The organism is Brevundimonas sp. FG8 (assembly GCF_057808845.1).
The window spans coordinates 336,023-446,788 of sequence record NZ_JBMDIU010000003.1; the positions used below are offsets into that span (position 1 = coordinate 336,023).

Below are 110,766 nucleotides of genomic sequence, written 5' to 3' on the forward strand. Positions count from 1 at the left end.
CGGCCATTCCCGACTGGCTGAAAGCCCATTTCGACGGGCTGGACGACGATCCGGAGACGCGCAAGCTGCTGGCGGCCTCCGTCGCCGCCGAGACCTGCGCCCGGCTGCAGGAAGAGGGCTTCCGCGACTTCCACTTCTACACCCTGAACCGCGCCGATCTGGTTTACGCTATCTGCCGGGTGCTGGGTGTGCGGGAGCAAGCCGGTGCGTGACGTCGCGCGACAACTCCCCTTCCCCTCGAGGGAGAAGGGGCCGGGGGATGGGGTGGAGGCAGTTTCTGTCCGGGTGAGGCGTGCGAGGCGTCGTCGATCCGAAGACAATGCCTCTGGCGCGCGTCCTTCGACAGCCCGCCTCCACCCCCACCCAACCCTCCCCCCTCGAGGGGGAGGGCTTTGAAAACGCTGATGACCCGACAAGACCGCATCGCCGCCCTGCACGCCGCCGCGAAGGACCGCATCCTCGTGCTCGACGGCAGCTGGGGCGTGATGATCCAGCGCCGCGGGCTGGACGAGGCCGACTTCCTCGGTGATCGCTTCATCGGCCATCCGGGCCAGATGAAGGGCAACAACGACATCCTTTGCATCACCCGCCCGGACGTCATCGCCGACCTGCACGACCAGTATTACGCCGCCGGCGCCGACATCTCCGAGACCAACACCTTCTCGGCCACCACCATCGCGCAGGAGGACTATCACCTCGACGCCCAGGCGGTGTGGGACATCAATCTGGAAGGCGCGAAACTGGCGCGCGCCGCCGCCGACCGCTGGACCGAGAAGGAGCCGCACAAGCCGCGCTTCGCCGCCGGCTCCATCGGCCCGCTGAACAAGATGTTGTCGATGTCGTCCGACGTGAACGACCCCGGCGCCCGCAGCGTGACCTTCGATCAGGTCTATGAGGCCTATCGCCATCAGGTGAAGGCGCTGAACGAGGGCGGGGTCGACCTGTATCTGATCGAGACCATCACCGACACGCTGAACTGCAAGGCCTGCATCAAGGCCATCAAGGATCTGGAGGACGAGGGCCTGCCGCCCCTGCCGATCTGGATTTCGGGCACCATCACCGACCGCTCGGGCCGCACCCTGTCGGGCCAGACGGCCGAGGGGTTCTGGAACAGCGTGCGCCACGCCAAGCCCTTCGCCATCGGCTTCAACTGCGCCCTGGGCGGCGAACTGATGCGGCCGTTCATCGCCGAACTGAGCCGCGTCGCCGACACCCTGGTCGCCGCCTATCCCAACGCCGGCCTGCCCAACGCCATGGGCCAGTACGACGAACAGCCGCACGAGACGGCCCACTTCATCGAGGAATGGGCGCGCTCCGGTCTGGTCAACATCGTCGGCGGTTGCTGCGGCACGACGCCGGACCACATCAAGCACGTGGCCGAAGAAGTCGCGCACGTGCCCCCGCGCGCCATTCCGGAGCGGCCGGTGGCGATGCGGCTCAGCGGCCTCGAACCCTTTGAACTGGTAGCGTAGTGCGTCCCACCTTCATCAACGTCGGCGAGCGGACCAACGTCACCGGCTCGGCCAAATTCCGCAAGCTGGTGGTCGAGGGCGACTATTCCGCCGCGCTGGACGTCGCGCGCCAGCAGGTCGAGGCGGGCGCCGCCATCATCGACATCAACATGGACGAAGGGCTGCTGGACGGCGCCGCCGCCATGCGGACCTTCCTCAACCTGATTGCGGCAGAACCCGACATCGCCCGCGTGCCGGTGATGATCGACAGCTCCAAATGGGAGGTGATCGAGGCGGGCCTGAAGTGCGTGCAGGGCAAGCCCATCGTCAACTCCATCTCGATGAAGGAAGGCGAGGCGATCTTCCGCGAGCACGCGGTCAAATGCCTGCGCTACGGCGCCGCCGTCGTGGTCATGGCCTTCGACGAGGTGGGTCAGGCCGACACCGCCGCGCGCAAGATCGAGATCTGCACCCGCGCCTACAACATCCTGGTCAACGAGGTCGGCTTCCCGCCCGAGGACATCATCTTCGATCCCAACATCTTCGCCGTGGCGACGGGGATCGAGGAACACGACAACTACGCCGTCGACTTCATCGAGGCGACCAAGGTCATCAAGGCCACCCTGCCCTACGCCCGGGTGTCGGGCGGGGTGTCGAACGTCTCGTTCAGCTTCCGAGGCAACGAGCCGGTGCGCCGGGCCATCCACAGCGTCTTCCTCTACCACGCCATCAATGCCGGCATGGACATGGGCATCGTCAACGCCGGCGACCTGCCGGTCTATGACGACATCGATCCGGTCCTGCGCGAGGCGGTCGAGGATGTGATCCTGAACCGGCCGCAGCGGACCAATGTGTCGAACACCGAGCGGCTGGTGGACATGGCCCCGTCCTACAAGGGCGAGAAGGGCGCGGCGCGGGTCGTGGACCTGAAGTGGCGCGAGCAGTCGGTCGCCGGGCGCATCGCCCACGCCTTGGTCCACGGCATTACCGAGTTCATCGAGGCCGACACCGAAGAGGCGCGGCTGGGCGTCGAACGTCCCCTGCACGTCATCGAAGGCCCGCTGATGGACGGGATGAATATCGTCGGCGACCTGTTCGGCTCGGGCAAGATGTTCCTGCCGCAGGTGGTGAAGTCGGCCCGCGTGATGAAGCAGGCCGTGGCTTGGCTGGAGCCCTTCATGGAGGCCGAGAAGGAAGGTCAGCCGCGCTCGTCCGCCGGGCGCATCCTGATGGCGACGGTGAAGGGCGACGTCCACGACATCGGCAAGAACATCGTCGGCGTCGTGCTTCAGTGTAACAACTACGAGGTCATCGATCTGGGCGTCATGGTCCCGGCCGACCGCATCCTCGACGAGGCGATCGCCAACGGCTGCGACATCATCGGCCTGTCCGGCCTGATCACGCCGTCGCTGGACGAGATGGTCTTCGTGGCGTCCGAGATGGAGCGGCGTGGCCTCGACCTGCCCCTGCTGATCGGCGGAGCGACCACCAGCCGGACCCATACGGCGGTGAAGATCGAACCGGCCTATCGCCGGGGCTCGACCACCTATGTCATCGACGCCAGCCGCGCCGTAGGCGTGGTCGCGGGCCTGCTGTCCCCGACCGAGAAGGCGAAAAACGAGGCCGCCACGCGCGACGAATACATCCGTATCCGGGAGCAGTTCGCCCGCGGTCAGGAGGTCAAGGCGCGCGCCGCCCTGCCCGCCGCCCGCGCCAACCGGTTCAAGCCGGATCCCGACAAGCCCCTGCCCGCGAAGCCGTCCTTCCTGGGCGTGCGCGCCTTTGACAGCTGGGACCTGCGGGACCTGGCCGACCACATCGACTGGACGCCCTTCTTCGCCAGTTGGGAGCTTATCGGCCGCTATCCGCTGATCCTGGAAGACGAGATCGTCGGCGAGGCCGCGCAGGACCTGTTCAGGGACGCGCAGACGATGCTGAAGCGTATCATCGACGAGCGCTGGTTCACCGCGAAGGGCGTGGTCGGCTTCTGGCCCGCCAATGCGCGCGGCGACGACATCGTGGTCTGGACCGACGAAGGCCGCACCGTCGAGGCCGCCCGCTTCCACGGCCTGCGCCAGCAGATCGCCAAGTCGAACGGCAAGCCCAACCTGTGCCTGTCGGACTTCGTCGCCGAGGACGGCGAGGACTACCTCGGCGCCTTCGCGGTCACCGCCGGGCACGGCGAACTGGAGAAGGCCGCCGAGTTCAAGGCGCAGGGCGACGACTATTCGGCCATCATGGCGACGGCGCTGGCCGACCGTCTGGCCGAGGCCTTCGCCGAGCGACTGCACAAGGAAGTGCGGACGCAGCTGTGGGGCTATGTTCCGGACGAGCAGACCTCGGTGCAGGAACTGATCGAGGAGAAATACCTCGGCATCCGCCCCGCGCCCGGCTATCCGGCCCAGCCCGACCACACGGAAAAGGCGACGTTGTTCAAGCTGTTGAACGCGGAAGCCAATGCCGGAATGCAGCTGACCGAAAGCTACGCCATGACGCCCCCGGCCTCGGTGTCCGGCCTCTACTTCGGCCATGCGGACAGCCACTATTTCGGCGTCGGCAAGATCGACCGCGACCAGATCGAGGACTATGCGGCCCGCAAGGGCTGGGACGTGGCCACGGCGGAGCGCTGGCTGGCGCCCATCCTCAACTATGATCCGGCGAGCGCGGGACGCACCGAGGCGGCCTGACCGGCGCCGGCCGCCGCTGCGGGTTCGGGCGCGGTCAGATGCGCCCGAACAGCCGTCTCCTTCGTCGTCCGTTTCTCACTTTCGCGTCGTCGAAATCGCGCGAATTTCGTCGCCGAAATCGCTCTCTTACTCGAGGCCGACTTCAGCAGGCGTCGCCGGCGGCGTCGTGATGTTCTCGCGAATACGCCGGGCGGCGTGCTCACAGCGGCCCGGAAGACCGAAAAACAGACCGAAGGCCTGACTGCGGGCGGCCTGATCCTGGGCCATCAGCGGGGTCCATTTGGCCGTCGCCTCGGCGGCGGCGGCGCGGGCGGCGGTCAGGGTGGCGGGGGACTGGCGCGCCTGCGCGGCGGTCAGGGCCGCCCGGAAATCCGTGGCCTCCAGCCGACCCAGACGGATGATGTCATTGTCCAGATCGTCCCGGGCTTCCAGCGTCTCGCCCAGCGCCACATGGCCGTTCACCAGCGCCTCGCACCAGGCGACCAGCGGATAGTCAGCCTCCGGCGCGCCGCGCGGCAGCGGGTTGGCGTAGGCGACCGCCTCACGCACCCGCAGCGAGTCCCCGGTCTCCACAAGCGGTGCGGTCATGACCGGGCCGTCGTCCTGGGCCTCACGCGGGGCGGTCCGGATCGGGCTGTCCTGGGAAGCAGGCGCGGTGGACAGAAGAAGGGCGGCGGCGAGGCTGGCGAACATGAAGGCTCCGGAACAGGGGCGCGTGGCCCGACTGGATGCAGCAACGCTTGAATCGGGGAATGGTTTTTATGCGGCGCAAACCTTCCGGGAGCGCGCAAAAAAGAATGCCGGCGCTTTCGCGCCGGCATTCCAGTTCAGCAGTGGGCCTCTCGATCAGAACGAGAAGCGCACACCCATATAGGCACGACGCGGAGCCACCCAGTTGGTCGCTTCCTGATAGTCGTAGGTGCCGTCACCGCCGATCAGTTTCATGACGTCGGTCGCCGCCTGGTTGTTGAAGACGTTGAACACGTCAAGGAACAGCTCAGCCTGACCGAACGCCAGATCACGCGTGTACTTAAAGCGCATGTCGAACGTGTAGTAGTCCGGCGTTTTTTCCGAACCGATGTAGCCGGCCGACAGGTAGGTGTCCGTAACGCCACCGAACTCATACGCCGGGTCCATCGGAGCGAAGTAGCGACCGCCGATCAGCTGGGACGGGGTGTAGAGCGCACCGCTGTTCCAGTTGAACACGCCGCTGACCTGCAGGCCGAAGTCGAAATCGTACGAGGCATAGGCCTTGAACTGATGTTCGATATTGCCCGGTTGGTCGCCATAGACGTTCGGAGCCCGGGGATCGAGCGCGATCCAGTCGCCCTGGTAGTCGGCGTTCGAGTCGGAGTTCGAGTTACCTTCAGCAGAGTTGTAGGTGTAGGACACCTGCCCGAACCAGTTGTCGGTCTTGAACTTGGTCAGCGAGACTTCGAAGCCGGTGTAGTTCCGCTTGCCGCCCGGCAGGGTGCCGATCACGTAGTTGGAGTTCGGCGTCGACGAATAGCCGAAGTAGGACAGCGGCAGGTAGAAGAACGAGCCCGGATAGGCCACGCCGCCGGCGCCGTCCGCCGGAACGGCGTCCGGATCGGAGTACAGGGCCAGATCGAAGTCTTCCAGAATGTCCCGGGTGCGACGGTTGGTGACCGACACCGACAGGCCGATGCTGTCCCCGAAGGTCGTCGAGGCGCCGATCATGAACTCGTCGGTGTACGGCGTCTTGGTGCTGGGCGCGAACAGGGCGTCCGGCGTCGTGGCGCCGCCGCGGGTCCGGAAGGTCACCCACTCCCCGCCGAGGAAGATTTGCTCTTCGTCCACCGGGCCGGTCAGGGCGCCGGCGAAGTCCGACATGTTGTTCCGGATCGGGTCATAGTAACGCCCCGCGAAGCCGAAGATCTTGCTGCGACCATCGCCGAAGAGATCGTAGACGATGCTGAAGCGCGGCGCGATCTCCCAGTCGAAGGTCGCGACCTTCGAACCGTCCGAAGCGAAGTGCTCCCACTTCTCGGCGCGGAGACCGGCGTTGATGGTCAGTCGGTCCATGGTCCAGGTGTCCTGCAGATACAGGGTCTGGCCTTCGCTCTTCACCTCATACGGACCGTCGACCGTGCGCAGGGCGCGATAGACGTTGACGTTGCCGTAAGGGTTTCCGGCCGTGCTCGTCAGTTGGTAGGCGTTCAGTTCGCTGACGCTGACGGTGCCGTCGAGGTTGCTGTCCAGCGCGGTGCGAACGGTGGCGTTGGCGTTCACCGCGGTGAGGATCCGGGTGTTGTCCACCGAGGACACCGAACGGTTGGTCCAACCGTTGACCGGCCCGCTGGAGGTCGAATAGTCGAGCCAGGTCGTACCGGCGTACGCGGAAGCCAGCGAGACGTAGGTCGCGCCGCCCGGAACGGAGCCGTTTTCACCGTAGACGTTTTCGGTGCTCGAATAGCCGGCCTTGAAGGTGTGGGTGCCCCAGCTGGTGTCGAGGTAGTATTCGAAGTTCAGACCGAACTCGTCGCGATCGCGATTGGTCTCGATATTCGAACCGGAGCCGCCGAGCTGGCGCTGGGCGGCCGTGGCGCCAGCCGAGTTGCGGAAGGTCAGGTTATCGCGGATATCATTGCTGGCGGCGATGTTGGACAGTTCACCCTGGTGTTTGAACCAGTAGGCGTTGAACAGCAGATCGCCCCAAGTGCGCGAGTATTCGACCTTGAAGTTGTCACCGCCCTGAACACGGGCAACAGACCGGTTGTTCAGGGTCGCCGAGTCCGTCGAGCCGCTGCGCTCATACGGGTCGCTGAAGTAGGTGGCCGACAGACGATCATCGGGTGTGATCTGCCAAGTCGCCTTCAGGAACTCATACTCCTCGTCGATGGTCACCGTGCGCAGCGGGTCGCCCGAGGCGCCGTCGAGGATGTCTTCTTCACGGTTCTTCTTCTGATACGAACCGAAGATCCACAGCCGATCACGGATGATCGGACCGCCCAGAGTGATCGCCGAATCGTAGGTTGAGAAGCCGCCCGACGTATTGTGCTCGTCCGACTGAACCAGGCCGTCGTTCTGGAAGTAGTAGTTGACCGAACCATGCCAGTCATTGCTGCCCGACTTGGTCACGACGCGGGAGATCAGGCCCGAACCACCGGCATACTCGGCCGGCACACCGCCGACGATCACCTGTTGTTCCTGGATGATTTCCGAGTTGAAGTTGGAGCCAAACGTGCCCGAGCTCGGGTCGGTCACATCCACGCCGTCCAGATAGTAGACGTTGTCGGTCGAGGTGCCGATCGCGCCGCCGATATCCGAATAGTTGATGCCCGAACGCGATGACGGGTTGCCACCGGCCGACGGCTTCACGCCCGGAACCAGTTGCAGATAGCTCTGATAGCTGCGGCCCGTGGGCAGCGATTCCACCGTCTGCAGGTTCAGGGTCGTACCCACGGTGGCCGAGGTCACGTCCACGGCGGCGAGGGCTCGACCGGTCACCACGACATCGCCAAGGTCCGTGGCGGACGCGTTGGCGAGAATATAGCCCAGGCTGAGGTCACGACCGCTGATCACGGCCACGTTTGAAGCGTTGAAGTCGCTGTAGCCGCCAGCCGAAACCGCGACGGTGTAGTTGGTCGCGGGATCCAGACCGGCGAGACGCACAAAGCCCTCGGCGTCGGTGACGCCAGAGCGCGAAACCAGGCTGCTCGGCGAGCTGACCGTGACCGTGGCGCCGGAGATCGGCGCACCGCCGTCACCCGTCACCGAGATACGCAGTCCCCCCGTCTGCGTCTGGGCCACCGCCTCGGTGGGCGCGAGAAGCGCCACAGCGGGAACCGCGGTGAGCGCCATCAAGGCAGCGCCGCCGATCATAGTTGAGTGCAGCAAGCGCTGCCGGATGGTTTGGGTCTTCAAAACTTGGTCCTCCTGAGGTCGAGGCCGTTAAAAGCCGTACGACAACCAATGCCCGCACGCCCCTTTGCATGCGGGATTCCTCGACCTTATGCTCAGGACTGTTGAGGTGCGACAGAATTACACAGGCGTAATCATTGAAACAGAAATGTGTCGCAGCAAGGACACATTGAGTTTAAATTATTGTTTTTAATAATAATTTTTGAGGCAAAATATGGGAAATCTGTCCGAAACCGTCACCACGTCCCCACAACTTTCGTTAGAGGACTTCGCAACTGCGAAATCCGCCGGTTTCGCGGTGATCGTGAATCACCGTCCGGACGGCGAGGAACCCGGCCAGCCGAACAGCGTCGATCTGGCCGCCGAAGCGAGCCGTCTGGGGCTGGATTACATCTGGATTCCGGTCAGCGGCCTGCCGGACCGAGCGGCAGTCGAAGCGACCGCTGAAGCGCTCGCTCGCGGGTCCGCCGACAAGCCTGTTCTGATGTTCTGTCGGTCAGGTATGCGTTCGACCGCCGCCTGGGCCATGGCGGTGTGCGCCGGGGGCGCCGATCCGGACGAAGTACGCGCAGCGGCCGCGGCCGCCGGCTATGATCTAAGCCGTCTGCCGCTCTAGCGGACGACGGCCACCCGGACCGCATAGGGCGCCGGCTCGGGGGTGCAGGAGGCCATGAGGAACTGCGCCGCGATGAGACATAGGAAGGCTCCCGCGACAGGCAGGAGCCGATTTGAAACAGCCAGGGCGATGGAAACGGCCATATCGGGCACTCCGCGGAAGGTTTACAGACCCCTAACGCAAGCGCCGGGCCGCCCCGGGAGAGACCGTTGATCCCCTTCGTCCGTGAGTTTGATTTTGAGTATGGCCGGGTCGATCAGGTCTCGCCCCTGATCCGCCGGGTGGTCGCGAACAACCCCGGCCCCTTCACCTTCACCGGAACCGGAACCTACATCGTCGGTCGCCCGGAGCCTGGCGCGGGCGTGGCGGTGATTGACCCGGGCCCGCTTGACGAGGGCCATCTGGCGGCCCTGCTGAAAGCGGTCGAGGCACAGACGGTCAGCCACATACTGGTCACCCACACCCACCGCGACCACGCCCCCCTCGCCCGCCCCTTCGCAGAGGCGGTCGGCGGCGCGACCATACTCGCGGCCCACCCACCGCGGCGGACGATCCACGCCTCGGGCGGACTGGATGAGGATGAGGACGAGACCTTCTCGCCTGACCTGGTTCTGAGCGGCGGCGAGCGTATCGAAGGCGACGGCTGGACGATCGAGGCCATGGCCACCCCCGGACACGCCTCGAACCACATGGCTTTTGTCCTGACGGACGAGAACGCCCTGTTCAGCGGAGACCACGTCATGGGCTGGTCCACCACCGTGGTGGCTCCGCCGGACGGCGACATGACCGACTACGTGGTCAGTCTGGATGCGGTGATCGCGCGTGGCTTCAGCACCCTGTGGCCGACGCACGGCGCGCCGGTGACGGAGCCCGCGCCCTTTCTGGCCGCCTATCGCGCACACAGACTGGACCGCGAGGCGCAGGTGCTGGCGCGTTTGAAGGCGGGTGACAGGACCATCGCGGAGATGGTGCCGGTCCTCTATGCGGCTGTGGACAAGCGGCTCTGGCCGGCGGCCTCACTGTCCGTGTGGGCGCACCTCAAGGCGCTGGTCCGCGCCGGTCTTGTCGTCGCCGATCCCGAACCGACGCCGCAGGCGCTCTACCGGGTTCTCTGACTCCTCGACGGCGCACAGCCCCTTCACCTCGGCCCATTCTTCGGCGTTCAGGGCGGCACGGCCCGGGCGCTGGGCGGCGCGAGCGGCGCTGGCGCGACGGCGCGAATCCGGGTGGGTGTTCATGAACTCGGCGGCGTCCGTCACCGAATTATGCTTTTCGCCGGCAGCCATGCGCTCAAAGAAGGGCGCCATGCCCAGAGACGACATGCCGTCGGCATGCAACAGCGCCTGACCGCGCGTGTCGGCCTCCAGCTCGGCGGAGCGGCTGTAGCTGAGTTCCGAAGCCTGACCGGCCAGAATCACCGCCTGCTGGCCCGCGCCCGTCCCGCCGCCGACCACGAGGTCGAGCAGCATGCCGACCCCGAAATTGCGCCAGACCGACTGCATCACGTGACGCTTCTCGACGTGCGCGACCTCGTGGGCGATCACCGCAGCCAGCTCGTCCGGCGTCTTCGCCTCACGGATCAGGTCGTCGGTGATCAGGATGTAGCCGCCCGGCAGGGCGAAGGCGTTGACCATGGGCGCATCCACCGCCCGGACCCGGATGTCGAACGGCGTATCGGCCCGCGCCGCGATCCGGTCGCCCAACGCCGCGATGGTCTGTTGAGCGGCCTGGTCATCACAGGTCGGGAAGAAGGCGGAGATCTGGCCGTTGAAGTTGTCGCCCATGCGCTGTTCCATGGACACCGGCGTCGCACGGGCGACGGGGCCGGACAGGGCCGGAACGCCCACGGTCACGAACAGGACCACCCCCGCGGCCGCCGCGGTCAGACCACCGATCAGCCACCATTCACGCCGCCGCCGCTTTCTGGTCAGCGCCGCCAGACGGTCGCCGATCATCGGGTTCCAGTCCCCGACGGGCAGCACCAGACGGGCGTCGCGATCCTTTCGGCTGGAGACCCGGGCCTGATCCGCCTCGATCTCGACGGTCAAGTCACGCAGCGGCCAGACCCGTTCATGACCTTCCGCGAGGATGCGCAGGACGTCTCCATCCATCGCCGTCTCGGCGTCATAGGCGCGCGCTGACCGTCCGTCGTAGAACCGGGGCCCCACGATCAGATGGCCGAGAAGCCGAAGGCGTCGGCGAGCCCTTCACCGCTGCCTGGACCGCGACCGGCCTGATGGGCCATCTGCAACCGGGCCGTGCCTTCCGAACTCAGTCGCTCGAACAGGAACCGCGCGGTCCGCGCCTGGACCCACGGCATCAGGAAGCCCAGGGTGATCAGCAGGAAGAACAGGTTGGTGACCGTCAGCCACCACAGGGGCAGAGCCTTGACCTTCAGGGTGAAGGTCGCGCCATCCACTGACACGCCCTTGGTGACCGATCGCAGCATGGCGGCCTGATAGGGGGCCCACAGCAGCAGGGCGAACGGCGAGATCAGCAGGATCACCAGATAGGTGACCAAGGTGTACATGATGTCCGGCGTCGCGGACGGCTCGGTCGCCGGTCCCTCGCCGAAGCCGGTGGACATCGCGAAGGCGAAGAAGCCCAGCGCGAGGAAGATGTAGCCGATCCCCGTGCCGACCCAGCCGATGGCGTATGCGCCGTAAACGCCTTCCTGTTGGGCGCGCGCCATGCGGAAGCGCAGGCGACGGTCGCCGAAGCGGACCTCATCCCAGATCTTCTCGGCCAGATGCCGTTCGGCGGTCGGCCAGAACCAGCCCCAGGTGATGCCGCTCAGGAACATGGCGAACAGGAAATACAGACCGTAGTTCGCGGCCGACCCCTTCAACTGGAAGCGGATGCCCCGCCAGGTCGTGCGGCTCGCCATGTAGCGGAACGCCGTATAGGTCCCGAACCCCCACAGCCAGCCCAGGAAGATATACATAGGGACATAGGCGACGAAGATCACCCAATGACCGATGAACTGAACAGCGAAGACGATGATCAGGAAGGGAACGCCCAGAACGACCAGCGCCAGCAGGAAGCCGATGAACAGCTCCAGCCCACGCCCCGTGTACTCGAACGCCTCGTTGTTCAGGCGCACGCCCTTCCAGACCCGCTGACGGACCTCGGTCTTCCCCCAGAAGCGGTACAGCGTCAGGGTGATCAGGTTCAGAAGGCCGTTCTTGAGGCTGAGCCCCAGGAAGCTGGATGGACGCAGCGTCGTGGTGAAGGTCAGGGCCTCGCCCTCGACCTCTTCGGTCGCGCCTTCTGCGATGATGTCGGTCATCCTGTCCCCCCGGAGCGTATACCTTATCTCGCCTAACGAGCAGAGACGCGTCAGGCAACCGGGTTCAACAAGCGGAATGATGAACGTGGCGCCCCCGCCACGAAAACCGGGCTCAGAGCGTGTCGTTCAACAGGCTGCTGACGCGGGTCGCCAGACGGCAGGCCTCTCCGCCGTGGGGGCGCCCGTCCCGGGCGGCGACGCGAATGTCTGTACGCCCCGGACGGATGCGGATCACCGCGTCATAGCGGAAGCCGAACCAGACCGTCTGACGGCTGCCGTCGGCTCGGGCGACACCGGCCTGACCGAGATTGAACCCCGCTTCCTGCAAGGCCCATGCGGCGGTTTCGGGCGAAACCTGCGTCAAGACTGGCAGGGCGCCCGGACAGGCCTCGACACCCACCGCAGGCTGCAGGCCGCCTATCCGGTCGGGCCTGAGCCGACCAAAGCCGGGCACTTCAGTCAGATCGGTGCTGACATTCTCCACCGGGCCGGCCGCCAGCTGCCGTGTCTGCCAGATGAAAGCGCCCAGCGTGCCGAGGCCGACCACGAGGGCCGCGACGGCCGCCAGGCCCAGAACGCGAAAATTCTTCAGCGCGACGACGACAGCCAGCACACCGGCGCCGGCGCCGGCGAAAGACAGCCACCAGGCGACCTTCAGCGTGAGCAGATCATACCCGGTTTCGATCGGCAGCAGCCCGCCGCGCACCCCGACGACGGACAGCAGGACCAGCACGGGCGACGCCACGGCCAACGCCGTCAGAACCTGAACCGCCCCCCTGCCCTTCACCGCCGTCCGCGCCATGACTCAGCCCCCCGTTGAGGGCAGACGATAGTCCTTGAGGCGTTCGCGCACGAGCTTCTTGTCGATCTTCCCGGTGGCGCCGAGCGGAATGTCGTCAACGAAGACAACGTCATCCGGCATCCACCATTTGGCGATCTTGCCCTGCAGGAAGTCGAGATGCTCCTGCTTGTCCTCGCTCTCGCCGGGCTTCAGCTTGATCACCAGAACCGGGCGTTCGTCCCATTTCGGGTGGGCCGCGCCGATGACAGCGGCCAGTTCAACCTTGGGATGGCCGACCGAGATGTTCTCGATCTCGATGGAGCTGATCCACTCGCCGCCCGACTTGATGACGTCCTTGGCGCGGTCAGTGATCTGCATGAAGCCGTGCTCGTCGATGGTCGAGACGTCGCCGGTATCGAAGAAGCCCTCATGATCGAGGATGTCGCCGCCCTCATTCTTGAAGTAGCCCCCCGCGATGGTCGGCCCCTTGATCATCAGGCGGCCGTAGGTGTGCCCGTCATGCGGCATGTCCTGACCGGCGTAGTTCTTCAACTTCAGCTCGACGCCCAGCGGCGGCTGCCCCTGCTTGATCCGCCACTTCATCTGCTCGTCGTAGGGCAGCTTCAGCAGTTCAGGCGTCATGTTCGACAGGGTGCCGATGGGCGAGGTCTCGGTCATGCCCCAGCCCTGCAGCACCTCGATCTGGAACTCGTCATGGAAAGCCCGGATCAGGCTTTCCGGCACGGCCGAGCCACCGATGAGCACCTTCTTGACCGTCGGGATCTTCAGATTGTTCTCACGCAGGTGGGTCAGCAGCCCCTGCCAGACCGTCGGCACCGCCGCCGAGAAGGTCACGCCCTCGCTCTCGATCAACTCATAGATCGCCGCACCGTCCATGCGCGCGCCCGGCATGACCAGCTTGGTGCCGCCCGCCGGCCCGGCGAAGGCGATGCCCCAGGCGTTGGCGTGGAACATCGGCACCACCGGCAGGATCACCTCGCTCGGCGATGCGCCCAATACGGTCGACTGCATGCCCAGCAGCGTATGGATGAAGTTTGACCGGTGCGAATACAGGACGCCCTTGGGGTTCCCGGTCGTGCCGGAGGTGTAGCAAAGGCCGCAGGCGGTGTTTTCCTGGAAGTCGCCCCAGACCACGTCTTCTGACGCGCCGGCCAGCAGGGCCTCATAGCATTCCGCGCCCGGCAGCTTCGTCGCCGGCATGGTCATCTCGTCCGTCAGCACCACAACCCGCTCGACGCTGGGGCAGTGCGGCAGGATGGCTTCCAGCAGCGGGATGAAGGTCAGGTCTACGAAGATGATCTTATCTTCGGCGTGGTTGATGATGTAGGCGAGCTGTTCCGGGAACAGCCGCGGATTCAGGGTGTGGCAGACCGCCCCCATCCCCATGATGCCGTACCAGACCTCCATATGGCGGCCGGTGTTCCAGGCCAGGGTGGCGACGCGGTCGCCGACCTCAATGCCCCAATCCTTGAGCACGCTCGTCACGCGGCGGGCGCGTGAGTGGATCTCGGCATAGGTCGCGCGGACGATCGGTCCCTCGACCGAGCGCGTCACGACCTCGCGATGACCATGCCAGTTGTTGGCATGCGTAATGATCTTGTCGACCGTCAGCGGCCAGTCCTGCATCAACCCAAGCATTGCGATCCCTCGTACTTGCATCCGCTGAACGGGACACTTGCCGCCACGCTATCCATGTGATCAGCGATAAGCAAACATGACCCAAGGTCACATTTGCGGACCGGAACGAGATGATGCGCCCCGGGGCGAGACTGTCCCGTCTCCGGCCTTGCCGCCATGCGTGGACGCGAGCCCCCGGATTTCCTATTCCGTCGCCCATCGCACCCTTTCCTCTCCGGTGGTGACCCCCATGACCATTCTCATCGCGATCACCGGCGGATCGGGCTCGGGCAAGAGCACACTGGCCGAAGCGCTCGTCGCCGCCCTGCCGCCCGGGAAGGCGGTGCTGCTGCGCGAGGACTCCTATTATCTGGACGCAGCCGCCCTTCCGGACTTCAACGCCGCCACCTTTGACTTCGACGACGTGGCCGCCCGGGACCATGACCTGCTGATCCGTGACCTGTCAGAACTGAAGGCCGGGCGGGAGATCACCGCGCCGATCTACTCTTTCATCCACCACGGCCGCGAGCCTGGCGGCGAGGCGGTTGAAGCCGCGGAGGTGGTGATCGTCGAGGGCACTCACGTGCTGTGCACTCCAGCGCTGGTCGCCCTGTTCGACATCCGCGTCTTTGTGGATACGCCCGCGGATATCCGCTTCATCCGCCGTCTGCTGCGGGACCAGACCGAGCGCGGCCGCACGGCGGAATCCGTCATCGCCCAGTATCTCGGCACCGTTCGACCGGGCCATGAGCGCTGGACCGAACCGTCGCGCCTGAATGCGGATTTCATCGTCGCCGACGCCACCGCGGCGGTCCGGCTCGAGGACAGACAGGCCGTGGTCCGCCTCGCCGCGCCGGTGCTGGCGCACCCCCTGCTGGCCCCGCTGGCCCACGCCTGACGATCCCTGACAGGCCGCTTGCGGTCCAGCCAAAGCTGCGCCAACCTGACGCTCCCGTTATCGGCGAAAACACGATGTCAGGCTCCGGCGGCGAGATCAGCTCCCTCGATCCAAAGCGGCAGATCATTCTCCGCTACGCCCGCCATGCTTTCATGTCCGAGGGATATGCGGGCGCCCGGATCGAGCCTATCGCTCGCGAGGCGGGCGTCTCTACGGCCACCCTCTACGCCCTGTTCGCCGGCAAGTCCGAGTTGTTCAGCGCCGTGATCGACGACGCCGCCGAGCAGTTCTCACGCCAGATGGCGCGTGTCCGCGCCTGCGACGGCGACGCCCGAAAGCAACTGACCGGATTCGCCGAGGCCTATGCTGACTTCATGGGCGACGGCTTCGTTCGCTCTGTCTTCCGGCTGGTGATGGCCGAACGCCCCCGATTCGAGGAAACCGCGCGCCGCTTCTTTGAAAAGGGTCGCAGCGAGTTCGGCTTCACTCTCATCGGCGTGCTCAAGGACCATCTCGAGCGCGGCGGACTGAAGAACATCGACAAGCCGTCCTGGGCCGCCGGCGAACTGATGGGAATGATCGAGCATTCCGTCTTCTTCGTGCCGCTGGTCACCGGAGACGAGGTCAAGGCTACGCGTACCCACGCGCAGGTCGTCGCCCACGCCATCGAAACCTTCATGGCGCGCTACGGCGCCTGAGGAGGCTCACGGCTGCAGACGGGTCGTCGTCCAGCCATCCCCATCCCGCGTGAACAGCAGTCGGTCGTGCAGCCTGAACGGCCGGTCGCGCCAGAACTCGACCTGATCCGGAACCACGCGCCAGCCGGTCCAGCGCTCGGGCCGGGGCACATCCTGACCGTCGAAACGCGCGGTCTCCCGGGCAATGGCGTCTTCCAGCACAGCCCGACCGTCCATTGGGCGGGACTGGTTCGAGGCCCAGGCGCCGATCTGGCTCTCCCGCGCGCGACTGGCGAAATAGGCGTCGGCCTCGGCCACACCGACCGGCTCGACCTTGCCGCGCACCCGCACCTGACGGCGCAAGGACTTCCAGTGGAAGGCCAGGGCCGCCACCGGCGCCTCGCCCAGAGCCTGCCCCTTGGCGCTCTCGCGGTTGGAGTAGAAGGTGAAGCCGCGCCCATCGACGTCCTTCAACAGGACGATCCGGCAGTCAGGCCGCCCCTCGCCCGTCACGGTCGCCAGCGACATCGCGTTGGCGTCGTTCGGCTCATATCGCTTGGCGTCTTCCAGCCACTCGACGAACAGACCGAAGGGCTCGGCCCGGTCGAAGATGGTCTCATCCCCATTGGCGGCCAGCGCGGCGGCATACTGCTCCGCATACTCTTCACGGGTGGGGCTGGGCGGGATCACGGGTGCGGTCATGATCTCCAGATAGACCTTCACGGTTCCAAACGGGAGAGGCATCACGGTTAAGCCGGTCTTCACCACGTTGGGCGCTCAGTGTCGGGATGCGCGCACGCCCTGCCTCCGAGGTCGCCTCCCTGAACGAAGCCTGGGCTCTGCTCGGTCTGAGCGGCCCGGCCGAGGGCGAGGCGTTGACCGCGGCCTTCCGCGCGGCGGTGAAGGCGGCGCGGCCGGATCAGAACGGCGGTGACGAGACCCGCTTCCGCAAGGTGATCGCAGCCTGGCGGCTGGTGCAGGCCAGCCCGGTGACCGCCGCGCTTGAGGCGCCTGTGGCCTCTCCCGCCCCCCAAACCGTCGTCACCATCACTCCGCGCGACGCCATAGAGGGCGGATCGGTGATGGTCGAGGTCGGCGGCCGGATGCTCAAGGTTCAGGCGCCGGCAGGCCTGCGCTCCGGGGAACGCCTGCGTCTCAAGGGCGGCGCGGCGGATGGGGCGGACCTTTATCTGCCGCTGCTGATCCGCGCCACGGATGGTCTGCGTATCATCGGTGACGACATCTACATGGACTGGGCCGTGCCGCCCCGCGTCATTGAAGACGGCGGACGGATCGAGATCGAAACCCACGCGGGTTTGCGCTCCGCGTGGATCGTGGCGGGTCAGGAGCCGCTTCGCCTGCGTCTGCGCGGGCTGGGTCTTCCGGCGCGCGGCTCGCGGCCGCAAGGCCATCTGTTCGTGACCCTGACGCCGTGCGAGGATGCGCCGTCGGCGGCGGAAGACCTGCTGGTTCGCTTCACCCGCGTCTGGACGCCGGACCGTCTGGCGGCCTAAGCCTAGCCGCATGTCGCACAACACCTTCGGCCATCTGTTTCGCGTGACCACCTGGGGCGAGAGCCACGGGCCGGCGATCGGCTGTGTCGTGGACGGCTGCCCGCCCAATATCCCTCTGACCGAAGCCGACCTGCAGCCGTGGCTGGACCTGCGCAAGCCCGGCGGCAGCCGCTTCGTCACCCAGCGGCAGGAGAGCGACACCGCCCGCATCCTGTCCGGCGTCTTCGATGACGGGGCCGGTCCGGTCACCACCGGCACGCCCATCTCCATCCTGATCGAGAACGAGGACCAGCGGTCCAGGGACTACGGCGAGATCGCCCGCGCCTACCGCCCCGGCCATGCCGACTTCACCTATCAGACCAAATACGGCGTGCGCGACCACCGGGGCGGTGGGCGCTCATCGGCGCGCGAGACCGCCATGCGCGTCGCCGCCGGGGCCGTGGCCCGCAAGGTGCTGGGTGAGACCATCCGCATCCGCGCGGGCGTGGTCCAGCTCGGTCCACACCGGATCGCGCCGGACGCCGTCGATTTCGACGCCGTCTATGACAACGCCCTGTTCGCCGCGTCGGCCGCGGTCGTGCCGGAGTGGGAGGCCTATCTGGACGGTGTCCGCAAGGCGGGCTCGTCCATCGGCGCCGTGGTGGCGCTGGAGGTCACGGGCGTTCCGGCGGGCTGGGGCGCGCCGTTGTATGGCAAGCTGGACGCCGAACTGACCGCCGCCATGATGTCGATCAACGCCGTGAAGGGCGTCGAGATCGGCGCGGGTTTCGACGCCGCCGCCCTGTCAGGCGAGGACAACGCAGACCAGATGCGTCTGGGCGAGGACGGGCAGCCGATCTTCCTGTCCAACCACGCGGGCGGGGTTCTGGGCGGTATCTCGACCGGCCAGCCGGTGACCGCCCGCATCGCCTTCAAGCCCACCTCCTCCATCCTGACCCTGCGCCAGACCGTCACCCGCGACGGCGCCGAGGCCGACCTGCGGACCAAGGGGCGGCATGACCCCTGCGTCGCCCTGCGCGGCGTACCGGTGGTCGAAGCGATGGCGGCCTGCGTGCTGGCCGATGCAATGCTGAGGCACCGGGCGCAGGTGGGGTGACCTGCGGGAAGCTCGCTCAGTTCCCCGGGTAATAGGGCCAGTCACGCGTCCTGTCGGAGCCCAGCACCCGGTCTTCCTCAACCGCGTTGGAGTAGTCGACAGGCAGGTAAAAGACGTCAGGACCTCCGGTCAGGATCAACCTCAACCGCGTTCCCGCCCGGGTTAGCGCGATATCGCAACTGGCCCTTTCGCCGACCTGAACGAACTCCCCCGCCTCTCCCCTCAGAACGCGATTCACGCGCACCAGAGCAGGCCGATCCTCGCTGATGAATGGCCGGACGACCTCGCCATCAACCACGGCTACGGCCTGCTCAATCATCAGAACGGCCGCGCTGCGTTGCTCGGCTACCGTGGGCTGCCGGAGCATTACGACGGAGCAGGCCTGTGCCGCTGTCGCCATCGCGACGGATGCAGCAGCGAGGCTCATGGCGAAGATGAATGAGGTAGTGCGCATAAAGCGGATCGTCGCACCGGCTCCAGCACCCGGCAACCCGGCCTGCCCCAGCAAAAACCCCGCCCGGATCGCTCCGGGCGGAGTCTTCGTTTCAGGCTTTGACCGCCCCTAGTGAGCCGCGCTCACCGTGGCGCCGTCCACCGGCGGGGCGGCGGCGGGGAGCGGTTCGGCTTCCTCGTCCCACTCCACCGGGGTCAGGGCCCCGGTGAGGGCCCATTTCAGGGCCTCGTCAGCGGTCTTGATCGGAACGATCTCCAGCGCACCCTTCACATTGTCGGGCACGTCGGCGAGGTCCTTCTCGTTCTCTTCCGGGATGAGCACCGTCTTGATGCCCGAGCGGAGGGCCGCCAGCAGCTTCTCCTTCAGGCCGCCGATGGCGGTGACCCGGCCGCGCAGGGTGATCTCGCCGGTCATGGCGATATCCTTGCGGATCGGGATGCCGGTCAGGACCGAGACCATGGCCACGGTCATGGCGACACCGGCCGAGGGACCGTCCTTGGGCGTCGCGCCGTCCGGCACGTGCACGTGGATATCGGTCTTCTCGAACACCGGCGGCTTCACGCCGAAGCTGAGCGCCCGCGAGCGGACGTAGGACGCGGCGGCGGAGATCGACTCCTTCATCACGTCCTTCAGGTTGCCGGTCACGGTCATGCGGCCGCGGCCCGGCATCTTGATCGCCTCGATGGTCAGGATGTCGCCGCCGAACTCGGTCCAGGCCAGACCGGTGACGATGCCGACCTGATCTTCCTCGTCCGTCTCGCCGTAGCGGAACTTCTTCACGCCCGCGTATTCGGCCAGCTTGGCCTGATCCACGGTGATCGAGGTTGCGCCGGTCTTGGCCATCTCGCGAACCGCCTTGCGGGCCAGACCACCGAACGCCCGCTCCAGCGACCGCACGCCGGCTTCCCGGGTGTAGTAGCGGATCAGGTCGCGGATGATGTCGTCCGGCACCACGAATTCCGCCGGCTTCAGACCGTTGTCGGTCGTGACCTTGGGCAGGACGTGACGCTTGGCGATCTCGACCTTCTCGTCCTCGGTGTAGCCGCTGACCCGGATGATCTCCATCCGGTCCATCAGGGGCTGAGGCATGTTCAGGCTGTTCGCCGTGGTGACGAACATGATGTTGGACAGGTCATAGTCGACCTCGAGGTAGTGATCCCCGAAGGTCGAGTTCTGGGCCGGGTCCAGCACCTCCAGCAGCGCCGACGAGGGGTCGCCGCGCCAGTCGGCGCCCAGCTTGTCGATCTCGTCCAGCAGGATGAAGGCGTTGGTGGTCTTCGCCTTCTTCATCGACTGGATGATCTTGCCCGGCATGGAGCCGATGTAGGTCCGACGGTGACCGCGGATCTCGGCCTCGTCGCGCACGCCGCCCAGCGACATGCGGACGTACTCACGCCCGGTCGCCTTGGCGATGGACTTGGCCAGCGAGGTCTTGCCGACGCCGGGAGGACCGACGAGGCAGAGGATCGGGCCCTTCAGCGAGCCGGTGCGCGCCTGGACGGCCAGATACTCGATGATCCGTTCCTTGACCTTCTCCAGGCCGTAGTGATCCTCCTCGAGGGTGTCCTCGGCCTTCTGGAGGTCGATCGGCTTCTGCTTGGCCTTGCCCCACGGGATCGACAGCAGCCAGTCGAGGTAGTTCCGCACCACCGTGGACTCGGCCGACATCGGGCTCATGTTGCGCAGCTTCTTGACCTCGGCCTCCGCCTTGGTCCGCGCCTCCTTGGACAGTCGCGTCTTGCGGATCCGCTTCTCGAGCTCGAGGATTTCATCCCGCTGGTCGTCGGTCTCGCCCAGCTCGCGCTGGATCGCCTTCATCTGCTCGTTCAGATAGTACTCGCGCTGGGTCTTCTCCATCTGGCGCTTCACGCGCGAGCGGATCTTCTTCTCGACCTGCAGGACGGAGATTTCGCCCTCCATCAGGCCATAGACCTTCTCCAGACGCGACGGCACCGCGACGGTCTCCAGCAGAGACTGCTTGTCGCCGATCTTGACCGACAGATGGGCCGCGACCGAGTCCGCCAGCTTGGACGGGTCGGTGATCTGCGGGATGGAGCTGAGGGCCTCGGGTGGCACCTTCTTGTTCAGCTTCACATAGTTTTCGAACTGCTCGATCACCGCGCGCAGCAGGGCTTCGGACTGCGAGGGCTCGCCGACTTCATCGGCGATTTCGACGGCTTCGGCCTCGAAATATTCGGTTCGGTCAGTGAAGCGGGTCAGGCGCGCGCGGCCCTTCCCCTCGACCAACACCTTCACGGTGCCGTCGGGCAGCTTCAGCAGTTGCAGGACATTGGCCAGCACGCCGATGGGATAGATGGCGTCGGCGGCGGGATCGTCGTCGACGCTGTTTTTCTGGGTGGCCAGCAGGATTTGCTTCTCACCCTTCATGATCTCGTCCAGCGCACGCACCGATTTCTCGCGCCCCACGAAGAGGGGCACGACCATGTGCGGGAAGACGACGATGTCTCTCAGAGGCAGGACAGGAAGGGTCTTGGTCTCGGTCATGATGCTACTCCGGGGCCCTTGTTGATCTTGGACCCGCCGCGCCGGCGTCCGAACGCGATGTCCGACCGTATCGACTCGGCCCGCATTCAGCGGCCTTCATACGAGTATGTGGTTTTGCGGTCGCGCCATTCAAGCGTGACGGGCGCAGGCGATTGGGGACCGTTGTTTAAAGCTGAAGCTGCATCGTTCGTGCGCAGGGTGTTTGGGCCGGTCCGTCGTCGTGCGCCCGGGCCTACAGATCAGGTAAAACTCACCGCACAGCCCTGTGTCCCCGCCGCCACCGCCCGCCTGAAACGCAGCGATTCCAGCCTGAAACAGCCTGCCGCAGGCTCAGCGGGACACCATCGCCCGATCAAGAACGACCGAAAGGGCGGCGGCTTGAGCCCGCCCTCCAGCCTCGGTCATGTGGCTCTGGTCGGTGTACCAGACGCCTCCGGGGCCGCGTGTCCGGCACATCACGCCCTCACAGAGGGCCGTCGAGGGTCTGAACAGGAAGACGCCGGGCAGGTCTGCCGCGATCCGGGCCAGCCGCTCATCCGCCTCAGCCATCAGGGCGGAGTTGGCCGGTACAGCGCGGTCGCATCGCGCCGTATCCAGCCGCAGGAAAGCCCGTCGGGCATGGCAGGCGGCGGGCGCAAAGCCATAGTCCGGCGTGGTCCCGATCAGCACGACCCGGGTCCCGGATCCGACACGCGCCCTCAACAGCGCGAGGGTGGCGCGAAGCTCCCGGTCCAGCGCCGCCAGTTGCGCCCTGTCGTCACCCGGCGTGCGCTCGACGACCACCGTCCAGCCCGCGCCGATCAGGATCAGGTCAGGCCGAACCCGGCCCCATTCCTCGACCGCCGCATGATTGAAGCGGGCGCAGCCGCCATCGACCAGCCCCGAGCCTTGGCCCACCAGAGGCAGGCAGCCGCTCTTCGTCGCCTGCCGCACCGCAAGTCCTCGACCGGCGGCCCATTCCAGCACAGCCGGACTCAGGTGCGAGCCGTGAGAGTTGCCCCACAGGACCACGTCCGCCGTCTGACCGGTGGGCACGGTGCAGTTCGCCGCGGATGGGATCTGGACGCCCTCCGTATGACAAGCGGCCTGCAGGGGCGGACGGACCTGCGCCGACGCCTCTTCCGTCCGGACGGCGTTCGAAGCCCGTCCTGGCAATCCATCGGCTGCGAACAGCCCAGCAGAAGCGACCGCCAGTCCCGCCAGCAGCAGGCCACAGACGACGAGCGCGCGGGCTGGCCTCCGTTCCAGCCGTCGCCTTAACGGCCCGGTCACCGCGATCTCGGTCAGGAAGGCGACCGCCGCGGCCGCGACCAGCACCGAAGCCACCTCCCAGCCCCCCAAGGGGCGCGCCAGCACCATCCGGGGCAGGAGCAGAAGCGGCCAGAGCCACAGCCAGAACGGCAGCGCCAGACGTCCCGGCCACAACAGCGGATCAGGCGATTCATTCGGCTGGCGCGGCCTCACCTGCCATGAGACCACGGCCACAAAGGCTCCGATCAGGAACAGACCCGCGCGCGGCGCCGCCAGATAGAACAGATGCGGGTCCGCCCCCCTGCCCTCCAGCACCAGCCGGGCCGCCAGCGCCCCCGCCATACCCAGGATCAGGACCGCCCCCATCCAGCGCTCTGCCTTCAACGCTCTCAAGGTCAGGAGGACGGCGCCCCAGCCAAGTGTCAGTTGCGCCGCCACGCCCAGGATGAAGCCGTGCCACAGCAGCTCATTTCCGGTCGCCTGCGGCCAGCCCTGCTTCAGGAGTTCGCCGCCGCTGAGGCCGAAGGCGCTCCACAGCCCCGTCCACGCCTGATTGCGCAGGTCGGCGGGCGGCAGCAGAAACAGCCCCGCGAGCAGCGCCACTCCGCAAACCAGCACGAGCGGCGGTACGCTGCACAGCGCGATACGGGCCAGAACCGCCGTATGCCCCCCGATTCCGCCCCGCGCGGCCAGCAGCATCCGCGTCACCACGAACCCGGCCACGGCCAGCGCCACATCCAGCCCGTACAGACCCCAGCCGGCCTGTTCTGGCGCGACCAGCGCCGCCGAGGCGAAGGCGACGGACAGGGCGAAAATGAAAGAAGCCGCCCGCCAGGTCCGGCGAGCGGCTTCAGAGGTTCCGACGGGCGCGTTCAACGGCGCCGTTCAGCAATCAGGCGGCGCTGTCGGGTTGCGCGCTCTTCTTGCCCTTGGTCTCGGCGTAGATCAGCAGCGGCTGAGCCTTGCCTTCGATCACCTCGGCGTTGACGACGACTTCCTCGACGCCCTCGAAGGTCGGCAGCTCAAACATGGTTTCGAGCAGGATGCCTTCCAGGATCGAGCGCAGGCCGCGCGCGCCGGTCTTGCGGGTGATGGCCTTCTTGGCGACGGCCATCAGGGCGTCGTCGGTGAACGTCAGATCGACGTTCTCCATCTCGAACAGGCGCTTGTACTGCTTGACCAGGGCGTTCTTCGGCTCGGTCAGGATGGTGACCAGCGCCGGTTCGTCCAGATCTTCCAGCGTCGCCAGGACCGGCAGACGGCCGATGAACTCGGGGATCAGGCCGAAGCGCATCAGGTCGTCCGGTTCGACACCCTTCAGGATGTCGCCCGTGCGGCGTTCGTCGATTTCCTTGACCTTGGCGCCGAAGCCGATCGAGGCTCCCTCGCCACGGGCCGAAATCACCTTTTCGAGGCCGGCGAAGGCACCGCCGACGATGAACAGGATGTTGGCGGTGTCGACCTGCAGGAACTCCTGCTGCGGATGCTTGCGCCCGCCCTGCGGGGGCACGGAGGCGACGGTGCCTTCCATGATCTTCAGCAGGGCCTGCTGCACGCCTTCGCCCGACACGTCGCGGGTGATCGACGGATTGTCCGACTTGCGCGAAATCTTGTCGATTTCGTCGATGTACACGATGCCGCGCTGGGCCCGTTCGACGTTGTAGTCGGAGGCCTGGAGCAGCTTCAGGATGATGTTCTCGACGTCCTCGCCCACATAACCGGCTTCGGTCAGGGTGGTGGCGTCGGCCATGGTGAAGGGCACGTCGATGATGCGCGCCAGCGTTTGGGCCAGCAGCGTCTTGCCCGAGCCGGTCGGCCCGATCAGCATGATGTTCGACTTGGCCAGCTCGACGTCGTTGTTCTTCGTCGCGTGGTTCAGGCGCTTGTAGTGGTTGTGAACCGCCACGGAGAGCACCTTTTTCGCGTGACCCTGACCGATGACATAGTCATCCAGGACTTCGCGGATTTCCTTCGGGCTGGGGACGCCGTCCTTGGCCTTGGAGAAGGAGATTTTGTGCTCTTCACGGATGATGTCCATGCACAGCTCGACGCATTCATCACAGATGAACACGGTCGGGCCGGCGATGAGCTTGCGCACCTCGTGCTGGCTCTTGCCGCAGAACGAGCAGTAGAGCGTACTTTTGGCGTCGGTGCCGGCTGCCTTGGTCATAGACCCTTCTCACTCCCGCGGTTCGCCCCGATATGAGGCTCTACGCGCTTCCTCAGCGTTGATTCCCCAAACTTGGGCGCAAAGGTCTTCAAAAATTGACAATCACCCATCCCCGCGTCCGCCACAACCCCGCGAAAGCGTGGCCATTGCCGGTTTTGGGACGTTCACTGTTGATGGGGATCACGGCGAATGTCTGACATGGGAACCGTTAAGGACTTTCGCCAGAACCCCGAACCCGGCGCTGCAAGGGGCGTGCCGGTCGTCGCGTTCGATTTCGACGGCACGCTGACGATCCGCGACAGCTTCACCGCCCTGCTGCGCTGGCGCGCCGGGCCGGGCGGCTGGGCTCTGGGTCTTGTGAAACTGGCTCCGGCCGTGGCGAGCTATGCCCGGGATCGCGACAGAGGGCGCATCAAGGCCGCCTCGGTGAAGGAATTCCTCAAGGGCGTGAGCCGCGCGGAGCTGGAAGCCGACGCCGAGCGCTTCGCGGACGAGGCCTGGTCGAAATTCATGCGCCCGGACGCTCTGGAGGTCTGGAAGGATTGGGGAAAACGCGGCGCCCATCGCGTAATCGTGACCGCCAGCCCGGACACCACCGTGGCCCCCTTCGCCCGACGCCTCGGCGCCGAGGGCCTGATTGGCACGCATCTGAGCTTTGACGCCGACGACCGGATCACCGGCGGCTTCGACACCCCCAACTGCCGGGGCGAGGAGAAGATGCGACGTTTGCGCGCGGTCTACGGAGACGACGTCCACCTGACAGCGGCCTACGGCGACACTTCCGGTGACACCGAAATGATCGCGGCGGCGGACGAAAAGGGTTTCCGGGTCTTCACAGGGCGGCCCTGAGCGCCGTTACCGGCCCTGTTCGTCCACGTCAAAACTGACAGCCTTGCCGCGCGAGGTCGGCTCCCAGCCGGCCTCGATCACCGCAGCGACGGCGTTACGCACATAGTCGGTGTTCACGAACTGCTTTTCGGTGTCGGGACGGCCGTTCGGACGCAGCGGCGGCGGAAACTGTACGATGGCCTCGCGCTTGAAGTCGACGTGGCGCAGGGTCACGGCGATGCCTTCCCACTGGCCGCCGTGGGTCGGCCGGGGCTGGCGACGCAGCTCCCAGTGATAGGTGTCGCCGTCGACCTCGACGGTCCCGCTGGTGTCTCGCGTAAGCATGGCGGCCTGATAGCACAAAAGAAAAGAGGCGCACCGTCTCCGGTGCGCCTCCTTCATCAACTTGCGGCGTAAAGCGCCGATCAGCTGCCGGGCGTTTTCACGCCGTCGGCGTCCGCCTGTTCGCGGCGGTCGTAGACATGATCCACAATGCCCCAAGCCTTGGCTTCTTCTGCCGACATGAAGTGGTCGCGATCAAGGGTCTTTTCGACTTCCTCATAGGTACGGCCGGTGTGCTCGACGTAGATCTCGTTGAGGCGGCGCTTGGTGTAGCGGATGTCGGCCGCGTGCAGCTCGATGTCCGAAGCCTGACCGCGGAAGCCGCCCGAAGGCTGGTGGACCATGACGCGGGCGTTCGGCAGCGCGACGCGCTGACCGGCGGCGCCGGCCGTCAGGATCAGCGATCCGGCAGACGCGGCCATGCCCATGCACACCGTCGAAACCGGCGAGCGGATGTATTGCATGGTGTCGTAGATCGCGAGCGCCGACGAAACCTGTCCGCCGGGGCTGTTGATGTACATCGAGATTTCCTTCTTCGGGTTCTCCGATTCAAGGAACAGCAGCTGGGCGCAGATCAGCGACGCCATACCGTCCTCGAAGGGGCCGGTCAGGAAGATGATGCGTTCGCGCAGCAGGCGCGAGAAAATGTCAAATGAGCGCTCTCCCCGGCTGGATTGCTCGACCACCATCGGGACGAGGTTCATGTTCATCAGTTCGATCGGATCGCGCATTCAGGCCTTCTCGGATGCCCATCAAGGGAGTTTGGGGGCCGCGACTCAAAGGTCGCTATCCCTGTTGGACAGGATATCGTCTTGAGGAAGCGTTGACGCAAGGCGCCGTCGGGGAGAGCGGGACGCTTGCTCGGAGGCATCCTGACGCAGGCGACGGGCGATCTCGGGCCCGCAAGCGAGCGAAGTCGGAGCCGTGAAAACGCTGAAGTCGCTCGCTACCGCGGCTCTTCGCCAGCGTCCCGATGACGGTAGCGTTCCTCGACCTCGCGGGCGATGGCCTGAACCTGACTGCCCTGGTTGATGCGATACCAGGCCGTGCCGTACAGCCCCTGCAGATAGGCTGTGTCCCAACTGGTCATTCCGGGAACCGCCGCAGGATTGTCGAACAGATTCAGCACCGTGTCGAAGCTGGACGTGTCGGCGTCCTGATCGATCTGGGCGAGCGAGACCATCGAGATATAGTCGCCCAGTTGCTCCACCGAGGCGCCGTTCAGGCGATCCACGTCGACGATGACAAAGGTTCGCTTGATGTCCTGCCGGTACTGGGACACCAGCCGCCCGGAGTTGCGCAGCAGGGTCTTGGGGGCGAAATCCTGCGCGCTGGAGCCCGATGCGTTGGCATAGCCCAGACCGTACATCAGGCCCGGCATCCGGACCGTCGGGGCGCCGGTATCGGCGTCCGTCGGCTGGCTGACGGTCCACCAGCGCACGGGCCGATCCGTCTCAAGGAAGCGCCTGAACGCCGCCCCTCCGCGATCCATGCCCGTCGCGCCGGTCCGGAACAGGCGCGGCCGCATGGCCACAAACTGGGCGGTGAACGGCGTGGCGTCCCGTGTCGCCACAACGAGGATGCTCGGTTCGCAGCCCGGCTCACCCGCAACCAGGCCCAATTCTCGCGCCCGATCAGAGACGCGGTCAGCGATGGCCTGGCCGACCTCGGGCGCCAGATTCGCGACGCCGACACAGACGCCGTTGTGCCACCGGGCATAGCCGCGACGCCGGACAGGAGCCGCAACCTCGCCTACGAACTGTTCGGTGGCGTCTTCAAGACGGCGGGGGTTGGAGATCACGTCTTCCAGACGGATCGGCGCTTCCTGCGGGACCTGGGCGGACGGCGGAGCGACCGCGTCCTGGGGCGGCGACACGGCGAGAACGGCGCCGAAGGCAAGCGCGGTGAACATTCTGAAATCCCCAAACACCGTTACAGGGCCGAGAATGTCCCAGAACAACATCGCCTACAACCCGCAATGGCGTCCGCGATCACATGCGTCTGATCGCCGCGCTCGACCGCCGTCGGCTTTCCGGACCGGTGCGGACATCCCACCGTCTCATCCCGTTGCACGCGACCACGAAAAAGGCCCGGCGGAGAACCACCGGACCTGATGTCGTTGTCAGAAATCAGAAGGGATCAGATCTCGTCTTCTTCCTTCAGCAGGTCTTCCTTGGTGATCGGGGTGTCGGTCACGTCGGCGGTCGAGAAGATCAGGTCGCAGACCTTCTCTTCATAGATCGGGGCGCGCATCTGGGCGGCGGCGTTCGGGTTCTGGCGGTAGAAGTCCAGCACCTGACGCTCCTGACCCGGGTAGTTGCGGGCCTCGTTCATGATGGCGTTGTTCAGTTCCTGATCCGAAACGGTCACGTTGTTGGCGCGGCCGATCTCGGCGAGGACCAGACCCAGACGCACGCGGCGCTCGGCGATTTTCCGGTACTCGGTCTTCAGATCTTCGTCCGACTTCTTGGCGTCGTCTTCCGGCAGACGGCCGGCGGCCTTGTCAGCCTCGACCTGCTGCCAGATGCCGTCGAACTCGGCTTCCACCATCTTCGGCGGCAGCGGGAAGTCGTGGGCCTTGTCCAGTTGGTCCAGCAGGGCGCGCTTCAGCTTGAAGCGGGCGGCGCCGGCATACTGCTGGTTCAGGTTGGCGGACAGCAGCTCTTTCAGCTTGTCCAGCGATTCCAGACCGATGCGCTTGGCGAACTCATCGTCCACCTTGGCTTCGGCCTCGGCCTTGATGGCCTTCACGGTGATGTCGAAGGTGGCCAGCTTACCGGCCAGGTGCTTGGCCTGGTAATCCTCGGGGAAGGTGACCTCGATGGTCTTCTCTTCGCCGACCTTGGCACCCTTCAGCTGCTCTTCGAAGCCCGGGATGAAGCGGCCCGAACCGATGACCAGCTCGGCGTCGGTCGCGGCGCCGCCCTCGAAGGGCTCTCCGTCCAGCTTGCCCAGGAAGTCGATGATCAGCTGATCGCCGTCAGCGGCCTTCACGGTCTTGCCGGTCTTGTCTTCATAGGTCTTGGCCTGACCGGCCAGTTCCGTCAGGGCCTCGTCCAGATCGGCGTCGGACGCCGTGTAGGTCGGACGGTCCAGCTTCAGGGTCTTGGGGTCGACCGGGGTGAAGTCCGGCATGACTTCCAGCGACATTTCGTAGGCCAGGTCTTCCTGACCGGCGATGACCTTGTCCATATCCGAGATCAGCTTCATCTCGGCCGGAGCGGCCGGACGGACCTTGGTCTCGTCAAGGGCGGCCTGGCTGGAGGTGTTCAGCGCGTCGTTGATGATCTCGCCCATGAAATCACGGCCGAAGGTCTTCTTGACGTGGGCGGCCGGGACCTTGCCCGGACGGAAGCCCTTCAGCTTCATCTGCGGCGCGACTTCCTTCAGGCGCGCGTCCAGCTTTTCGTTCAGCTCGGCGACAGGGATGGTCACCGCGATCACGCGGCTCAGGCCTTCGGAGGACTTTTCGACGACTTGCATGGTCGGGATATCTGACGCTCTGGGGCGGCGCCAATCAGGCCGGCGCGCGCGGTGTGGGAAAAGCAATAAGGGCCGCCTGTTGCCAGGCGGCGCCTTTGAAGCCCGCCCTTATGTCGATGACCGCCCCAAAGGTCAACGTGAGCCGGGGTGGTTTCGATAATGGGTGGGCGCGGCTATCTGTGGACGCATGAGCCAGTCCCCTTCCCCGGCCCCCTCCCCGATCGGCGTCGGCGTCGTCCCCGTCACCCCGCTGCAGCAGAATTGCACCATCGTCTGGTGCCAGAAGACCCGGAAGGCCGCGATCATCGATCCCGGCGGCTCGGTCGATGGTCTTCTGGCCGCCGTAGAGCAGAACGGGCTGACTCTCGAGGCCATCTGGATCACCCACGGCCACCTCGATCATGCAGGCGGCGCCGCCGAAATGCAGGACAAGACCGGGCTCGACATCACCGGCCCGCATATCGAAGACCAGTTCTGGATCGACCAGATTCCAGAGAACGGTCTGCGCTTCGGCATGCCCGGCTGCCGCAGCTTCACGCCGACCCGATGGCTGGACGACGGTGACACCCTGACGCTGGGCGAGACCACGTGGGAAGTTTTCCACTGCCCCGGCCATACCCCAGGGCATGTGATCTTCTTCAATCGGGAGGCGCGCTTTGCCCAGGTCGGCGACGTCCTGTTCCAGGGCTCCATCGGCCGCACCGATTTCCCCCGCAGCGACCACGCCGCCCTGCTCGACGCCATCGTCACCAAGCTTTGGCCGCTGGGCGACGATGTCACCTTCATTCCGGGACACGGCTCCCACTCCACCTTCGGGGCCGAGCGTCAGACGAATCCTTTTGTCTCGGATGCTGCCATGCGCCGCGCGCCTGTCGCCCGCCCGGCCAGCGGGCCTTCCTGACCGCCTACCGCGCCGCCAGCAGCCCGATCAGAACGCCAATCCCCAGCGCATAGAGGGCGTAGCGCACCGGTTCTTCTTCGACAGTGTGACGCAGCTTGCCCGCGCGGCTGCGTCCCCAGTCGCCGACGGCCCGCGCATCTTCCCGGATGGCCTTGCGAATGGGGCGCACGCCGAAAGATCGCATCTCGTCACGTTGCAGGATCGCGTCCGCCTCGCGGTCAAGCCGCGTGGCCGGGGTATCGACCGCGTCCTCAATATCATCAGCGATGGTTTGGCCCGTGTAGGTCTCGGTCATTGGAAGGCTCCGTGGCTTGGGAGGAAACTCAACCCCTCAATCCGCCCTCTCCCGGCCGGTTCCACGCGCGGATCGAGATGAAACGCCCCCTGCCCGCCCGCGTTGATCAGAGCAGGAGACGACCATGACCTACATCGAACCCGACAGCCCGACCGGCGAACCTGAAATTCTTCCTCCCGATCCTCCGGGCCCGGACATCGATCCCGGGTCGACGCCGGAAGAGGCGCCGGAGCAGGACCCCGGCGGCGGAGAACCCGGCGACTCTCGCCCCTACAGCGCCCCGGAGAGCCCGGAAGACCTGTGATTCGTTCGCATTTCCGTGACCGAAGCGCCGGAACCGGACTCACTTCGGGGGGTTCATTTCTGCAACCGCCACCGTCGTCATGAAAGGAACCACCGATGGCTCAAGGTCAGCCTACCCGAGCCTCCGGCGTCTCCAAACGGGGTTTTGCCTCGATGGACCCGGAGCGCCAGCGTGAGATCGCCCGCAAGGGCGGCGCCAGCGTACCCAGTGAAAAGCGCAGCTTCTCGCAGGACCGCAGCCTCGCCGCACAGGCCGGGCGCAAGGGCGGCGAAGCCTCCCATGGGTCGCGTAACCAGAAGGGCGCCGAGGCGGAGTAACCGCCCACCCCGGAGTGACTTCGAGTAGAAGGCGACGCTTCCGCGTCGCCTTTTGCGTTTCAGGCTTCCAGCAGGGCCAGGGCGACCGACGGCGCAGGGCCTTCGCGGAACGCCGCGACGCGCCAGCCGGACGCCGTCGCCAGATCGCGCAACGACTGCTCGGTGAATTTGCGTGAGTTCTCGGTGTGGATGGTCTCCCCGCGCGCAAAGGCGACCCGCCGCCCGTCGATGGTCACCGTCATCGGGCGGGTCGCCTGCAGGTGCATCTCCATTCGCGCAGTCGCGTCATCCCAAACCGCCAGATGGGCGAAGGCCTCGGGATCGAAGTCCGCGCCCAGTTCGCGATTGGCGCGGACCAGCAGGTTGCGGTTGAACGCCGCAGTCACGCCCTGTGCGTCGTCATAGGCGGCGATCAGCACCGCAGGGTCCTTCACCAGATCGACACCCAGCACGAACAGGGCGTCCTCGCCCAGAAGCCGTCGCGCTCCCTTCAGGAAAGCCACCGCCTCCTCCGGCGTCAGATTGCCGATGGTTGAGCCGGGAAAGAAGCCGACCTTGCGTCCCATCCCCTGCCCCACGCTTTCAGGCAGTTGGTCCAGCGACAGGAAGTCCCCGACCACGGGGACCACCTCCAGCCCGGGATAGGCGTCGCGGATGCGCGTCGCCGCAGCCTCCAGCGCATCGGGACTGATATCAACCGGCACATAGGCCGCGAGGTCCGGCGCGGCGTCCAGCACGATCCGGGTCTTCTCGCTCGCGCCGGATCCGAACTCGACCATCGTCGCGCCCGGTCCGAACAGCGGCGCCCATTCCGGGGCGACGGCGCGCAAGAGCGCGGCCTCCTGCCGGGTCGGGTAGTATTCCGGCAGGCGGGTGACGTCCTCGAACAGGTCCGACCCCGCCGCGTCGTAGAACCACTTCGGCGACGTCCGCTTCGGCGACTGGGACAAGCCGGCGATCAACTCCTCGCGGAAGGCCGCGTGCTCATCGCCGCCGCCGGCCAACGTAACATTGGCATCCGACGCCAGCCTGAGTCCGGCGAAGGCCCAGCGCTGGTGCGGGTAGAAGAAATTGCGATAACTGACCCGCTCATGCCCGTGCGGCGTTGCGAAACATCCGCCCCGCAGCACCGCCTGATTGACCATGAACTTTCCATTGTACTCCGAAGCCGTCCCTTCGGTGGGCCGGAAGCCCGGATAGGGCGCATAGGCCGACGCGGTCCATTGCCAGACCTCCCCGAAGACATTGGTCAGGGCCTCCGGCCGCGTCCGCGCCGCGTGCTCCCATTCCGCCTCGGTGGGCAGCCGCTTTCCGGCCCAGCGGGCATAGGCGTCGGCTTCATACAGGCTGACATGCCGCACCGGAGCCGCCGAATCGACCGGCGCCCGCCCCGTCAGCGTCATGGTGCTCCAGCCCTCAGCGTCCCTGCGCCAATACAGGGGCGCATCCCAGCCCTCGGCCTTCACCGTCGCCCAGCCGTCGGCCAGCCATAGCTCGGGCCGCGCATAACCGTCGTCGGCCATGAACCGCAGCCAGTCGCCGTTGCTGACCAGATCGTTCGACAGGGCGAACGGCTCCAGCCACACCTTGTGACGCGGACCCTCGTTGTCGAAGGCGAAGCCCTCGCCGCCGTGGCCGATCTCTACCAGACCACCCGCGAACGCCGTCTCCCCGCCCCGCGCAGGTTCAATCTCTGTCGCACGCGGCTCGGTCTCATAGGCTGCCGGATCAAGAGGCGAGCGCGACATCAAGTTCAGTATATCCATCAGGAACAGCTCCTGATGTTGCTGGTCGTGGTTCAGACCGAGGGTGAACAGATACCGGCTGTGGGCGTCCATCTCGCCCTGCCCCAGCCAGCGGATCATTCGCCGGTCGATCTCGCGACGATAGGCCAGCACCTCATCCAGCGACGGCCGGGTCATTATCCCCCGCTCCGGACGCGCCACCCGTTCGCCCAAGGCCTCATAATAGCTGTTGAACAGAACCTGCCAACGCGGGTCCACAGATCGGTAATCCGGCTCGCGCGACAGGATCAGCGCCTCGAAGAACCAACTGGTGTGCGCCAGATGCCATTTACCGGGGCTGCAGTCCGGCATGGACTGGGCCGAAAGGTCCTCCGCCGACAGGCCCTTCGCCAGTTCCGGCATCGCCCCCCGCACCCGGCGGAACAGGGCGATATCGTCCTCAACGGTCGAACCGACAGGCGAATGAACATTCATGCGGACAGGCTCCCCGCCGTTGCACCCGAACATGGGACGGCAAAGGTCTAACTGCCACCCCCTTGTCCTGTTCCTGTCAGCAGTCTGGCGCCAGAGCGGACTTAAAGGCCGCGCATGGCCTCCAGCACTGCGTCGACGGTCTCTTCCTTCGTCGCCCATGAACAGACGAAGCGAACCGAGCCGTCATCGAAGCGGTAGCAGGCCCAGCCCAGCGCATTCAGCCGCTCATGCGCCTCGGGCGGCATCCGCACGAAGACCGCGTTGGCCTCGACCGGGTGAGCCAGCACGAACGGCGTGCTCATCTCGATCCCGGCGGCCAGCCGTTGCGCCATCAGATTGGCGTGGGCCGCGCCGCTCTCCCAATCTCCGCTTTCCAGAAGTCCCAGCAACGGCGCGGCCAGGAACCGACCCTTGGACGCCACCTGTCCCGCCTGTTTCAGGCGATTGTCGATACGCCGCGCCAGCGACTTGTCGAACATCACGATGGCCTCGGTGCAGTTCGCACCGGCCTTGGCGCCGCCGAACACCAGAATGTCCACGCCCAGCCGCGCGATCTGGGTCAGATCGAACCCCGCCGCCGCCGCGTTGGCCAGACGCGCGCCGTCCATGTGCACGCCGTACCCCTTGGCTTTCACCGGCTCGATCAGGTGGCGCAGCTCTTCTTCGGTATAGACCGTGCCGTACTCGGTGGACTGGGTCACGCTCAGCGCCGCCGGAGGCTGACGGTGGCCGACTTCCGGCTCTTCCAGCGCGGCCTGCAGCGAGAGCAGGTCGATCTTGCCCGAAAAGCCCGGCAGGCCGATCAGGCCGACGCCCTGACCGAAGAACCCGGGCGCCCCGGTCTCGTCGGTGCAGATGTGCGCCGCATGGTGGGCCAGCACCGCCTCATGCGGCCAGGCCAGCATCGACAGGGCGATGGAGTTCGCCGCAGTACCGGAAAAGACGAAGCGAACCTCGGCATCGGCATCCAGCCGCTGGCGAATCTGGTCGGCCGCCCGGGCGGTGACGTCGTCCGAACCATAGGCGCGGGCATAGCCGTCATTGGCCGCGATCAACCCTTGCAGCGCCGAGGGCGCCATGCCGGCGGTGTTGTCGGACCCGAAATCGTAACGCACGGCCTATCCCTCGCTGGCGGTATCGGTCGGGCCGGTGGACGGCGACGCCTCGCCGCCCGGTCCCTTGCGAGCCTTCGGCGCCCGGGGCGCTTCCGGCTGGTCGTCCTCGCCATAAGGCACGGCGACCTGATGCGGGAACGGAATTTCGATATCGGCGGCGTCCAGCGCCTCCTTGGCGGCCTGCAGCACATCGGCCTTGGTCTGCCAGTAGTCCTCGGATCTGGTCCACGCCTGCAGCGTCATCTCGACCGAACTGTCGAGCAGGGCCGTCACACCACACCAGGGCGCCGGATCAGAAAGCACCAGATCATGCGCCTCGGCGGCGCTGATGAGCGCCTCGCGCGCGGTGTTCAGATTGTCGCCGTAGCCGACGCCGATCTTCAGCTCCATGCGGCGTGTCCGCTGGCCGGACAGGTTCAGGATGGTGTCGCCAAAGACCTTGGAGTTCGGCACCACGATCTTGACGTTGTTGGCGTCCGCCATCTGGGTCAGGAACAGATCCAGCCGCTGCACGGTCCCGGCCCGGCCGCCGATGTCCACGACATCGCCAACCCGATAAGGCCGCAGGACCAGCAGCATCACCCCCGCCGCCACGTTCGACAGGGTCCCCTGCAGCGCAAGACCGACCGCCAGCGAGGCCGCGCCCAGCACGGCGATGATCGAGGTGGTCTGCACGCCCAGCCGCTGCAGAACGGCGATGAAGCCGACGATGAAGATCACGACCCGCACGACCTGCACGGCGAAACTCAGAACCGTCGGGTCGTGACGGAACCCCCGAACCCGCGACAGGGCTCGACGCGTCACGCCGGCCGCCCACTTCGACACGAAGACGGTGACGATCAGGATGATCACGGCGATGGACAGGTTGATCGCGAAGTCGCCGGCCATATCGGTCAGCTTGGCGATCATGGCGGCGTCGACGGCGGCGGCCTTCTGGCCTGCGGCGACGGCCTCGTTCAGGGGAGCAACGAGATTGGACATGGGGCGGGTCTAACGCACGAGGCTTGGATTGGAACCCCGAAGACTGGATTCTGTCAGGCTTTCGGACACGGAAACGCCCCGGAGGGCGTTCCCTCCGGGGCGTCGGTCCCACTCTCATACCGGACCTTAGTTGAACAGACCCGCGATCACCGCGGTGATCAGGCCGGTCGCGACGGCGGTCAGGACCACATCATTGCCGCTACGGACATACTGGTAGCCCGAGGGCGGCCGGCGCAGGCCGTAGGCGCTGTAGTTCCGCACGACATAGCTGCTGGACCGGTAGCTGGCGGGCATCCGCTGACCATAGGCCCAGGCGCGGGTCTGGAAGCCGCGGGGCGGCGTATAGCGTCCCGCGTTATAGCGGTGCTCTGAACGCTGCCAGCGGGCGTAGGCGCGCTGGTCCTGACGCTGTTCGCGGCGGTCGGCCCGGTCGTCGCGACGATCATCGCGGCGGTCCTGACGTTGCTCGTACCGGTCATTGCCACGCGTCTGCGCCTCGGCGGCGGACGCCATGCCGACCGAACCCAGAGCCAGGGTCGCGGCGATCGCGGCGGTCAGAATCTTCTTCATGGATCAGTCTCCTGTGTTGAGAGCCGGGAACCTCCCGACTTGCCCACACAATGGACCGCGCCCCTTGAGCCCGACCTGAATGAGGTGGATCACCCGACGTTCAGCGCAGCGCCGGGTTCCTGACCTCAGTGTTTCAGGGCTGTTACGCGGCGGTTACGTGAACCGCTCAGGCCGCTTGCGCTTCCTGAATGGCCGACAGGGCCTGAACCCCTGCCCGGCCGGCGCCGACGCGGTTCATGACCATGGCCAACGCCGCGAAGTCGATAGGCTTGTTCAGGTAGGCGTCCGCGCCCGCGTCCAGCCCGGCCTGATGATCTTCCGTGCGCGCCGAAGCCGACAGCACCACCACCGGCGTCTCGCAGTTCGGACCGCCCCCGGCGCGGATGGCGCGGGTGGCGGTCAGGCCGTCCATCACCGGCATGTTCACATCCATGATGATCAGGTCGAAGCGCTGCTCGCCCGCCGCCTCGATGGCGACCTGACCATTCTCGGCGGTCGCCGAGGTATGGCCCGCCGACGACATCCAGGCTTCCAGGATCATCCGGTTCACCGGGTGGTCCTCGACCACCAGCACGTTCAGCAGCTGGCCGCCCTCAACCTCGGCGATGATGGCCTCGGCCGCCTGCTCATGCTCCCAGCGCACCACCTCGGCCTCGACGCTGAAGGTGAAGACCGAGCCTTCACCGACCATCGAATCGACGGTGATGTCGCCGCCCATGATGTTGGCCATCCGGCGCGAAATGGTCAGCCCCAGCCCCGTGCCGCCGAACCGGCGCGTCGAGGAGGCGTCAACCTGGGTGAAGGGTTGGAACAGGCGCTCCAGATCTTCCGGCGCGATGCCCGCGCCCGAATCCCGCACGATGAAGTCGAAACGCACCCGCTTGTCGTCCAGACGCTCGCCACGGACGGTGTAGGTGATCTGCCCCCCATCGGTGAACTTGACGGCGTTGGACAGCAGGTTGTGGATCACCTGGCAGACGCGCAGCGGATCACCGCGCACGGTCGCCGGGATTTCGCCGTCACGCACGGCGACGAAGTCCAGTCCCTTGGCCTCGGCCTGGGCCTGGAACGGGCCGATGACGCGCTTGTCCAGATCGTCGACGTCCACATCGACGACCTCGAAGGTCATCTTGCCCGCCTCGATCTTGGTCATGTCGAGGATGTCGTTCAAAAGGCTCAGCAGGTTGTCGCCCGAGTTGCGGATGATCGACAGATACTCCCGCTGGGTCTGCTCCAACCGGGTCGCGCTCAGCAGTTGGGCCGCGCCCAGCACGCCGTTCATCGGCGTGCGCAGCTCGTGCGAGATGACACCCAGGAAGTTCGACTTGGCGTCGTTGGCGGCGTTCGCCTTGTCGCGGGCCGACTCCAGTTCCTCGATCAGATGGGCCTGATGCTCCTGGAAGGCGCGGATACGCTCCTCGCGCAGCATGGTCATGGTGACCAGAACGAACAGACCGGCGGCGGTGAACGGCACCACCGCCAGGAATTGCCAGAACTCCGGCTTGCCCCACAGGCTGGCGGCGATGATCAGCGCGGCCACGCCATAGGGCGACGAAATCACAATGGCCTGACGCGGCGAGCTGCGAAGCTGCGCGAAGACCAGCACATAGCCGGCGACCAGAAGAGTCATTCCCAGCGACGGACCAAAGGTGGCGCCGGAGAACCAGGCCAGCAGGGGCGCGACGGCCCAGGCGGCGGTGGTGGCGGTGGCGACGGCGGGGAAGACCATGCCCCAGCCCGCGCCCACGCGCTGGCTGATGCGCTTCTCCACGGCGCCACGGATGGCGCCGGCGGCCAGGGTGCCCACGAACCACAGCGTCGCGGCGGTCCAGCCCACGGTGGCCAGCAGGCCGATCGCCCAGCTGGCGATGATCAGATAGCGCAGATACTGCGTTTGCAGGATGGCGCGCAGGGCCTGTGCGGCCTCGCCGGCGTCGGGTTCCCCCGCGGGTTTGCCGATGCCGTCTGATTCAACCATGCCCTGCCCCGCCACGCGATTGCACAACCCGGCGCGGACGCTACGTGGAACCCCCTAAGACGAAGTGAACGCTGACGCTTATATGACAACCTTTGTTCGCTGACCTCAGGCTGCGGTGGCCTCAGCCGGCGTCAGCGCCTTGATCGACAGGGCGTGCACAGGTCCGGCCAGTTCCTCACGCAGCAGTCCATTCACGGCCCGCTGACGCTGCACGCGACCCTGTCCTTCGAAGGCGGACGAGACGATCACAAGATTGAAGTGCGACTCGCCGCCCGGCCTGGCGTCCATGCCGCCCTCGTGATGGTGCCCGGCGTGCCGCCAGCTGTCGTCCTCGAGCTCCAGACGCTCCGGCGCCAGCCCCGCCGTCAATTTCCGGCGGATAATCGTCGCGATAGGGCCTTCAACCATCGTCAAGTCCTTGTTGCCGTCCAATTCGACCCTAAACTTGGGCCGATGTCGTCAGAGTTCGAATACAAGCCGCGCTTCAAGGATATGCGCATCAAGCCGCCCAAGCCCGAGGAAGAGGCTGCGGAGGCGGATGTCCTGCACCTGAAGCCCGGTCAGAAGCCCTGTAACTGGCCCGACTGCCGCCAGGCCGCAACGGCCAGAGCGCCGAAATCGCGCGAGCGGCTGAACGATTTCTACGACTTCTGCCAACGCCACGCGGGCGAGTACAACAAGGGCTGGAATTTCTACGCCGGGATGAGCGAGGGCCAGGTCCGCGCCGCCCAGGAAAACGAGGCCATGACCGGCGGTCGCCCGACGTGGGAAATGCAGGCCGGCAAGTTCACCCGCGAGGCCGCAGCCTTCGCCGCCAAGATGGGTACGGCCAACAACTCCGGCGCCGGCTCATGGCGCGACAGCTTCGGCCTGTTCGGCCGCCGCACCACTGAACACGCCTCGCCCGCCGGACAGGAAGACCTGCGCATCGGCAAGCTGGAGCGCGCCGCCCTGTCCGATCTCGATCTCGACGTTCGCACGGACAAGACGGCGGTCAAGGCGCGCTATCATGAGCTTCTCAAGCGCTTCCATCCGGACCTGAATCAGGGCGACCGCGGCGCCGAAGCCAAGCTCCAGCGCGTCATCAAGGCCTACAAGACGCTGAAGAAAGCCGGGCTGGCGGCCTAAACCGCCGCTGCGATCCGGGCGCCGAAGGCCTGCACCTGCGCCTTGAAGTCTTTCAGGTCCGCAACCGTCATGCCCGCCTTGGCCAGCAGGGCTTCGGCGAGACAAGGGGTCTGCGCGATGATCGCGTCGCCCGCATCGGTCAACGACACCTCGACCTGACGCTCATCCTTCAAACCCCGCTTGCGCCGGACCAGGCCCGCTGCCTCCAGCCTCTTGACCAGCGGGGTGATCGTGCTGGGCTCCAGCGCCAGTCGCGCCGCCAGCCCGCCGACCGTCAGCGTCCCCTCGTCGTTCAGCGCCGTCAGGACGAGGAACTGCGGATAGGTGATGCCCATTTCATCCAGCAGCGGTTTGTACAGCCGCCCCACCGCCATGGAGGCGGAGTACAGGGCAAAGCAGAGCTGGTCGTCGAGAGACAGCGGCGGGATGGCGGAAGCGGTCATGGGAATTTGTTTATCACAATAATTACCCTCGCACCAACTTTCTGCTGGACAGCCGGACCGGCCCCGCCTACCTATTCATTATCGCGATAAACAAATCGCCGACGCGACGGCAGCCAAGGAGACCCGCCATGCAAATCCTCTACACCGCCCACGCTACCTCCACCGGCGGCGGCCGCGACGAAGGCCGCTCGACCACCGATGACGGCAAGATCGACGTCCTGCTGTCCCTGCCCGCCGAAATGGGCGGCAAGGGCGGCGCGGGCACCAACCCGGAACAGTTGTTCGCCGCCGGGTATGCCGCTTGCTACATGGGCGCCCTGCGTCTGGTCTCGGGCAAGGCGGGCACCCCGGTCGGTCCCGACACCAAGATCGCCACCAGCGTCGGCATCGGCCCGAACACGCGCGGCGAAGGCTTCAACCTGGACATCGCCATCACCGTCTCGGACACCGGTCTGGAGCAGTCGGTCATCGACGATCTGATCCAGAAGGCCCACCAGGTCTGCCCCTACTCCAACGCCACCCGCGGGAATGTCGACGTGGCCCTGAAGGCGGTCTGATCGACCCCTTTTCGAAGCCCCGCCGTCACAACGGCGGCGGGGGTCTCGACCACCCCGTGAGGGTGCGGTAATCGCACTGCATGACCTCCCTCCTCGACTCGACGCCCGATCCCCTGCTGACGCTGGAGCCGCACCGCAACGCCACGGTGCGTGAGTTGTTCGGCATCGACAGCGACATGACCGTGCCGGTCTTCGCAGAACGCGACAGCCATGTGCCCGAGATCGACGACGCCTACCGCTTCGACCCGCAGACGACGCTGGCCATCTGCGCCGGCTTCAGCTTCGACCGCCGGGTCATGGTTCAGGGCTATCACGGCACCGGCAAGTCGACCCACATCGAGCAGGTCGCCGCCCGCCTGAACTGGCCGCTGGTCCGCCTGAACCTCGACAGCCACGTCAGCCGGATCGACCTTGTCGGCAAGGACGCCATCGTCCTGAAGGACGGCAAGCAGATCACCGAGTTCCGCGAGGGCATGCTGCCCTGGGCCCTGCAGCGCCCGATCGCGCTGGTCTTCGACGAGTATGACGCGGGCCGCCCCGACGTGATGTTCGTCATCCAGCGCGTGCTGGAGGCGCAGGGCCGCCTGACCTTGCTGGACCAGAACCGCGTCATCCGTCCGAACAAGTGGTTCCGCCTGTTCTCGACCACCAACACCATCGGTCTGGGCGACACCTCGGGCCTGTACCACGGCACCCAGCAGATCAATCAGGGCCAGATGGACCGCTGGAACATCGTGACCACGCTCAACTATCTCGACCATGACGTCGAGACGGGCATCGTGGTCGCCAAGGCGCCGGAGTACGACACCGCCGATGGTCGCCGCACCGTGGCCGCCATGGTCCGCGTCGCCGACATGACCCGCAATGCCTTCATGAACGGCGACATCTCGACCGTCATGAGCCCCCGCACCGTCATCACCTGGGCCCAGAACGCCCAGATCTTCGGCGGCGACATCGGTCTGGCCTTCCGCCTGACCTTCCTGAACAAGTGCGACGAACTGGAACGCCCGACCATCGCGGAGTTCTACCAACGCGCCTTCGGCGAGGACCTGCCGGAAGCGGCGACGCGGGTGAAGGTGGGGTGATCCCTGACCTGAAGGCTGACGCAATCCGGCGCGCCCAGTCCGCACTCTTCTGACAACGGCTGGTGACGCCGTGCCCCGACGACAAGTGTTGCGCTGGACATCACCGACGGAGGCACGGGAGATGAAAAGAACGGGCGTTTTCCCCTCCTTAAGCTGCACCGTTTAAGGCCTGCCTCCGCAAGTTCAGGCGGGCGTATCAGTGATCAAGAGCGTGGAGCATGTGCGGGCCTATGCGACCCGCTATCGGGATATGTTCCTGATCCGGCTGCTGTCCGTGGCGGGCATCTTCGGTATCGCCCTGTGGCTGGCCCCCTGGCCGTGGGCGGTCAGCTTCGCCATCATCCAGATCATCCTCTACGTGCTGCTGTGGCGCGTGGTGGAAGCCGTGCGGCTGAACCCCGGGGCTGACGGCGCTTGGCGACGGCTGAAGACGCAGACGGAACTGCTCACCTTCTGCCTGGCGATGCACACCAGCCTGTTCGTGCTGGCGATGTGGAAGCTGGAGCCCCAACTGCTGCCGCAGGTCGCCATGCTGATCGCCGGGAACCTGATGGTCGGCGCGCTGCAGGTGCACGCCAGCGGGTTGAGCTTCATCGTCGCGGTGGTTCCGCCTTCCATCGCCATGGCCATCATCGGCTGGGGCGAGTTCGGCGACAATCCGGGGGTGCTGACCAGCCTGCTGCTGTTTATCCTGGGCGTCACCGGCGCCGCCTGGCGTCAGGCCACCAGCGACCGCGAGACGGTCGAGCTGTACGTCGATCTGACCCGGCGCTCGGACGAGCTGCGCGCCGCCCTGGACGAAACCCGCGCCGGACGCGAGGCGGCCGAGCAGGCCAACCGCGCCAAGTCCCGCTTCCTGGCCATGATCAGCCATGAAGTCCGCACCCCGCTGAATGTCATTCTCGGCATCGTCGAGGTGCTGCGCCGCAAGCGACGGGGCAAGGAGGAAGCCGGACTGGTCGAGGACATGGGAGACGCCGGAGGCATGCTGCTGCGTCTGCTCAACGGCGCGCTGGACCTGTCGCGGATCGAGTCGGGCCAGAGCGAGCCGAAGCTGGAGCCGGTGGACATCCGCGCCGTGGCGACCTCCATCGCCCGGGTCTGGCGCCTGCGCGGCGAGGAGCTGGGCCTGACGCTGGAGGTCGAGTGCCATGGCGCGCCGGAAGACTTCATCGTCGCCACCGACGCCGGCCGGATCGAGCAGGTGGTGATCAACCTGCTGTCCAACGCCCTGAAACTGACCCCCGCAGGCGTCATCCGCATCCGCGCCTTCGCCGCACCGCTGGACGGCGATCAGGTGGCGCTCTTGATCGAGGTCGAGGATCAGGGGCCGGGCGTGCCGGAGGACCAGCGCGCCCGCATCTTCCAGCCGTTCGAGCAACTGGAGGCCGGGCGGGCCGCGGGCGGCGCCGGACTGGGCCTCGCCATCTGCCGGGCCAATGTGGAAGGGCTGGGCGGCTCCATCGCCGTGACCGACGGCGCGGACGGCGGCGCCCTGTTCCGGGTCGAGCTTCCGGCTCGCCGCGCGGCACTGAAGGCGACCAGGGCGCCCGCCGCGGAGGTCCGCCCCCTGTCGGTGTTGGCCGCCGAGGATCACGAGGCCAACCGCCGCCTGCTGACCCTGCTGCTGGAGCAGTTCGGGGCGAAGGTGACGCTGGTCGAGAACGGCGCGGAGGCCGTCACGGCGGCCCGGGGCGGCGGCTTCGATCTGGTCCTGATGGACGTCATGATGCCGGTCATGGACGGGGTTCAGGCCCTGAGCGCCATCCGGGCGGAGGAGGCCTCGTCCGGCCGCCCCCGCCTGCCGATCCATATGCTGACCGCCAACGTCTTCGACGAGGACGTGGCCCGCTATCGGGCCGCGGGGGCGGACGGTGTTCTGCGCAAGCCCATCGAGATCGAGGCCCTGCACGGCGCCCTTGCGGGCGTGGCGGAAGCCGAAGCCGCCTAGCGGGGGCGGCCCAGCCCGTTGCGCCAGCCGGGCTCGGCCATCTCCGACACCGCCTGCCGGACGTCGGCGGGCCAGGCCTCGATCGCCATGTCGAAGGCGGTCCAGTCGCCGGCGAACAGCACCCGCGTCGCCTCCTCATAGCCGGGCCTGTCGCCCGCGATGGCGGTCATGAAGGCGTAGGTGGCATCCCGGGCGCGGCGCGCCAGCGTCGGCCCTTCGGTCTCCCTCAGCGCGGTCTCGACCAGCTTGCGCAGCGCCACCGAGGCCCCGCCCGGCTGGCTCGACAGCCAGTCCCAGTGACGCGGCAGCAGGGTCACCTCGCGCGGGGTGACGCCCAGCTTGGGACGCCCCGGCCCCCGCTTCCCTGGCTCCCCCTCCGGCGTGGACGCCAGCCGGGCCAGCGCCTCGTCGGCTGTCCCGCGCAGGTCCAGATCAATGACCTTGCCGGTGGCCGCGTCGAAGACCAGCACACCCAGACCGCCCTGCGCCGCGGCGTGGACCACCGGCAGGCCCTCGCCCAGAGGGCCGTGGGCCAAGAGCAGGTCGCCGGCGAAGGCGTAGACGGGCTGGGTCGGGGTGGCGGACATGGGGGCCTCGGGCGGCAGGGAGCGGCAGACACGATGTGATTTATCCGGGTAAAACCGGCCCGTCAATATTACCCGGATATAATTCAGGCCGGCACGCGACGAAGAACCCGCCATCGGCACGGAACTCCGGCCCCGCTTCCGCGCTGTGTCGGCATGGCCTCCCCGGCTCCGCATCATTCCAAGAGAACCCAATGACCGACCAGCGCATCGAAGGCATCGCCACTGAAATCGAGGGCAAGACCCAGTCCGGCCTCGGCCGTCTGACGGGCGACAGCAAACTCCAGTTCGACGGCAAGCTGAACGAAGTGAAGGGCAAGGCCCTGGACGCCTATGGCCGCGTCATCGACGGTCTGGACGGTCTGGTCGCCAAGGCGCCGGCCCAGTATCAGGACAAGGCCCGTCAGGGTCTGGACTTCGCCCGCCGCAAGCCCCTGCTGACCACCGGCATCGTAGCCGGCGCCCTGCTGGTGCTGGGCAGCCTGAGCGGCCGTCGCCGCTAGGAGTTCTCCCTCCCCTAACCGTTGTCGGCCGCCTGTGCGAACAGGCGGCCGATTTCGTCTGTGACCGCGCCGGGGCCGTCCAGTTCGACCACGGCGATGAGGCGTTCGGACCAGCTTTCCATCCGCGCCGGTGAAGACAGGCGCTCGGACGCCGACGGATCGAGCTTCAGTCCGAGCAAGGCCTTGCCGCCCTTCAGCGGACGGATGGCCGCGAACTGCACCGCGCGGGAGAAGCTTGTGTAGCCCTTGCGCTGACCCGAGATGACACCCTCCACCCCCGCCGTCTTGCGCTCGAGCGCCTCAAGGATGGCCAGCGACCGGGGCTCGGCCCAGAGGGCGGCGCGCAGGGCCTCGGCGTCATCCCAGCTCAGCTGATCGGCGGGTCGGGCCGCGTTGAGGATGTGGGCCGCATGGTTGGCGCCGATGCCGTAGGAGGCCTTCAGCCAGGCGGCCTGGGCCTTGGGCCGGGTCTCGGGGCAGCCCTTCTTCAGGATGTCCACCCAGACCGCCAGCGGGCGGCCGGTCCGGGCCTCGAAATTGGCCTCGACCGTCGCGAACCACTTCGTCTGACGCCCGGTCAGTCCCTTGTCGCCCATCTCAACCTCCCGAAAGCCAGGCGGCGAGGTTGGTCATGTACTGGCGGGTCTGGCGCAAGCCCTCGGGGTCACGGACCATGCCGTCGCCCGGCGGCTCGCTGACGAAGCTGGGGCAGCCTAGACGGGGATCCCAATTGTAGTCGGCGAAGTGGTGGAAGGTGCTCTGGGCCAGCCCCCTGCCCTTGCCTTCATCCTCGAAGGCGACGGCGATGTTGAAGGGCCGCTCGGTGACCTTGCTGACGCCGGTGGCGATCACCCGCGCGGACGCCCCGGCCGGCACGCCGATCCCGCCCTCGTGCGGGTGGGCCGGAAGACGGTCCAGCACCCCATCGCGGTCGCGCAACAGCGGGTGCGCTTCCCCAACCGCCCGGATCGCCTGCCAGTCGCCGTTGGCGCCGGAGTGATAGTTGGGGAAGTCGATGTAGCCGGTCGCCACATCGTCGCGGGCGTTCCGCGCGGGGTCCGGGTCCGGACTGCTGGAATGGAAGTAGTGGGCGGTGCCGACTTCGCCGAGCGAGCAGACGCAGGAGCCGAGATCCATGTGGTCCCGCGTGACCATCAGCCCGCCGCCCCGATCACGGAAGGCGCGGATGGCCGCGCACTCCTCGGCGTTCAGCCCGTCGCCGGTGTCGACCGCGAACAGCCAGAGTTGATCGTAGTCGCTGTCGGCCAGCGCCCCGATGACCGGGTCGGTCTGGCCTGCGGGCGTGGCGCGGTCACGGGCCGTGACCTCGACCCCGTCCAGCCCCGACAGATGGGCGGTCAGTTGCGAGAACCGGCCGATATGCCAGTCGTCCCCGAAGAACGGGATGGTGGTCTGCAGCAGGATTTTCATCTCGGCGGCCTCATCCGAAAAGGCTGATCCAGAACTTACGCAAGCGAGACTGAGGCGGAACAACTGGTCTGGGCGACGGAGCCGGAGGCAAGTGGGCAAAGCTTGTCCGCCATTCCTCGACCGCGCGCATGACGTCCTCCCCCAAGGTACGGGTAAGATCGCGCGCGGTGTAGGGCGAAGTCGGCAGCACGCCCGCCCCGCTTTGCTGAATGTCGGCGCTCAGCTCATCAAGAAAGAGACGACCTTCGCTGCGGAACCGTCCAAGCTCTTCACTATCAAGCGGGATCAGGACGGTGTGGCCGACGATGTGATGGTTGCAGTTCACATCCAGGTAGAGGCGCTGCCCCTCTTCCAGCAGAAACCAGGACGCGGGCGCGTGATCCAGAACTCTCAAAGCATCTCCCCCACAGTGGCCCCTCGATAGACGAAGGCCCCTGACATCGCTGCCAAGGGCCCCATCAGTTCTTGTGGCGCGCAGCCTACTCCGCCGCCTCGTCTTCCTTCACCTTGGCGGCCGGGCCGGTCGCGGGGGCGATGTCGAAGTCGATCTTGCCGTCCTTCAGCTGGACCTTGACGTGTCCGCCGCGGGTCAGGCGACCGAACAGGATGTCGTCCGCCAGGGGCTTCTTGATGTGCTCCTGGATGGTCCGGGCCAGCGGGCGGGCGCCGTACAGCTCGTCGAAGCCGTTCTTGGCCAGCCAGTCGGCGGCTTCGTCCGTCAGTTCGATGGTGATGTTGCGGTCGCCCAGCTGGGCTTCCAGCTGCATGACGAACTTGGACACCACCGACTTGATCGTCTCGGAGTCCAGCGCCTTGAACGCGACGATGGCGTCCAGACGGTTGCGGAACTCCGGCGCGAACAGGCGCTGGATGGCCTTGTCGTCCTCGCCCTCGACCTTGCCGCGACCGAAGCCGATGGCGGCCCGGGCGTTGTCGGCGGCGCCGGCGTTGGTGGTCATGATCAGGATGACGTTCCGGAAGTCGACCTTCTTGCCGACCGCGTCCGTCAGCACCCCGTTGTCCATCACCTGGAGCAGGATGTTGTAGATGTCCGGGTGCGCCTTCTCGATCTCGTCCAGCAGGACGACGGCGTGCGGGTGCTGGTCGACGGCGTCGGTCAGCAGGCCGCCCTGATCGTGACCGACGTAGCCCGGAGGGGCGCCGATCAGACGCGAGACGGTGTGCCGCTCCATGTACTCGGACATGTCGAAGCGCAGCATCTCGATGCCCAGGGTGGACGACAGCTGCTTGGCCACCTCGGTCTTGCCGACGCCGGTGGGGCCGGAGAACAGGAAGGCGCCGATGGGCTTGTTGGGGTCGCGCAGACCGGCGCGGGCCAGCTTCATCGCCGCCGAGACCTGATCGATCGCCGACTCCTGACCGAAGACGACGCGGTTCAGATCGGTCTGAAGCTCACGCAGGCTCTCGGTGTCGGACTTGGAGACCGACTTGGTCGGGATGCGGGCCATCTTGGCGATGACGGCCTCGACCTCCTTCTGGCCGATGACCTTCTTCCGCTTCGATTCCGGCACGAGCATCTGCGACGCCCCGGCCTCGTCGATCACATCGATGGCTTTGTCCGGCAGCTTGCGGTCGGTCATGTAGCGGGCCGACAGCTCCACCGCCGTGCGGATGGCGGCGTCGGTGTAGCGCAGCTTGTGGTGCGTCTCGTAGCTGGTCTTCAAACCCTTCAGGATCTTGATGGTGTCCTCGACCGTGGGCTCGTTGACGTCGATCTTCTGGAACCGTCGCACCAGGGCGCGGTCCTTCTCGAAATGCTGGCGGTACTCCTTGTAGGTGGTGGAGCCCATGCAGCGCAGTGAGCCCGACGCCAGCGCCGGCTTCAGCAGGTTGGACGCATCCATCGCCCCGCCGCTGGTCGCGCCGGCGCCGATGACGGTGTGGATCTCGTCGATGAAGAGGACCGCGTTCTCGTGGTTCTCCAGTTCCTTGACCACCTGCTTCAGGCGCTCCTCGAAGTCGCCGCGATAGCGGGTGCCCGCCAGCAGAGCGCCCATGTCGAGGCTGTAGATGGTGGCGCCTTCCAGCACCTCGGGCACTTCGTGATTGACGATCTTGCGCGCCAGACCTTCGGCGATGGCCGTCTTGCCGACGCCCGGATCACCGACCAGCAACGGATTGTTCTTGGTTCGGCGGCAAAGGATCTGGATCGAGCGTTCGACCTCGGCGTGACGGCCGATCAGGGGATCGATCTTGCCGTTGCGGGCCTTCTCGTTGAGATCGACGCAGTAGGCCTCGAGCGCCTCCCCGCCGGTCTTGGCGGCGGCGGCGTCCTCGGCGTCCTCGGGACCGGCGCCGGCGGCCTTGGCCGGACGGGTTTCGCCCGCGCCGGCCTTCTTGGCGATGCCGTGGGCGATGAAGTTGACCGCGTCGTACCGCGTCATGTCCTGCTCCTGCAGGAAGTAGGCGGCGTGGCTTTCGCGCTCGGAGAAGATGGCGACCAGCACATTGGCGCCCGAGACTTCCTCGCGGCCCGACGACTGCACATGGATCACCGCGCGCTGGATCACGCGCTGGAAGCCGGCGGTCGGTTTGGCGTCGTCGCCGTCCGAAGTCGCCAGCGCGGCCAGATCGGTGTCGACGTAAAGGGTCAGGGCGGTCTTGAGCGCGGTCAGTTCGACGTTGCACGCCGTCATCACATTGGCGGCGTCCGGATCGTCGATCAGCGCCAGCAGCAGGTGCTCAAGCGTCGCGTACTCGTGACGGCGCTCGTTCGCATAGTGCACCGCGCGGTGCAGGGTTTCTTCGAGAGGACGGGAAAATGAAGGCATAGGGAGGTTCCTCTCAGTCCTTTTCCATCGTGCATTGCAGAGGATGCTGGTGACGGCGCGCCGTCTCGACCACCTGGGCGACCTTGGTTTCGGCCACTTCGTAGGTGAAGACGCCGCACACCCCGACGCCATGCTGATGCACATGCAGCATGATGCGGGTCGCGTCCTCGCGGCTCTTCTGGAAGAACCGCTCCAGCACGTAGATGACGAACTCCATCGGCGTGTAGTCGTCATTCAGGATCAGCACCCGATACAGCGAGGGCTTCTGAAGCTTCGGCTTTGTTTCGGTGATCGTGGCGGAGCCGGAGCCCTGACCCTGATCGCCGATCTTTCGTGACGGCGGCATTCGTTGTCCGATGTGGGGGAGTCGGATGGACAGATGGGAACTGTCCGATGGTTTTCCAGATGCGGCAAGTCACAGCTTTCTGTTCGGCCGCGATCAGAAGGCTCCTTCTCGACCCGACGCGGCCTGGCATTTGAGTGGCCCGCGGGCCGTCGGCCCTTCGGGACCTCCCGACCCGACGCGGGCTGGCGCTTCGCGCGGGCTCCCTCACCGTCATCCGCCGTTCCGGTGGTGGAAAGCGAACACCACCCCGTCCGGCGGGAAGATGTGCACTCGGAAAAAAATGGAGTGCACATCGTGCACTTTTTCCCGTGAGGCGAGCGATGCGGGAACAACTCAACCAGTGGAGAGAGCGAGCAGCGGCGATGTCAAAGACCGGAGGACAGTCTGGCATGCTGGTGCGTCAAATTTGGACATAAGCCGCGATGTTCCCCCTCCCATCGGGAGAGGGCGTGTGTGGGATGACCGAAGTTTCACGGGACATCGGCCGCAGCGCGGGTCAGCGTCGGGCGTCTTCATCCGGAGTGACCCGATGCTGTTCCCCGCCCTGCTGGCCGCCCTCGCCCTGCAAGCCGCGCCTGCGATCCCGGACCAGCCCGCCCTGACCGATACCCTGCGGGCGCGGGACGCGACCCTGTTCCGGGTGATGTTCGACGAGTGCGATCCGGCGGCGCTGTCGGACCTCGTGACCGGCGATCTGGAATTCTATCACGACAAGGGCGGCGCCATGCTGGGGCGGGAGGTCTTCGTGGAGGACTATCGTCGAAGCTGCGAGACGAAGAAGGCTCCCGACGCGTACCGCTCACGCCGGGTGCTGGTCCCGGAGACCTTCCGGGTGCAGGCCATACCCGGATACGGCGCGGTCGCGGAAGGGCAGCACCTGTTCTACGAACGGCAGGGCGAAGGCCCGCAGAGCCTCGTCGGCCGCGCCCGTTTCGTCGTCCTGTGGAAGCTGGAGGCGGACGGCCAGTGGCGCATGGCCCGGACGTTCAGCCTCGACCACGCGGCGGCGAGCGAGTGAACGCAAAAGGCCCCGGCGTTTCCACCGGGGCCTTCGCAACGCTTACTTCTGAAGTCAGAACGCCTCAGCGGGCGGCCTGGAACTTCTCGACCGAGGCGGTGACGCGCTCGTTGATCGGCTTGAAGCTGTCCTTCACCGAGGCGGTGAAGACGTCGGTCATCTTCGAGACTTCCGACAGATAGGTCTCGGCGGCCGACTTGGCCCACGAGGTCTGCAGCTCGATCAGTTCCTGGACCGAGCGGGCCGAGGCCAGCGACTGGGCGGCGGCGACGCCGTCTTCCCAGCTCTTCTTGCCATAGGCCAGCGAGGCGGCCGACAGGGTCTCGGCGCCCTTCTGGGCGGCGGTGGCCGAAGCGACCAGCGCCTCGACGTTCTTCTTGCCCTCGGCGTTCAGCTCGGCAAGGCCGGCGACCGACTTGTCGACGCCTTCACGGAATGCCTTGGCGCCGGCGGCCTGGAACTTTTCAGCCTGGGCGGTGGTCTTCTCGACGGTCGCCTTGGCGGTTTCGACGGTCTTCTTCACGGTTTCGGCGCTGTCGGCCATGGGAGTGTCTCCTGAACCTTGGGCGGCGGGGGCCGCTGGTGAATTTTTCCGCGACGGATGAAGCCATCGCGACGTCGCTCATATGGTGCAAGTGCGAAAAGCGGTCAAGGGTTCATTGTGCACTGCACAAAAACTTCATCAAACGCCGTTACCGCCACGCTTCACAAAGTCGTTGACGGGTCGTTTACCCTCATGAAACCCCGTCCACGCGATGGTAGCCTTTATCTTCAGCGTCACGCCGGGGGGCCGTCGTCGCGCTATCGGATCGAGGCTCGCTTGCGTCTGACCACACTGCTCCGCCGGGGATGGCTGTCGCTGGTGATGATCGCCGTCATGATGGCGACGCCCGTCAGCGCGCCGGTCACGACGGCCGAGGCCCAGGTGAACCCGGCCTACGCCTCCATCGTCGTGGACGCCGAGACCGGCGAGGTGCTGTTCGCCCGCTATGCCGACAATCGCCGCTACCCGGCGTCGGTGACCAAGGTGATGACCCTGTATCTGGCGTTCGAGGCCCTGGCCGCGGGCCGCGCGCGGCTGGACGATGTGATCACCGTCTCACCCCGCGCCGCCAGCCAGCCGCCGTCCAAGCTGGGCCTGGGCGCCGGCCAGACCATCACGCTGGAAGACGCGATCAAGGCGACCGCCGTGCGCAGCGCCAACGACATGGCGGTGGCCATCGCCGAGCATATCAGCGGTTCGGAAGCCCGCTTCACCGCCCAGATGACGCTGAAGGCGCAGGAGTTGGGCATGACCCACACGCGCTATGTGAACGCCAACGGCCTGCCGGACGCCCGCCAGCTGACCACGGCGCGCGATCTGGCCATCCTGGGCCGGGCGGTGATGCGGGATTATCCGCAATACTATCGCTTCCTGGGTATCCATGACTGGGTCTATGGCGGCCGGACCTACACCAACACCAACGGCCTGCTGCGCACCGGCGGCGGCTATGACGGAATGAAGACCGGCCTGACCAACGCCTCGGGCTCGAACATCATGGCCTCGGCGGTGCGGGACGGGAAACGCCTGATCACCGTGGTGCTGGGCGGCCAGTCCTCCGCGAGCCGCAACGCCCACGTCGCCGCCCTGACCGACACTGGCTTCGAGGTGATGCGCCTGCGCCGGTCCGGCCAGCAGATCCAGGTGGCGCAGCTGTTCTTCGAGCAGCGGGGCTTCGGCAACGTCCCGGCCGCGCCCGGAGCGCCCTCGCCTTCCCCGTCGGGCGCACCGGTCCAGTACGCGACGGTCAATGACGACAATGACGACGAGGGGATAACGGCCATCCTCAACGGCGGCGTCGCTCCGACCGCGCCCCGTCCCGTGGTGCCTCGCGCCGCGCCTCCGGCCCGCACGCCGCCGCGTCCCGCGCGTGAGCCCGCCGGTCGCTGGACCGTGCAGGTCGGCGCCTTCCGCGACGAGACGGTGGCCCGCAACTGGCTGACCGAGGTCAGCCGCCGCTACAGCCGACAGTTCGCCAACGCCGAGCGCACGGTGCAGAACGCCTCGGGCTGGTATCGTTCGCGCTTCACCGGCATGACCGAAGCGGGCGCCCGCGCCGCCTGCGAAGCCCTGGCCGAGCGCCGTTGGGACTGCACGGTGATCCGGCCGGAGTAGGCGCGGGGCCGACGCATCGCCCGAAGCCTTGCTCCCCGGCCGCTTTTCCCCTATACGCGCCCGCTTTCCAGGGCCTCGGTCCCGGCGCGGAGCTCCAAAGGGTTCGGGAAGTCATCCCGGCCGCCGCCTCGGGAACCATCGTGGAACGGACTGAACCCGGTCCGCCCGCGCCGACGTCCACAAGGGAGAATACCGCATGGCTCTTTACGAGCACACGGTCATGACGCGCCAGGATATCTCGGCGCAGCAGGCCGAAGCGCTGAACGACACCATCAAGACTCTGATCGAACAAGCCGGCGGCGTTGTCGCCAAGATCGAGTACTGGGGTCTGCGCAACCTGACCTACCGCGTGAAGAAGAACCGCAAGGCTCACTATTCGCTGCTGGCCGTCGACGCCCCTCCGGCCGCCATGGCCGAAGTCGAGCGTCAGCTGTCGATCAACGAAGACGTGCTGCGCTGGCTGACCGTCCGCGTCGAGGAACTCGACCTGGAACTGTCGCCGCTGCTGGCCCGTCGTGAACGTGAACGCGAACGTGAGCGTGAGCGCGGTCCCCGCGAAGACGCCGCGGTCGAAGCGTAAGGAACCCGGAACATGACCGATACCACCGCCCCGACCCCGGGCGCGCCGGCCGGCTCCGGCCCCGCCCGTCGCCCGTTCTTCCGTCGCCGCAAGGTGTGCCCGTTCTCCGGCCCGAACGCGCCGAAGATCGACTACAAGGACGTCAAGCTGCTGCAACGCTACATCAGCGAGCGCGGCAAGATCGTTCCGTCGCGCATCACGGCTGTCTCCCAGAAGAAGCAACGCGAGCTGGCCAAGGCCATCAAGCGCGCGCGCTACCTGGCCCTCCTGCCCTACGTGGTGAAGTAAGATGAAGGTCGTTCTGCTGGAACGCGTCGATAACCTCGGCGCCATCGGCGACGTCGTCACTGTCAAGGACGGCTTCGCTCGCAACTTCCTTCTGCCGCGCGACAAGGCCCGCCGGGCCACCGCCGCCAACCTGAAGGCCTTCGAACTCGACCGCGCCGCCATCGAGCAGCGCAACGAGAAGAACAAGGCCGACGCGCAGAAGGTCGCCGACAAGATCGACGGCCAGACCTACGTGATGATCCGTCAGGCCGGTGAAACCGGTCAGCTGTACGGTTCGGTCGCCGGTCGCGACGTCGCTGAAGCCGTTCAGGCTGAAGGCGGCAAGGTCGAGCGTTCGCAAGTCGTGCTCAACACGGCGATCAAGACGCTGGGCGTCCACGAGGTGCTGGTTCGCCTGCACGCCGAGGTCTCGGCCACCGTCAAGATCAACGTCGCCCGTTCGGCTGAAGAAGCCGAGCGTCAAGCCAAGGGCGAGGACGTGATCAAGTCGGCATACGAAGAAGACCGTGAAGCCGCCGCCGAACAGGCCGCGGACATGGTCGCCGGCGGCGCCGGCCAACAGGACGGTCTGGGCTCCGAAGCCTAACACCGTTACTGATGCCTGAAAGACACGGCGGCGTGGGGGAAGCCCCGCGCCGCCGAACTTTTTTCAGGCCCGTCCTTGACGCATTTATGACGCACCGCAATATCGGAACAGCTCATCGAGACCGGCTGAGGGATAGGCCCTTTGACGTCGGGGCAACCTGCGGACCGTCCGTAAGGTGCCAACTCCTTCGGGACCCCTCCCCGGGTCGCGGCAGATGAGAGGCCGGTCCCAGCCGGACTCCCACCATCTGTCACCGCAGGCGTTCCTGATCGAGCAGGAGACGACAATGCGTGCTGACAAGACCTACGCCCTGACCGCTCTCGCCGCCGATGTCCGCGCGCCGCGCCACCTTATGTGTCGCACCGGGTCCATGCGATGTCGCCGTTCGCTGTAATCGGCTGACCCGCCGGGCCTCCCGCCCGAACAGAACATCAGAAATCGCCAGCCCGGACCCCCGGTGATCGCCGCGCGCGACACCGACCGGGCGCCTGCGCCTCATCGAGAAGAGACTGTCATGACCACCACCACCCGCGTCCGCGCCACCCTGTTCGCCGCCGCCTCGGCCACCGCCCTGCTGGCCGGCGCCGCGCAGGCGCAGGCGCAGACCGCCCCGCAATCCACCCAGCCCGATGCGACCGAGATCGACGAGGTCGTCGTCACCGGCACCCGCGCCCCCAACCGCTCGCGGCTGGACACCCTCGCCCCGGTCGACGTGGTCACCCAGGAAGACCTGCAGAACCGGGGCACCACCGAACTGGCCGCCGCGCTGGCGCAGTCCGTTCCCTCGCTGACCTTCCAGCGGCCCGCCGTGGTGGACGGCACGGACTCGATCCGTCCGGCCACCCTGCGCGGCCTGTCGCCGGACCAGACGCTGGTGCTGGTGAACGGCACGCGCCGTCACGCCTCGGCGCTGGTCAACGTCAACGGCTCGGTCGGCCGCGGCTCTGCGGCGGTGGACCTGAACACCATCCCGTCCGGCGCGCTGGACCGTGTCGAGGTGCTGCGTGACGGCGCCTCGGCCCAGTACGGGTCAGACGCCATCGCCGGGGTGATCAACCTTCGTCTGCGACAGGCGGACCACGGCGGCGGCGCGACGATCACTCTGGGTCAGTACTACACCACCGTCGATACCGCCCGCGCTCCGGGGCGCGACGAGCAGGACGGCGGCACCATCACCGCCTCGGCCTGGCAGGGCTTTGGTCTGGGCGACGGCGGCTATCTGACGCTGAGCGCCGAATACCTGCAACGCGACCCGACCAACCGTTCCGACCTCGATCCGCGCGTGACGCCCAATGCTGTCACCGCCCGCTTCGGTGATCCGGAGGTCGAGCAGTGGACCGTCTTCGCCAACGCCGGCGCCCCGCTCGGCAACGGCTGGGAGGCCTATGGCTGGGCCGGCTATCAGGACCGCGACAGCGAAAGCGCCGCCTTCCCGCGCCTCGCCTCGAACGTGAACAATGTCGCCGCCATCTATCCCAACGGCTTCCTGCCCAAGATCGCCATCAACTCGCAGGACGTGTCGCTGGCCGGGGGCCTGCGCGGCTCGATCGGCGGCTGGGACGCGGATGTGAACCTCGTTTACGGCCGCAACGCCCTGGACTTCCGCACCGAGGACTCGCTGAACGCCACCTATGGCGCGGCCTCGCCGACCAGCTTCGATTCCGGCGCGCTGATCTATGACCAGCTGGTGCTGGGCGCGGATGTCTCGCGCCAGTTCGATGTGGGCCTGTACGCCCCGCTGAACGTCGCCGCCGGTCTGGAGGCCCGTCGCGAGACCTATGAGATCCAGGCCGGTCAGGCGGAGTCCTGGGATCGCGGTCCGTTGGGCGGGAACACCGCGCTGGCGGGCGGCGCCCAGGGCTTTGTCGGCTTCCAGCCGTCGAACGAGGTGGATGAGGACCGCACCGCCGTCGGCGTCTATGTCGATGTCGAGGCCCCGATCACCGAACAGTTCACCATCGCCGGCGCCGTGCGGTTCGAGGACTATTCCGACTTCGGCAACTCCACGACGGGCAAGATCTCGGCTCGTTACGACTTCACCCCGTGGTTCGCCCTGCGCGGTTCGGCCTCGACGGGCTTCCGCGCGCCGTCGCTGCAGCAGTCCTACTTCACCTCGACCAGCTCGGTGATCCAGAGCGGCGCCGTCGTGGAGACCGGCACCTTCCCGGCCACCAGCACGGTCGCGACCCTGCTGGGCGCCCAGCCGCTGGATGCCGAAACCTCGGTCAACTACACCCTCGGCGCGGTCTTCCGCTTCGGCGACTTCAACCTGACGATCGACGCCTACCAGATCGACATCGAGGACCAGATCGTCCTGTCGGAGCTGATCAACCGCAGCTTCAGCCCGCAGGTCGCCTCGCTGCTGGACCCGCTGGGCGTGCAAGCCGCGCGCTTCTTCCTGAACGGCGTGGACACCACGACCAAGGGCGTGGACGTGGTCGGCCGCTACCGCCTGAGCGACGACACCTATGGCGACTGGGACTTCACCGTGGCCGCCAACTTCAACGATGTGGAGGTCACGCGCCTGCCGACCTCGTCGTCGGTGCTGAGCCCGGTGCCGCCGCTGTTCGCCCGCAGCCGCGTCCTGACCATCGAGGAAGGCACGCCGGACACCAAGGTGTCGGGCACGACCGACTGGAGCTATGGCCGCTGGGGCATCACCGCCCGCGCGACCTATTACGCCAGCGTGCTGCAACCGGGCACGACGGCGGCCGCGGACTATTCGACCGGCGACAAGGTGGTCGCGGACTTCGAGGGGCGGTTCAAGCCGAACGACCGGGTCACCCTGGCGCTGGGCGTCGACAACGCGTTTGACGAATACCCGGACGCGGTGCCGGCGACGCTGAACAGCAACGGCGTGCTGGGCTTCCCCTTCTACTCGCCGTTCGGCTTCAACGGGCGCTTCGTCTATGCCCGCATCGGCCTGAACTGGTGATCGGATGAACGTCGGTCCCCGGGAGCGCGCCGCGCTTTCGGGGACGGCGACTCAGTTTCAAGGCATGGTCGTGTCGGCCTCACCCGCCTAGAGTGCAGGAAGGAGGGGCTCGCCCCCTCGGCTTCGGGGGAGTTTTCAATGCGGCTCATCATGCTGACTCTCAGCGCGCTGTGCGCGGGCGTGACGGGCTGCGCGACGACGGCGCCCCGCCCGACCTCGTCAGAGGTCGCCCTGATCGCCTGGTCGCGCCCTGACGCCGGTTGTGATTTCGAGAACCCGGTTCGGGAAGGCGCACTGGCGATCACCACCGACAGGACCGAGGCGGCTGTCGTTCGTGTTCGGTCAGATGAGGCGTCGAGCGCCACCTACATGGTCCGGAACGCCCAGATTTTGTATCGGCCCACAGCAGGGGACCGCTTCTGTCTCGCTGTCCTGCGCGGCCCGACCCTGGGGTCACAAGGACGCTGTGTTCGGATTTGACGCGCGGTTCCTGGACGGCTTTCGGGCGGAGATCGCCCCGGCCTATTCCCGACTGGACCAGCCGCTGTTCAGCCGCCGGGGCGCGGGCGATGCAAACGTCAACATCGCCTTCGTCACAGGCCTCAAGCTGGGAAGCGAACGACGCCGGACCGCGAATGTGAGCTTCGATCTGGGTCCGGTCGGGTCGAACGCAAGCCCGAGGTCAGGCGCGCCCGTGATCCTCGAACTGCCCGAGCCCGGATCACAGGAAACAACGGAGCTGGCAGCCATTATCCGGGAGGCAGGCCGCGGTCAGTCATCGGTCATCCCCGCCGATCTTATCGACCGGGCGCTGACGGAAAGCACTCGATGGGATTGATCGGGGACGATCCCGTCCCTGCCCCGCTCCCGGCGAGAACACCCTGCCGATGGTTCCGCTGGAGACCTGAAGTCATCCGTCGTTGAAAAAGGTCGGCGCGAGCGTTGCCATCGGCGGTCTCCGACCCTAACTGGACGGTCGGAGACCTCCCCCTATGCTTCGTTTCGCGTCGGCCCTCGGGCTCGCCCTGTTCCTTTCGCTTGCCGCCTTCACCGCCGCCGAGGCCATGACGGTGCGCGAGTTCCTGTCCATCGCCGACCGCCTGCCGCAGAACGCCACCGCGGCCCTGCGCCCAGACGGCCGCCGCCTGATCAACGAGGTCTCGACCTCGGTGCACGCGGTTCGCAACGCCCAGTTCGCCGACCAGAGGGCCGGGCGTCGGCCAGCCTACTGCATTCCGTCGCGCGGCACCGGCATCACGCCGGAGGGCCTGCTGGCCCGCTTCCGCGCCCTGCCGCAGGCCCGCCGCGACATGACGGTTCAGCAGGCGATCCGTGAGTGGATGATCGAGCGCTGGCCCTGCGGCGCGTGATCGTTAACTGATCCGTTTGCGGAATTCGGGACTGCCCACAGCCCCGGCGAATTGTCCCCGGCAACCGATACGACCAACAATGACGCAGGCCGCGTGTAAGGGCATGACATCATGACCATGAACGCCTTCGCTCCCTCCGCCTTCAACGACACGCCTTCGGTCGCGTCCCTGCCGCACAACCTCGAGGCCGAGCAGGCGCTGCTCGGCTCGCTGATGTTCGACAATGCGGTGTTTGAGCGGCTGAGCGACCGCCTGCGCGGCGCCCATTTCTACGAACCCTTCCACCAGCGCCTGTACGACGCGATCGAGGATCACATCCGGCAGGGCCTGCTGGCCGAGCCGACCATCCTGATGGAGCGGTTCAAGCAGGACCCGGCGTTCCAGGAATTCGGCGGTCTGCGCTATCTGGCCGATCTGGTCGACCGCGCCCCGCCCGCCGCCAATGCGCCCGACTATGCCCGCGTGGTCTATGATCTGGCCCTGCGCCGCGACCTGATCCGCATCGGCGGCGAGATCATCAGGGACGCCCCCGACCCCGAGCGTCCGGCCGAGGACCAGATCGAACAGGCCGAACAGACCCTGTATTCGCTGGCCGAGACGGGCAAGCCGTCGTCGGGCTTCGTCAGCTTCTCCCACGCCCTGTCGGGCGCCGTGCAGATGGCGGCGGAGGCCTATCAGCGCGACGGCAAACTGGCCGGTCTGGCGACCCAGCTGGACGATCTGGACCAGAAGCTGGGCGGCCTGCACCCCTCCGACCTGCTGATCCTCGCGGGCCGTCCGTCGATGGGCAAGACGGCGCTGGCCACCAACATCGCGTTCAACGTGGCGCGCAGCTATCGCTGGGAGCCGACGCCGGAGGGCCGCAAGACGGTCTCGGGCGGGGTGGTCGCGTTCTACTCGCTGGAAATGAGCGCCGAACAACTGGCCATGCGTATGCTGGCCGACGCCTCGGGCGTGTCGTCGGACAAGCTGCGCAAGGGCGAGATCGACGCCTCGGACTTCGGCAAGATCCGCGACGCGGCGGTCGAGATCGGCGAAAGCCCCCTCTACATCGACGCCACCGGCGGTCTGTCGATCTCCAAGCTGGCCGCGCGCGCGCGCCGCCTGAAGCGGATGGAGCACGGGCTGGACCTGATCATCGTCGACTACCTGCAGCTGGTGACCACCGGCGAGAACAGCCAGAAGAACCGCGTGCAGGAAGTGTCCGAGATCACCGGCGGCCTGAAGGCGCTGGCCAAGGAACTGTCGGTGCCGATCATCGCCCTGTCGCAGCTGTCGCGTCAGGTCGAGCAGCGCGAGGACAAGCGGCCCCAGCTGTCCGACCTTCGTGAATCGGGCTCGATCGAGCAGGACGCCGACTGCGTGATGTTCGTGTACCGCGAGAGCTACTACCTGGGCCGCGCCGAGCCCAAGGAAGGCACCGAGGAACACCTGAACTGGCAGCAGGAGATGGACCGGCTGGAGCATCAGGCCGAAGTCGTCATCGGCAAGCAGCGTCACGGCCCCATCGGCATCGTGAAACTGGCGTTCGACGCCAACACCACCCGCTTCGGCAACCTGGCGCATGGGCAGGGCGGGTACAACAGCGACTACGGGGACTGATCGGCGCCATTGAAGGCGCGGCGAAGCTCAGCCATAGGTTTCCTCTGTAACGGGGGATTCCTGATGAAGAAGATCGCTTGCGTGCTCGCCGCGCTGAGCCTCGGCGCGTGCGCGTCCGACGCCACCTTCGCCCGCCATATGACGGCGGAGCAGATCACGCAGATGGGCGCCACGCCGGTCGCGGTCACGGACAACAACTTCGGTCTGTCCCCTACGTGGCCTTCGTCAAACAACAGCATGTCGGGCGCGGCAGGCCAGATGTCTCAGGGGCTCAGCGGGCTTGGAGCCGGCCTTCTGGTGGGTGGCGTAATCGCCATGATGGAAGCCGACACCCATCGACGGGCTGTTCAGAACGCCGATGAGCTTGAGACGATCTTCACCGCCGAAACGCTGAACCGGGCGATGGAACAGACCTTCCGTGATCTGTCCGGCCGCCCGATGGATGGATCGATTACGGTCTCGGACGTCTCAAGGGTTCAGAAGGTCACCCACCCCGAAGGACTGAACGACACGATCGAGATCATCACGATCTACAATATGTCGGACTACTCCAACGGTATCCGGATCATGTCGGAAGTCACCTACCGCGACGCGGCGGGCGTCCAGGTCTACAAGAACCTCTTCACCTACTACTCCGCCGAGCTTCAGGCGCCGGAATTGACCCCGGAGGTCCGAGCCTCTCTGGTCGCCGCCATTACCCGCCGCGCCAGCCGGGCGACCGGGGCCATTCCGACCAGCGGCACCACTGCCGGGGTCGATTACATCCGGGATATCCGCGACGCCCGCGACGACTTCCTGACCCGCGCTGAAAAGAGCATCCTTGTTTCAGAACAGTGGCTTCAGAACGATGGCGCGATGCTGCGCGCCGAAATCGCCAACGCCCACAGCCTGATCGCCCGCTACGCGATGCTGGACATCAACCGGGCTGTTGACCCCACCGGGGCGCAGCCGCCCGTGGGCGGCATTGAAACCCTGCCCGATGGCAGGATTGTCGAGCAGGTCGGGGACGGCTTCATGGCCGGAACCTATGTGTTCCGCCCCGCCGGCGCGACATTAAAGGCGTCGTTCTCGGGTCCGATCGCGCTGTCGAGAAATCAGACCAGCCGAAACTACTGGCTGCTGGAAAGCCTGAAAAGCCGCTAGGCCTCACCGCATCTCCACCCGTCGCGCCCCCGCCGGGATGGCCAGCTCGCCGTTCACAAAAGCCGCCGCGCGGCCGTCGATGCGGACGGTCGCCGGCGGGGTCTCGCCGGCGGGCCACGGAACGATGAAGCCGCCCGGAGGCGTGACGCCGGGCTCCAGCGTCAGGAGATAGCCCCGGCGGTCGGCGCGGAAGCTGTAGGTCAGCGGGCCGTAAGCCGTGCGGACGGCGCGGACGCCGACGCCCTCCCCGGCCAGCCAGCGGGTCGGGACGCCCGCCGCCAGCACCAGCGCATTGTCGCGGTCCCGCTCATAGACCAGCATGTCCATGACCGAGCGGATGTAGTCCGAGCTGATCCACGCATGGGGCATGTCGCCGATGAAGCGGGGCTCGCGTTCCTCGCGGCCCACGACCTCGGCCCAGCCGTTCCAGGCCCGCGGGCGGATGTCGGCGAAGTAGAAGTCCAGCGCGCGGATCGCCTCCTCGCGCCGCCCCAGTCGAACCATGGCCCCGACGTTGCGCAACTCGTACGGGGTGTAGTCCTTCCACGCCTGACGGTTCTCCTGCCGGGCGGTGAAGTTGTCCCACCACTTGTCGAAGGTGCCTTGCAGCAGCTCGGGCGGCAGGTCGTCGATCAGGCCGCCGGGGGACAGGCCGATGGTGGTCGAGGTGGCGTCGAAATCACCCCGGTCGGCGGCGCCGGCGATCCAGTCGATGCCGTGGACGCGGGCCGTAGCGGTGATCGAGGCGATGATGTCGGCCTTGAACTGGGCCTCGGCGGCGCGGAAGCGGGCGGCGGCCTCGGCGTCGCCCAGCGTCTCGGCGATGAAGACGGCGTCGGCGTAGCCACGCAGGCCCCAGAAGTCGTCCCAGTAGGAATAGGCCGGACGGTCGGAATACCCCTCATGGCTGATGGTCGGGGGCAGAAGGCCGAACAGGTGGCGCTTGTCCGCCGCCTCGAACTCGGGCGTGCGGGTCGAGGCGCGCAGCTCGTCCATGTAGCGGATGGCGCCCTGCACCTGCGGCCAGGTCGCGCGCAGCAGCTCCAGATCGCCGGTGTAGCGATACGTCTCGGCGGCGAGGAAGACGAACTCGCCGTGGCTGTCGTTCTCGGGCACCGGATCGGCGCCGCGGCTGTCGACGCAGCAGGGCACCTTGCCGTTGTCGAAGACGTAGGGCGCGAACCAGCGCAGATAGTCGGCGGACAGGTCGGCGTGACCCAGCCGGTTCAGCCCCTCGGCCATCATGGCCCCGTCGCGAATCCAGCTGCGGTTATAGCTGCGCGTGCCCGGCTGCAGGATCGGCCCCTGACGCGACATCAGCATATGGGCGAGCGAAGACTTCATCACCGCCTCGACCGGGCCCGCCTCGGGCGGCAGGGTGACGTCGAAGCGGTCGAGCTTCTCGCGCCATTGGGCGGCGGTTTCGGCCTGACGCGCGATGAAGAAGGCGGCGGGATCGTCCGCGCCCCGGGTGTCATAGAAATACAGATGGTCCCGCGTGAGCGGCGACATGAAGCCGAAGGTCCGCGTTTCGCCGGGCGCGAGCGTCACCTCATAGACGAAGGCGCTCGAGGCCAGACCGGTCGGATCGACGACCGTGCGACCACTGGTCCGGCCGGACGCCAGCAGGCTTTGCGGGTCCGACCCGGCGGCGAAGGTGGAGGCGACGTAGCGGTCGGGCGTCACGATGGGGCGAACCGAGGCGCCGCCCGGGAGCGGCAGCACCCCGTGGTCCTGCCAGGTCATGCCCTCAAGGGGGGCCACGCCGCCGGGGGTGGTCAGGAACTGGCGCGGGCCGTTGACCTGGAACGGGCGCGCGGCGAGCGCCAGCGTCAACGTCCGGGGACGGTCCGAAGTGTTGCTCAGGTCATAGCGGCCGTAGAGGGACGGCGGACGCCGCCCGCCCTCGGTGAAGGCCGTGGTTTTCAGGGTCCAGCCGTCGCCCGTCCAAAGCACCGACGGAATAGGCAGGTCGCCGTCCGCCTGTGACTGGGTGATGTTGACGTCGGCCCAGGTGATCAGCCGCCCGTTCTCAAGGATGAAGGGCTCGATGGTCTGACCGCCGCGACGCAGTTCGATGGCGCCGTCCTCGCTGATCAGGCCGCTTTCGCCGCCGCCATCCAGGCCAACGAGGGTCCAGTAGGGCTGCTCGCCGTGGAAGCCGCGTGGATAGAGGCCGCGACGGCTCTCGGCCGCCACCGCCATCATGAAGCTGGTCGGCGTCTCGCCGAAGGACAGGGGCTCGATCTCAAGGCCGGTCAGGGCGTAGGCGTTGGCCGCCAACTGCCCCAGCCGCTGGCCCGCGCCCGCCTGACCGACGACGCCGCTCTCGTCGCGGGGCGTCAGCAGATCGAGACGCAGCCAGCGAGCCGAGGCCTCGGGTGTACGCAGCCAGTCGGTCCCGCCGTTGCCGTCGGTGACCGAAGCCAGCTCGCGCCAGTCGCGCCCGTCGGACGAGGCCATCAGGCGATAGGCGGACGCCGCCATGCGATCCGCCCAACGCAGGGTCAGGCCGCCGAACTCGCGCTCATAGCCGAGATCCAGGGTCAGGCTTTGCTCGCCCGCAACGGTCGACTTCCAGGAGGTCAGTGGATCGTCGTCCACGGCCCGTGCGGCGACATTCAGCCCGTCCTCGCTGGAGGCGCTTGCGACCGGACGCGGCGCGACCGACGGCTCGGGCGGCAGTTCGCGCAGTTCGAGCTGGTCGATCTCCAGCCAGCCGCGCCCGCCCTGCCCCGCCGTGACCACGAACTCGATCCGGGCGGCGCCGCGGAAGGTGCGGTCGGGCTCAGGGCCCCACGCCCAGATGATCTGGCGCTTCTTGATGACGTAGCGGGTCCACTCACCCTGCGCCTCGAAGCTCTGGATCTGGCGCCAGTGGACGTTCTCGCCCGAGGCGTCGGTGAACTTGATCTCCAGAGTATTGGGCAGCATCTCGCCGCGCGCCCAGAAGCTGATCTCGTAGTTGTCGGGCACGCGCAGATCGAGGGCGCGAGCGGCGAAGGCGTAGCCCGAACGGCCGTTGAAGTCGTAGCTCAGCCGCATCGCCTTGCCGTCATGGCCGGGGACTTCGGACACGGCGGACGAGACATCGGTGGAGGCGTCCGCGGTCCACGGGGTCAAGGTCTCGAAGGCGTCGAGGGGGCGTGCGGCCCCGTTCTGGATCTGGGCGTGAGCGGCCGTCGCCAGAGCGAGGGCGGCGGTGGTGGCCAGCAGGAAGGTGCGCATAACTCAACTCCATCGTTCCTCCCCTTCAGGGGAGGGGGACCATCCGAAGGATGGTGGAGGGGCTCCGGCCCCGAACTTCGGTGCAGCGCGGTCGCCATCACCGACAATACCGGCGAAGCGGACAGACCCCTCCACCGCTTCGCGATCCCCCTCCCCCAAGGGGGAGGAACTGACCGCGCGTGCCTAGCCCTTCACGCTGCCCGCGAGCATGCCGCGGATGTAGTAGCGTTGCAGGGCGAGAAAGATGGCCAGCACGGGGGCGACGGTGATGACGGCGCCGGCCATCATCATCTCGGCGTCCTGCACATGCTCGCGCGACAGGGCCGCCAGCGCCACCGGCAGGGTGTAGTTGGACTGGTCCGTCAGGATGATCAGCGGCCACAGGAAGTCGTTCCAGCTGCCCAGGAAGACGAACAGGGCCAGGGTCACGACGATGGGCTGCATCGTCGGCAGAACCACCTTGCGGAAGATCTGGCTCTCCGAGGCGCCGTCCACGCGCGCGGCCTCGAGCATTTCGTCGGGGATGCTGAGCGCATACTGGCGCACGAGGAACAGGCCGAAGATGGAGGCCAGCCAGGGCACCAGGGCCCCGGCCCAGGTGTTCACCAGCCCCATGGACTTCAGCATCAGGAACAGAGGCAGGGTGCCGATCTGGGCGGGCACCACCAGCGCGGCGACCAGCAGCTGGAACAGGCGCTCACGGCCACGGAACTTCAGCTTGGCGAAGGCGTAGCCGGCGGGGACGGTGAAGCCCAGCGCCAGCACGGTCGCCATGGTGGCGAGCGCGAAGCTGTTCCACAGATAGCGGCCCATGCCCTGGGTCACGAACAGGTCGCGGTAGTGTTCCAGCGTCCAGTTTTTCGGCCACAGCGGCGGCGGGAAGGCGGCGGCCTCGCCGGTCGACATGAAGCTGACCGACACCATCCAGACCAGCGGGAACATCACCGCCAGCGCGATCAGGGCGACGGCGAGGTTTAGCAGGATCGAGCGTAGCTTCATTCGTAGGCCCCCACCTTCTTCGCCACGGCCAGCTGCACCAGCGTGACCGCCAGAATGCAGACGAACAGGACGAAGGCGACGGCGCTGGCGGAGCCGAGGTTCCACCATTTGAAGCCCTCTTCGTACATGAAGTAGAGCACCGTCACGGTCGACTGGGCCGGGCCGCCCTGCGTCATCACATAGGGCTCGGCGAACAGCTGGAAGAAGCTGGCGACGGCGATGATCGAGACCAGCAGCAGGGTCGGGGCGATAGCCGGAAGGGTCACATGGCGGAACTGCTTGAGCGGACCGGCGCCGTCGATGCAGGCGGCCTCATACAGGTCGTCCGGCACGGTCTGAAGGACGGCCAGGAAGATCAGCATGTTGTAGCCGAAGGTCTTCCAGACGACGAACATCAGGATGGCCGGGATGGAAGTCGAGGGGTCGCCCAGCCAGTCCACCGGCGGAATGCCGAACGCGCCCAGCGCCCAGTTGATCACGCCATAGCGGGTGTGGAGCATGTAGTTCCACAGCACCGCCGTCGCGACGAGGGTGGTGACGAAGGGGGCGAAGAACATCACCCGCCACAGCGGCCGCCACTTGATGACGCGCGCGTTCAGGATGACGGCGGCGGCCAGCGAGGTGGCGATGGACAGGGGCACGCCGATGACGGCGAACAGGCCGGTGTTCTTCATCGCGCCCCAGAACAGCGGGTTGGAGAACAGCCGCTCATAGTTCTGCAGGCCGACGAAGCGCATGTTGCCGATGTCGGCCAGCGCATAGATGTCGAAGTCGGTCAGGCTGAGCAGCAGGGCCGCGAAGACCGGAATGGCGAAGAAGACGCCGATGGCCAGCAGCGACGGGGCGACGAAGCCCCATGCGGCGCGCTCGCGCTTGCGGAGGGATGAAGGGGTCATTCCGCCCTCCCCTGTTCGATCATCCAGCGGCGCTTCTCCAGCAGGCGATCCACGCGCTTGTCGATCTCGGCGGCGGCGGCGGCGGGCGCGAACTCACCGCGCACCATGCGTTCGGCGACGATCTGCATCTCGGTCACGATCCGCTCCCACTCGGGCGCCTTGGGCACGGCCTTCGCGCGCGAAAGCTGTCCCTTGAACGCGGCGATGTAGGGGTCGTTCGCCACCGTCGGGGCGGACCATGCGCTTTCGCGCGCCGGCAGGTTGCCGGTGATGCCGTTGAAGATCGCCTGCACGCGCGGCTCGGACAGGTAGCGGACCAGCTTCCACGCCGCCTCCTGGTGGCGCGAGCTGCTGTAGACGACCAGCGACGACCCGCCGGGCGCCGAGGCGCCGGGGCCGGTCGGGCCGGGCACGCCCGCGGTCATCCACTGGACGCCGGGCGACAGGCGATCCTTGAAGTCGCCGATGGTCCACGGGCCGGAGAAGTAGAAGCTGAACCAGCCGCGCTCGAACTCGGTCCAGACGTTGGAGATCTGGGCGGCCGAGGCGACGGGGGCCAGCCCCTCGTCGAACAGGCTCTTGTAGAACTCCAGCGCGGCGATGAAGGACGGGGTGGAGAAGTTGCCGCGCGTGTCCTGATCCTTCAGCAGGGGCGCGTCGCCCTGCAGGCCGAAGGTCAGCAGTTGCTCGAACTCGTTGAGCGGCAGCAGGACGGCGTATTTGTCGGGCCCGACCACGCGCTTGACCGCGTGCATGGCCTGTTTCCAGCTCGCCCAGTCTCCCGGCATGGCCTCATACCCCGCCTGACGCAGCAGGTCGGTGCGGTAGAAGATCAGGCGAGTGTCGACGTACCACGGGGTGGCCATGGCCCGGCCGTTGATCCGGTTGGTGTCGAGCACCGCCGGAAACTGGTCGGTCAGCAGGTCCGCGGCGGCGGGCGGCATCGGGCTGATGGCGCCGATGGCTGTCATCTCGGACACCCAGGTGTTGCCGACCTGACTGACATCCGGCAGCGAGGCGCCGGCGTAGGCGGTCAGCAGCTTCTGGTGGGCGGCGGTCCACGGCAGGGCCTGCACCTCCACCCTGATGTCGGGGTTCAGCCGCTCGAACTCCGGCAGGATCTGGCCGACATTGGTGGCCTCCGAGCCCATGGCCCAGAAACTCAGCCGGGTGCGGCCCTCGCCGCTGCCGGCACAGGCCGACAGGCCGGTCGCGGCCGCCCCGGCCATGAGGCCGAGCGCCGTGCGTCGATCCGGCCGGTACAGGCTCATGCGTTATCCAGCCAGCCGCCGGTGAAGCCGGCGCGCTTCAGGCCGCGCACCAGATTGGGCTCACCGTGCATGGCCTTCCAGACGATCTCGGAGCGATGGTTCTCGATCTGGATGACGATGGGCCCCTGATCGATGCCCAGATAGTCATCCGCGACCCAGCCGATGCCCGGATAGATCTTGCCGTGCTGCAGCGGTCCATCGCGTTGGGTCAGTGTCGGGTTGAAGGAATCCAGGAAGCCATAGCGGGTGTAGAGGGCGGCGCCGTAGCGGGCCTTCATGGCCTTCAGGCATGCGGTGACGTGATCCGGCGCGAACGGGATCGAGGCCATGGCCGCCGTCGGGGCGATGGTGCCGTCGTCGCGGTCGCCGGGGCCGCGCGCCGAATAGCTGAAGAACTCACGCTCGCGGCCGTCGATCACCTGACGGAAATCACCCGGGCCGTCACAGGCGGTCAGGCCCCAGACGTCGGCCGAATAGCCGGCCCAGCCCATCGGGTTGTCGATGGCGTATTTGCGCTGGGCGTCCACGGCGCGGACGCTGTTCTGGAAGTAGTCGAAGCCGGGGATTTCGGCCTGCTGCTCGCGCATCCAGCGATCGTGGATGCCGCGGAAGTCGATATACATGTGGCTGAACTCGTGCCCGAACAGGGGCGCGAAATGCAGGTGCTTGGGGCCCCAGCGGTCGGTCCAGCTCTGATCGTAGACGCTGCACCACTCGTCCCAGACGCTGGCGGGGACCGGGTGGGTCGGGCTGCCGATGGCCAGCAGCAGGACCATCATGCCCTCGTTGTAGACGTTCCAGTCCGAGGGGATGAAGCCGGTCTCGGGGTGCCAGCCCATGGTGATGCGGTTCGGGCGGACCATGGCCCAGTCCCACTCGATCCGCTCATAGATCGCCTGCGACAGGCGACGGATTTCGGCCTCGTCGGCGTGGTCGCCATTGAACCAGCGGGCGGCGAACAACATGCCCGACACCAGGAAGGCGGTGTCCACGGTCGACAGCTCGGTCGTGCCGAAGCGGTGGCCGGTGTCCATGTCGAGGAAGTGGTAGAAGAAGCCCTTGTAGCCGCCCCTGCCGGTGGCCTCGGGCCCCTGCGGCAGATCGTGGAAGAAGCGGATGGTGGTCAGGGTGCGCTCACGCGCCTCCTCCCGGCTCATCCAGCCGCGCTCGACCCCGACGGGCCAGACGGTCAGGGCGAAGCCGACGGCGGCGACGGACGAGAAGGATTTGGTCGGCCAGCGATCCGGCGTCAGGCCGTTCGAACGCTGGGTCACATGCACGAACCAGTCGAAGGTCCTGCGCTGCAGGTCTTCGACATCGCCGTCAAGCGCGGGCCCGGTGGGAACCATGGGCGTCGCGGACGGCATGGTGGCGCAACCGGCCACCGCCAGCGCCGCGCCGGCGAAGGTGGACCCCATCAGAAAACGTCTGCGGTTCATGGGTTCACCTCTTAACTCGGAATACTGGGATCAAAAAAAGACCGCCCCCGGTTGGGCTGGGAGCGGCCGTTCAGGCTCAGGAGAGTGTAGCGCCCGCCGGGCGGCCCGAAAGCCGCCCGAGGGTCGCACCCGGGGTTACCAGGAGTAGCGCATGCCGATCTGGAAGGTCCGGGTCGGGAACAGGACGCGCGACGGCTGGCCGTAGTTGGGGTTCGGGCTGGTCGCTGAACCCGTGCCGCCGTCGAAGCCGGCGAAGTTGTCGAAGTTGAAGACGTTGATCGCGTCGACGAACACCGACAGCTGCTGACCCGGAACGAACTCGAAGTTCTTGGTCAGGCGCAGGTCCAGATTCCGATACGCAAAGGCGTTCGGGATGATGAAGTTGTACTGCTCGGGCCGGCCGGCGTTGGGCCGGTAGTAGAAGTCCGTCCCGGTGCCGTCGAAGACGTCGAACGGCGTGCCCGAACCCAGCGTCAGGATGCCCGACAGCTGGAAGTCGAACGGCAGGTCGACGATGCCGTTGGCCACGATGCGGTGACGTTCATCATTGTCCGTCGGACGAACCGGCGAGGTTTCAACGCTGAAGCAATCGAAGCAGAAGGCGTCACGGCCGCCGTTCTGTTCGGCTTCCGACCAGGTGTAGGCCAGGTTGAAGCCCCAGCCCGAGTCCCGCGTGTAGGGCTTGTCAGCCTTCAGATACAGGGCGCGGAATTCGCGTTCCTTGTTGTGATCCGAGACGAAGTAGCCGCGGTACGGATTGGCCGCGCCCGGTCCGCAGAAGCCGCCGTTGTCGCCGAAGCCGCCGCCGTCGTTCGGACGGTTGGGCTCGCGGCAGCGCGTCAGATACTGCCAGGTGAACTCGTTCTTGGTCTTGCCGTAGGCTAGGGTGACTTCGGTCTGCCAGTCGCCGAGGCGCTGACGAACACCGAAGTTGACCTGGTCGGTGCGCGGCGGCTCGAAGTCGTTCGACAGCAGGAAGACTTCGCCCTTGCCCGGGATGGTCGCGAAGACCGGATCCAGACCGGCGGCGGTGCCGTAGGACGGATCCCACAGGATGGGGTCGCCCGCTTCGCCCGGCAGATCGACGCCCGGACCCGGATCACGATCTTCACCGGCGGGACGGCCCGTCGTGCTGAAGAAGGCGTTCTGGCGGATGTCGAACGGCTTGACGATTTCGTCGTAGGAGAAGTTGAAGTTCACGCGGTCGTAGTACCGACCGGCGCCGCCGAAGATCACCGTCGAGCGATCACCGAAGATGTCATACGAGAAGCCGATCCGCGGCTGAATGGCGCCCGCGAACGGGTCGCGGTTGTTGCCCGTCGAGATGTAGTCGTCGCGGTTGAACCAGCTGGGGGCGTAACCGGCCGGCTTGCCGCCGTCGGTCGAGGCGATCCACTGGTCCAGACCGGCGATGACGCTGGCCGGGGTGACGTAGTCGTTGTTGTTGGCGTTGGTCTCGTAGTCCCAGCGCAGGCCGATGTTGATCTCGAGCTGGTCGGTGATGCGCCAGTCGTCCTGCAGGTACAGACCGATGACGGTGTTATCGAGATCGACCTCGGGGAACGACCGGCCCAGTTCGACGCGGTAGGGCACCGTGGTGCTGCCGCTCAGTTCCGGACGACCGTCCAGGTCGAAGTAGTAGAACGGGTTACGGCCGAACTGCTTCTCCACCTGATAGTTCTGGAACGACACCTTGGCGCCCAGCTTGATGGTGTGGAAGCCGCTCATCTCCAGGTCATTGAACGTCAGGTCATTGCGGACCGTGATCGCATTGTCGTGGATGTCCTGGGTGCTGTCGCGGCCGCCGAGGTTCAGGATGGTGAACCCGCCGAAGTAGTCCGGATCGAAGGCCGGGGTGCTGGTGTTCGAGTCCTCGAACCGGCGGTAGCTCTGACCGACGTCCGAGAAGTTGGCCGCGCCCGGGTTGTAGTTGTAGTCGCGGTAGTCGATGGCGAGCTCGTTGAGGAACGAGTCGGTCTGCCACTGCCAGCGCAGGTTGCTGGTCAGGGTCGTCTGTTGCAGGTTGTTGGCGCGCTCGAACGCTTCCGCGCCGCCGAAGTCGCGCAGGTCCGACTCGTCGCGATAGGTCACGCTCCAGTCGACCAGGTGCCCCTCGGACGGCTGCCAGCTCAGCTTGCCGAAATACAGGTCTTCCTCGAACGGAGCCGCGAAGGTGCCGATGTAGTCGGCGAAGCGGGTCTCGTCGGCGAGCGTCGCGCGATCACCGAGGTCGACGACGTTGGCGCGGCCTTCTTTCTTGCGCTCGTAGGTGCCGAAGAAGTGCAGACGATCACGGATGATCGGGCCGCCGATGGCGAAGCCGTACTGTTGCACTTCCAGATCGGGCTGCTCGCGGCCGGCGCGGTCCGCGAAGTAGTCCTGGGTGATGAAGCTCTGGTCGCGATAGGTCCCGAAGACCTCGCCGTGGAACTCGTTGGTGCCCGAACGCGTGACGGCGGTGATGATCGCCGACGAGGCCTGCTCGTACTCCGCCTTGAAGTTCTGGCTGACGACCCGGAACTCCTGGATGCCGGCCTGCGGGAACGGGTTACCGCGGCTGTCGTCCTGGCCGATGATGCCGCCCGCGATGACGTTCGACTTCAGGCTGGCGCCGTCGATGAAGGCGTTGACCGATTCCGCGCGCTGGCCGCCCGCGGTGATGGTCTGCTCGTTCTCGTCCAGCGACAGCCGGACGCCGGGGGCGAGGGCCGCGAAGTTCAGGAAGTTGCGATTGATCTGCGGCAGGTTGTTGATCTGCTGGGTCGTGACGTTGGTCGCGTTTTCCGGCGTCCGGACTTCGGCCAGACGGCGCCCGGTGACGACGACTTCGCCCAGTTCGGTGGCGCCCGGCGCGGCGTCAGCCGTCTCGACCCCGACCGAGAGGTCCAGATCGCCGACCTGACCGACGCCGATCGAGACGGTCTCGCTGGCGCTTTGGCCGTCGCTGGTGGTGACCGTCACCTCATAGGTGCCCGGACGCAGGCCCGACAGCACATAGCCGCCGCCCGAGTTGGCGGTCGTGCGCGTGGTGAAGCCGCTGGCCACGTCGCGGGCGACCACGACGGCGCCGGCTTCAGCCGCGGCGCCGTCGGTGACGGAGCCCCGGATGGTCGAGGTGGTGACCTGGGCGCTCGCCGCTCCGGCGGCTCCCAGCGCGATGGCCACCGCGAGGGCGGAGGCCGCCCCAAGGTACGCCCTGTTCTTGATGCTCATCACAGTTTCTCCCCTTCAAGAGACGGTGTCTGGACAGTTTTCTGGCCCGAGCCGGCGACGCCGGAGCCGGTCGGGAATGGGTGACTGGAGGCCCTGACCACCAGTTCGGGACGCACCACCTCGCACGCGGTGTCCGCGTTCGAGCCGATCAGGCCGACGAGGCGTTCAAGCGCCTTGCGACCGGTTTCGGCGATGTGGATCTTCAGGGTCGTCAGCGCGGGACGAACCAGCCCGGCCAGCGGGATGTCGTCGAAGCCGACCATCGCAACATCTTCAGGGACGCGCAGACCGGCGTCCTGGAAGGCCAGCAGGGCGCCGACGGCCATGTTGTCGTTGGCGGCGAAGACCGCGTCGGGGCGATCCGACCGGGCGGCCAGGGCGGCGCCCGCATCCTCGCCCGAGGCCCGGGTGAAGGCGCCGTCGACCACCATGGTCGGCAGACCGGCGTCGGCCATCGCCTCCAGATAGCCGGCCAGACGGGCCTCGGCCTCGAGGTTGCCGGTCGGTCCGGCGATGTGGGCGATGCGCGTGCGGCCCAAAGCGATCAGGTGCTCGACCGCGGCGACGGCGCCGCCGTGGTTATCGACCACGATGGACGGACGGTTCGCGTCCACCGCGCCGCCGTTCATCAGCAGCACCGGCGTGCGACCGGCCAGACCGGCGGCCAGATTGGCGGCGCCCAGATGCGGCGACAGGACGATCAGACCGTCCACCCGCCCCCGCATCGAGCGGATGGCGGCGGACGCCTCGTCCGCATCGTCGTGCGAGGACGAAACAATGAGGTGATAGCCCAGCGCGCGGGCGGCCACGTCCATGCCCCGGATCAGCTCCGAGAAGAACTCGCCGTACAGGTCCGGCAGGATCACGCCGACGGTGCTGGTCTTGCTGGTCGACAGGCTGCGCGCGCCCGAATGCGGCACGTACTGCAGGGCGTCGACCGCCTCCATGATCCGCTTGCGGGTGGCCTCGGTCACCGGGCCGTTTCCGTTCAGGACACGCGAAACCGACGCGACGGACACGTCCGCGCGTTGGGCGACGTCGCGGATGGTCGCCGGCTTCAAGCCTGACCGCCCGCGCCCGAAGGCTGCGTGTGTGAACGGAACAAAAGTGAGTCTCCCTGACGACTGCCCGACCCCGGCCCGCTTTCCGCGAGTCCGTTCGAAGCACCGTGTAACCGATTACATGACATACGAGTCGCGTGCCCCGCAAGGGCCGGATTTTGGCCACAAGCGTTTCAGGGCGGTAAGTCGCAGGGATAGACGCCGGACGCAGGCCGCCGGATGACGCTATCGAATGCGGCGGTAATAGGCCTCGATCAGGTCCAGACGATCCTTGAACGGAATGTCCCTGGCCACCGGTCCGTCATTCGTGAACTCCAGCAGCCTGTCGCCTTGCGGTTCCATGCGCGGCCAGGCCGGATGGCGTCCATCGTCGGGATTTCCGGTGCGGGCGAAGGTGGTCCAGTAGTCGGCCATCGCGGTCGCCTGCCGCTGGTCCATCTCCTCGGTCGGCCAGGGCGAGGCCGACAGATTGTCGAAGACATACTGGCGCTCGGACGCATGGGTGGCGCCCGCGTGCGGCTCCGGCATGGCGGCCGACACCACATCAAAGCGATAGACCCACGAGGGGTGCCCGTTGGCCGCGTGCAGACGGGCCAGATGGCGCGCCGGCTCGCTGAACACCAGATCGCTGAGGACGTGGGCATTGTAGCCGTCCTCCCCACCGTAGGCCGCGATAAAGGCCGTGCGCTCGTCGGGCGTCATGGCGTCGTCGATGGCCCCGTAGGGCGATATGTCGGTCGGCTTCATCCACCAGAACTCGGCGCTGTTCGAGCCGATGATGAAGGGAACCGGCGCCTCGCGCCCGGCGGCGAAGGCGGCCTCGACGTCCTCGGCGATCAGGCCGCCGTCCTTCACCAGCAGATCGCCGCCGTAGAAGCTCGGCGCGGGCGCCAGGAACCGTTCGGCCGGGATGGCGCGCAGATCGGCGGCGGTCGCTTGGGCGAGCCCCTCCCCGGCGGCGAAGGCGACGCCCCGGTCCTGCATCGACGGATCGCCGTTGGGACGCAATTCGGTCAGGGGCGTGCCCTGATCGCGGCCCAGTCCGGACTGGACCACCGCCCGATGGAACAGGCCTCGCGCGCGGGGCGAGATCATCAGCCGGTTGACCAGAGCCCCGCCGGCGGACTCGCCGAAAATGGTGACATTGGTGGAATCTCCACCGAAAGCCGAGGCGTTGTCCCGCACCCATTGCAGGGCCGCGATGACATCCATCAGGCCGTAGTTGGCGGCGTCCTCGCCCGGCGCGCGCTCAGCGGCCAGGGCGGGGTGGTCGAAGAAGCCGAGCCGTCCGAGCCGGTAGTTGATGGTCACCAGCATCACGCCGCGCCGGGCCAGATTGGCGCCGTCGTACAGCCGGGCCGTGCCCGAACCGTTGTTCAGACCGCCGCCGTGGATCCACACCATGACCGGCAGGGGCGCCCCCGAATGCTGCGCCGGAACCCAGACATTCAGGTTCAGGCAGTCCTCGCTCATCGGCAGGGGGCCGACGCCGGGATCACCGTTCGAGGGCGGCTGGATGCAGATGGCGCCCGGCGCGCCCGCATCGCGATCATCCTCCCAGGCCGCCGCCGGAGCCGGCGGACGCCACCGTCCCTCGCCCGTCGGCGGCGCGGCGTAGGGGATGGCCTGGAAGCTGTCGACGCCATCGACCTGCCGCCCGACCAGCGTGCCCTGCGCCACGGTCACGCGCGGCTGGACACCGGGATCGGGGGTCTGGAGAGGCGAAGTCATGAGGGCCGCCGCGAACAGTGAAGCTATCATGTCCGGCAGCCTAGCCCCCCTGCCCCGCCGGGCTCAAATGACGAAGAGTTTTCTGCTGCTTCCGCCGGAACCGGCGTCATGTCAAAGCGTTACCATAAGACGAGTGCGGGGTTGTAGTTTGAAGGATCTGGCCAATACAGACGACCTTGCGGTCGATCTGGCGAGCGCGTTCGACGCCTCGCCCAATCCCTATATGCTGCTGACCCCCGAGTTGAATTTCGCGGGTATGAACGCGGCCTACCTCGCCGTCACAGGCATGACCCGCGAAGCGCTTCTGGGGCGCAATCTCTTCGAGGTCTTCAGCGCCGGCCCAACCGAGGATGGACGTGAAAACGCCCGACAGCTCCGCGCCTCGTTTGAACGGGTCCTGTCAGAGAATCGCCGCGACCACCTGGCCCTGATCCGCTACGCCATCCCGTCGATCCGGGAAGACGGGACAAGCGAGCTTGAAGAACGCTTCTGGTCGGCGACCCACACGCCGATTCACGACCGCACCGGCCGCATCGCCTATATCCTTCAGCACACCACGGACATCACCGAGCTGGAACGTCTGCGCCGGCGCGTCGCGGAGGACGCCGACCGCGAGGCGCTGGACTACATCCTGAGCGGCAACATCCTGACCCGCGCCGAGCATGTCCAAGAGGACAACCGGCGCCTCCAGTCCGAGCATAACCGCCTGCTGGAGATGTTCATGCAGGCGCCGGGGTTCGTCGCCGTCCTGGTGGGGCCAGAGCATGTCTTCCAGACCCATAACGCCGCCTACGCCCAACTGATCGGCCGGCGTGACATCACCGGCCTGCCTCTGCGGGACGCCCTTCCGGAGGTAGCCGACCAGGGATTCGTCGACATCCTCGACACCGTCCGCGCGACGGGCGAGGCCTATGAGGGTCGGGCCGCGCCGGTGAAGCTTCAGCGGACGCCGGACGGCCCGCTGGAGACCCTGTATCTGGACTTCATCTACCAGCCCATCCGGGATCAGGACGGCAAGGTCGCGGGCGTCTTCATTCAGGGCCACGACGTCACCGATACCGTCATCGCCGCCGAGCGGCAGAAGCTGATGATCGACGAGCTGAACCACCGGGTGAAGAACACCTTGGCCACGGTCCAGTCGATCGCCATGCAGACCGCGCGCTCGCACACTGATCCCAGAACCTTCGCCGAGAGCTTCCAGGCCCGGCTGATGGCCCTGTCGCACACCCACGACCTGCTGACCCGCAGCCATTGGGAAGGCGCCGACCTGCGCGCCATTCTGGAGCACGAGACCGAGGCGCACGGCCCGCAGCGCATCAGCCTGAACGGCGCGCCGGTGGCGCTGGGCCCCGCTGCGGCCCTGTCGCTGGGCATGATCTTCCACGAACTGGCGACCAACGCCGCCAAATACGGCGCCCTGTCAGGGCCGGAGGGACGGGTCATGGTCGACTGGTCGGTCGCCGACCAGTTGCACCCGAAATTGCATCTGACCTGGCGCGAGCTGGACGGCCCGCCGGTGATCGAGCCGACCCGACGGGGCTTCGGCAGCCGACTGATTGAACGCAACGTCCGCCATGATCTGGGGGGCGAGGTGAAACTTGACTACGCAACCGCCGGGTTCTCGGCGGAGTTTATGGTTCCGCTGGACCGGGAGATGACGAATGACTGACGCGCTTTCGGGTCGCCGGGTGCTGATCGTAGAGGACGAGTCGCTGGTCGCCATGCTGCTGGAGACCATTCTGGAAGACATGGGTTGCACGCCCGTGGGGCCGGCCTCGAACATCGACGAGGGCCTGGCCCTGGTCGGCGAGGAGGGGGTGCTCGACGCCGCCCTGCTGGACGTCAACGTGGCGGGTCGTCAGGTCTTCCCGGTGGCGCAGGCGCTGAAGGACCGGGGCGTGCCCTTCGTCTTCTCCACCGGATACGGCGAAGGCGGCCTGCCCGACGAATGGCGTGGCCAGCGGACCATCCAGAAGCCCTTCACCGAAGCCGCCGTGTGCGATGCGCTGATGGCGGTGATGGGGATCGAGCGGGGATAAGGCCTGGGGATTAGGGACCAGGGATTGGGGATTAGAGGCAAGGGCCGCGAGATCGGCATTGATAATCCCCAGGCCCCAATCCCTGATCCCTCACTTCAGATCCTTCACCACCGCCCGTGCCGCATTGTGGCCGGGCGCGCCGGTGACGCCGCCGCCGGGGTGCGCGCCGGAGCCGCAGAGGTAGAGCCCCGCCACGGGCATCCGATAGTCGGCATGGCCCAGCACCGGTCGGGCGCTGAACAGCTGATCCAGCGTCAGACGGCCGTGGAAGATGTCGCCGCCGACGAGGCCGAAACGTCGTTCCAGATCACGCGGCCCCAGCGCCAGCCGCCCGACCACCGACGCCCTGAAGCCTGGCGCGTATTTATCGACCGTCTCGATCATCAGATCCGCCACCGTGTCGCGGTGTTCGTCGGCGAGATCAGGCGAGACATGCTGGCAGAACAGGCTGGCGACATGCTGCCCTGCCGGCGCCAGACTGTCGTCGAGCGTCGAGGGGATCAGCATCTCGACGATGGGCTCGCGCGACCAGCCGTCCAGCCGCGCACTGGCGTGGGCCCGGTCCATGTAGGCGGGGCTCGGCGCGATAATGATGCCGGCGGTCAGGTGGTCTCCCTGCCCCGGCAGGCTGGTGAAGTCCGGCAGCTCCGACAGGGCCACGTTCATGCGGAAGGTGCCCGAGCCGGACTGATAGGCGCCGATGCGCGCGCGGAAGTCCGCCGGGACCACGGCGTCGTCAACCAGCTGCTCGAACAGCAGGCGGGGGTGAAGATTGGAGACCACCGCGCGGGCGCGCACCACGTCGCCGCCCTCGGTCACCGCGCCGACCGCCCTGCCCTTTTCCGTCAGCACCTCGGCCACCGGCGTCTCCAGCCGCACCTCGACGCCCAGTTCGGCGCAGGCTTTCGCCATGGCCTGGGTGATCGCGCCCATGCCGCCGACCGCGTGGCCCCAGACGCCCTTCTTTCCGTTCACCTCGCCGAAGACGTGGTGCAGCAGCACATAGGCCGAGCCGGGCGTATATGGGCTGCCATAGGCGCCGACGATGCTGTCGAAGCCGAACAGGGCCTTGATCGGATCGCTCTCGAACCAGCCGTCCAGCCAGTCGCCCGCCGACTTGGTGAACAGGTCCAGCAGGTCGCGACGGCCCTCGGCGTCCAGCGCCAGCGCCTGCCGCCCCAGCCCTGCCGCGTTGGCGAGTTCGGGCAGTTGGGCCAGCCAGCCGCCTTCGGTCAGGTTCGGCGGCGCCTTCAGGATCCAGTCGCGCAGGATCGACGCGACGACGTCCAGCCGTCGCTCGTACTCCGGCAGACGTTCCGCATCGCGCTGCGAGAATTTGGCCACCTCCGCCTGCGTCCGCCCCTCCCCGGCCAGCAGATAGCGGCGATCATCGAGGGGCAGGAAGTTGGAGACCTTGCGCTCCACAACCCGCAGCCCATGCCGCGCCAGCTCCATGTCGGCGATGATCTTCGGGTTCAGCAGGCTGACGGTGTAGCTGGCGGTCGAATTGCGGAAGCCGGGATGGAACTCCTCCGTCACCGCCGCCCCGCCGACGACAGGCCGACGTTCCAGCACCGTCACCTTCAGCCCGGCCTTCGCCAGATAGAAGGCGCAGACCAGGCCGTTGTGGCCTCCGCCCAGAATGACGACGTCTGTGGAGGTGGTGCTCATGCCTCCCTTCTACCGCCCCCGTCAGTCAAGAACAGGGGCCGGCCCCTCTCCGGTCGGACGTGTGCTGTAGCGACACTCGATGGGTTCGGATAACAGTGACGAGTCGCTGAACGGGGCGCTGGGTGCATCACGATCATCATCTGATCTATCCGCTGCTGTCGGGCATCGTCGCGGTCTTCGGTTCGTGGACCGCGCTGGGCCTGTTCAGGCGCGCCCGCAGCCATGACGGACAGTCGCGCGCCCAGTGGATCGGCCTGTCGGCGCTGGCCATGGGCGTCAGTATCTGGTCGATGCATTTCGTCGCCATGCTGGGCTTTGATCCGGGCGCGCCCGTCTCCTATGATCCCGCCCGGACCGTCGCCTCGCTGGCGTTGGCGGTGGCCGGAACGGCGCTGGCCTTTGTGCTGAGCGGCTCATCGCGCGCCCGATTGCCCCGCGTTCTGGGCGGCGGCGCCCTGATGGGGCTGAGCATCGGCGGGATGCACTATCTGGGCATGTCGGCGATCCGCAGTTCCGTGCAGCTGACGTATGACCCGTTGTGGGTTCTGGCCTCTGTGGTGGTGGCCTTCCTCGCCTCCTTCGCGGCGCTGGCCGCAGTGCGGCGCAACGCGCGACGGCGATGGCAGGCGGGGGCGGCGGTTCTGCTCGGCATCGGCGTCGTCGCCATGCACTACACCGCCATGGCCGCGGTCATTCTGACGCCGGGCGCGAACGCGGTCGGCGCCGCGGGCGTGCCGCCGCTCTGGCTGGCGTTCGCGGTGGCGGGCCTGACGCTGGTTCTGCTGTTCCTCGCCCTCGGCGCCGGTCTTATGGACCAGCAGCAGGTGCTGTCCACGGCCCTGCGGGCGGGCCGTATGGGCTCGTGGGAGATGGACATTCCCCGCCGACGTCTGGTGCTGAGCGAACAGGGCCGCGGTCTGCTGGGCTTCGCGCCGGACGATCCGTTCGATCAGTCGATGGTCGCCGGCCTGATGACCGCCGAAAGCAGCGCCCGGCGACAGGCCGCGCTGGACCGGTCAATCAATGAAGGCGTCGACTATGAGGTCGATTACGAAATGCTGGACGGTCGCTGGCTGGAAGTGCGGGGCCTGATGATCCTCGACAGCGGCGGCCGTCCGCTGCGGCTGGTCGGCACCATTCAGGACGTGACGGCCCACCGCATCGCCTTCCAGGCGCTGGCCCGCAGCGAGGCCCGTCAGCGGCTGCTGATCAACGAGCTGAACCACCGGGTGAAGAACACGCTGGCGACCGTCCTGTCGATCGCCACCCTGACGGCGCGCCGGTCCGACGACGTGCAGAGCTTCGCCAAGGCGTTTCAGGCGCGGCTGCTGTCCCTGTCGGCCACCCACAACCTGCTGACCGCGCAGGGCTGGCAGCAGGCGGACCTTCGCGATGTCTTCAAGGCCGAGTTCGGTCACTACAACGACGATCAGGTGGTGCTGAGCGGACCCGACGTCTGGCTGAGTCCGGAGAACGTCCTGACCCTGGGCCTGATCGTACACGAGCTGGCGACCAACGCGGCCAAATACGGCGCCCTGAGCGTACCCGAGGGCCGGGTCGAGGTCTGCTGGCGCGCCGGGGACGAAGCCCTGCATCTGCAGTGGCGCGAGCATGACGGCCCGCCCGTCGTCACGCCCGAACGCAAGGGTTTCGGCTCGCGCCTGATCACCTCCAGCGCCAGCGCGTGCGACTTCCGCTATCCCGCGACCGGGTTCGAGGCCGACCTGACCCTGCGCCTGTTCGAACGCCGGGCGGACGGGCTGGACGAGGCGGACTAAACCGCCAACGCCAGGGCAGGATCGGCCCGCAGTCGTTCCAGATCGCGGCCCGGCGGACGGCCGAACAGGCGGGCGTACTCCCGGCTGAACTGGGACGGGCTGTCATAGCCGACGGAGAAGCCGACACCGGCCACGTCCCGCCCTTCGGAAAGCAGCCGGTGCCGCGCCTCCTGCAGCCGTATCTGCTTCTGGTACTGCAGCGGGCTCATCCCCGTAACGGCCTTGAAGTGGCGGTGCAGGGAGGTCTCGCTCATCCCCGCCACCTCGGCCAGCCGCTCGATCCGCATCGGCTCGGCATAGTTCTGGCGCAACCAGCGGATAGCCCGTTTGACCTGCGCGGAGCGTCCGTCTGAAGCCGCCAGTTGACGCATCATTCCGGCCCGCTCCCCGACCAGCAGCCGCCAGGCCAGTTCGCGCCGGATCATCGGACCCAGCACCGCCGCCTGCTCGGGACGATCCATCAGCCTGACCAGACGAATGACCGTGTCGATCAGGTCGTCGTCCATGTCGCTGACCGCCAGCCCGCGCACCGGCGACGTCTCCGGAACCGCGCCCTCGGTCTCGATCAGCAGCTCGGCGATCATCACCGGGTCCAGCGGCACGCCGACCGCCAGATAGGGCGCCTCGATTACCTTTCCGCTGACCGGCAGGTCCTCGGACACGACCAGATACTGACCCGCCCGGTACGGATAGGTCTCGCTGCCCAGCGAGGTCGACTTGGCCCCGTCGAGGATCAGGCAGACCATGGGCTCATAGACCACCTGCTGGGCGTCGGTGATGCCCGTGCTGGCGATCAGGTGAAGGCCCGGCCCGGTCAAGGGACCAATCCCCTCCGGCGACATGTCCTTCAGATGGCTGCGGACCAGACTGACGAGTTCAGGCAAGCGATTCATGACAGCATTCAAGCCTCGGCAGGATCAGCGCGCAACCGCCGCCGGCACCAAATGGCAGGATTGTGCAAGAGACTGGCGCGATCCGTCTACAGCTTCGGCGGAATGGCGGGGCATATCGGGGCTCCCAACCAAGGAGACTTCCCATGACCTCCACATCTTCCCGCGTCTGGTTCGTGACCGGCGCCTCGCGCGGCCTCGGCGCGGCTATCGTCCGCACCCTGCTGGACGCCGGTGAACGCGTCGTCGCCACAGCCCGCAAGCGCGACGGCCTGACCGCCGCCTTCGGCGCCGACAGCGACGCCCTGCTCTCCCTGTCGCTGGACGTGACCGACCAGAGCGCCGTGCGGACGGCCGTCGCCGCCGCCCTGACCCGCTTCGGCCGGATCGACGTGCTGGTGAACAACGCCGGCTACGGCGACCTGTCCCTGTTCGAGGAATCGACCGCCGAGGACGTCTTCGCCCAGTACGACACCAACGTCTTCGGCCTGATGCACGTCACCCGCGCGATCCTGCCGGCGATGCGGGCGCAGCGCTCTGGCCGCATCTTCAACGTCTCCTCGGTCGGCGGCATCGTCGGCGGGGCCAGCGGCAGCCTGTACTGCGCCTCCAAGTTCGCGGTGGAAGGCTTCACCGAGTCGCTGGCGCAGGAAGTGGCCCCGTTCGGCATTCACGCCACCATCGTCGAGCCCGGTTTCTTCCGCACCGACTTCCTTGAGCCGACGTCAGTGAAGCATGGCTCCAATCCCATCGCCGACTACGCTGAAACCTCGGCCGCGCTGAAAGCCTTCTACGACAGCCGCAGCCACAATCAGGCGGGCGACCCGGTGAAGCTGGCGCGCGCCCTGATCACCCTGGCCGACGCCGAGCAGCCGCCGGTCCGCTGGTGCGCGGGTACGGACGCGCTGGCCATGGTGCAGGCCAAGATCGACAGCCTGCAGACCGAACTGGACGCCTGGCGCGACCTGTCGGCGAGCACCGACGGCGACTTCGACTTCCGCGAGGAGACCGGCTCCAGCGCCTGGGGCTGACGGCCCGGGCGGGCCGTCGTTTCAGAGGGCGTTCAGAGGCGTCTTCAGAAAGCGGCGGCCCGAGGCCTCCGCGGGCGGCAGGGCCCCGGCCCGGATGTTGATCTGCAACGACGGCAGGATCAGCTGCGGCGCCGGGAGCGTCGCGTCCCGCGCCTCGCGCAGGGCCACGAAGTCCGCTTCCGAACGCCCGCCGCCGACATGGATATTGTCCGCCTTCTGCGCCGCGACGGTGGTTTGCCATGCGAAGTCGCGACGCCCGGCGGGCAGGTAGTCGTGGCCGACGAACATGCGGGTCTCGTCCGGCAACGCCAGCAGGCGCTGGATCGACCGGTACAGGGTGCGGGCGTCGCCGCCGGGGAAGTCGCACCGCGCCGTGCCGAAGTCCGGCATGAACAGGGTGTCGCCGACGAAGACCGCGTCCCCGATGCGATAGCTGATGCAGGCCGGCGTATGGCCGGGCGTGTGCAGCACCTCGACGTCCATCTCACCCAGTCTGAACCGGTCGCCATCCGCCCAGGTGCGGTCGAAGGCCGAGGCGTCCGGCCGCACATCGGCAGCCTCGAACAGGTCGCCAAAGGTTTTCTGCACCCGCGTTATCGCTGCGCCGATGCTGACCGGCGCGCCGGTGCGCTCGCGAATCTCGTGGGCGCCGGTCAGGTGATCAGCGTGGGCGTGCGTCTCCAGCACCTGCTCCAGCCGCAGCCCCCGCGCCGCGACGATCTCCAGCAGACGATCCACCGAGCCGGTGGACGTCCGGGCGGCGGCGGGATCGAAGTCCAGCACCGGATCAATGATCGCCGCCGCGCCCGTGGCCGGGTCGGAAACGACGTAGCTGACAGTGTGGGTGGCGGGGTCGAAAACGCCGACCACGTCAGGACGGGACATCGGGTTCATATCGGTCTCCTTTGACGCTCAATATATTAGGTATTGCTAAATTAGCAAGATCGAATATATTGGCGACATGATCGATATCCAGACCCTCGGACTTGAACGCTTCCAGGCCAGCGCCGGACAGGCGTCGGCCCTGCTCAAGGCCCTGTCCAACGAGCATCGCCTGATGATCCTGTGCCAGCTCGGCGACCGGGAGCTTCAGGTGTCGGAACTGCTGGATCGGGTCGGACTATCCCAGTCCGCACTGTCCCAGCACCTGGCGCGTCTGCGCGACGACGGACTGGTGTCCGCCCGCCGCGAGGGCGTCGCGGTCTTCTATCGCATCGCCGACCCCGCGGCCCTGAAGGTCATCGCCGTTCTGGCCGAGATCTTCTGCCCGCCCCTGCCCTGAAAGGACCGTCCATGACCGCCACCCTCAATCCCCTCTCCCCGCGCGAGGTCGCCGACCGGCTGAAGTCCGGCGCGATCCGGCTGGTCGACATTCGCGAGACCGACGAGTTCGCCCGCGAGCACATCCAGGGCGCCGCCCCCGCCCCGCTCTCGACCTTCGAGGCCGCCGACCTGTCGATCCACGCGCGACAGGACATCGTCTTCATGTGCCGGACCGGCAACCGGACCGGCGTGAACTGCGACCGCCTGGCCGCGCGCGTGGACGGCCCGGCCTATGTGCTGGAGGGCGGGCTGGAGGCATGGAAGAAGGCCGGCCTGCCGACCCGGCTCGATACCCGCAAACCCATCGAGTTGATGCGTCAGGTCCAGATGACGGCCGGCGGCCTGGTCCTGCTGGGCGCCGTGCTGGGCCTGCTGATCCATCCGGCCTTCTGGGGGCTCAGCGCCTTCGTCGGCGCGGGCCTGTTCTTCGCCGGCCTGACCGGCTTCTGCGGCATGGCCCGACTGCTCGCCCTCGCCCCCTGGAATCGCGCGGCGAAGGCGGCCTGACCATGGAGACGCCGACCCTGCTGCTGGCCGCCATGAGCGGCGGACTGGTCGCCCTGCTGCTGACGGTGTTCGGTGGCGGCGGGTCGGTGCTGGCCGTGCCCCTGCTGATGTATGTCGTCGGCGTGGCGGACCCGCATGTGGCCATCGGCGTCTCGGCGGCCGGGGTGTCGCTGAACGCCCTGACCGCCCTGGTCGGACAGGCCCGCGCGGGGCGTGTCCGCTGGCCCTGCGCCCTGACCTTCGCGGTCTTCGGGGCCGGCGGGGCCTGGCTGGGCTCGAGCCTCGCCAAGCAGATCGACGGGCATCAGCTGCTGCTGTTCTTCGCCCTCGCCATGGCCGGCGTCGCCCTCGCCATGTTCCGGCGCCCGAGGTCCGAAGGGGACGTCACGGTGCGGCTGAACCCCGCCATGGCCCCGCGCGTGGCCGTGTCCGGCGCGGGCGTGGGCGCGGCGGCGGGCTTTTTCGGCATCGGCGGCGGCTTCCTGATCGTGCCGGGCCTGATGGGCGCGACCGGCATGACACTGGCGATGGCGCAGGCGTCGTCGCTGGTCAGCGTCGCCGCCTTCGGCGCCTCGACGGCGGTGAATTACAGCCTGTCCGGCCTCGTCTCCTGGCCTTTGGTGGCGGCGATGACCGTCGGCGGCGTGGCCGGAACGCTCGTCGGCCTGCCGATCTCGCACCGCCTCGGCGCCAACGCGGCGCTCGGCCGCCGTCTGTTCGCCGGCCTGATCCTGCTCACCGCTGTCTATGTCGCGGTCCGGGCGCTGGCGGGCGGCTGATCCTCCTCTTCCGGCCGGTGGACGATGGAGACCAGAACGATCGACAGGATCATCAGCAGGAACCAGCTCCCCAGCTTCTCCAGCCCCACCATTGTCCATCCCGCCTCCTGCGACGGATAGGTCCAGGCCCGGCCGAAAGTCGCCAGATTCTCGGCAAGCCAGATGAACAGGGCGACCAGGACATAGCCGACCAGCAGCGGCATCCGGCGCCGCCGACGGTCGGTGGTGAACCAGAACCAGCCGCGCCCGAACACCACCGCCGTGGCGATGAACAGCCCGATCCGCGCGTCCCACAGCCAGTGATGGGCGAAGAAGTTGACGTAGATCGCGGCCGCCAGCACCGCCGTCATCCAGAACGGCGGATAGCCGCGCACCCGGATGTGAAACACCCGCTGCACCCGCGCGATATAGCTGCCCACCGCCGCATACATGAAGCCCGAGAACAACGGCACGCCGCCGATCCTCAGCAGCGACTCCTCGGGATAGATCCACGAACCCTGCGCCGTCTTGAACAGCTCCATCACCGTCCCGGCGATGTGGAACAGCAGGATCACCACCGCCTCATCCCGGCTTTCCAGCTTCAGGGCCAGCATGCCGATCTGGATCAGGACGGCGCCGACGACCAGAAAGTCATAGCGCGACACCGGCGCCCCCTCGGGCCACCACAGGAAGGTGCCGACGATCAGCACCAGCAGCAGACCGCCGAACAGACAGGCCCACGCCTGCTTCAGTCCGAACCACAGGAACTCGTAGACCGCGCCCCGCCACCGCGACCGGTCCGCCCACGCCTGCGCGTGCGTGAGCGAGCGGCGACCGAGAGCTTCGAGCGGGAGGCGACGGGTCGGGATCATGCGCGGAGGCTAGACGCGGACGACGACGCCGGCGCGTGGAGATTTGGTGCAGAGGGGCGAGCGGCCGGTCAAACTCAAAGGGCGTCATTTAACGTTGTTAAGTTCCTTAACATTGTTAAAGTGAGCCCGGAAGCGGGAGCCGTCATGAGCCTTGATCGTCAGCATATTATCGAAACAAGCCTGACTCTCCTGGACCAGACAGGGCTGGAAGGCCTCACAATGCGCAGGTTGGCGGAAGCCCTCGGCGTACAGGCCCCCGCGCTTTACTGGCACTTCCCCAACAAGACCGCCCTGCTGGATGACATGGCCGAGGCGATGGTCTCCTCGATAGCCGCATCCATCGACGTTTCAGCCGCCTATCCGGAGGTGTTGCGGCGGATGGCGGTGGCGCTGCGCAAGGTGTTGCTGAGCCGCCGGGACGGCGCGCGCCTGTTCGCCGGCACCTTTGTAGCGCGTGAGAATATGCTGGAGGTCAGCGAGATCCTGATCAGCGCCATGCTCCGGGGCGGCTTCGACGCGCGCACCGCGACACGGGCGGTCTTTTCTCTGGGCTATTTCATCATGGGCTTCGTGATCGAGGAACAGGCCCTTGAAGAACAGATGCGCGCCAGCGGCGGCGTGCACCCCATTCTCGAAAAGCTGTGGGAACAGCCCGCGGGTGGATACGAGGACACCCGCGCGGTCCTGCCGGAACTCATCGAGACCGATCAGGACGCCCGCTTCGCCTTCGGGGTCGATCTCATTCTCCGAGGTCTGGCCGATCTGCATGACAGCCGGTCTGCTGCAAGCGAGCGTCGGTGAGCGCTTTCCGCGCCGCGCCGGCCGTTCGCACGGGGATCACCCCCGTCCGCGATAGGTCGGCACGCCCTGGTCGGGCAGCCAGAGGCCTTCCGGGGCCGGGCCGGTCTGCCAGAAGACGTCGATGGGTATGCCGCCGCGCGGATACCAGTAGCCCCCGATGCGCAGCCATTTCGGCTGCAGCAGGTCGGCCAGACGCTTGCCGATGGCCACGGTGCAGTCCTCGTGGAAGGCGCCGTGGTTGCGGAAGCTGGTCAGGTACAGCTTCAGGCTCTTGCTCTCGACCAGCCAGTCGCCCGGCGCATAGTCGATGACGATGTGGGCGAAGTCCGGCTGGCCGGTGACGGGGCACAGGCTGGTGAACTCCGGCGCCGTGAAGCGCGCGAGGTAGAGGGTGTCCGCATGCGGATTGGGCACCCGCTCCAGCACGGCGGTTTCCGGGCTGGTCGGCGCGGCGGTCATTTGGCCCAGCTGGTGCAGGCCCGAGGTGTCGGTGGTCATGGCGTCGCTCTAGCGATTTCCGGCGGCTTCGTCACGCCACCAGCGGCCTGACACCCCGGAACGGCGGTGATCTGTCGGGCCATGGAGACACGGCCCCAGGGTTTTCAAAGGCCGGCGGTCACCTCATCACCGCATCGCGCAAAGCCCGCCCGTGCGTCCATTTCTGACGCATCGGTACGCTAATCTCCGGCGAAGCGCCCGTGCGGTCGCTTCACACGAATTACACTCTTCACACCCTGTTTTTCGGGTTTGCCTTACCCGGGGACAGCCCGCTATCCGTAGCGAAAGACAACCCGGGGAAACGTCATGGCCATTCCGGCTTCGCTTCAAAAAGGTCTCAAGCTGCCGGTGATCGCGGCGCCCATGTTCCTGGTCTCCGGGCCGGATCTGGTGGTCGAGACGTGCAATGCGGGGGCCATCGGCACCTTCCCGTCGCTGAACCAGCGCACCACCGAGGGCTATCGGGAGTGGCTGCATGAGATCAAGGGCCGCCTGAACCCCGACGCCGCCGCCTTCGGCGTGAACCACATCGTCCACCCGACCAACCCGCGCCTGATGGCCGACATGATGGTTTCGGTCGAGGAGAAGGTGCCGCTGATCATCACCTCGCTGGGCGCGGTGCGTGACGTGGTCGATGCGGTGCACGGCTACGGCGGTCTGGTCTTCCACGACATCGCCAACGTCCGCCACGCCCGCAAGGCGGCGGAAGCGGGCGTCGACGGCCTGATCCTGGTCGCCAACGGCGCGGGCGGCCACGCGGGCATCGTCAACCCGTTCGCCCTGGTGGAAGAGGTCCGCGGCTTCTTCGACGGGACCATCATCCTGTCGGGCTGTCTGTCGACCGGCTCGGACGTCGCCGCCGCCCTGATGATGGGCGCCGACTTCGCCTACATGGGCACGCGCTTCATCAACACGACCGAAGCCATGGCCCCCGACGCCTACAAGGACATGATCATCGATTCGGGCTCGGCCGACATCGTCCACACCCCGGCGGTGTCGGGCATTCCGGCCAACTTCATGACCAAGTCCCTGATCGAGAACGGCATCGACCCCAAACACCTGCCCGAGCACAAGCTGGACATGGCCGACGAGGCCAAGGCCTGGAAGACGGTCTGGTCCGCCGGTCAGGGCGCGGGCGCGATCCACGACATCCTGCCCGCCGGTCAACTGGTCGGCCGCCTGCGCGACGAATTCGCTCAGGCGACGGAACAGTTCGCCAAGCGCACCGCCTTCATCTAGGGAACTTCCGGCGCGATTACGCGTCTGGAGGCTCCATGATCCGTACACTGACGCTGGCCTTCGTGGCCGCCACCGCCCTCGCCTCTCCCGCCCTCGCACAGGACGCGGGCGACTGGACCGTGTCGTTCGGCGCGGCCACCGACAACCGCTCCAAAGACGCCTCCAAGTCGCAGGGTGATCCCTATGCCTGGGGCGCGGTCGAGTGGGAGAGCGCGTCGGGCGCCTTCTACGTCGGGCCGGGCTTCGAGACGATCAAGAGCTCGACCGGATCGGATCTCGAGCTTGAGCTCGGCGGCGGCTGGCGGCCCGAGGTCATGGGCTTCGACCTCGACCTGAACGCCACATACAAATACCAGGTCGACGCCGATCAGGGCGCGGACAATGACGCGTGGGAGTTCACCGCCGACGTCAAACGCTCCATCGGTCCGGCCAGCGCCCGCCTGCGTCTGCAACACTCGCCGGACGGGACAGGCTCGACCGAGGCCTGGACCTGGGTGTCGGTGCGCGGCGGCTGGGATTTCACCGACAAGCTCACCGCGACCGCCGAGATCGGCCGCCGGGAGCAGGACAACAGCGTCGATTACACCGGCTGGAACGCGGGTTTCAGCTACGCCCTGACCCGCAATATGGAAGCCGAAGTCCGGTACTACGACACCGACGCCGACGCGAATAATCCGCAGTACGCGGACGCCGTCGTGGCCGGGATCAGCTTCGCCTTCTAGGAATCCGCGTCTCCGTCCCCTATATCAGGGGATGACTTCCCAAAGACCGACCACCCTCGAGCGCGCTTACCAACTGGCGCGCGAGGGCCGGTGCCGGACCGTCAGCGACATCAAGCAGGCGCTGTCGTCGGAAGGCTATGATCGCCTTCAGGACGCGTTGTACGGGCCCAAGCTGAGCGCCGATCTGCGAAAGCTGTGCCGCGAACACTATGTCGCCGCCAGCGGCGAACCGGCGGCGGAGTGACGCCACGCCTTGCTTTCGCCGCGACGAAAGCTAATATGGCTCCCGTCGATCTCTCTGCGAAACGCCCCCCTCTGCTTTCGCCCGAGGTCTAGCCGCTCCCATTCAGACCCGACAGGCTCCAGGCGCTCTTGCCTGTGGCCAATGCCAGAAGGAGGTCTCAAATGGCTACCGGCACCGTTAAGTGGTTCAACTCGACCAAGGGCTACGGCTTCATCCAGCCGGACGACGGCGGCAAGGACGTCTTCGTCCACATCTCGGCCGTGGAAGCGGCCGGCCTGCGCGGCCTGGATGAAAACCAGAAGGTTTCCTACGAACTCGAGCGCGACCGTCGCTCGGGCAAGGAATCGGCTGGTCAACTGAAGACCGAAGGCTGAGTTCCTGCGTCGGTCTCCGACGCATGACTTTCGAACGGCGGCGCAGATCCCGGATCTGCGCCGCCGTTTTCATGTCCGGCATATGGAATACGGGCAAGAAAACTTGCGCGATATTTCCGGGCAATAATGAATCCTTGCCAATGTATACAAAAGCGTCTACTTAAGACGGGTCGATCTCTCTGCGAAACGCTGCTGCCCTTTGCATCGCGCACCGAGGTCCAAAGCCAATCCCATTCAGACCCGACAGGCCGACCGGGATATCCTTCCCGCGGCCAATGCTTGCGGAGGTCCTGAAAATGGCTACCGGCACTGTCAAATGGTACAACCCCACCAAGGGCTACGGCTTCATCGCTCCCGATGACGGCGGCAAGGACGTCTTCGTCCACGCCTCGGCCGTCGAGGTCTCGGATCTGGGCATCCTCAGCGAAAGCCAGAAGATTTCCTACGAGATCGAGCGCGACGCGCGCTCGGGCAAGGAATCCGCCGGTCGGCTGAAAGCCGCCGAATAGGTTTCGAACGGGGGCCGGCCGCGATGCGGACCGGCCCTTCGCCTTTTCAGAGCAGCAAGGAGTGTCCCATGACCCCGCTCGCCGACATGATCCCCGCTATGAATGACGCCGACCTCAAGTCGCTTCGCGTCAACGCCGAACGCCTCAGCGCCACCGGCTCGCTCAACCAGGTCAACGCGGCGACCGAAATCCTGCCCCTGATCGACGCGGAGACGGCGCGCCGCGCCGCCCTGCCGTCCGCCATCGCGCCCAAGAAGACCCGTGCTCCGGCACGGAAAAAGGTCGTGGCCGCTTCCGGCCACCAGACCGCCCTGCCGTCCAGAGCCGCCTGAGCCTTTCTTCGGCCGCCGGCCTTGTGCGATGATCGTCCCGCCGGAGGCTTCCGGCGGGCGACCTTGCAAGGATGACAGTGATGCTGCTGACGGCTCTTCTGGCCCTGATCACGGCCCCGCAGGACGCCGGTCCGCTTGAACCGGGCCGCAGCGGCAAGCTGCAATGCTATGGCCCGAACGTCGCGGCGAAGACCTGCACCGCCATCGGCGCCTATCGCTTCGACGCGGACGGGACGATCTGGAACGACGCCCGCAACATGCTCAGCGCCTCGCCGCAGATCATTCTGTACGCCACGGGCAAGGTCTATGTGAAGGACGGCGCGGAATGCGCCCATCCCCTGAACCGGGCCGAGGAAATCACCCGCATCGACCTGAACGGCACGCCGCTGGAAGGCGCGCAGTTCGCCACCGTCCGTCAGCAGATCGCCGACAACATCAATCTGGTGCTGGGCGACGGCGAGTTCTGCAGCACCTACACGCCGAACCCCGACGGCACGCTGAAAGCCGCCGTCACCATCGGCGGCGTCGCCCGCGCCGAGTTCCAGAGCACCGTCGTGTGGATCGAGCCGGACGCCGGCTGGACCCTGGCCGCGCCGGCGGGCTGAGAGCTCACCCCAGCGCCTGATCCAGATCGCCGATCAGATCGTCCAGGTCCTCGACCCCGACCGACAGCCGGATCAGGTTGTCGGTGACACCGCCCGCCTCGCGCACCTCCTTGGGCACGCTGGCGTGGGTCATGATGGCCGGGTGGTTCACAAGGCTTTCGACACCACCCAGCGACTCCGCAAGCGTGAAGACCTTCACCCGCTCCAGCACCTGCTTCGTTCGCGACAGGTCGCCGTCGATGATCGCCGTGACCATGCCGCCATAGCGGCCGTTCATCTGCGTCGCCGCCAGACTGTGCTGCGGGTGGCTGATCAGGCCCGGATAGATGACCTTGGCGATTCCTTTGCGGGTCTCCAGCCAGCGGGCGACGGCCAGCGCGTTCTCGTTGTGCGCCTTCATCCGCAGGCCGAGCGTCTTCAGACCCCGGTTGGCGAGGAAGGCGTCGAACGGCCCCATCACCCCGCCGATCGAGTTCTGCAGGAACTTGATCTCCTTAGCTAGGTCGGGGTTCCCCGTGACCAGCGCCCCGCCGATGATGTCGGAGTGGCCATTCAGGTATTTGGTCGCCGAGTGCATGACCACGTCGGCCCCCAGCTTCAGCGGCTGCTGGCTGAACGGGGTGGCGAAGGTGTTGTCGACCACCAGCAGCAGGCCGTGGGCCCTGGCGATCTTCGACAGCCCGGCGATGTCGGCCAGCTTCATCAGCGGATTGGTGGGCGTCTCGGCCCAGATCATCTTCGTCTTCGGCGTAATGGCCGCCTCGACCGCGTTCAGGTCGCTGAAATCGATATAGCTGAAGTCCAGCCCCATCGACCGGCGGCGGACCCGCTCAAACAGTCGCCACGAACCGCCGTACAGATCGTCGCCCGTCACGATGTGCGACCCGGCGTCCAGCAACTCCAGCGCGGTGGACGTCGCCGCCATTCCGGAGGCGAAGCCGAAGCCGTGCGTGCCGCCCTCGAGGTCCGCCAGACAGGCCTCGAACGCCTCGCGCGTCGGGTTCTTGCCGCGGGCGTACTCATAGCCCTTGTTCACGCCCGGGCTCTCCTGGGCATAGGTCGAGGTCGCGTAGATGGGGGTCATCACCGCGCCCGTCGTCGGGTCGGGCCGCTGCCCGGCGTGGATGGCACGGGTCGAGAACCCCTGGCTGTTCTTCAGCGAACTCATGAAGCGTCCTGGTCAATGCGGCCGATGTTGCCGCCGTAGAAGGCCGCCGAGCGCTCGAAAATCTCGAGCCACTGCGGCGGGGTGAACAAATGGCCGGCGCCCGCCAGCACCTCTTCGCGGACACTGACGTTTCCCTCACGCAGGAAGTCAATCCAGGCCGCGGTGTTGCGGGGCAGGACATGGGTATCATTCTCCGCCCGCAGGATCAGCACCGGAATCCGCCGACGCGGCTTGCGGGGCTGATAGACGTCGACCCCGCCGGCGAGACCGATGGCCGCCGCCGCCCGGCTGTTCCCCAGCGCCCCGTCCACCGCGACGTAGGACCCCAGCGAATAGCCGAACATGGCGGTGCGACGCCGGTTGACGCCGCGAGCGATGAGCCAGTCGATCGCATCCGACCCCACATGACGCCAGGCATCCATCATGCGCTCCGGGCGAACCCCGTCATCGGCCCAGGCGTCGGTGAAAAGGGGCGTGAGCACCTGATAGCCGTCGCCCGCGAACCGCATGGCCAGCTCGTGCCAGGGACCGCGGTTGGTGATCCGCGCGCCCGAGCCATGCATCATCACGATCGCCGCGCGCCGTCCCTCGCCCGCCGGAGTGTAGTGGATCGCCCGGATCGACTTGCCGTGGCTCGGGAAGGTCAGGCCCTCATAGGTCGGCCCGGCGACCGGCGCCTCCTGCGCCAGCGCGGGGACCGCAAGGCTCGCCCCGAAACCCGCCAGAAGCGCTCTTCGCCGCATGTCAGTTTCCGGACCGCGCGGAGACGAATGCCCGGGTCCGCCCGAATACCGAGCACCAGGTCGGCAGATCGTACTGGTGGCCATCGAAGGCCAGTTCCTCGATCTCGACCGACGCGCCGGCTCCGCGCAAGTCCTCGGCGAGACGTCGCGTCGTCCGCACCGGCACAGCCTCATCGCGACGGGCGTGCAGAAGCAGGAAGGCCGCCTGCCGCCCTGCAAGGTCCTCCTCCAGTTCGCCGCCTCCGGCGACGAGAACGGCGGAGGTCACCGGGCTGTCCTCTCCGGTCGCCGCCAGCAAGGCCACCGCGGCGCCGCGGGAGTATCCCCAAAGCGTGACCCCGCCCCGCGCCATTCCCGGTTCGGCCTGAAGCGCCTCCACCGCATCCAGGGCGACCTGACGCCACGCCCGGGCCGTCACCGTCCGACGGGTCCGTTCCGGCTGGGCGGCGTCGAAGTAGGCAGGCAGAAGGACCCGGTAGCCGCGCGAGGCCAGCTGGATCGCGTGGGCGTCGAACAGAATGGAGTTCATCTCGAACCCCGTGCCGCCATGCAGCATCACGATGCCCAAGCCGTTGGCCTCGCCGCGCGGCGTGTACAGATAGCCCCGGACCGGACGCCCCCGGCTGTCGAAATGGATGAGCTCGCGCGTGGCCCTGACGGCCACATCATCCGCGCAGCCCGGCCGTCCCACCTGAACCGCCCCCTCTTGCGGCGAGGCCGCAAAGGTCGGGCTCGCGGAGCCCGCGACCGACACCAGAAGCGCGATCAGGGCGGCACGCATGACCTAGCGGTTCAGGCTGAGGTGGTTGATCAGATCGGTCCGGGTGATCAGGCCGACGAATTTTTCGCCGTCCAGCACGATGGCCACCCGGTCGCGGTCGAACAGCGGGATCAGGGCGTCCAGCGGCTCGGACACCTGCACTGTGTCCAGATCGCGGGTCATGGCCGAGGCCACCGGCTTGGCGAAGCGCTCCTTGCGGGTGATCTCGTCGGTGTTCATCACATGGACCAGATCGCTCTCGTCCAGAATGCCGACCAGACGGCCGTCCTGAATGATCGGCAGTTGCGAGACGTCGGCGCCCTTCATCCGCTTGAAGGCGGTGTCTAGGGTGTCGTCCGGACCGGCCACGACCACGTCGCCCTTCTCGTATTTGCGGGTGATCAGGTCCGACAGGTCGCCGTGCAGCTCGCGCTCGCCCAGACCCTGATCGGCCAGCCAGGCGTCGTTATAGACCTTGGACAGGTATTTGGCGCCGGTGTCGCAGACGAAGGTCACGGCGGTCTTCGGCTCGGTCTGCTCGCGGCACCAGCGCAGGGCGGCGGCGATCAGGGTGCCGGACGAGGAGCCCGCCAGAATGCCTTCCTTCAGCAGCAGCTCCCGCACGGTCGCCACCGCCTCGGCGTCCGGGATCGAATAGGCCTTGTCGATCAGGGTGATGTCGGCGGTGTCCGGCACGAAATTCTGGCCGATCCCCTCGACGGTGTAGCTGCCTTCCGGCGACGGCACGCCTTCGTTGACGATGCCCGCCAGCGTCGAGCCGACCGGGTCCGCCAGAATGATCTGCGCGTCCGAGCCGACGCTCTTCAGATAGCGCGCCGTGCCCGTGATGGTGCCGCCCGAGCCGATGCCCGCGACCAGCGCGTCAACCTTGCCGCCCAGCTGCTCCCAGATCTCAGGCCCCGTGGTGACGAAGTGAGCCTCGGAGTTGGCGTCATTGGCGAACTGGTTGACGTAGAAGCCGCCCGGAATCTGCTGCGCCAGACGTTCGGCCATGTCGGTGTAGTACTCCGGGTGGCCGTGCGGCACGTCCGACCGGGTCAGGCGCACATCCGCGCCCATGGCCCGCAGATGCTGGATTTTTTCCCTGGACATCTTGTCCGGGATGACCAGCAGCACCTTATATCCCTTGGCCTGACCGACCAGCGTCAGCGCCAGACCGGTGTTGCCGGCCGTCGCCTCGACGATGGTGCCGCCGGGCTTCAGGAAGCCTTCCCGCTCCGCCGCATCGATCATCGACAGCGCGATGCGATCCTTGATCGACCCGCCAGGGTTCTGGGCTTCCAGCTTCAGGAACAGGCGGCAGGGGCCGGTATCAATCTTCTTCACCTCCACAATCGGCGTCTTTCCGATCAGGTCCAGAGTCGAACCGACAGGACCGGACAGGACCGGATTGGGGGCGAGAGACATCAGGAACTCCGTAGGGGCTTGGGTGCGGAAGCTAGGCGCGGCGCCCCGCCGGAACAACCCGACTGGCGAGAGAAAGGATTTATGGCTATATTTCTGGCCAGAATTGGAGGTGGGCCGATGGCTAACTACGGCGTCGCGGAAGCCAGAAACAAGTTCACCCACCTGCTTGAGCGGGTTGAGGACGGTGAAACCGTCATCATCACCAAGCACGGCAAGCCGGTGGCTGAGTTGCGGCCCGCAACCGCCGCGAAGCCCCGGATGACGGAAGCGGAGCGACAAGCCTGGTACGACGAGTTCGTGAAGAGACGGAACGCCCGCCCGCCGCTCTCTGCCCCGGCGGCGGAACTTGTCAGAGCCATGCGTGACGGCGATCCGGAGTGATCTTTTACATCGACGCCAGCGCCATTGTCGCCATTGTTGGCAGGGAGGCGGGCAGTCCCGCCGTTGACGGCGTCGTTCGTCAGCCCGGCGTCACCACTATGGTCAGCGACTTCACCATAGCTGAATGCTCTTCAGCTCTGGCCAGAAATGGCCGGGTCGGGCGACGGACCGAAGCAGAGAACGAGCGTTTCCATCGTGAACTCGACGAATGGGCGTTGGTGTTCGGGGAAATGACCGAAATCGCCTCCGCCGACATCACCGACGCTACGACTTTCATTCGGCGGCCGGGCATCTCACTCCGCGCCCCTGACGCCATCCACATCGCCGCCGCCCAACGCGTCGGCGCAACAATTCTCACGCTCGACAGGGGCATGGCGCGCGCCGCCGACCTGTTGGGCGTACCCTGTATCAATCCCGCCGAGGACGACGCGCCCGGCGATCCGAAAGACTAGATGAAAAACACCCCCAAGAGGCCGCCCGCCGGCCTCCCCGACAAACAGACCCTTCTGGCCTTCCTGCGTGACGCGGGCTCGGCCGAGAAGACCGACATCGCCCGCCACTTCGGCCTGAAGGGTGGCGATCGCCGCGCCCTGCGCGAGATGATCCGCGAACTGGAGGCGGATGGAGAGCTCGGAAAACGCGGCAGGAAGGGCTTCAGCCCCTCCGGCGCCCTGCCCCCCGTCGGCGTCGCCGATGTGGTCGAGCGCGACGTGGACGGCGAGATGTATGTCCGTCTCGTCGAGGCTTCCGAGGATGCCCCGCGCGCCCTGCTGATGCCCGACAACTCGGGCCGGACCGGGCCCGCGCCCGGCATGGGCGACCGCCTTCTGGTCAAGTTCAGCAAGGGCGCTGACGGCTGGGAGGCCCGGCTCGTCAAGAAGCTGGACAGCGAGCGCACCCGCGTGCTCGGCGTCATCCGCAAGTCAAACCGCGAGGTCCGGGTGGAGCCCGTCGACCGCCGCTCGAAGGACGTGCTTCTGGTTCCCCACGCCCAGGCAGAGGGTCTGAAAGACGGCGACCTGGTGCTGGCCGCCATCGAGAAGGGCGCCCAGCGTTATGGCCCCAAGCGCGGCAAGATCCTGGAGATCATCGGCCGCGAGGACGACGCCCGCGCCGCCTCCCTGATCGCCATCCACAGTCACGGTGTGCCCACCGGCTTCTCGGAAGCCGTGGAGCAGGAGGCCGAGGATCAGGAACTGCCGTCGCTGAAGGGCCGCGAGGACCTGCGTGACATCCCCCTGATCACCATCGACCCGGCCGACGCGCGCGACCACGACGACGCGGTCTACGCCCAGAGGGACGAGGACCCGAAGAACGAGGGCGGCTGGATCGTCTGGGTCGCCATCGCCGACGTCGCCGCCTACGTGCGCCCCGGCACGGCGCTGGACCGCGAGGCGCGCGACAAGGGCAACTCGACCTACTTCCCCGACCGCGTCGAACCGATGCTGCCCGAGCGGCTGTCGAACGGCCTGTGCAGCCTGAAGGAAGGCGAGAACCGCGCCACGATGGCCGTGCGCATGGTCTTCGACAAGGACGGCCGGAAGATCGGCCACAAGTTCGTGCGCGGCCTGATGCGCAGCCACGCCAAGCTCTCCTACGAGCAGGCGCAGGCGGCCATCGACGGGGCCCCTGACGAGACGACCGGCCCGATCATGGAGGCCATCCTCTATCCGTTGTGGAACGCCTACCGCACCATGCTGAAGGGCCGCCTGAAGCGCAGCCCGCTGCAGATCGAAAGCGCCGAGCGCCGAATCCGCATGACCGAGGGCCAGATCACCTCGATCGAGCCCCGCGTCTCCCTTGAAGCCCACCGGCTGATCGAGGAGATGATGATTCAGGCCAACGTCTGCGCCGCCGAGACGCTGGAGAAGCACAAGACGCCCCTGCTGTACCGCGTCCACGACGCGCCCAGTCAGGAAAAGCTGTTCAACCTCGGCGACTTCCTGTCGACCATCGGCAAGCCGTGGACCAAGGGCGAACCGGCCACGACAAGGCGGTTCAACAAGCTGCTGGACGAGACCCGCGAGACCGAGCACGCCGAGGTCGTCAATGAGGTGGTCCTGCGCACCCAGATGCAGGCCATCTACAGCCCGGAGAACGTCGGCCACTTCGGCCTGAACCTCGACCGTTACGCCCACTTCACCTCGCCGATCCGCCGCTACTCAGACCTGATCGTCCACCGCGGCCTGATCCGCGCACTGGGGCTGGGCAAGGACGGACTGACGGATCGCGAGATCGCGGAACTGCCGTCCATCGCCGAGCACGTCGTCATGACCGAGCGCCGCTCCATGGCCGCGGAGCGCGACGCCATGGACCGCTACATCGCCGCCTTCCTCGAGGACCGTGTCGGCGCGACCTTCACCGGCCGGATCACCGGCGTGACCCGCTTCGGCCTGTTCATCCGGCTGGATGAGACGGGCGCGGACGGCCTCGTGCCCGTCTCGACGCTGGGCAGTGAGTACTTCACCCACGACGACCGCAGCCATGCGCTGGTCGGCGAACGCTCGGGCTTGCGCTGGACGCTGGGCCGGACGGTCGAGGTGAAGCTGAAAGAGGCCACTCCGGTCACCGGCGGCCTGCTGTTCGAAATGCTCAGCGAACCCGCCCCACGCGACCCCAACGCGCCCTCGGCCCGCCTGGGCATGCGGGCGCGCGGCGCCAAGGACGGCGGCTATCCGAAGCGCGGCGGCGGCAAGGTCCGCGACGGCAAGAAGCCCCTCGGCGGCCTCAAGGGCGTCCGCAAGGGCAAGCGGCGGTGAAGCGCCGTTTGCCAAGGGTGATGTAGGTCATGCAATAAAGAAAACAGCCCTGTTCACCAGCCCCCCGTTTCCTTGGTGTCGGGACTTGCACCCAACCTACCCCTTCAGTTCTTCAACCAGAGAACCACGCACCGGTGACAGACGGCGATCAACAACTATAGAGTTGTGGGATGGCCGACGAACGCTACTACACCTGGGACGACCCCGAAACCGGCATTGCACGTGACGCTATGGAGCGTCTGTCGCTCGAAGAGCAGGTCGAATACATAACGGCGTGGTTCGGCAGGTACTTTGAAGACCCAGCCCAAGAGACGCCCTACAACGGGCGCGAGGGCGGCTATCTCTACATTCACGGCGGCCCCTACGACGCCGAGGAGGAGATTCGGGGTGAGTTTGAGGGCGTAGTGTCCGAGGAGGCAATCGAGTCTGCCATCGAGGACGTGACATCCGACGGCACCTACGATTGGGCACCGACGAGCAATCATCCCAACCGGATCGACGAGGGCCGGGACGAATACGAGGACTATGAGTCACCCGTCACGGCCGAAGACCTGCTACGTCGCGTTCAGGAGGGGGCGCAGCCAACGTTCGGAACCGTTGGCGAACGTGTCCAACGCGAGGTACTCCTTGAGCGTCTGAATGACCTCGAACGACAACTTGCCGAACTGATTCCCCAGCCGGGGGAGATCGGCCACAATCGACCACCCGGTTCGATCACGGACGAACAGGTCGCCGAGATAACCGGGGCAATCGCAGAGCTCCGCGCGGAAATGGCCAAGCCGGAGCCGAATGTGGAGGCCGTCGCCCGCTCTGGCGGTGTGTTGGAGCGATTTGGAAAATGGCTGGCGGCCAAAGCTGAGATCGCCGTTGATGCCTTCGCCAAGGGATTGGGCGACGCGATGGGCAAGGCAGCGGGCGTCGCCGTGGTCGGGAGCTTGGTGGTTGGTGCGGCAGCCGCAACCGGGCTGGGCGATGATTTATTAGGATCCGTCCACGCCACCACTGAAGCCGTGCTTCATTGGCTTACGATGGTCCTTTGAGTGGGTGGGGATGGATTGGTCTGCGATAACTAATGGGCTGCTCGCCACCATAACGGTCTTGGGGACCGTCATTACAGCTCTCGCTACTGTGATGCTCTGGCGCGTCACGAAGGTGCTCGCCGTCGAAACGAAACGCATGGCCGAAGCCAGTGCCCAACCGCAGGTCGTGGCCAACATTGAGCCGAACCAATGGGCCGCCATGTATGCGGACATTGTCTTAGCCAACACCGGGAACGCCACGGCCTTCGACGTCCACTTCAAGTTTGATCCTGAGATTCCAAAAAAGCCGGAAATGCCTGATCGGCCACCGCCTCTACGGACAGTCAGCTTGCTTCGCCCAGGGCAGAGACTCGTCAGCTACCTGTCAAGTTTCGAGCCGATTATCGACACGAGCTACACCGTGACGGTCAGTTGGAAGCGGCAGCCAGCGGACCAGACACGCGAGGCTATTACCTACTCGCTGAACCTCAAGGAAATGGATGGGCGAGGCAGTCTGGGCGCAGCTGACCCGATGACCCAGATCGCCACCGAGGTGAAAAACATGCGCGATGACCTAAAGCGGGTCGTTGACGGAAGCCGGCGCATTCGGGCCGACGTATTCACGACAATGGACCGCTTGCATGATCGGCGGGACTTCATGCGACGGCGGCGTAGGGCGTTGCGGGAGAAGGCGGCCACGGAAACTGGAGCAGAGCCCGCCAAAGAATAGCAAGATGCAGCGCTGATCGGCGCTTAAGTCAACAAGCCGACGTAACCACACAGTTTTAGCATCCCAAGATTCCGGAAAAGCCGCACGCAGGAAACTTTCGTACCCCCCCCATACGACCGATTTTGACGCATCGAGGCGCCAGAATGTCCCGAGATCAGACGAGAGCCGCACACGTGACCAATCTCATCCATCTGGCGGACGCCGCACAAAGCGGTAGGGACGTCCATTCCGACACGGTCTGGGACTACGCCCGGCGCGACTATCTGGACGGTGAGTCCGCCGCCCAGGTCTGCGCGCGGTACGGCATCGCCCGCTCGACCTTCTGGGACCATGCGGCGGCAGGCGGCTGGCGTCGCCGCGACCAGCCCCCGCCTGACCTGCCACCCATTGAGGTCGACGACACCTCGGGTCGTCCGCTCGAACTCTGGGACCTCGTCGAGATCGTCAACGAGCGCCTCAACAAGGCCGTCCTCAACGGCCGCGCCTCGGAAGTCTCCAGCTGGCTCCGCGTGCTGGAACAGCTGGACAAGCCCACGCGTGAACTGATCGCATTCTGCCGCGCGGAACGGGCCGATCAGGAGCGCCGCCGGACAGCCGCTCCGGACTCTCCGGACACCTCCCTTGGCTGAAATGTCCGCCCGGCGGGCCGGTCCGGACATTTCGGACTCTTCGGACAGGGCCGCCGGGACTCCGGACGCGTCTCCGCGATCATGCTACTCAACGCAGGTGAGCCCTTCTTCCCCCGCCCCCTTCGACGCCGCCCAGGACCTGAAGGACGCGCCGCGCACCGGCGGTCGCCAGCGCCCGAAGGACGCCGCCACCCTGATCCTGACCCGCAACGGCGCGAAGGGACCGGAGGTGCTGATGGGTCGTCGGGCGCCGGGGCATGTTTTCATGGCCTCGAAATGGGTCTTCCCGGGCGGCAAGGTCGAGCGATCCGACGCCTTCGCGGCCTTCGCCACCGACCTGTCGCCCGCCGACGCCGGACGGCTGGCGCGTGAGGCGACCCGGAGCCGGGGCCGCGCGATGGCTCTGGCCGCTGTGCGCGAGACCTTCGAGGAGACCGGCCTGCTGCTGGCAGAACCCGCGCCGGTCGCCTCGGTCGCCGGAGGTTGGCGCGAGTTCCGGGCTGTCGGGGCCCTGCCCGATCTGGCCGCGCTGTCGTATGTCGCCCGCGCTATCACCCCGCCGGGGCGCCCGCGTCGGTTCGACGCCCGCTTCTTCATGGCCGACGCCTCGGCCCTGCTGCACCCTGAACCCACGTCGGGGTCCGGCGAACTGGACGAGATCGCCTGGCTGCCGCTGGATGAAGCCCGCGCGCAGGACCTGCCCGCCATCACCCGCTTCGTGCTGGGCGAAATCGCCGAGCGGCTCCACGCCCCCGATCGCCCCCTGCCCTTCGTGCGCATGGTGCGCGGCAAGCATGTGGTCGAGCATCAGGACTGACGCGATCCGGGCGGGATGCGCCGTGACTTGCCAGCCGCCGCGGACCGGGGTTCTCTCGCAGCCGGAGGATCTGTCCATGCGCCGTTTCGCCCTGATCGCCGCCGCCGTCACGGCCTGCCTGACCGCCCTGCCCGCGACCGCGCAGGACGCTCCGACCGGGATGACCCTGATCTGGAAGTCCTGGGGCAACCGGCTGACCGAATGGAACATCCCGCGCGGCGGCGAAGGCCGCTACATCAACCGCGAGGGCGAAACTGTCGTCTTTCCGGTCACCACCGACCAGTTCGACCGCTTCCGCGCCCTGTTCGCACCCTACGAAGGCGTTCCCTTCCGCTGTGAGCGGGTCATCACCGACGGGGCCTACGGCAGCGTCATCTGGTCCCGCCCCGGTAAGGCCGACCAGTCCCTGAACTTCGACTCCGGCTGCACCAGCGGCGACGCCACGGATGTCTTCCAAAGGCTGGAGCAGGCCGAGGCCCTGCTGAGCAGTCTGCGTGACGCCCGTTGATGGCCGAGACGTCGATCACACTGCGCCTGACCATCGCCGAGCCGGTTCCCGGCGTCCGCTACAGCCTGCAGCAGGACGACATGCCGTTCGAGCCGGTGACGGCGACCGGCGAGGCCCTGTCGTTCGATGTCCCCGTGCGCCTGTCGGAGGACGGACGCTTCCTCGGTCCCTTCGTCCGGCGGGAGGGCAAGGAGCGACGCTTCATCTACATCCGCATCGGGACCCCGGCGGGCGACCACGCCTCTGAATGGAGCCGCCGGGCCAAGATCGACATCCACGACATCCCGCCCGCCCTGCTGGACAAGGCCCGCGCGGGCGTCGTGCTGGAAGTGGTCCTGCCGGGCCGGGGCAAGGACGGCACGCCCGCCTGCGCGACCGTGCGGCCCGTGAAGGGCTGGACCGCGCTTTAGTCCGTAACAGGTCGGGTCAGATCGAACTCGACGCGGAAGAAGCGGCCGCCCGGGCGGCTGAGCTCATAGGCGAACATCCGGTCAGGGTGCACCTCGACGGCCCAGACATTGGTGGTCGAGACCTGGGCGCCGCCGGCGATGAACTGGTCGATGGACTCCTGATCGACCGGGAACTGCTGCCGCGAGGCTGTACCGGCCTCCGCCGTGTCGCCGCCGTACATGTGGTAGCCATGGATCTCGCCCTGCGGGTCGCGGTGATCGTGCTTCAGGCGCAGACCGTCAGCCGTGCGGGTGATGACCCAGCGGCGCGAGCGGTCCTCGCCGACGGCGAAGGGAATCCCGATCTCGTCCGCCGCGCAGTCGCGCACATGCATGACCAGCCGCTTGTCGCGGAAATCGGCGTCGGCGGCGTCGGTCGAGACCACCCGCCCCTCGAATCTCTGTCCGCACAGGGTGTTCAGGCGGTTCAGAAAAGCGTCCTGCGGATTCGCGGCCTCCTGGGCGAGAGCGGGCGTGGTGAGGGCGGCGGCGGCCGCGAAAGCCGTGAAGAGCAGGGTTTTCATGCTGACACGGTGGCCTCTGGAAGCGTTCCGCTCAATGCGGCGTCACGCCCGTTGACTTCCGGCCGCGCCTGAGTATGTTCCGCGCCTCTCATTTCCGCGGCTTTCGCCGTCCGCATAGGTATTCACTCCGATGGCCAAGCCCGCCTCCATCAAGATCCGCCTGAACTCGACCGCCGACACCGGCTTCTTCTACGTCACCAAGAAGAACGCCCGCACCATGACCGAGAAGATGGTCGTGAAGAAGTACGACCCGGTCGTGAAGAAGCACGTCGAATTCAAGGAAGGCAAAATCAAGTAAGCACTTGATCGCCTGATGATTTCGAAACGCCCGGTCAGCGATGACCGGGCGTTTTTCGTTGCCCCTCGCTCTCATGGGCCGGGCATGGGAGACTGCAGCCATGACCGACCAGCCTGATGACGCCCCCGCCCCCGCCCCCGAGAACGAAACGCCGGTCCAGCGGGCGCTGCGCCTGAAGCAAGCCAGGATCGCCGCCAAGCCGCAACCGCCGCGTGGCGGCAAGTTCCAGCGCGAGCAGGCCGCCCGCATCGCCGCGGGCAAGTCCAAGCCGTGGATGAGCCGCTAGGCGTCCTTCGGCTCCCGCGTCCGGGTCGGCGGCACGTCGCGCCATGAGCGGCGCTTCTCCTGCAACGCCATGAACTCCGACAGGGGCGCGTCCGGAGCCTTGGTCCAGCCGCCGACGCGCTCGACGTCGTGCTTCAACGAGCTTTCGACCACATCCAGCGCCGCCTCATCCAGCGTCTCGACCACCCCCAGCGCCTGCGAGGCCTTGCGGCGGCTGTTTCGGTTCTCCGCCGCCTTGCGGGCCGGGATGGCCTTGCGGGAGCCCTTGTCACTCTCGCCGTAAGTGTTGCGCCGGTCGTGGGCGTAGCTGAGCGCCTTCTTCTCCTGCGGCGATTTCGGCGGCTTGCTGGTCATGGGCGAAGGCTAGACCACGTCCTGTCCCTGTCAAAGCTGGAGAGAACCAGTTCGCCGTTCTCGTCCGACTGGAAGCCAGCCTTGCCGTCCGCGAGGATGCAGCCGCGCCAGCCCGCGCCCCGTAGGTCGCCGATGCCGCGATCCGCTATCTGGCGCCACTCCGCCTTCGAGAGCAGGCCACGGGCGCCGGGCTGAACCGCGTCGCGGCGGTAGACCACCGTCTGGCCACGCGACTGAATGGAAACGATCTCGTTATAGAAGCTCATCGGGACCAGCGCGTCGGCGGCGAGCGCAGCCTCCAGACGCTGGAACCATACGCGAGCGGCGCCGGGCTTCAGCTCCCCGCCGCAATACGGGAAGTCGTTGGCCTGAACCGGGGTGGCCGGCGCGGCTTCGGGACGAGCGGGCCGGTCAGGCTCGCAGGCGGCGAGCGTCAGGGCGGACAGAAGTACGACGCCGACCGCCCTCATCTCACGCCGCCCTTGCGATCACCTGATTGCGGCCGCGGCTCTTGGCTTCGTAGACGCCTTCGTCGGCGCGTTTGAGCAGGGCGTCAGGGGTGTCGTCGGGGCCCGTGGAGCAGGCGACGCCGACCGAGACGGTGATGGTCAGGCTTTCGGTTCCGCCCATGATCGGGAACGGCAGGGAGGCCACGTCGCGGCGGATGCGATCGGCGACGCGGGTGGCGTCCTCCAGCGAGGCGCCGGGCATGACGACCACGAACTCCTCGCCGCCCAGACGGCACGGCAGGTCGATGGCGCGGACGTTGGTGGCCAGACGGACGGCGAACTCGCGCAGGACCTCGTCGCCCGCGTCGTGGCCGAAGCCGTCGTTGACCGCCTTGAAGTGGTCGATGTCCAGCACGAGGGCGGCGACCGGGTCGCCTCCCTGCCCGGCCCGGCCCATCAGGGCCTGAAGCTGGCCCGCCATGTAGCGGCGGTTGTGCAGGCCCGTCAGCGCGTCGGTGACGGCCATTTCGAGGCTGTAGTCCAGCTTCTGCTTGAGGAAGTCGGCGTAGCGCTTGCGCTTGATCTGGCTGCGGGCGCGGGCGTTCAGTTCTTCCGGATCGACCGGCCTGGGCAGGATGTCGTTGACGCCCAGCTCCAGCGCCTTGATCAGGCGCGGGCGGTCGGCCGGATCGACCACCGCCAGAATGGGCACGCGGCGCGAGGCCTCGGTCGAGCGCGCCTGCGCCACGAAGCGCAGGCCGTCGAAGGCCGAGGCCGAGACATTGACGATCATCAGGTCCACCGGCCCGCGCGCGGCGATCAGGGCGGCGGCGGGATCGGGTTCATGCGTCGGGCGGTGATCGTCCGACAACTGGTCCACGATCTTGCCCGCCTGAAGCGCGCTGTCGTCGACGACCAGAACCCGGCCGCCGGAGCCGCGCAGGCGGCCCGCGCCGTCGGTGTCGACGCCGAAACGACGACCGCTTTCCTCGCGCTCGCGCAGCTCGTCCATGACGGCCTTGAGACGCACCAGCGACTTGACGCGGGCGAACAGGATGACGTCGTCGATGGGTTTGGTGATGAAGTCGTCGGCGCCGGCTTCGAGGCCCCTGATCTTGTCCTCGCGCCCGTCCAGGGCGGTGACCAGAATGACCGGTATATGGCGCGTGACCGGGTCGGCCTTCAGCCGGCGACAGGTCTCGAACCCGTCCATGCCGGGCATCATGACGTCCAGCAGGATGATGTCGGGCCGTTCGGCGGCGGCGACGTCCAGCGCCGTCTGGCCGTCCATGGCCGTCAGCACCTCATAGTATTCGAGGGTCAGCTTGGCTTCGAGCAGGCGGACGTTCGGTTCAACGTCGTCCACGACAAGGATGCGCGCCGTCATCCCGCCCTACCCCAGATGCTTCCGGACGACCTCGAGGAAATGCATCACCGAGATCGGCTTGGAGATATAGGCCTCGCAGCCGCCCTGACGGATCCGCTCCTCGTCGCCCTTCATGGCGAAGGCCGTCACGGCCACCACCGGGATATGGTTCAGCTCTTCATCGTCCTTGAGCCATTTGGTGACCTCCAGCCCCGAGATCTCGGGCAGCTGGATATCCATCAGGATCAGGTCGGGGCGATGCTGACGCGCCAGGGCGAGCGCCTGCAAGCCCTCGCGGGTCTGCAGGGTCTCGTACCCCTGGGAATCGAGCAGATCATGAAAAAGCTTCATGTTCAGCTCGTTATCCTCGACGATGAGGACCTTCTTCGACATCACCACCCGGCCTGTTCGCCCCTCTCAAGCGCGACTGCGCGGGGGCTTTGCCTTCTTCCCTGACAGTCTCAACACGGTTCTCTTAAGTTGACGTGAAGCGGGGGTTTTCCAGCGGTTAACGACAGCGCTGAAGCCAAACCTCCAGGACCTGTCTTTCGCCGGTCGCGGCTTGCCGGAGGGTGACGAAAGCAAGGGGGAACGAGCATCGCCTCGAAGGGGCTCTCGGGATCGGGCGCGGACAGAACCCCTCCGTCACGCCGCGACTTCGCGGCGCGCCACCTCCCCCTTGGCGACGCCAACGGGGAGGAGAAGCGGGATTTTCGGGTTCAGAAGCCCGATTCATCGTCGTCGCCTGCGCTTGCGGAGGCGCGGACGGGGTGGGTTTGGGCCGAGCGCGGGCTCCGGCGGGGGCGCGTCGAAAACCGGGTGTGAAGAGTGTAATGGGTGTGACGGCGGGGACGCCCGCCCGGCCGGGGTTTCCCGCGCCGGATCAAGGCGTTGGTTGACTTCATCGGCGGTGACCGGCAGCCGCGCGCGCATCTGGCGGTCGCGCAGGGCGAGATTGAGGATGCGGCCCCAGCGCAGGGCGAGCTCGACCTTTCCCCGTTGGACGGCGTCGGTCACGCGGGCGGCGGCGAGGCGATAGACCTCCTCCATGTCCGGAAGCGGCGGCGGTTCGTCTTCGAGGGCCAGGTCGCATGTCATGGCGAACAGGATCGCATGCCGGTGCGTCAATATTGGTCGTAAGGGGAGCGGTCCCTCGCCCCCGAGACGGAAGAGCGATAGCTTGCCGACGACGGCTCAGGCACAATCTGACCCCCATGAAATCCATCTGCCGCGATTGCCTGGAGACCGATACGCGCAAGCTGGATCGCTGCGGCGCGTGCGGGTCGCGGCGGGTGGTCAGCCATGACGAGCTGGCCAGCCTGACCCTCGCCCATCTGGACTGCGACGCCTTCTACGCCTCGGTGGAGAAGCGCGACCGACCGGAGCTGCGCGACGTTCCGGTGATTGTCGGCGGGGGCAAGCGCGGCGTGGTGTCGACCTGCTGCTACATCGCGCGGATGTACGGGGTGCATTCGGCCATGCCGATGTTCAAGGCGCTGAAGGCCTGTCCCGAGGCGGTCGTGCTGAAGCCCGACTTCCGCAAATATGTGACCGAGAGCGAGCGCATCTTCGGCGCGGTGCGGGCGCTGACGCCGCTGGTGCAGACCCTGTCGCTGGACGAGGCGTGGATCGATCTGTCGGGGACCGAGCGGCTGAACGGCGGTCCCGCGGCCTTCCAGCTGATCCGGTTGCAGAAATGGATCGAGGAGGAGGTCGGGCTGACGGTGTCCATCGGCCTGGCCCCCAACCGCTTCCTGGCCAAGATCGCGTCGGAACTGGACAAGCCGCGCGGGTTTTCGGTGATCGGGGCGGAGAGCACGGCTCTGCTGGCGCCGAAGTCGGTGCGCATCCTGCCCGGCGTCGGGCCGGTGTTCGGCAAGACGCTGCAAAGCGACGGCTACGCCACCGTGGGGGATCTGGCGAAGGCCGACCTGCGCGATCTGGTGAAGCGATACGGCGAGACAGGGCTGCGCCTGCACGATCTGGCGCATGGCCGCGACGCCCGGGCGGTGAAGCCCGAGCATGACCGCAAGGGGATGAGCGCCGAGACGACGTTCAACGAGGACCTGATCTCGGTGGCGGACCTCGAAAACGAGCTGTGGCCCCTGTGCGAGAAACTGGCGTCCAAGGCGCGGGCCGACGGGGTGGCCAGCCGGGTCGTGGTGTTGAAGCTGCGCAAGACCGACTTCAGGATCATCACCCGCCGGATCAGCCTGCCCGAGCCGGTCCAGACGGCGCGCGCCCTGTTCGCCGCCGGGCGCGAACTGCTGGCGCCCGAACTGGGCGTGCCCTACCGGCTGATCGGCATCGGCATGGGCGAGGTGGTGGATGCGGTGGAGGCCCCGGCGGCGCTGTTCGAGAGCAGCGAGGCGCGGACGCTGAAGACCGAGAAGGCGATTGACGCGCTGAGGCAGAAGTTCGGCAAGGCGGCCGTGGTGGCGGGAAGGGCGTTGAAGTGAGGGAGGAATGAAGAGTGCTAGTGAGCAAAGGAGTGAGCTGCTGTGGCGAGCGGAAAGCGCGATCCGCTCACTTCCTGCTCACTAGCACTCTTCACCCCACCCCCGGCCCCGCGCTAAACCGCCCCAAATCCCATTCGGAGAATCCCATGACCGTCGCCGCCCGTCTCGCCGAACTCGGCATCGAATTGCCCGAACCGGCCAAGGCCGTGGCCAACTATGTGCCCTACGTCCAGACCGGCAATCTGCTGCACATCTCCGGCCAGCTGTCGAACGACGCCTCGGGCGGGCTGAAGGGCACGGTCGGCGCGGACGTGTCGCAGGAAGACGCCGTGAAGGGCGCCCGCATGTGCGGCGTGAACCTGCTGGCCCAGATCTCGGCCGCGCTGGACGGCGATCTGGAGCGCGTGGTGCGCGTGGTGAAGCTGGGCGGCTTCGTGCAGGCCGCCGGTGATTTCGAAGCCATCCCGGCCGTCATCAACGGCTGCTCGGACCTCATGGTCGAGGTGTTCGGCGACAAGGGCCGTCACGCCCGCTCGGCCGTCGGCGTGTACAAGCTTCCGCTGGGGTTCGCGGTCGAGGTCGATGCGATCGTCGAGGTGAAGTGAGCCAAGCGTTGAACATCCTTCTCCCCTCGGGGGAGAAGGTGTCTCGCGGAGCGAGACGGATGAGGGGGCTGCCGGCCTCGCGCTCATCGTCTCGCATCCCGCGGGCTGAAGCATACCCCTCATCCGAGCGGCTTCGCCGCCCACCTTCTCCCCCAAGGGGAGAAGGGTTCCGGTGAGCTTCCAGATCCGCGTCCACAATACCGTCGCCGACATCGGCCGTGACGCGTGGGACGCCTGCGCCGGGCCGACCGGCGATCCGTTCGTCAGCTATGATTTTCTGGACGCCTGCGAGGCGTCGGGCAGCGCTGTGCCGCAACAGGGCTGGGCCGGACGCCATCTGGCGCTGGAGGACGAGGACGGCCGGGTGATCGGCGTCATGCCCCTCTGGCTCAAGGCCCACAGCCAGGGCGAATACGTCTTCGACCACAGCTGGGCCGACGCCTATGAGCGGGCGGGTGGACGGTACTATCCCAAGCTGCTGGACGCCGTGCCGTTCACGCCCGCGACCGGGCCACGCTTCCTGAGCCATCCGGACGCCGACGCGGCGACGGTGCGCGAGACCCTGATCCAGGGGGCGTTGGCCCTGACGGAGCGGCTGGGCGCGTCCTCCCTGCATGTGAACTTCCCCACCCGCGAGGAGTGGGAGGCGATGGGCGAGGCCGGGCTGCTGAGGCGGCAGGACATCCAGTATATCTGGCGCAACGGCGGTTATCAGACCTTCGACGACTTCGTGTCGGCCCTGTCGTCAAGCCGCCGCAAGACGGTGCGGCGCGAGCGGCGCGAGGCCAACGCCGGACTGGATATCCGCGTCCTGACCGGGGCGGGGATCACGGAGGCGCACTGGGACGCCTTCTTCGCCTTCTATCAGGACACCGGCGCGCGGAAGTGGGGGCGGCCCTATCTGACGCGGGACTTCTTCAGCCGCATCGGCGCGACCATGGCCGACCGGATCGCGCTGGTGATGGCGTTCCGGGACGGGGCGCCGCTGGCGGGGGCGCTGAACTTCATCGGGCGGGACGCCCTGTACGGACGACAGTGGGGGGCGCTGGACGAGGTCCCCTTCCTGCATTTCGAGCTTTGCTACTACCGGGCCATCGACTTCGCCATCGAACGCGGCCTGTCGCGGGTCGAGGCGGGGGCGCAGGGCGACCACAAGATCGCGCGCGGCTACCTGCCCTCCCCCGTCTATTCGGCGCACTACATCGCCGACCCGGCCCTGCGCGGGCCGGTGGCGGACTATCTGGAGCGGGAGAGCCCGGCCGTGGAGGCCGAGATGCGGGCGATGGCTGAGGAGCTGACGCCGTTCCGCAAGGCCGGGGATTAGCGCGCGGACTCGCCGCCGATGAACCAGCCGGCGATCCAGCTGACGATGCCGGTGACGATGGCCGCGCCGATGCCGGCGCCGAGGCCCGCGACCGTGAAGCCGCCCAGCAGCCAGGCGACCAGACCGATGACCGCGGCGTTCACCACCAGCAGGAACAGGCCGAAGGTCACCACCGTCAGCGGGAAGGTGAGCACCGTCAGGATCGGCCGCACCACGACGTTGGCGAGGCCCAGCAGGATGGCGGCCAGGGCAAGCGAGCCGTTGTCGCTGAACGACACGCCGGGCACCAGCCGGGCGGCCAGCCACAGGGCCAGACAGGTGACGAGGAACTGGACGATCAGGCGGATCATGGCGAACTCCGTGGGGGAACCTTGACCATAACACGCGAACCGCGATGGGGCTCCCCTCCCCGCGCGCGGATTGCTAGCGTGTGGGTCTCAAGGAGCCCGATATGACCCTTCACGCCGCCTATGACCCCGACAATGTTTTCGCGAAGATCCTGCGCGGCGAAATCCCGTCGGTGAAGGTGTGGGAGGACGAGGACGTGCTGGTCTTCATGGATGTCTTCCCGCAGTCGGAAGGCCATGCGCTGATCATCTCGAAGACCTCGACGGCCCGGAACCTGCTGGAGATCGAGCCGGAGGCGCTGGCCAAGGTGATCGCGGCGACGCAACGGACGGCGAAGGCCATTGAAAGGGCGCTGAAGCCCGAAGGCTTCCAGATCGTCCAGTACAACGGCGAGGCGGGCGGGCAGACCGTCTTCCACCTGCATTTCCACGTCATCCCCCGCTGGGCCGACCGGCCGATGAAGGGGCATGGTCATGCGCCGATGGCGGATGCCGGGGTGCTGCGCGGGCTGGCCGACCGGATCGCGGCGGCGCTCTAGAGCGGCCAACGAACGCAAAGAGAAACTGGCCTACAGCGGTCCTCTGAAAATG

At 66.9% G+C, this 110,766-nt stretch carries 114 protein-coding genes and 1 riboswitch (2 of these 115 only partly in view); of the genes, 60 read left to right on the forward strand and 54 right to left on the reverse strand.

Translation table 11 applies throughout. From position 1 onward, the window contains the following. From metF to metH, 3 genes are all read left to right on the forward strand, one after another. A protein-coding gene (gene metF / locus ACODRV_RS07905; RefSeq protein WP_488907955.1) for a methylenetetrahydrofolate reductase [NAD(P)H] crosses the window boundary here: on the forward strand, positions 1-212 show its final stretch. 736 nt of this gene lie to the left of the window's left edge; 212 of the gene's 948 nt are visible here — the last part of the coding sequence; its start codon lies off the left edge, out of view; the stop codon is at positions 210-212. Positions 213-404: 192 nt separating this feature from the next. Beyond that, entirely contained in the window at positions 405-1,472 is a 1,068-nt protein-coding gene (locus ACODRV_RS07910; RefSeq protein ID WP_488907956.1) for a homocysteine S-methyltransferase family protein, read from the forward strand. Continuing rightward, positions 1,472-4,138, forward strand: a complete 2,667-nt coding sequence (gene metH, locus ACODRV_RS07915; protein ID WP_488907957.1) for a methionine synthase — start codon at positions 1,472-1,474, stop codon at positions 4,136-4,138. The genes ACODRV_RS07910 and metH overlap by 1 nt, the downstream gene beginning before the upstream one ends. 126 nt (positions 4,139-4,264) lie before the next feature. On the opposite strand, the gene ACODRV_RS07920 is transcribed toward metH, so the two are convergent. Then, positions 4,265-4,831 carry a hypothetical protein gene (locus ACODRV_RS07920; RefSeq protein WP_488907958.1) on the reverse strand — a complete coding sequence of 189 codons (567 nt, stop codon included), beginning with the start codon at positions 4,829-4,831 and terminating at the stop codon, positions 4,265-4,267. 153 nt (positions 4,832-4,984) lie between these two features. Further along, a complete protein-coding gene (locus ACODRV_RS07925; RefSeq protein WP_240811758.1) occupies positions 4,985-7,963 on the reverse strand; it encodes a TonB-dependent receptor in 2,979 nt (992 codons plus the stop codon). A 274-nt stretch (positions 7,964-8,237) separates the two neighbouring features. On the opposite strand from ACODRV_RS07925, the gene ACODRV_RS07930 reads away from it, so the two are divergent. Together ACODRV_RS07930 and ACODRV_RS07935 are read left to right on the forward strand one after the other, a co-directional pair. Next, positions 8,238-8,639 (forward strand): protein tyrosine phosphatase family protein, encoded by a 402-nt coding sequence (locus ACODRV_RS07930; protein WP_488907959.1) that lies wholly within the window; start codon positions 8,238-8,240, stop codon positions 8,637-8,639. Positions 8,640-8,848: 209 nt separating this feature from the next. Further along, positions 8,849-9,754, forward strand: a complete 906-nt coding sequence (locus tag ACODRV_RS07935; protein WP_488907960.1) for an MBL fold metallo-hydrolase — start codon at positions 8,849-8,851, stop codon at positions 9,752-9,754. Here ACODRV_RS07935 and ACODRV_RS07940 read toward each other — a convergent pair. The 4 genes from ACODRV_RS07940 to ACODRV_RS07955 all read right to left on the reverse strand — a co-directional run bounded on the left by ACODRV_RS07940 (position 9,656) and on the right by ACODRV_RS07955 (position 14,368). Continuing rightward, complete coding sequence (locus ACODRV_RS07940; protein ID WP_488907961.1) at positions 9,656-10,807, reverse strand: M48 family metallopeptidase; 1,152 nt, start codon at positions 10,805-10,807, stop codon at positions 9,656-9,658. The two genes, ACODRV_RS07935 and ACODRV_RS07940, sit on opposite strands and share 99 nt — an antisense overlap. 2 nt (positions 10,808-10,809) lie before the next feature. Next, the gene (locus ACODRV_RS07945; protein WP_488907962.1) at positions 10,810-11,928 is read right to left on the reverse strand and encodes a YjgN family protein; all 1,119 of its coding nucleotides are present in this window, start codon (positions 11,926-11,928) and stop codon (positions 10,810-10,812) included. 112 nt (positions 11,929-12,040) lie between these two features. Then, complete coding sequence (locus ACODRV_RS07950) at positions 12,041-12,730, reverse strand: DUF1499 domain-containing protein (protein ID WP_488907963.1); 690 nt, start codon at positions 12,728-12,730, stop codon at positions 12,041-12,043. A 3-nt stretch (positions 12,731-12,733) separates the two neighbouring features. Then, on the reverse strand, positions 12,734-14,368 hold the full coding sequence (locus ACODRV_RS07955) for a long-chain-fatty-acid--CoA ligase (protein ID WP_141626414.1): 1,635 nt from the start codon (positions 14,366-14,368) through the stop codon (positions 12,734-12,736). Positions 14,369-14,597: 229 nt separating this feature from the next. Between ACODRV_RS07955 and udk the strand changes: the two genes are divergently transcribed. Then, complete coding sequence (gene udk, locus ACODRV_RS07960) at positions 14,598-15,245, forward strand: uridine kinase (protein WP_141626413.1); 648 nt, start codon at positions 14,598-14,600, stop codon at positions 15,243-15,245. Between the two features lie 74 nt (positions 15,246-15,319). Continuing rightward, entirely contained in the window at positions 15,320-15,943 is a 624-nt protein-coding gene (locus ACODRV_RS07965) for a TetR/AcrR family transcriptional regulator C-terminal domain-containing protein (RefSeq protein ID WP_488907964.1), read from the forward strand. Between the two features lie 6 nt (positions 15,944-15,949). On the opposite strand, the gene pdxH is transcribed toward ACODRV_RS07965, so the two are convergent. Further along, positions 15,950-16,624 (reverse strand): pyridoxamine 5'-phosphate oxidase, encoded by a 675-nt coding sequence (gene pdxH / locus ACODRV_RS07970; RefSeq protein WP_488908072.1) that lies wholly within the window; start codon positions 16,622-16,624, stop codon positions 15,950-15,952. Between the two features lie 86 nt (positions 16,625-16,710). Here pdxH and ACODRV_RS07975 point away from each other — a divergent pair, with 86 nt between their 5' ends. Both ACODRV_RS07975 and aroC read left to right on the forward strand, forming a co-directional pair. Continuing rightward, a complete protein-coding gene (locus tag ACODRV_RS07975; protein ID WP_141626410.1) occupies positions 16,711-17,436 on the forward strand; it encodes a DnaJ C-terminal domain-containing protein in 726 nt (241 codons plus the stop codon). Between the two features lie 10 nt (positions 17,437-17,446). Then, entirely contained in the window at positions 17,447-18,532 is a 1,086-nt protein-coding gene (gene aroC / locus ACODRV_RS07980) for a chorismate synthase (protein WP_141626409.1), read from the forward strand. Positions 18,533-18,548: 16 nt separating this feature from the next. Here aroC and ACODRV_RS07985 read toward each other — a convergent pair whose 3' ends face one another. The 4 genes from ACODRV_RS07985 to clpX all read right to left on the reverse strand — a co-directional run bounded on the left by ACODRV_RS07985 (position 18,549) and on the right by clpX (position 24,912). Then, on the reverse strand, positions 18,549-19,040 hold the full coding sequence (locus ACODRV_RS07985; protein WP_488907965.1) for a hypothetical protein: 492 nt from the start codon (positions 19,038-19,040) through the stop codon (positions 18,549-18,551). A gap of 54 nt (positions 19,041-19,094) precedes the next feature. After that, the gene (lon, locus tag ACODRV_RS07990) at positions 19,095-21,491 is read right to left on the reverse strand and encodes an endopeptidase La (RefSeq protein ID WP_488907966.1); all 2,397 of its coding nucleotides are present in this window, start codon (positions 21,489-21,491) and stop codon (positions 19,095-19,097) included. 330 nt (positions 21,492-21,821) lie between these two features. Beyond that, the gene (locus ACODRV_RS07995; protein ID WP_488907967.1) at positions 21,822-23,618 is read right to left on the reverse strand and encodes an SGNH hydrolase domain-containing protein; all 1,797 of its coding nucleotides are present in this window, start codon (positions 23,616-23,618) and stop codon (positions 21,822-21,824) included. 16 nt (positions 23,619-23,634) lie between these two features. Beyond that, on the reverse strand, positions 23,635-24,912 hold the full coding sequence (clpX, locus tag ACODRV_RS08000; protein WP_141626406.1) for an ATP-dependent Clp protease ATP-binding subunit ClpX: 1,278 nt from the start codon (positions 24,910-24,912) through the stop codon (positions 23,635-23,637). A gap of 189 nt (positions 24,913-25,101) precedes the next feature. Between clpX and ACODRV_RS08005 the strand changes: the two genes are divergently transcribed. Then, positions 25,102-25,761 carry an HAD-IB family hydrolase gene (locus tag ACODRV_RS08005; RefSeq protein ID WP_488907968.1) on the forward strand — a complete coding sequence of 220 codons (660 nt, stop codon included), beginning with the start codon at positions 25,102-25,104 and terminating at the stop codon, positions 25,759-25,761. Positions 25,762-25,767: 6 nt separating this feature from the next. On the opposite strand, the gene ACODRV_RS08010 is transcribed toward ACODRV_RS08005, so the two are convergent. From ACODRV_RS08010 to tig, 4 genes are all read right to left on the reverse strand, one after another. Further along, entirely contained in the window at positions 25,768-26,085 is a 318-nt protein-coding gene (locus tag ACODRV_RS08010; RefSeq protein ID WP_488907969.1) for a hypothetical protein, read from the reverse strand. Positions 26,086-26,165: 80 nt separating this feature from the next. After that, positions 26,166-26,813 (reverse strand): ATP-dependent Clp protease proteolytic subunit, encoded by a 648-nt coding sequence (locus tag ACODRV_RS08015; RefSeq protein ID WP_488907970.1) that lies wholly within the window; start codon positions 26,811-26,813, stop codon positions 26,166-26,168. A 215-nt stretch (positions 26,814-27,028) separates the two neighbouring features. Next, positions 27,029-27,994 (reverse strand): hypothetical protein, encoded by a 966-nt coding sequence (locus ACODRV_RS08020; RefSeq protein WP_488907971.1) that lies wholly within the window; start codon positions 27,992-27,994, stop codon positions 27,029-27,031. A 227-nt stretch (positions 27,995-28,221) separates the two neighbouring features. Further along, complete coding sequence (gene tig, locus ACODRV_RS08025; protein ID WP_488907972.1) at positions 28,222-29,565, reverse strand: trigger factor; 1,344 nt, start codon at positions 29,563-29,565, stop codon at positions 28,222-28,224. 187 nt (positions 29,566-29,752) lie between these two features. Here tig and ACODRV_RS08030 point away from each other — a divergent pair, with 187 nt between their 5' ends. After that, positions 29,753-30,466: an MBL fold metallo-hydrolase gene (locus ACODRV_RS08030; RefSeq protein ID WP_488907973.1), complete on the forward strand. Its 714-nt coding sequence runs from the start codon at positions 29,753-29,755 to the stop codon at positions 30,464-30,466. A 4-nt stretch (positions 30,467-30,470) separates the two neighbouring features. On the opposite strand, the gene ACODRV_RS08035 is transcribed toward ACODRV_RS08030, so the two are convergent. After that, the gene (locus tag ACODRV_RS08035; RefSeq protein ID WP_141626399.1) at positions 30,471-30,761 is read right to left on the reverse strand and encodes a hypothetical protein; all 291 of its coding nucleotides are present in this window, start codon (positions 30,759-30,761) and stop codon (positions 30,471-30,473) included. 124 nt (positions 30,762-30,885) lie between these two features. Between ACODRV_RS08035 and ACODRV_RS08040 the strand changes: the two genes are divergently transcribed. After that, complete coding sequence (locus ACODRV_RS08040) at positions 30,886-31,065, forward strand: hypothetical protein (protein WP_488907974.1); 180 nt, start codon at positions 30,886-30,888, stop codon at positions 31,063-31,065. 95 nt (positions 31,066-31,160) lie between these two features. Beyond that, positions 31,161-31,382: a con-10 family general stress protein gene (locus tag ACODRV_RS08045; protein WP_141626397.1), complete on the forward strand. Its 222-nt coding sequence runs from the start codon at positions 31,161-31,163 to the stop codon at positions 31,380-31,382. 59 nt (positions 31,383-31,441) lie between these two features. On the opposite strand, the gene egtB is transcribed toward ACODRV_RS08045, so the two are convergent. From egtB to ACODRV_RS08075, 6 genes are all read right to left on the reverse strand, one after another. Further along, on the reverse strand, positions 31,442-33,601 hold the full coding sequence (egtB, locus tag ACODRV_RS08050; RefSeq protein ID WP_488907975.1) for an ergothioneine biosynthesis protein EgtB: 2,160 nt from the start codon (positions 33,599-33,601) through the stop codon (positions 31,442-31,444). Between the two features lie 101 nt (positions 33,602-33,702). Then, positions 33,703-34,716, reverse strand: coding sequence for a threonine aldolase family protein (locus ACODRV_RS08055; protein ID WP_488907976.1), 1,014 nt, complete (start codon positions 34,714-34,716; stop codon positions 33,703-33,705). 3 nt (positions 34,717-34,719) lie between these two features. Then, positions 34,720-35,697, reverse strand: a complete 978-nt coding sequence (locus ACODRV_RS08060) for a mechanosensitive ion channel family protein (RefSeq protein ID WP_488907977.1) — start codon at positions 35,695-35,697, stop codon at positions 34,720-34,722. A 126-nt stretch (positions 35,698-35,823) separates the two neighbouring features. Continuing rightward, on the reverse strand, positions 35,824-36,267 hold the full coding sequence (locus tag ACODRV_RS08065; RefSeq protein ID WP_488907978.1) for an RcnB family protein: 444 nt from the start codon (positions 36,265-36,267) through the stop codon (positions 35,824-35,826). 166 nt (positions 36,268-36,433) lie between these two features. Further along, positions 36,434-38,245, reverse strand: coding sequence for an ATP-binding protein (locus ACODRV_RS08070; protein ID WP_488907979.1), 1,812 nt, complete (start codon positions 38,243-38,245; stop codon positions 36,434-36,436). Between the two features lie 105 nt (positions 38,246-38,350). Continuing rightward, entirely contained in the window at positions 38,351-38,653 is a 303-nt protein-coding gene (locus ACODRV_RS08075) for a BolA family protein (protein ID WP_488907980.1), read from the reverse strand. A 45-nt stretch (positions 38,654-38,698) separates the two neighbouring features. Between ACODRV_RS08075 and ACODRV_RS08080 the strand changes: the two genes are divergently transcribed. Next, the gene (locus ACODRV_RS08080; RefSeq protein WP_488907981.1) at positions 38,699-39,373 is read left to right on the forward strand and encodes a J domain-containing protein; all 675 of its coding nucleotides are present in this window, start codon (positions 38,699-38,701) and stop codon (positions 39,371-39,373) included. Here the strand turns inward: ACODRV_RS08080 and ACODRV_RS08085 are convergent. Then, positions 39,370-39,816, reverse strand: coding sequence for a MarR family winged helix-turn-helix transcriptional regulator (locus tag ACODRV_RS08085; protein ID WP_488907982.1), 447 nt, complete (start codon positions 39,814-39,816; stop codon positions 39,370-39,372). The genes ACODRV_RS08080 and ACODRV_RS08085 overlap by 4 nt on opposite strands. A gap of 128 nt (positions 39,817-39,944) precedes the next feature. Between ACODRV_RS08085 and ACODRV_RS08090 the strand changes: the two genes are divergently transcribed. The 3 genes from ACODRV_RS08090 (at position 39,945) to ACODRV_RS08100 (ending at position 43,409) form a co-directional block, all read left to right on the forward strand. Beyond that, positions 39,945-40,373 carry an organic hydroperoxide resistance protein gene (locus ACODRV_RS08090; protein ID WP_488907983.1) on the forward strand — a complete coding sequence of 143 codons (429 nt, stop codon included), beginning with the start codon at positions 39,945-39,947 and terminating at the stop codon, positions 40,371-40,373. Positions 40,374-40,453: 80 nt separating this feature from the next. Next, positions 40,454-41,458: a cobaltochelatase subunit CobS gene (gene cobS, locus ACODRV_RS08095; protein ID WP_488907984.1), complete on the forward strand. Its 1,005-nt coding sequence runs from the start codon at positions 40,454-40,456 to the stop codon at positions 41,456-41,458. A gap of 199 nt (positions 41,459-41,657) precedes the next feature. Then, positions 41,658-43,409: an ATP-binding protein gene (locus tag ACODRV_RS08100; protein ID WP_205750878.1), complete on the forward strand. Its 1,752-nt coding sequence runs from the start codon at positions 41,658-41,660 to the stop codon at positions 43,407-43,409. On the opposite strand, the gene ACODRV_RS08105 is transcribed toward ACODRV_RS08100, so the two are convergent. Then, positions 43,406-43,996 carry a DUF2239 family protein gene (locus tag ACODRV_RS08105; RefSeq protein WP_141626385.1) on the reverse strand — a complete coding sequence of 197 codons (591 nt, stop codon included), beginning with the start codon at positions 43,994-43,996 and terminating at the stop codon, positions 43,406-43,408. The genes ACODRV_RS08100 and ACODRV_RS08105 overlap by 4 nt on opposite strands. A 191-nt stretch (positions 43,997-44,187) precedes the next feature. Here ACODRV_RS08105 and ACODRV_RS08110 point away from each other — a divergent pair, with 191 nt between their 5' ends. Next, positions 44,188-44,496, forward strand: coding sequence for a CsbD family protein (locus tag ACODRV_RS08110; protein ID WP_141626384.1), 309 nt, complete (start codon positions 44,188-44,190; stop codon positions 44,494-44,496). 14 nt (positions 44,497-44,510) lie between these two features. Here the strand turns inward: ACODRV_RS08110 and ACODRV_RS08115 are convergent, their stop codons facing one another. The 5 genes from ACODRV_RS08115 to clpS all read right to left on the reverse strand — a co-directional run bounded on the left by ACODRV_RS08115 (position 44,511) and on the right by clpS (position 49,065). Beyond that, positions 44,511-45,092, reverse strand: coding sequence for a DUF4287 domain-containing protein (locus tag ACODRV_RS08115; RefSeq protein WP_141626383.1), 582 nt, complete (start codon positions 45,090-45,092; stop codon positions 44,511-44,513). A gap of 1 nt (position 45,093) precedes the next feature. After that, positions 45,094-45,927: a hypothetical protein gene (locus ACODRV_RS08120; RefSeq protein ID WP_141626382.1), complete on the reverse strand. Its 834-nt coding sequence runs from the start codon at positions 45,925-45,927 to the stop codon at positions 45,094-45,096. Between the two features lie 10 nt (positions 45,928-45,937). Beyond that, positions 45,938-46,321, reverse strand: coding sequence for a hypothetical protein (locus ACODRV_RS08125; RefSeq protein ID WP_141626381.1), 384 nt, complete (start codon positions 46,319-46,321; stop codon positions 45,938-45,940). 85 nt (positions 46,322-46,406) lie between these two features. Next, positions 46,407-48,719, reverse strand: a complete 2,313-nt coding sequence (gene clpA / locus ACODRV_RS08130) for an ATP-dependent Clp protease ATP-binding subunit ClpA (protein WP_488907985.1) — start codon at positions 48,717-48,719, stop codon at positions 46,407-46,409. Between the two features lie 13 nt (positions 48,720-48,732). Next, positions 48,733-49,065 carry an ATP-dependent Clp protease adapter ClpS gene (gene clpS / locus ACODRV_RS08135; protein WP_141626379.1) on the reverse strand — a complete coding sequence of 111 codons (333 nt, stop codon included), beginning with the start codon at positions 49,063-49,065 and terminating at the stop codon, positions 48,733-48,735. Between the two features lie 529 nt (positions 49,066-49,594). On the opposite strand from clpS, the gene ACODRV_RS08140 reads away from it, so the two are divergent. Next, positions 49,595-50,083, forward strand: a complete 489-nt coding sequence (locus tag ACODRV_RS08140; protein ID WP_141626378.1) for a nuclear transport factor 2 family protein — start codon at positions 49,595-49,597, stop codon at positions 50,081-50,083. A 64-nt stretch (positions 50,084-50,147) separates the two neighbouring features. Here the strand turns inward: ACODRV_RS08140 and ACODRV_RS08145 are convergent, their stop codons facing one another. After that, entirely contained in the window at positions 50,148-50,627 is a 480-nt protein-coding gene (locus ACODRV_RS08145; protein WP_141626377.1) for a phasin family protein, read from the reverse strand. Between the two features lie 276 nt (positions 50,628-50,903). On the opposite strand from ACODRV_RS08145, the gene ACODRV_RS08150 reads away from it, so the two are divergent. The 10 genes from ACODRV_RS08150 to ACODRV_RS08195 all read left to right on the forward strand — a co-directional run bounded on the left by ACODRV_RS08150 (position 50,904) and on the right by ACODRV_RS08195 (position 60,742). Beyond that, complete coding sequence (locus tag ACODRV_RS08150) at positions 50,904-52,238, forward strand: serine hydrolase (protein WP_488907986.1); 1,335 nt, start codon at positions 50,904-50,906, stop codon at positions 52,236-52,238. Between the two features lie 196 nt (positions 52,239-52,434). After that, complete coding sequence (rpsF, locus tag ACODRV_RS08155; RefSeq protein ID WP_141626376.1) at positions 52,435-52,818, forward strand: 30S ribosomal protein S6; 384 nt, start codon at positions 52,435-52,437, stop codon at positions 52,816-52,818. A gap of 12 nt (positions 52,819-52,830) precedes the next feature. Then, positions 52,831-53,106: a 30S ribosomal protein S18 gene (gene rpsR, locus ACODRV_RS08160; RefSeq protein ID WP_092311918.1), complete on the forward strand. Its 276-nt coding sequence runs from the start codon at positions 52,831-52,833 to the stop codon at positions 53,104-53,106. A 1-nt stretch (position 53,107) separates the two neighbouring features. Then, on the forward strand, positions 53,108-53,692 hold the full coding sequence (gene rplI / locus ACODRV_RS08165; protein ID WP_141626375.1) for a 50S ribosomal protein L9: 585 nt from the start codon (positions 53,108-53,110) through the stop codon (positions 53,690-53,692). Positions 53,693-53,801: 109 nt separating this feature from the next. Next, positions 53,802-53,913: riboswitch (SAM riboswitch) on the forward strand. A gap of 293 nt (positions 53,914-54,206) precedes the next feature. Then, positions 54,207-56,627 carry a TonB-dependent receptor plug domain-containing protein gene (locus ACODRV_RS08170; protein ID WP_488907987.1) on the forward strand — a complete coding sequence of 807 codons (2,421 nt, stop codon included), beginning with the start codon at positions 54,207-54,209 and terminating at the stop codon, positions 56,625-56,627. Between the two features lie 138 nt (positions 56,628-56,765). After that, positions 56,766-57,107 carry a hypothetical protein gene (locus ACODRV_RS08175; protein WP_141626373.1) on the forward strand — a complete coding sequence of 114 codons (342 nt, stop codon included), beginning with the start codon at positions 56,766-56,768 and terminating at the stop codon, positions 57,105-57,107. Continuing rightward, positions 57,094-57,465: a hypothetical protein gene (locus ACODRV_RS08180; RefSeq protein WP_488907988.1), complete on the forward strand. Its 372-nt coding sequence runs from the start codon at positions 57,094-57,096 to the stop codon at positions 57,463-57,465. Before ACODRV_RS08175 ends, ACODRV_RS08180 begins: the two co-directional genes overlap by 14 nt. Before the next feature lie 154 nt (positions 57,466-57,619). Further along, positions 57,620-57,997 (forward strand): hypothetical protein, encoded by a 378-nt coding sequence (locus tag ACODRV_RS08185; protein ID WP_141626371.1) that lies wholly within the window; start codon positions 57,620-57,622, stop codon positions 57,995-57,997. 117 nt (positions 57,998-58,114) lie between these two features. Continuing rightward, positions 58,115-59,599, forward strand: a complete 1,485-nt coding sequence (locus ACODRV_RS08190; protein ID WP_141628257.1) for a replicative DNA helicase — start codon at positions 58,115-58,117, stop codon at positions 59,597-59,599. Between the two features lie 63 nt (positions 59,600-59,662). After that, positions 59,663-60,742 (forward strand): hypothetical protein, encoded by a 1,080-nt coding sequence (locus ACODRV_RS08195; protein WP_488907989.1) that lies wholly within the window; start codon positions 59,663-59,665, stop codon positions 60,740-60,742. 3 nt (positions 60,743-60,745) lie between these two features. On the opposite strand, the gene ACODRV_RS08200 is transcribed toward ACODRV_RS08195, so the two are convergent. From ACODRV_RS08200 to ACODRV_RS08235, 8 genes are all read right to left on the reverse strand, one after another. Next, entirely contained in the window at positions 60,746-63,970 is a 3,225-nt protein-coding gene (locus ACODRV_RS08200; protein ID WP_488907990.1) for a discoidin domain-containing protein, read from the reverse strand. A 183-nt stretch (positions 63,971-64,153) separates the two neighbouring features. Next, on the reverse strand, positions 64,154-64,969 hold the full coding sequence (locus ACODRV_RS08205; RefSeq protein ID WP_141626368.1) for a carbohydrate ABC transporter permease: 816 nt from the start codon (positions 64,967-64,969) through the stop codon (positions 64,154-64,156). Then, the gene (locus ACODRV_RS08210; protein WP_488907991.1) at positions 64,966-65,865 is read right to left on the reverse strand and encodes a carbohydrate ABC transporter permease; all 900 of its coding nucleotides are present in this window, start codon (positions 65,863-65,865) and stop codon (positions 64,966-64,968) included. The genes ACODRV_RS08205 and ACODRV_RS08210 overlap by 4 nt, the downstream gene beginning before the upstream one ends. Then, positions 65,862-67,136: an extracellular solute-binding protein gene (locus ACODRV_RS08215; RefSeq protein WP_488907992.1), complete on the reverse strand. Its 1,275-nt coding sequence runs from the start codon at positions 67,134-67,136 to the stop codon at positions 65,862-65,864. Before ACODRV_RS08215 ends, ACODRV_RS08210 begins: the two co-directional genes overlap by 4 nt. Continuing rightward, on the reverse strand, positions 67,133-68,575 hold the full coding sequence (locus ACODRV_RS08220) for a glucoamylase family protein (RefSeq protein ID WP_488907993.1): 1,443 nt from the start codon (positions 68,573-68,575) through the stop codon (positions 67,133-67,135). Before ACODRV_RS08220 ends, ACODRV_RS08215 begins: the two co-directional genes overlap by 4 nt. A gap of 135 nt (positions 68,576-68,710) precedes the next feature. Further along, positions 68,711-71,788: a TonB-dependent receptor gene (locus ACODRV_RS08225; RefSeq protein ID WP_488907994.1), complete on the reverse strand. Its 3,078-nt coding sequence runs from the start codon at positions 71,786-71,788 to the stop codon at positions 68,711-68,713. Continuing rightward, on the reverse strand, positions 71,788-72,849 hold the full coding sequence (locus tag ACODRV_RS08230) for a LacI family DNA-binding transcriptional regulator (protein WP_141626364.1): 1,062 nt from the start codon (positions 72,847-72,849) through the stop codon (positions 71,788-71,790). Before ACODRV_RS08230 ends, ACODRV_RS08225 begins: the two co-directional genes overlap by 1 nt. Positions 72,850-73,074: 225 nt before the next feature. Further along, positions 73,075-74,580 carry a carboxylesterase/lipase family protein gene (locus ACODRV_RS08235; RefSeq protein ID WP_488907995.1) on the reverse strand — a complete coding sequence of 502 codons (1,506 nt, stop codon included), beginning with the start codon at positions 74,578-74,580 and terminating at the stop codon, positions 73,075-73,077. A 148-nt stretch (positions 74,581-74,728) separates the two neighbouring features. Here ACODRV_RS08235 and ACODRV_RS08240 point away from each other — a divergent pair, with 148 nt between their 5' ends. Both ACODRV_RS08240 and ACODRV_RS08245 read left to right on the forward strand, forming a co-directional pair. After that, positions 74,729-76,249 carry a sensor histidine kinase gene (locus tag ACODRV_RS08240; RefSeq protein WP_488907996.1) on the forward strand — a complete coding sequence of 507 codons (1,521 nt, stop codon included), beginning with the start codon at positions 74,729-74,731 and terminating at the stop codon, positions 76,247-76,249. Next, on the forward strand, positions 76,242-76,619 hold the full coding sequence (locus ACODRV_RS08245; RefSeq protein WP_488907997.1) for a response regulator: 378 nt from the start codon (positions 76,242-76,244) through the stop codon (positions 76,617-76,619). The genes ACODRV_RS08240 and ACODRV_RS08245 overlap by 8 nt, the downstream gene beginning before the upstream one ends. A 90-nt stretch (positions 76,620-76,709) precedes the next feature. Here the strand turns inward: ACODRV_RS08245 and ACODRV_RS08250 are convergent, their stop codons facing one another. Further along, complete coding sequence (locus ACODRV_RS08250) at positions 76,710-78,290, reverse strand: phytoene desaturase family protein (protein ID WP_488907998.1); 1,581 nt, start codon at positions 78,288-78,290, stop codon at positions 76,710-76,712. Between the two features lie 122 nt (positions 78,291-78,412). Between ACODRV_RS08250 and ACODRV_RS08255 the strand changes: the two genes are divergently transcribed. Further along, on the forward strand, positions 78,413-80,068 hold the full coding sequence (locus tag ACODRV_RS08255; RefSeq protein ID WP_141626358.1) for an MHYT domain-containing protein: 1,656 nt from the start codon (positions 78,413-78,415) through the stop codon (positions 80,066-80,068). On the opposite strand, the gene ACODRV_RS08260 is transcribed toward ACODRV_RS08255, so the two are convergent. Then, positions 80,065-80,961, reverse strand: a complete 897-nt coding sequence (locus ACODRV_RS08260; RefSeq protein ID WP_488907999.1) for an AraC family transcriptional regulator — start codon at positions 80,959-80,961, stop codon at positions 80,065-80,067. The genes ACODRV_RS08255 and ACODRV_RS08260 overlap by 4 nt on opposite strands. A gap of 143 nt (positions 80,962-81,104) precedes the next feature. Here ACODRV_RS08260 and ACODRV_RS08265 point away from each other — a divergent pair, with 143 nt between their 5' ends. Continuing rightward, positions 81,105-81,989 (forward strand): oxidoreductase, encoded by an 885-nt coding sequence (locus ACODRV_RS08265; protein WP_488908000.1) that lies wholly within the window; start codon positions 81,105-81,107, stop codon positions 81,987-81,989. 21 nt (positions 81,990-82,010) lie between these two features. On the opposite strand, the gene ACODRV_RS08270 is transcribed toward ACODRV_RS08265, so the two are convergent. Then, positions 82,011-82,883 (reverse strand): MBL fold metallo-hydrolase, encoded by an 873-nt coding sequence (locus tag ACODRV_RS08270; RefSeq protein WP_370451046.1) that lies wholly within the window; start codon positions 82,881-82,883, stop codon positions 82,011-82,013. Between the two features lie 67 nt (positions 82,884-82,950). On the opposite strand from ACODRV_RS08270, the gene ACODRV_RS08275 reads away from it, so the two are divergent. From ACODRV_RS08275 to ACODRV_RS08285, 3 genes are read left to right on the forward strand one after another with little or no spacing between them, the layout of a single operon-like run. After that, positions 82,951-83,271 (forward strand): ArsR/SmtB family transcription factor, encoded by a 321-nt coding sequence (locus ACODRV_RS08275; protein WP_141626354.1) that lies wholly within the window; start codon positions 82,951-82,953, stop codon positions 83,269-83,271. Between the two features lie 11 nt (positions 83,272-83,282). Then, positions 83,283-83,819, forward strand: a complete 537-nt coding sequence (locus tag ACODRV_RS08280; protein WP_141626353.1) for a rhodanese family protein — start codon at positions 83,283-83,285, stop codon at positions 83,817-83,819. 2 nt (positions 83,820-83,821) lie between these two features. Next, positions 83,822-84,598: a sulfite exporter TauE/SafE family protein gene (locus ACODRV_RS08285; protein ID WP_141626352.1), complete on the forward strand. Its 777-nt coding sequence runs from the start codon at positions 83,822-83,824 to the stop codon at positions 84,596-84,598. Here ACODRV_RS08285 and ACODRV_RS08290 read toward each other — a convergent pair. Next, on the reverse strand, positions 84,565-85,449 hold the full coding sequence (locus ACODRV_RS08290) for a DUF817 domain-containing protein (RefSeq protein WP_488908001.1): 885 nt from the start codon (positions 85,447-85,449) through the stop codon (positions 84,565-84,567). The genes ACODRV_RS08285 and ACODRV_RS08290 overlap by 34 nt on opposite strands. A 144-nt stretch (positions 85,450-85,593) precedes the next feature. Between ACODRV_RS08290 and ACODRV_RS08295 the strand changes: the two genes are divergently transcribed. Further along, positions 85,594-86,250, forward strand: coding sequence for a TetR/AcrR family transcriptional regulator C-terminal domain-containing protein (locus ACODRV_RS08295; protein ID WP_488908002.1), 657 nt, complete (start codon positions 85,594-85,596; stop codon positions 86,248-86,250). Positions 86,251-86,286: 36 nt separating this feature from the next. Here ACODRV_RS08295 and queF read toward each other — a convergent pair whose 3' ends face one another. Continuing rightward, positions 86,287-86,748 (reverse strand): preQ(1) synthase, encoded by a 462-nt coding sequence (queF, locus tag ACODRV_RS08300; protein ID WP_141626349.1) that lies wholly within the window; start codon positions 86,746-86,748, stop codon positions 86,287-86,289. 306 nt (positions 86,749-87,054) lie between these two features. On the opposite strand from queF, the gene ACODRV_RS08305 reads away from it, so the two are divergent. The 7 genes from ACODRV_RS08305 to ACODRV_RS08335 all read left to right on the forward strand — a co-directional run bounded on the left by ACODRV_RS08305 (position 87,055) and on the right by ACODRV_RS08335 (position 90,773). Further along, on the forward strand, positions 87,055-87,987 hold the full coding sequence (locus tag ACODRV_RS08305) for an NAD(P)H-dependent flavin oxidoreductase (RefSeq protein WP_488908003.1): 933 nt from the start codon (positions 87,055-87,057) through the stop codon (positions 87,985-87,987). 35 nt (positions 87,988-88,022) lie between these two features. Then, complete coding sequence (locus ACODRV_RS08310) at positions 88,023-88,709, forward strand: TorF family putative porin (RefSeq protein WP_141626347.1); 687 nt, start codon at positions 88,023-88,025, stop codon at positions 88,707-88,709. 31 nt (positions 88,710-88,740) lie between these two features. Next, entirely contained in the window at positions 88,741-88,953 is a 213-nt protein-coding gene (locus tag ACODRV_RS08315; protein ID WP_141626346.1) for a hypothetical protein, read from the forward strand. A 161-nt stretch (positions 88,954-89,114) separates the two neighbouring features. Further along, complete coding sequence (locus ACODRV_RS08320) at positions 89,115-89,327, forward strand: cold-shock protein (RefSeq protein ID WP_141626345.1); 213 nt, start codon at positions 89,115-89,117, stop codon at positions 89,325-89,327. A 296-nt stretch (positions 89,328-89,623) separates the two neighbouring features. Next, positions 89,624-89,836, forward strand: a complete 213-nt coding sequence (locus tag ACODRV_RS08325) for a cold-shock protein (RefSeq protein WP_141626344.1) — start codon at positions 89,624-89,626, stop codon at positions 89,834-89,836. 68 nt (positions 89,837-89,904) lie between these two features. Then, positions 89,905-90,168 carry a hypothetical protein gene (locus tag ACODRV_RS08330; protein ID WP_141626343.1) on the forward strand — a complete coding sequence of 88 codons (264 nt, stop codon included), beginning with the start codon at positions 89,905-89,907 and terminating at the stop codon, positions 90,166-90,168. An 80-nt stretch (positions 90,169-90,248) separates the two neighbouring features. Then, on the forward strand, positions 90,249-90,773 hold the full coding sequence (locus tag ACODRV_RS08335) for a hypothetical protein (protein ID WP_488908004.1): 525 nt from the start codon (positions 90,249-90,251) through the stop codon (positions 90,771-90,773). A 4-nt stretch (positions 90,774-90,777) separates the two neighbouring features. On the opposite strand, the gene ACODRV_RS08340 is transcribed toward ACODRV_RS08335, so the two are convergent. The 4 genes from ACODRV_RS08340 to ACODRV_RS08355 are packed head-to-tail and all read right to left on the reverse strand — an operon-like array spanning position 90,778 to position 94,872. Beyond that, entirely contained in the window at positions 90,778-91,941 is a 1,164-nt protein-coding gene (locus ACODRV_RS08340) for a cystathionine gamma-synthase (RefSeq protein WP_488908005.1), read from the reverse strand. Continuing rightward, entirely contained in the window at positions 91,938-92,684 is a 747-nt protein-coding gene (locus ACODRV_RS08345) for a dienelactone hydrolase family protein (RefSeq protein WP_488908006.1), read from the reverse strand. Before ACODRV_RS08345 ends, ACODRV_RS08340 begins: the two co-directional genes overlap by 4 nt. Position 92,685: 1 nt before the next feature. Then, positions 92,686-93,465: a dienelactone hydrolase family protein gene (locus ACODRV_RS08350; RefSeq protein WP_488908007.1), complete on the reverse strand. Its 780-nt coding sequence runs from the start codon at positions 93,463-93,465 to the stop codon at positions 92,686-92,688. Positions 93,466-93,468: 3 nt separating this feature from the next. After that, complete coding sequence (locus ACODRV_RS08355; protein ID WP_488908008.1) at positions 93,469-94,872, reverse strand: pyridoxal-phosphate dependent enzyme; 1,404 nt, start codon at positions 94,870-94,872, stop codon at positions 93,469-93,471. 117 nt (positions 94,873-94,989) lie between these two features. Here ACODRV_RS08355 and ACODRV_RS08360 point away from each other — a divergent pair, with 117 nt between their 5' ends. From ACODRV_RS08360 to ACODRV_RS08400, 9 genes are all read left to right on the forward strand, one after another. Further along, positions 94,990-95,253, forward strand: a complete 264-nt coding sequence (locus ACODRV_RS08360; protein WP_141626337.1) for a type II toxin-antitoxin system Phd/YefM family antitoxin — start codon at positions 94,990-94,992, stop codon at positions 95,251-95,253. After that, the gene (locus tag ACODRV_RS08365) at positions 95,250-95,705 is read left to right on the forward strand and encodes a type II toxin-antitoxin system VapC family toxin (RefSeq protein WP_488908009.1); all 456 of its coding nucleotides are present in this window, start codon (positions 95,250-95,252) and stop codon (positions 95,703-95,705) included. Before ACODRV_RS08360 ends, ACODRV_RS08365 begins: the two co-directional genes overlap by 4 nt. Then, a complete protein-coding gene (gene rnr, locus ACODRV_RS08370; protein ID WP_488908010.1) occupies positions 95,706-98,012 on the forward strand; it encodes a ribonuclease R in 2,307 nt (768 codons plus the stop codon). 170 nt (positions 98,013-98,182) lie between these two features. Continuing rightward, entirely contained in the window at positions 98,183-99,052 is an 870-nt protein-coding gene (locus tag ACODRV_RS08375; RefSeq protein WP_488908011.1) for a hypothetical protein, read from the forward strand. 10 nt (positions 99,053-99,062) lie between these two features. Continuing rightward, positions 99,063-99,761 (forward strand): hypothetical protein, encoded by a 699-nt coding sequence (locus ACODRV_RS08380; RefSeq protein WP_488908012.1) that lies wholly within the window; start codon positions 99,063-99,065, stop codon positions 99,759-99,761. A 173-nt stretch (positions 99,762-99,934) separates the two neighbouring features. Further along, on the forward strand, positions 99,935-100,390 hold the full coding sequence (locus tag ACODRV_RS08385) for a hypothetical protein (protein ID WP_488908013.1): 456 nt from the start codon (positions 99,935-99,937) through the stop codon (positions 100,388-100,390). Between the two features lie 97 nt (positions 100,391-100,487). After that, positions 100,488-101,207, forward strand: coding sequence for an NUDIX hydrolase (locus ACODRV_RS08390; RefSeq protein ID WP_488908014.1), 720 nt, complete (start codon positions 100,488-100,490; stop codon positions 101,205-101,207). 76 nt (positions 101,208-101,283) lie between these two features. Beyond that, the gene (locus ACODRV_RS08395) at positions 101,284-101,715 is read left to right on the forward strand and encodes a hypothetical protein (protein ID WP_488908015.1); all 432 of its coding nucleotides are present in this window, start codon (positions 101,284-101,286) and stop codon (positions 101,713-101,715) included. Further along, positions 101,715-102,125 (forward strand): DUF5990 family protein, encoded by a 411-nt coding sequence (locus ACODRV_RS08400; RefSeq protein ID WP_488908016.1) that lies wholly within the window; start codon positions 101,715-101,717, stop codon positions 102,123-102,125. The genes ACODRV_RS08395 and ACODRV_RS08400 overlap by 1 nt, the downstream gene beginning before the upstream one ends. Here ACODRV_RS08400 and ACODRV_RS08405 read toward each other — a convergent pair. Beyond that, entirely contained in the window at positions 102,122-102,688 is a 567-nt protein-coding gene (locus tag ACODRV_RS08405) for a hypothetical protein (RefSeq protein WP_488908017.1), read from the reverse strand. The two genes, ACODRV_RS08400 and ACODRV_RS08405, sit on opposite strands and share 4 nt — an antisense overlap. Positions 102,689-102,818: 130 nt before the next feature. Here ACODRV_RS08405 and rpmG point away from each other — a divergent pair, with 130 nt between their 5' ends. After that, positions 102,819-102,986: a 50S ribosomal protein L33 gene (gene rpmG / locus ACODRV_RS08410; protein ID WP_029417689.1), complete on the forward strand. Its 168-nt coding sequence runs from the start codon at positions 102,819-102,821 to the stop codon at positions 102,984-102,986. A gap of 100 nt (positions 102,987-103,086) precedes the next feature. Next, on the forward strand, positions 103,087-103,272 hold the full coding sequence (locus tag ACODRV_RS08415) for a hypothetical protein (protein ID WP_488908018.1): 186 nt from the start codon (positions 103,087-103,089) through the stop codon (positions 103,270-103,272). Here ACODRV_RS08415 and ACODRV_RS08420 read toward each other — a convergent pair. From ACODRV_RS08420 to ACODRV_RS08435, 4 genes are read right to left on the reverse strand one after another with little or no spacing between them, the layout of a single operon-like run. Further along, a complete protein-coding gene (locus ACODRV_RS08420; protein WP_488908019.1) occupies positions 103,269-103,625 on the reverse strand; it encodes a hypothetical protein in 357 nt (118 codons plus the stop codon). The two genes, ACODRV_RS08415 and ACODRV_RS08420, sit on opposite strands and share 4 nt — an antisense overlap. Then, positions 103,622-104,095, reverse strand: a complete 474-nt coding sequence (locus tag ACODRV_RS08425; RefSeq protein WP_488908020.1) for a hypothetical protein — start codon at positions 104,093-104,095, stop codon at positions 103,622-103,624. Before ACODRV_RS08425 ends, ACODRV_RS08420 begins: the two co-directional genes overlap by 4 nt. A 1-nt stretch (position 104,096) precedes the next feature. Beyond that, entirely contained in the window at positions 104,097-105,461 is a 1,365-nt protein-coding gene (locus ACODRV_RS08430) for a PleD family two-component system response regulator (RefSeq protein ID WP_488908021.1), read from the reverse strand. A gap of 6 nt (positions 105,462-105,467) precedes the next feature. After that, positions 105,468-105,833, reverse strand: coding sequence for a response regulator (locus ACODRV_RS08435; protein ID WP_141626327.1), 366 nt, complete (start codon positions 105,831-105,833; stop codon positions 105,468-105,470). Positions 105,834-106,331: 498 nt separating this feature from the next. On the opposite strand from ACODRV_RS08435, the gene ACODRV_RS08440 reads away from it, so the two are divergent. The 4 genes from ACODRV_RS08440 (at position 106,332) to ACODRV_RS08455 (ending at position 109,828) form a co-directional block, all read left to right on the forward strand. Further along, positions 106,332-106,580: a hypothetical protein gene (locus ACODRV_RS08440; protein ID WP_488908022.1), complete on the forward strand. Its 249-nt coding sequence runs from the start codon at positions 106,332-106,334 to the stop codon at positions 106,578-106,580. A 74-nt stretch (positions 106,581-106,654) separates the two neighbouring features. Beyond that, entirely contained in the window at positions 106,655-107,899 is a 1,245-nt protein-coding gene (locus ACODRV_RS08445) for a DNA polymerase IV (RefSeq protein WP_488908023.1), read from the forward strand. 146 nt (positions 107,900-108,045) lie between these two features. Next, on the forward strand, positions 108,046-108,504 hold the full coding sequence (locus ACODRV_RS08450) for a RidA family protein (protein WP_141626324.1): 459 nt from the start codon (positions 108,046-108,048) through the stop codon (positions 108,502-108,504). A 172-nt stretch (positions 108,505-108,676) separates the two neighbouring features. Then, positions 108,677-109,828 (forward strand): GNAT family N-acetyltransferase, encoded by a 1,152-nt coding sequence (locus ACODRV_RS08455; protein ID WP_488908024.1) that lies wholly within the window; start codon positions 108,677-108,679, stop codon positions 109,826-109,828. Here ACODRV_RS08455 and ACODRV_RS08460 read toward each other — a convergent pair. After that, positions 109,825-110,178 carry a phage holin family protein gene (locus ACODRV_RS08460; protein WP_488908025.1) on the reverse strand — a complete coding sequence of 118 codons (354 nt, stop codon included), beginning with the start codon at positions 110,176-110,178 and terminating at the stop codon, positions 109,825-109,827. The two genes, ACODRV_RS08455 and ACODRV_RS08460, sit on opposite strands and share 4 nt — an antisense overlap. A 101-nt stretch (positions 110,179-110,279) precedes the next feature. Here ACODRV_RS08460 and ACODRV_RS08465 point away from each other — a divergent pair, with 101 nt between their 5' ends. Continuing rightward, entirely contained in the window at positions 110,280-110,714 is a 435-nt protein-coding gene (locus ACODRV_RS08465; protein ID WP_488908026.1) for an HIT family protein, read from the forward strand. Positions 110,715-110,744: 30 nt separating this feature from the next. Here ACODRV_RS08465 and ACODRV_RS08470 read toward each other — a convergent pair whose 3' ends face one another. Next, on the reverse strand, positions 110,745-110,766 hold the 3' end of the coding sequence (locus ACODRV_RS08470) for a DMT family protein (RefSeq protein WP_141626320.1). The gene runs 332 nt beyond the window's last position; 22 of the gene's 354 nt are visible here — the last part of the coding sequence; its start codon lies off the right edge, out of view; the stop codon is at positions 110,745-110,747.

Excerpts from the sequence above, each read along its gene's own strand:
- ACODRV_RS08330 (WP_141626343.1), top strand. The coding sequence starts at position 89,905 with ATGACCCCGCTCGCCGACATGATCCCCGCTATGAATGACGCCGACCTC.
- ACODRV_RS08340 (WP_488908005.1), bottom strand. The coding sequence starts at position 91,941 with ATGAGTTCGCTGAAGAACAGCCAGGGGTTCTCGACCCGTGCCATCCAC.
- ACODRV_RS08270 (WP_370451046.1), bottom strand. The coding sequence starts at position 82,883 with ATGAACCCGATGTCCCGTCCTGACGTGGTCGGCGTTTTCGACCCCGCC.
- ACODRV_RS08395 (WP_488908015.1), top strand. The coding sequence starts at position 101,284 with ATGCGCCGTTTCGCCCTGATCGCCGCCGCCGTCACGGCCTGCCTGACC.
- ACODRV_RS08070 (WP_488907979.1), bottom strand. The coding sequence starts at position 38,245 with ATGGTTGAATCAGACGGCATCGGCAAACCCGCGGGGGAACCCGACGCC.
- ACODRV_RS08195 (WP_488907989.1), top strand. The coding sequence starts at position 59,663 with ATGAAGAAGATCGCTTGCGTGCTCGCCGCGCTGAGCCTCGGCGCGTGC.
- ACODRV_RS08295 (WP_488908002.1), top strand. The coding sequence starts at position 85,594 with ATGAGCCTTGATCGTCAGCATATTATCGAAACAAGCCTGACTCTCCTG.
- ACODRV_RS08260 (WP_488907999.1), bottom strand. The coding sequence starts at position 80,961 with ATGAATCGCTTGCCTGAACTCGTCAGTCTGGTCCGCAGCCATCTGAAG.
- ACODRV_RS08035 (WP_141626399.1), bottom strand. The coding sequence starts at position 30,761 with ATGACCGAGACCTACACGGGCCAAACCATCGCTGATGATATTGAGGAC.
- egtB (WP_488907975.1), bottom strand. The coding sequence starts at position 33,601 with ATGAATGTTCATTCGCCTGTCGGTTCGACCGTTGAGGACGATATCGCC.
- rpsR (WP_092311918.1), top strand. The coding sequence starts at position 52,831 with ATGACCGATACCACCGCCCCGACCCCGGGCGCGCCGGCCGGCTCCGGC.
- ACODRV_RS08235 (WP_488907995.1), bottom strand. The coding sequence starts at position 74,580 with ATGACTTCGCCTCTCCAGACCCCCGATCCCGGTGTCCAGCCGCGCGTG.
- ACODRV_RS08325 (WP_141626344.1), top strand. The coding sequence starts at position 89,624 with ATGGCTACCGGCACTGTCAAATGGTACAACCCCACCAAGGGCTACGGC.
- ACODRV_RS08090 (WP_488907983.1), top strand. The coding sequence starts at position 39,945 with ATGCAAATCCTCTACACCGCCCACGCTACCTCCACCGGCGGCGGCCGC.
- ACODRV_RS08115 (WP_141626383.1), bottom strand. The coding sequence starts at position 45,092 with ATGGGCGACAAGGGACTGACCGGGCGTCAGACGAAGTGGTTCGCGACG.
- ACODRV_RS08015 (WP_488907970.1), bottom strand. The coding sequence starts at position 26,813 with ATGCGCGATCCGATCGAACTGATGAACATGAACCTCGTCCCGATGGTG.
- ACODRV_RS08355 (WP_488908008.1), bottom strand. The coding sequence starts at position 94,872 with ATGTCTCTCGCCCCCAATCCGGTCCTGTCCGGTCCTGTCGGTTCGACT.
- ACODRV_RS08275 (WP_141626354.1), top strand. The coding sequence starts at position 82,951 with ATGATCGATATCCAGACCCTCGGACTTGAACGCTTCCAGGCCAGCGCC.
- ACODRV_RS08225 (WP_488907994.1), bottom strand. The coding sequence starts at position 71,788 with ATGAGCATCAAGAACAGGGCGTACCTTGGGGCGGCCTCCGCCCTCGCG.
- ACODRV_RS08040 (WP_488907974.1), top strand. The coding sequence starts at position 30,886 with ATGACCTACATCGAACCCGACAGCCCGACCGGCGAACCTGAAATTCTT.
- ACODRV_RS08250 (WP_488907998.1), bottom strand. The coding sequence starts at position 78,290 with ATGAGCACCACCTCCACAGACGTCGTCATTCTGGGCGGAGGCCACAAC.
- ACODRV_RS08045 (WP_141626397.1), top strand. The coding sequence starts at position 31,161 with ATGGCTCAAGGTCAGCCTACCCGAGCCTCCGGCGTCTCCAAACGGGGT.
- ACODRV_RS08145 (WP_141626377.1), bottom strand. The coding sequence starts at position 50,627 with ATGGCCGACAGCGCCGAAACCGTGAAGAAGACCGTCGAAACCGCCAAG.
- ACODRV_RS08030 (WP_488907973.1), top strand. The coding sequence starts at position 29,753 with ATGAGCCAGTCCCCTTCCCCGGCCCCCTCCCCGATCGGCGTCGGCGTC.
- ACODRV_RS08110 (WP_141626384.1), top strand. The coding sequence starts at position 44,188 with ATGACCGACCAGCGCATCGAAGGCATCGCCACTGAAATCGAGGGCAAG.
- ACODRV_RS08465 (WP_488908026.1), top strand. The coding sequence starts at position 110,280 with ATGACCCTTCACGCCGCCTATGACCCCGACAATGTTTTCGCGAAGATC.
- ACODRV_RS08210 (WP_488907991.1), bottom strand. The coding sequence starts at position 65,865 with ATGACCCCTTCATCCCTCCGCAAGCGCGAGCGCGCCGCATGGGGCTTC.
- ACODRV_RS07975 (WP_141626410.1), top strand. The coding sequence starts at position 16,711 with ATGCGCGCACGCCCTGCCTCCGAGGTCGCCTCCCTGAACGAAGCCTGG.
- ACODRV_RS07955 (WP_141626414.1), bottom strand. The coding sequence starts at position 14,368 with ATGCTTGGGTTGATGCAGGACTGGCCGCTGACGGTCGACAAGATCATT.
- ACODRV_RS08280 (WP_141626353.1), top strand. The coding sequence starts at position 83,283 with ATGACCGCCACCCTCAATCCCCTCTCCCCGCGCGAGGTCGCCGACCGG.
- ACODRV_RS08020 (WP_488907971.1), bottom strand. The coding sequence starts at position 27,994 with ATGTTCACCGCGCTTGCCTTCGGCGCCGTTCTCGCCGTGTCGCCGCCC.
- ACODRV_RS08005 (WP_488907968.1), top strand. The coding sequence starts at position 25,102 with ATGTCTGACATGGGAACCGTTAAGGACTTTCGCCAGAACCCCGAACCC.
- ACODRV_RS08360 (WP_141626337.1), top strand. The coding sequence starts at position 94,990 with ATGGCTAACTACGGCGTCGCGGAAGCCAGAAACAAGTTCACCCACCTG.
- ACODRV_RS08310 (WP_141626347.1), top strand. The coding sequence starts at position 88,023 with ATGATCCGTACACTGACGCTGGCCTTCGTGGCCGCCACCGCCCTCGCC.
- pdxH (WP_488908072.1), bottom strand. The coding sequence starts at position 16,624 with ATGACCGCACCCGTGATCCCGCCCAGCCCCACCCGTGAAGAGTATGCG.
- ACODRV_RS08170 (WP_488907987.1), top strand. The coding sequence starts at position 54,207 with ATGACCACCACCACCCGCGTCCGCGCCACCCTGTTCGCCGCCGCCTCG.
- ACODRV_RS08350 (WP_488908007.1), bottom strand. The coding sequence starts at position 93,465 with ATGCGTGCCGCCCTGATCGCGCTTCTGGTGTCGGTCGCGGGCTCCGCG.
- ACODRV_RS08065 (WP_488907978.1), bottom strand. The coding sequence starts at position 36,267 with ATGAAGAAGATTCTGACCGCCGCGATCGCCGCGACCCTGGCTCTGGGT.
- ACODRV_RS07950 (WP_488907963.1), bottom strand. The coding sequence starts at position 12,730 with ATGGCGCGGACGGCGGTGAAGGGCAGGGGGGCGGTTCAGGTTCTGACG.
- ACODRV_RS08265 (WP_488908000.1), top strand. The coding sequence starts at position 81,105 with ATGACCTCCACATCTTCCCGCGTCTGGTTCGTGACCGGCGCCTCGCGC.
- ACODRV_RS08375 (WP_488908011.1), top strand. The coding sequence starts at position 98,183 with ATGGCCGACGAACGCTACTACACCTGGGACGACCCCGAAACCGGCATT.
- ACODRV_RS08175 (WP_141626373.1), top strand. The coding sequence starts at position 56,766 with ATGCGGCTCATCATGCTGACTCTCAGCGCGCTGTGCGCGGGCGTGACG.
- clpA (WP_488907985.1), bottom strand. The coding sequence starts at position 48,719 with ATGCCTTCATTTTCCCGTCCTCTCGAAGAAACCCTGCACCGCGCGGTG.
- rpmG (WP_029417689.1), top strand. The coding sequence starts at position 102,819 with ATGGCCAAGCCCGCCTCCATCAAGATCCGCCTGAACTCGACCGCCGAC.
- ACODRV_RS08450 (WP_141626324.1), top strand. The coding sequence starts at position 108,046 with ATGACCGTCGCCGCCCGTCTCGCCGAACTCGGCATCGAATTGCCCGAA.
- rplI (WP_141626375.1), top strand. The coding sequence starts at position 53,108 with ATGAAGGTCGTTCTGCTGGAACGCGTCGATAACCTCGGCGCCATCGGC.
- clpS (WP_141626379.1), bottom strand. The coding sequence starts at position 49,065 with ATGCCGCCGTCACGAAAGATCGGCGATCAGGGTCAGGGCTCCGGCTCC.
- ACODRV_RS08335 (WP_488908004.1), top strand. The coding sequence starts at position 90,249 with ATGCTGCTGACGGCTCTTCTGGCCCTGATCACGGCCCCGCAGGACGCC.
- ACODRV_RS08345 (WP_488908006.1), bottom strand. The coding sequence starts at position 92,684 with ATGCGGCGAAGAGCGCTTCTGGCGGGTTTCGGGGCGAGCCTTGCGGTC.
- ACODRV_RS08080 (WP_488907981.1), top strand. The coding sequence starts at position 38,699 with ATGTCGTCAGAGTTCGAATACAAGCCGCGCTTCAAGGATATGCGCATC.
- aroC (WP_141626409.1), top strand. The coding sequence starts at position 17,447 with ATGTCGCACAACACCTTCGGCCATCTGTTTCGCGTGACCACCTGGGGC.
- ACODRV_RS08305 (WP_488908003.1), top strand. The coding sequence starts at position 87,055 with ATGGCCATTCCGGCTTCGCTTCAAAAAGGTCTCAAGCTGCCGGTGATC.
- tig (WP_488907972.1), bottom strand. The coding sequence starts at position 29,565 with ATGCAAGTCGTCGAAAAGTCCTCCGAAGGCCTGAGCCGCGTGATCGCG.
- ACODRV_RS08400 (WP_488908016.1), top strand. The coding sequence starts at position 101,715 with ATGGCCGAGACGTCGATCACACTGCGCCTGACCATCGCCGAGCCGGTT.
- ACODRV_RS08315 (WP_141626346.1), top strand. The coding sequence starts at position 88,741 with ATGACTTCCCAAAGACCGACCACCCTCGAGCGCGCTTACCAACTGGCG.
- ACODRV_RS08215 (WP_488907992.1), bottom strand. The coding sequence starts at position 67,136 with ATGAGCCTGTACCGGCCGGATCGACGCACGGCGCTCGGCCTCATGGCC.
- ACODRV_RS07910 (WP_488907956.1), top strand. The coding sequence starts at position 405 with ATGACCCGACAAGACCGCATCGCCGCCCTGCACGCCGCCGCGAAGGAC.
- ACODRV_RS07920 (WP_488907958.1), bottom strand. The coding sequence starts at position 4,831 with ATGTTCGCCAGCCTCGCCGCCGCCCTTCTTCTGTCCACCGCGCCTGCT.
- ACODRV_RS08060 (WP_488907977.1), bottom strand. The coding sequence starts at position 35,697 with ATGTCCAATCTCGTTGCTCCCCTGAACGAGGCCGTCGCCGCAGGCCAG.
- ACODRV_RS08435 (WP_141626327.1), bottom strand. The coding sequence starts at position 105,833 with ATGTCGAAGAAGGTCCTCATCGTCGAGGATAACGAGCTGAACATGAAG.
- cobS (WP_488907984.1), top strand. The coding sequence starts at position 40,454 with ATGACCTCCCTCCTCGACTCGACGCCCGATCCCCTGCTGACGCTGGAG.
- ACODRV_RS08190 (WP_141628257.1), top strand. The coding sequence starts at position 58,115 with ATGAACGCCTTCGCTCCCTCCGCCTTCAACGACACGCCTTCGGTCGCG.
- ACODRV_RS07965 (WP_488907964.1), top strand. The coding sequence starts at position 15,320 with ATGTCAGGCTCCGGCGGCGAGATCAGCTCCCTCGATCCAAAGCGGCAG.
- ACODRV_RS07930 (WP_488907959.1), top strand. The coding sequence starts at position 8,238 with ATGGGAAATCTGTCCGAAACCGTCACCACGTCCCCACAACTTTCGTTA.
- ACODRV_RS08205 (WP_141626368.1), bottom strand. The coding sequence starts at position 64,969 with ATGAAGCTACGCTCGATCCTGCTAAACCTCGCCGTCGCCCTGATCGCG.
- queF (WP_141626349.1), bottom strand. The coding sequence starts at position 86,748 with ATGACCACCGACACCTCGGGCCTGCACCAGCTGGGCCAAATGACCGCC.
- ACODRV_RS08430 (WP_488908021.1), bottom strand. The coding sequence starts at position 105,461 with ATGACGGCGCGCATCCTTGTCGTGGACGACGTTGAACCGAACGTCCGC.
- ACODRV_RS08290 (WP_488908001.1), bottom strand. The coding sequence starts at position 85,449 with ATGATCCCGACCCGTCGCCTCCCGCTCGAAGCTCTCGGTCGCCGCTCG.
- ACODRV_RS08220 (WP_488907993.1), bottom strand. The coding sequence starts at position 68,575 with ATGAACCGCAGACGTTTTCTGATGGGGTCCACCTTCGCCGGCGCGGCG.
- ACODRV_RS08085 (WP_488907982.1), bottom strand. The coding sequence starts at position 39,816 with ATGACCGCTTCCGCCATCCCGCCGCTGTCTCTCGACGACCAGCTCTGC.
- ACODRV_RS08185 (WP_141626371.1), top strand. The coding sequence starts at position 57,620 with ATGCTTCGTTTCGCGTCGGCCCTCGGGCTCGCCCTGTTCCTTTCGCTT.
- ACODRV_RS08405 (WP_488908017.1), bottom strand. The coding sequence starts at position 102,688 with ATGAAAACCCTGCTCTTCACGGCTTTCGCGGCCGCCGCCGCCCTCACC.
- ACODRV_RS08445 (WP_488908023.1), top strand. The coding sequence starts at position 106,655 with ATGAAATCCATCTGCCGCGATTGCCTGGAGACCGATACGCGCAAGCTG.
- ACODRV_RS08075 (WP_488907980.1), bottom strand. The coding sequence starts at position 38,653 with ATGGTTGAAGGCCCTATCGCGACGATTATCCGCCGGAAATTGACGGCG.
- ACODRV_RS08460 (WP_488908025.1), bottom strand. The coding sequence starts at position 110,178 with ATGATCCGCCTGATCGTCCAGTTCCTCGTCACCTGTCTGGCCCTGTGG.
- rpsF (WP_141626376.1), top strand. The coding sequence starts at position 52,435 with ATGGCTCTTTACGAGCACACGGTCATGACGCGCCAGGATATCTCGGCG.
- ACODRV_RS08425 (WP_488908020.1), bottom strand. The coding sequence starts at position 104,095 with ATGAGGGCGGTCGGCGTCGTACTTCTGTCCGCCCTGACGCTCGCCGCC.
- ACODRV_RS08245 (WP_488907997.1), top strand. The coding sequence starts at position 76,242 with ATGACTGACGCGCTTTCGGGTCGCCGGGTGCTGATCGTAGAGGACGAG.
- lon (WP_488907966.1), bottom strand. The coding sequence starts at position 21,491 with ATGACCGAGACCAAGACCCTTCCTGTCCTGCCTCTGAGAGACATCGTC.
- udk (WP_141626413.1), top strand. The coding sequence starts at position 14,598 with ATGACCATTCTCATCGCGATCACCGGCGGATCGGGCTCGGGCAAGAGC.
- ACODRV_RS08420 (WP_488908019.1), bottom strand. The coding sequence starts at position 103,625 with ATGACCAGCAAGCCGCCGAAATCGCCGCAGGAGAAGAAGGCGCTCAGC.
- ACODRV_RS08380 (WP_488908012.1), top strand. The coding sequence starts at position 99,063 with ATGGATTGGTCTGCGATAACTAATGGGCTGCTCGCCACCATAACGGTC.
- ACODRV_RS08320 (WP_141626345.1), top strand. The coding sequence starts at position 89,115 with ATGGCTACCGGCACCGTTAAGTGGTTCAACTCGACCAAGGGCTACGGC.
- ACODRV_RS08120 (WP_141626382.1), bottom strand. The coding sequence starts at position 45,927 with ATGAAAATCCTGCTGCAGACCACCATCCCGTTCTTCGGGGACGACTGG.
- ACODRV_RS08105 (WP_141626385.1), bottom strand. The coding sequence starts at position 43,996 with ATGTCCGCCACCCCGACCCAGCCCGTCTACGCCTTCGCCGGCGACCTG.
- ACODRV_RS08140 (WP_141626378.1), top strand. The coding sequence starts at position 49,595 with ATGCTGTTCCCCGCCCTGCTGGCCGCCCTCGCCCTGCAAGCCGCGCCT.
- ACODRV_RS08200 (WP_488907990.1), bottom strand. The coding sequence starts at position 63,970 with ATGCGCACCTTCCTGCTGGCCACCACCGCCGCCCTCGCTCTGGCGACG.
- clpX (WP_141626406.1), bottom strand. The coding sequence starts at position 24,912 with ATGACCAAGGCAGCCGGCACCGACGCCAAAAGTACGCTCTACTGCTCG.
- ACODRV_RS08415 (WP_488908018.1), top strand. The coding sequence starts at position 103,087 with ATGACCGACCAGCCTGATGACGCCCCCGCCCCCGCCCCCGAGAACGAA.
- ACODRV_RS07925 (WP_240811758.1), bottom strand. The coding sequence starts at position 7,963 with ATGGCGCTCACCGCGGTTCCCGCTGTGGCGCTTCTCGCGCCCACCGAG.
- rnr (WP_488908010.1), top strand. The coding sequence starts at position 95,706 with ATGAAAAACACCCCCAAGAGGCCGCCCGCCGGCCTCCCCGACAAACAG.
- ACODRV_RS07945 (WP_488907962.1), bottom strand. The coding sequence starts at position 11,928 with ATGACCGACATCATCGCAGAAGGCGCGACCGAAGAGGTCGAGGGCGAG.
- ACODRV_RS08010 (WP_488907969.1), bottom strand. The coding sequence starts at position 26,085 with ATGCTTACGCGAGACACCAGCGGGACCGTCGAGGTCGACGGCGACACC.
- ACODRV_RS08285 (WP_141626352.1), top strand. The coding sequence starts at position 83,822 with ATGGAGACGCCGACCCTGCTGCTGGCCGCCATGAGCGGCGGACTGGTC.